Origin of the sequence: Kribbella sp. NBC_00889 (genome assembly GCF_045207705.1) — a bacterium.
Lineage (GTDB): Bacteria > Actinomycetota > Actinomycetes > Propionibacteriales > Kribbellaceae > Kribbella.
Genome location: NZ_CP108783.1, coordinates 7317992 through 7429823, shown reverse-complemented (window position 1 = coordinate 7429823; position 111832 = coordinate 7317992). Strand labels below are relative to the sequence as shown.

The following is a 111832-nucleotide window of genomic DNA, read 5'->3' as shown; positions in this document are numbered from 1 at the left end:
CCGGTCAGACACAGCAGCGCCAGCGCGAGCCAGCGCTTCGTCTCGGTCACCATGTGAACATCTCCAGTACGGCGGGACGCTCCCGCTGAGCGTCACTCGGTGGAGACGTCGGGTCTGGCCGGGCCACTTCGACATCCCGAATCTGTCGAAGTGGGTACAGCTGTTCCGACGTACCGGGTAACAGGGGGTCACAGCGGCCTCCGCGAGCGACAGGATGGTGCCCGTGAAGTACATGCTGCTGATCTACAGCAACCCGGAGAGCTGGGCGAGCCTGTCCGCCGAGCAGCGCGAAGGCCTGGGCCGCGCGCACGAGTCCCTGGCCCGTGAGCTGAGCGAGCAGGGTCTGCTGGTCAGCGCTGCCGGCCTGGCCGACCCCATCACGAGCCGGACCGTGTCGGTGCGTGACGACACCACGACGACCACCGACGGACCGTACGCTGAGGCCAAGGAGCACCTGGCCGGGTTCTACCTGGTCGAGTGCGACAACATCGACCAGGCGATCGGCTACGCGGCCCGGATGCCGGACGCGAAGTACGTCGCGGTGGAGGTACGGCCGGTGATGGACGCGTCCGGGCTGGAGATGTGAGCGGCGTCGAGCTGCTGCTGCGCGAGCAGGCGCCGCAGGTGCTGAGCGCGCTGGTCCGGCACTACGGCCACTTCGATCTGGCCGAAGAGGCTGTGCAGGAGGCGCTGCTCGCGGCCACCCAGCAGTGGCCGGACGACGGTGTGCCTGACAACCCGCGTGGCTGGCTGATCCGGGTCGGCTCGCGACGGCTGACCGATCTGCTGCGCAGTGAGTCGGCGAGGCGGCGCCGCGAGGAGAACGCGGCCCAGATGGCTGCGCCCGAGGAGTTCGTTGCCGCAGGCCCTGAGATCGACGATCCGGGTGGCCGGGACGACACGCTGACTCTGCTGTTCCTGTGCTGCCATCCTGCGCTGTCTCCGGCGTCGCAGATCGCGCTGACACTGCGGGCGGTCGGTGGTCTCACCACCGCGCAGATCGCGGCCGCGTTCCTGGTGCCGGAGCCGACGATGGCGCAGCGGATCAGCCGGGCGAAGCGCAGTATCAAGCAGGCGGGCAGCACGTTCGAGATGCCGCCGGAGGCCGAGCGGGACGAGCGCATGGGCGCCGTACTGCATGTGCTCTACCTGATCTTCAACGAGGGCTACACCGCATCCTCGGGTACGGCGTTGCACAGTGCCGAGCTGACCACAGAGGCGATCCGGCTGGTGCGCGGCGTACGCAAGCTGCTGCCCGACGACGGCGAGGTGGCGGGGCTGCTGGCGCTCATGCTGCTCACGGACGCGCGCCGGCCCGCTCGGACGGGTGCGGACGGCGCACTGGTCCCGCTGGCCGAGCAGGACCGGTCGCTGTGGAACAGGGACACCATCGTCGAGGGTGAGTCGCTGGTGACCGATGCGCTGTCGCGGACGCAGCTGGGGCCGTACCAGGTGCAGGCCGCGATCGCAGCGGTGCACGACACGGCCGAGCAGGCCGAAGACACGGACTGGCGGCAGATCGTTGCGCTGTACGACGTACTGGAGCAGATGTCGGACAACCCGATGGTCAAGCTCAACCACGCCGTCGCGGTCGCCATGGCGGTCGGTCCGAAGGAGGGCCTCGCCGTACTCGAGCCACTGGAGTCCGACGACCGCCTGACCGACAACCACCGGCTGGAGGCGGTCCGTGCCCACCTGCAGGAGATGTCAGGTGACCTGGCGGGCGCCCGCGAGAGCTATCTGCACGCAGCCCGCCGTACGACGAGTGTCCCGGAACGCAACTACCTCCAGTCCAAGGCGGACCGCCTGATCTGACTCGCGGTGGCCCCGGACATGTGTCAGGTTTGGAGCTGTGGATCTCACCAGGGCCTCCCTCCTCCGGGAGATGCTGACCGGCACCGAGCTCGGCACCCGGACGACGGAGTTCGCGCACTCGCTGCGCAGGTTCACCACCCGGAACGGCGGTCTGATGCTGTTCGGGCCGGCCGACGACGAGCCGTGGCACCTGACGGCGCACCTGGACGACGAACTGCACCGGGCCGGCGTCGAGGACATCCGCCCGGCCCTGGTCCGCTGGGCGCCACCGCCGGACGCACCGCCACACCTGGCGATCGGACTGGACCGTCTGCGTGACACCGGGCGGGGCGAGTCCCTGCTGGTGGTGGCGGAGGAGGACCCCGCTGACACGTTGCTGGAACGCATCAGCGACGTACGGCGGCGAGGTACGACGATCTTCAGCATCGGCAACGGTGACAAGGAGCTGACGTCACTCAGCCACGAGACGCTCGTACCGGAGCTGCTGGTGCCGGACGGGTTCGGCTGGACGAGCCGTCCGATCGAGCTGGACCATGACGAACCGCAGAGCGGCGTACCGCTCACCGACACCGAACCGCAGACGACGGAAGGGTTCGAGATGGCGCAGCACCTGGTCAGTCTGGCCGCGGCCGACCAGGACGCCGGCCAGCCAGGCTGGCGCCGCCGTCTCCGCGCCGCCATAGAACGCCTCGGCGGCGAACCGGCCTAGGCCTCCCCGTAGAGCACGGCCAGTCGGGGGAGGTGGGTCTCCAGGTCGTCCTCGTCATCGAAGTCGATCTCCTTACCGGCGGGCAGGTCCGGCGTATCCGGTGCCTCCGCCTCGACAGCCTTCCAGTACGCCGCCTCGTCGCCGGTCACGTTCTTGTAGGAGTGACTGCCGACGTACAGCATCGCCTCGCCGTCGAACCCCTCGAAGCCCTCCGGCCGATCCTCGTCGACCACGTCCGCGAGCGAGTCCGGCTCTGCCAGCGCGCCCTCCCACACCTCCCGTCCCTGCGCGATCAGCCAGCCCCGGAACGAGTCGAACCCGTCCTCGGAGGCCCCCGAGTTGATCAGGTACGCCGCTGCCCACAGGTCCCACCGGTACGACTCGACCTGCAACCGCGCGAGTTCGACCCCGAACCCCGCGATCGCCTCGGCCTCGAGTCCACCGAGCACCTTGACCAGCGCGTCCGCAACCCCGTCCGGATCCGCGACGGTGTCATCCACCGCACCACGCGCACCCTCGACCAGTCCCCAGAAACCATCCCTGTCCACCCCCACAGCCTCTCACCGCCCCCACCCCCAACGGGAGCGTTGATCCGGTGTGATTTACCAAACGTCGTCCAGGGCGGTGTGGTGGGTGGGGGTGAGGTTGAGGGTGGTGCTGTGGAGGGTGGTGGTCAGGTAGGTGGGGGTGGAGATGCCGATGATGGGGGTGATGGCGGGGGTGCTGGTGGTGAGATAGGCGAGGACTACCTGGCTGCGCGTGGCGTTGAGTTCGGTGGCTATGTCGGTGAGGACCTGGAGGCGGCGGGTGGTGCCGGGGTGGTCGAAGGCTTCGGGGATGGGGCGGTCGGGGCGGTTCTCGTAGGCGCCGGACATGAGCGGGCTGTAGGCGAAGAGTTGCTGCTCGGGGTTCTGTACGGCGTAGTCGAGGACCTCGTCGGTGATCCAGCCGAACCGGTGGTCGTGGGTGTGGTCGCGGACGAACGGGCGCGGCTGCAGGTACGAGTACCGCAGTTGCAGAGCGGTCGGGCCCATCACGCCCAGTTGCAGCGCGAGGTCACGCGTCCGCTCGACCCGCCACAGTGCGTAGTTCGACAGACCCAATCGGCCGATCGTGCCGGCCGCGGCGTGCTTGCCGAACGCTGCGACCGTTTCCTCGAGCGGAGTGTCCCGGTCGTCGCGGTGTGCCCAGTAGAGGTCGATGTGGTCGACCCCGAGTCGACGCAGTGAGGCCTCGAGCCCCGCGTCGATCGCCTTGGCACCGAGCCCCTCCGCATGCTCCGGGTAGCTGCCGGGCCAGAGCGGCTCGCAGCCGACCTTCGTCGCCAGCTTCACCCGGTCCCGCACACCCGGCCGGCTCGCGAACCACCGGCCGAGCAGCTCCTCACTCTGCCCGCCATGGCCGCTCGGGTCCTGCCAGAACGCGTAGCAGTTCGCCGTGTCGATCCACTCTCCGCCACCATCGACGTACGCGTCCAGCAGCGCGAACGACTCCTTCTCCCCGATCCGCGTCCCGTACTCCATGGCGCCCAGCGCGATGTTCATCATGCCGTCGATGCTTCATCCTGGCGCGCACTCCAGGTCAAGCAAACCGGTGGAGGCACACGAGTCCGAACAGGTCTACGCCGGTGTGAGGCTGACCAGGAGACCGTCACCGTCGGGGAGCGTCAATCCCTTGTCGTTGATGGTGACCGGACGCGTCTCGCCGGTCCACTCGTCGCACAGGACGTAGTCCCCCTCGAACCCATCGAGCGCGACCCGCACCTCGCCCAGAGCGGCGGGCAGGCTGATCGCGAGCAGTACCCGTCCGTCCTCGGTTGTGGCCTGGACGGCGTCGTACCCATCGACGTCGACCTTGGGCCGGCGGACGGTCGCCGTACGCAACGGACCGCGCCACCGCTTGAACGCCGCGGCCGCCTGAGCCATCGTCTCGCGGGTCTCGTCGCTCCAGGTCTCGGGATCGTCCATCAGCACCCATGGCCCACCGATCACGTACGGCGCGATCCGCGCCCGCGGGGAGAGCTTGTCGGCACCCATGTACGCGCTCTGCCAGTCCAGCGGCAGGTATCGACCGAGACCGACCTTGGCCAGGCTGTTCCAGTGCGTACGGCAGTGGTCCTCGGTGATCGTGGTGTGATGGCTGCGCACCATCGCGAGGTCCAGCGGACGTACGCCGTTCCAGCAGTTCTCCAGCACCAGTTGGGGAAACTCGGTCTGCAAGGTGCGCAGGACGTGGTGCCACGCACGCTCGGCGGCATGTTCGCCGGCGCCCGGATCGTGGGTGTGGTCGTCGCGGTCGCAGCGGGCGATGGACTCGAAGTCGTGCAGGAACCAGGTCAGCCCGAACTCGCCGACCATCCGCCGGAGTTCATCGAGAATCCAGTCCCGGGCCGGATCATGCCCCAGGCAGAGCGCATGGTTGCCGAAGCTCAGCTTCGGCGTCATACCTCGCCAGCTGGCCAGCCACTCCGGATGCTCTTGGGCGACCGGTGACGCCGGATCGGCGTTCCCGAAGCCACACCAGACACCGAAGCCCATACCGCGCGAGCGAGCCTCGTCCGACAGCCACCGCATGCCGGAGGAGAACCGGTCGTTGGCGTGCCAGTCGCCGACCGAGCGTTCCCAACCTTTGTCCACCACGAAGACCTCGGCACCGATCGCCGCGGTCGCGTCCATCATCGCGATGATCCGCTCGGTGGAGGTGTTCTCCTGCACACCCCACGAATTCGCCACCACACAAGGGAACGCCGGGTCACCAGGCATCCCGCTCAGGTCGGGTGTTGTCACGACTTCGTCGATCACCAGCGACCGCAGCGCCGCCGCCCCCGCATCCAGACCGCCCGGCACCACAGCAACCCATCCGACTGGGCCCTCCAAGTCCTCCGAGCCGGCCGGATGGAAAGTGTCCGATGGCAGCCTGCTGGTGATCCGCGTCCGGCCGTCCCGAACCGTCACCTCAATGGTCAGCGAACCGCTGTACTCCCACGCCAGTACGGCGCACTGCCCGGCGAGCTCCACCAGCGTCCACGCAGCCGCATCCTGGTGATCGTCGTCCGGCCCCGGCGCGGCACCCTCCAGATAGCGATGCCCGTCCTTGATGTCAGGAAAGCGCATCGGCTCACCGTTGCGATGGGCAACGGCATCGGCCGTGCCGTACGGTCCGGCGTGCAGGCAGATGAGATCACCCTCGACCAGCCTCCTCGTCGGCGTGACCACACCTCGATCGGCGGCGTCCCAGCTGAAGGGATGCAACCACTCCACGACCGCCTCGTCCGCCTCGAGCTCGATCTCGGCCAGGGGTGCGGACCGGGTCAGCGTCGTCGCGAGTCGAAGGAACGGACCGACGTGGTCCTCCACAGTGGCATGCGCAATTCCGAAGTCAGTCATCGTGGCCATCTCTCGTAGGGTTGGGGCCGTGGACAACGCGGTGGTGGTGACCGGAGCGGCCAACGGCATCGGTGCGGCGATCGCCCGCCTGCTGGTCGAACGCCGGTGGACAGTGATCGGGCTGGATCGTGACGAACCGCGGCTGCAGAGCCTGCGCGACGAGCTGGGCGACAAGTTCGTCAGCGTCACCGGCGACGTCACCCGCCGCGCGGACCACGAGCGAGCCTGGCAGGTCGCCACCCAGAACTCCCGGCTGACCGGATGGGTCAACAACGCCGGGATCGAGCGACCGACGACGGCCCGGGCACTGGACGAGGACGACCTGCAGGCGATCGTCCAGGTCAACCTGATCGGCACCATGCTGGGCTGCGCCGTCGCCACCGAAGCCCTGCGCGGCGCCGGCGGCGCGATCGTCAACATGTCGAGCATCCACTCGCTGGCCGGATTCCCCGAGTCGTTCGTGTACGCCGCGACGAAGGGCGGCATCGACGCGATGACGCGCCAACTCGCGGTGGAGGAGGCGGCCCAGGGCATCCGGTGCAACGCGGTCCGTCCGGGCGCGGTGATGACACCGCTGACCCAGTCGTTCCTCGATGCGTCCGACGATCCCGATGCTCTGCTCGCGGAGTACGCCGACCTGCACCCGATCCGCCGCCTGATCGAACCAGTGGAGATCGCCCGCGTGGTTGCGTTCCTGCTGTCGGACGAGGCGTCGTTCGTCAACGGCGAGTCGATCACCGTCGACGGCGGCGCGACCGCGCGCTGCTATCCCTACCCGACCTGACGACCTCATTCGGCACGGCTCAGCAGCCACAGGATCGAGGTTCCGGCAGTCGCCGTCAACCCGGCCTCGGCAACGTCCTTTCCGGTACGCCGCTCCGCCCGCCGCAGCTCCCCGTCGTCGAGCACGTCAACGGCGTACGTCGCCATCGGGTCGAGTCCAACCGGCCGGACTGGCTCCCAGCCCCCGGTCGGGTGCAACCGGAAGCCGGCAACGAGATGACGGTCGTCCGCGGTCAGTTGGTAGGCGGGCTGACGCCAGCCCTTCTCCTCGCGCAACGGCTGCTCAGTCAGCGGAATCAGCACGCCAGTCTCGACCAACGGCCTGATCACCGACCGATAGCTGTCCACGTGATCCCGAAGCCGCCGCAACAGCTCCGGCCGCATCTCGGTGAGTCGCACCGACACACCGAACCGATGCAGCAACGCCGCCCGCATCTTCGTGTCGAACTGGTCCGACGTGATCAACGTGCCGGAGTAGTCGACCTTCTGGAACCGATGCTCGCCGCGCCACTCACTCTGCGGCCAGTGCAGCAGTTGACGAGGCGGCAGCAGCTGAGCCGCACCCCACAGACACGTGAGGTGGTGTTCGGTCCAGTCCGGGTCGGAGAGGAACAACGCGTCGACATGCGCGGCCAGCCCGGCGTCGATCCGCAGTCCGCCCGACGAACACGCTTCCAGCACAGTCTCCGGATAGGCCGCACGCAACCGATCCAGTACGTCGTACAGGCCGAGGTAATGGCGCAGCAGTCCATCCTCCGAGCCGTGGCCGTGGTCGTCGCGGGTGCAACCGGCTCCCGGATCGAGGTTGAAGTCCCACTTGATCCAGCGGGCGCGGGTGGTCTCGACCAGCCCGGACACGCTGGCGAAGACGTGCTCCTGCCCGGCCGGGGAGCCGAGGCAGACGTAGCCGAGGCTGGAACCTGCGTCGCCCGTGGCGACCACCTCGGGCCGCTCGCCGGCGATGGACGCGCGGGCGCCGATCGCCTCGGCCTCGATCCAGATGCCGAACTCGATGCCCAGGGCGCGGGTCTGATCGGCGAGCCAGGCCAGTCCGTGCGGGAAGCGTGCGGAGTTGACCCGGTGCCAGTCGCCGCGCTCGGCGAACCACTGGCTGTCCGCCTCCGGGCGACCGAACCAGCCTGCGTCCAGCAGTGCGACCTCGAGTCCCAGATCCGCGGCGACGGCGGCGTTCGCGAGGAAGACGTCCTCGGAGATCTCGGCGTCCTCGTACGGCCACCAGTGGTTCCACTCGGTCAGCAGTGGCGGACCGGCCGGGACCTGCTCGGACAGATGCCGCGCCAGGGCTGCGGCAGCGGAGGCACGCGTCTCGCCCCACGCGATGCTGACCTCCGGCAGCGTGAACGTCTCACCGTCGCCGAGGATGATCCGCTGCCCGTCAGGGTGCAGCGCGACATCGATCCGCACGCCGTCGTCGGTCGGTCTGCTGGCGATTCGCCAGTTCCCGCTCCAATGCAGCGTCACGACGTACGCACCGGCTTCGGTCTCGATCGCCAGCCACGGTACGGCGCCCTGCGTGGAACGACCCGTGGTCACTTCGAGTTCGGCCGACTCGTCCACCGGCAGGGCCACCGGCTGGTACTCGAGTCCCCAGCCGCTGGTGAAGCCGTCGATCGACGTTGCCCGGGGCAACACAATGGAGCCGACCTGTGGATCCCACTCACCAGCCTGGGTGACGGTCACTGCGTAGGTCGCCGCCTCGGCGGAGTGCCGGATCAGTCCGGCCTCGGCGCCGGGCAGTGCGGGGATGAGTTCCGGCGTCTCGATCACGATCACGTCCCTGGGTTGCTGGGTTGGAGTACGACCTTGCCGGCCGGATGGCCCTTGATCAGTTGCTCGTACCAGTGCTGTCCGTCGGCCAGAGCCGCGTGCACCACCTCGCCGCGGAACACCAACTCGCCGCGTCCGAGTAACTCGACCGCCTGGCCGAACTCGTCCGGCCGGTACGCGAAGCTGGTGGTGCAGGCGACCTCGCGACGGATCAGGTCCCGCAGCGGCAGCACGCCGTCGGCGGCATGCAGCCCGACGAAGCAGACGTCTCCACCCGGCCGTGCGGCGAGCGTCGCCGAGGTTCGGGTGTCGGCGCTGCCGACCGCGTCGAACACCGCGTCCGCGCCCAGTCCGCGGGTGAGCTCCTTGAGCTGCCGGACGAGAGCGTCCGGGTCGTCGCTGAGTCGTTTCGCTCCACTGGCTTCGGCCGCGGCGACCCGTCCTTCGACCCGCTCGGTGAAGAACAGGTGCTCGACGCCCCGAAACCGCAGTACCTCCAGCAGGAGCAGGCCGATCGGACCGGCACCGATGACCAGGGCGGACCCGCCGGCCGAGATCCGGGTGCGTCCGACCGCCCGTAGCGCACATGCCGTCGGCTCGGCGAACACGCTGGAGCTCGGGTCGGACAGATGATCGACGCGGTGCACCGCAGTCGCCGATACGACGATCAGCCCCGCGTTGCTGCCGTGGACGTGGCCGCCGAGCAGCCTGCGTTGCGGGCAGACGTTCTCGTGCCCGGCCACGCAGATCGGGCAGATCCCGCACGACCGCAGCGGGTTTGCGGTGACTGACGCACCCGGTGGCAGCTGTTGCTCCACCGGGACGTCAGGCCCGTACGCGTCGACCACTCCGACGAACTCGTGCCCGAAGACCAGCCCGGGCTTGCGCAGGCCGTCAGTGCCGAGGAACCCACCGAGCTCCGATCCGCAGATCCCCGACTCCGTGACGGCGATGCGGACCTCGCCCGGCCCGGGGATCGGGTCGTCGAGAGTGACCAGGTCGAAGTGTCCGACGTCGCTGAGAACCAGCGCCTCCATAACGCTCCTCAGCCGAGCAACTTGGTGGCGGCGTCCTGCATCTTCTGTGCGGCGTCCTCCGGGGTGAGCTTGTTGTTGAGCAACTGCTCGAAGTTCTTGCCGTAGACCTCGTTGAAGATCTGCTGCATGTTGGCGGTGTAGATGTCGCCGATGCGTGCGTTCGACAGGTCCTTCATCGCCGCCTCGAAGCCTTCCGGCATCCCCTTCAGCATGTCCTGGGACTCCCGGGCCGCGTTCTGCAACGGGATCCAGTCGTGGTCCTTGGCCATCTGGGGCTGGAACTTGGTCGCGCTCCAGGTCGCGAAGGCCTGCGCCGCCGACAGCGCGGCCGACTGCCGGGGGATCACCCAGCCGCCGAGCCAGTACGGCGCGATGCTGTTGCCCTGGTACTTCGGCAACGGGGCCATCGCCCACTTGTCCTTCATCTGCTGGAACGACGAGATGTTCCAGGTGCCGTCGGCAATCATCGAGTACGCGCCGGAGGCGAAACCCCCGTTGTTCTGCGCGACCCCGGCCCGCTCGTCCGGCCGGGGTGCGATGTGCTTGGACCACATCATGTCCTGGACGAAACGCATCGACTCGACCACCTTCGGGTCGGTCATCTGGAACTTTGTCGGCTCCAGCGCCTTGTCGACGAACGACGAGCCGGCTGCCCAGGACAGCGACTGGATCCCCCACCAGATGCCGAGCGAACCGATGTCGAGGCCCCACCGGGTGACCTTGCTGCCGGTCGACTTCTGCAGCTTGGGTGCGGTCTCGACCACCTTGTCCCAGGTCCAGGTCGCATCCGGGTAGTCGAGCCCGGCGGCGTCGAAGTGGGACTTGTTGTAGAACATCGCCATCGACTGGATGTTCTCCGGCACGCAGAACAGGTGCTGGCCGTCGAACTTCCACGGGTCGTACAGCTTGGTCGGGTAGGCCTTCGCGTCCATCATCGGGGTGGTGTCGATCACGGGCTGCTCGTTGAAGACCAGGTTCTTCTTGTAGTGGGCGTACGCCTGGACATCCCAGTAGTAGATGTCGAACGGCTTCTTCGCGGCGTACTGCAACTGCACCTTCTGCCAGTACTGGTCGTACGGCAGGAAGTTGATCTTCGCGGTGTACTTGCCGGCGAACTCCTTGTTGAACAGCGCGACCCGCTTGCGGAAGTTCGCGTCGATGGTCGGGCCGTTCGTCCAGGCGTAGATCTCCAGGTCGGTCTTTCCGACCAAGGCGGTTCCGGTAGGCGCCGGCGCGGCGGCCGACCCGCCACTGCTGTTCCCGGAGCAACCGACCAGGCCTGCTGCTCCGGCGGCGGTCAGGCCCCCGAGCAGGATCCGGCGGCTGACGGTGTTTTTCGACATGGATCGTCTCCTTCGACGTGACGGTCGGGCTACTTGTTCACGCCGCTGACGGCGATGCCCCGGATGAAGTAGCGCTGGGCCAGTAGGAAGACCAGGATCGACGGGAGCGCGGCGATGGTGGTCGCGGCCATGGTGAGGTGCATCTGCGGCCCGATCCGGGGCGAACCGCTGAAGTAGGACAGGGCGACGGCGATCGTGTACTTCGACTCGTCCGACAGGTAGATCACCGGGCCGAAGAAGTCGTTGTACGAGGCAATGAAGGTGAAGACGGTGACGGTGGCGATCACCGGCCAGCTCAGCGGCAGGAAGATCGTCCACCAGATCCGCAGGTAGCCGGCGCCGTCGATGCGGGCCGCCTCCTCCAGTTCGCGGGGGATGCCCATGAAGAACTGCCGGAACAGGAAGATGAAGAACGCCGAGCCGAAGAAGGCGGGCAGGATCAGCGGCTTGAAGGTGTTCAGCCAGCCGAGGTGGTTGAACACGATGTACGTCGGCACCAGCGTGACCGTGGTCGGCAGCATCAGCGTCGCCATCAGCGCCAGGAAGATCGCGTTCCGGCCGGGGGCCTGGAGCCGGGCGAACCCGTACGCGCTGAACGAGCAGCTGAGCAGCGTACCCAGTACCACCAGGCCGACGATCGTCGCGGTGTTCAGGATGTAGCGCTGGAACGGCACCAGCTGGAACACCTCGGCGTAGTTGTGCCACTGCGGAGTGAACTTCCAGATCGGCGGCGTCACGAACACCTGGGTCGGCGCCTTGAGCGAGGTGAGCACCATCCAGACCACCGGCATCAGCACCGCGAAACAGCCGACGGACAAGACGATCAGCCGGATCCAGGTCCCGAGCGGCAGGACCTTGCGAGGCGTCATCGGTCGTCCTCCGTCTCGGTGTGGACCCACATCGGCATCGAGCGGAAGACCAGCAGGGTGAGCACCATGATGATCGCGAACGCGACCCAGGCGATCGCGGAGGCGTAGCCCATCTTCAGGTACTGGAAGGCGTTCTGGTACAGGTACACCGACAGCAGCAGGGTCGAGTTGTTCGGCCCTCCCTTGGTCAGCACGAACGGCTCGGCGAACACCTGCAGGCTGTTGATGATGCCCATGATCAGGTTGAACAACGTCACCGACGACAGCATCGGCACGGTCACGTGCAGGTGCTGGCGGAACGTCGAGGCACCGTCGACCTTCGCCGCCTCGTAGAGCTCCTTCGGCACGCCCTGGAGGCCGGCCAGGTAGATCAGCATGGTGCCGCCGAATCCCCACAGGCTCATGAAGATCAGCGCGCGCAACGCCCACTGCTCGTCGGTCAGCCAGGACGGACCGTCGATGCCGACCTTGGCCAGTGCGGCGTTGATCAGGCCGTACTCGCCGTTGAACATCCACTGCCACACCATGGCGACGGCGACGCCGCTGATCACGCTTGGTAGGTAGTAGGCCGAGCGGAAGAACTTCAGCGCCGGCAGCTTGGTGTTGAGCAGGATCGCCAGCACGAGCGCGAGGATCATCGTGGCCGGAACACTCACCAGGCCGTAGATCAGCGTCACGCTCAGGGACTTGCGGAAGATCGGATCAGCGAAGAGCGCGCTGTAGTTGTCCACGCCCGTCCACACCGGGTTGGTCAGCATGTCGTACGACGTGAAGCTCAATCCCAGCGAGGCGAGCATCGGCCCGATCGAGAACAGCAGTAGGCCGAGGACGGCGGGCGCGATGAAGACGTAGCACCACAACGCCTGGCGCCGGGTCATGGTCAGGCCGCGGCGGGGCGGAGTACTCGCCACCGGTTCGTCGGCCGCCGGGCGGACTGCAAGACGTTGAGCCATAACTCCCTCGTTCCAATTATCGGAACGCTGTTCCTATCAGCGGGACCTGTTGGCATAGTAGGAGCAAAGATGAGGGTGGAGTCAACCGTTTGGACGAAAGCAGGGGGCTGATGGAAACAGAGGGGAACCGTGCCGTAGAGGCGAGCGCCCTGACCGGTTCGGCGCGCGTACTGGCGGTGCTGCGCCACCTGGCGGAGAACCCTGCCGGGACACGACTGGGCGAGGTGGCAGCGGCCCTCGACGCGCCGAAATCCAGCGCTCATCGTGCCCTCGGCGCCTTGGTCCAGGCGGGATTCGCCCGGCAGGACGCCCAGGGCGTCTACCATCTCGGTTTCGATCTGCTCCGGCTCGTCTTCGGGTACCACGAGGCGCGGGCGCCGAGTCTCACGGTGGGCCCGCTGCTGCGCCGGCTCGCGGACGAGACCGGAGAGACGACCCACTACGGAGTCCTTGTCGACGGCAACATCGTCTACCAGGCGAAGGTTTCGCCCAGCCGGCAGACGTTCCAGATGAGCTCGGTGATCGGCGGCTCGAATCCGGCGTACCGCACAGGTCTCGGCAAGGCGCTGCTGATGCACGAGCTCACCGACCGCACGGAGGTCGATCAGTACGTCGCCGAGTACGGACCGCTCGAGGCCCGGACACCGCACACGCTGCGTACGCCGGAGGCGTTGCACGACTCCCTCGCGGAGGGCCGCAGCAACGGCTACATGCTCGACATGCAGGAGAACGACCTCGGCATCGTCTGCGTCGCGCTGCCACTGTTCCTGGATTCGCCGACCCGACCGACCGGCGCGATCAGCATCAGCGCGGTGGTCAGTCGGACGACACCGCAAGACCTCGTCAGCTGGCTGCCCCGGATCCGCGAGATCGTCACCGAGGAGCTCGGCGGCGCGGTCCTGCACGCTCCCGAGCCCTTCACCGGAGGCTGAATGTCCACCACAGCAACGAATCTGACCATCACCGACGTCGAGGCCGTCCATCTTAGGTTGTCCGCGGTGGATGCGGACCGCTGCGACGGGACGCAGGACACCCTGCTGATCTTCGTCACGGCCAGCGACGGCTCTGTGGGGGTGGGCGAGGTCGACTCGGCACCACTGGTCGCGAAGGCGGTCGTCGAGGCCGAACCGTCGCACCTGATCGCCCGAGGTTTGCGCTCGATCCTGCTCGGTCGCAACCCGCTCGACATCGAGGTTTGCTGGCACGCGATGGTGGAGGGCAGTCGCTACTTCTCCGGTGGCGCGACGATGCATGCGATCAGCGGAGTCGACATCGCGCTGTGGGACTTGGCCGGCAAGATTCTCGGGGTGCCGGTGGCGCGGTTGCTCGGTGGAGCGCGCAGCGACCGGCTCACGGCGTACGCGAGTCTGGTCATGCCGGACACGCCTCTGCTGGCGGCGAAGGCCGCGGCGGACCATGCCAAGCAGGGATACCGGGCGATGAAGTTCGGTTGGGGACCGATCGGGCCGGACCGGGACTTCAATGAAGAACTGGTCAAGGAGATCCGGCGAGCCGTGGGCGACGACATCGACGTGATGATCGATGCGGGCCAGGTCTGGGACACCAAGACCGCCCTGCGGATGGCCGCGATGTACGAGGATTACGGCATCGCCTGGCTCGAGGAACCCGTTGCCCCCGACAACATCACGGGCTACCGCGAGCTCTCCCGCCGTACGTCGCTCACGATCGCGGGAGGTGAGCAGGAGAGCAGTTATGCCGCCTTCGAGACCTTGATCGACGAGGGTGAGCTCGATCTGATCCAGCCGGACCTGGCCCGCTGCGGCGGCCTGACTGCCGGGCGCCGGCTGGCCTGGCTGGCGCACGCGCGGCACCGGCGGTTGGTGCCGCACGCCTTCAAGAGCGGCGTGCTGGTGGCGGCCTCGACCCACTTCGCGGCCTCGATCCCGAACGGCGGACTGATCGAGCACACCGTGTCGACCTCGCCGATCGCACGCGACCTGGTCCGGCGCGAGATCGCGTTCGCCGATGGCACGGTCAAGGTTCCCCTCGACCAACCAGGGCTGGGGGTTGAGGTGGATGCCGACGTGATGGAGCAGCTTCGTGTCGACTAGCCCACGTCTGTCGACCGAGTGGTCGCTGGCCGGTCAGCAAGCGGTCATCCTGGAGAACGCGGAGACCCGGATCGTCGTCCTCCCCGGACTCGGCGGCAAGGTCATGAGCATCGTCGACAAGCGGGTCGACGCCGAACTGCTCTGGCGCAACGACCGCGTCCCGATCCGGCCCGCCGCCTTCGGGTCGGGGTACGACGACCAGTTTCTCGGCGGCTGGGACGAGTTGTACCCGAACGACGAGCCGGAGGTGCTGGCGAGCGAACCGGTCCCGGATCACGGCGAGTTGTGGGCCGTGCCGTGGCACTGGAGCACTGGTTCGGACCCCGGTCAGGTGTGGCTCGAGCTGACGGTCCGCGGTGCCGTGACGGGGACCGAGGTGACGAAGCGGCTCACGGTCGGTGCCGGTCCGGACCTGATTGTCGACTATCGGATCGCGAACAAGGGCCGGATCGATCAGCCGTTCCTGTGGAAGTCCCATGTGGCCGTGGAGCTGCGTCCGGACACGGTGATCGACGTCGCGGCCGGCGACGTGCTGATGCACGAGTTCGGTGATCCGCGGGTCCGGCCGGACGGTGGCAGCTTCACCTGGCCGTGGGCTTCGGGCCACGACCTCCGCACTCTTCCCGACACCACGAGCCGCGGCGTCTCGGAGTTCCTCATCGCCAGCACGCTCGAACGCGGCGAGTGCGGAGTGCGGCATCCCTCCGTCGGCACTGGCCTCCGGCTGTCCTGGGACCGCACCGACCTACCGTCGTGCTGGCTCTTCGCCTCGTACGGCGGAGGCTGGCGCGGCCTCGACGTCCTCGTCCTGGAGCCTTGCACCGGCTACCCCCTCTCCGTCAACGACGGCGTCGCGGCCGGCACCCATCAGATCCTCCCCGCAGGCGCCACCAAGTCCTGGCAACTGACGGCTCACCTGATCCGCTGACTCAGAGGTCGTGCGCGAATTGGCGCAGGACCGGGGCGAGGACAGGCGGCTCGGCATTGTGGTTCTCGCCGGTGACCGGGAGCAGGCGCGCGGTCGGCAGGCGCGTGGCGATGGCCTCGGCGCCGGTGATCAGCCAGGGCGCGGTGGCGTCGCCGTGCATGACCAGGACCGGGACGTCGACCGCCGCCCAGCGCTCGGCAGGGAGCGGGTTGCCGGACATGGTCGTGCCCATGATGCGTCCGTCGTACGAGATGGTGTGCGCGATCTCCTCGACCGGGGTCCAGTACGGGCTCTGCCGGATGCCGGCGACGAACTCGGGCGGCATGTTGGCCGCGGCCGTCATGAACAGCTCCGCCGCGGCGCCGCGGTCCCCGGCCGCGACGTACGCGTCGAGCTGCTCGACGTAGTCGGACGGCAGCGGCGGACGGCCGTCATCGACCACCACGGGCGGTTCGAACAGGGCCAGCGCCGTGATCGGCAGCCCGGCGGCAGCGGCGTCCAGCGCCAGCAGTGAGCCGGACGACCAGCCGAACACGATCGCCGGCTGCCCGGCGTCCTCGATCAGCGCGGCGAGATCCTCGATCTCGCGCTGGATCGCGTACGGCTTGGTGTCGGTGCTCTCGCCGCGCCCGCGACGGTCGTAGGCGTAGACCCGGAACTCGTCGCTCAGCAGCTTCGCGACCTCGGCGTTCGACGGGTTGACCGCGCGGTGCGCGGTGGCGCCGTCGATCATGATCAGCGGCTGCCCGGATCCCCAGGCCTCGAAGGCGATCGTCGTACCGTCGGCGGACCTCACTGTGCTCATCGTCGTACTCCTTCTGATCGTTGGGAACTAGACCGTACAGTACTCAGAGAGGAACTGGACTGTCTAGTATGATTTTGGGACGACTCGAGGAGGACCGCGTGGAGTACCGACAACGCGCTGCCGTCTGGCAGCCCGGACAGGCCGTCGAGATCGAAGGCGAGGGCCGTACGCCGCGGAAACGCCGGGCGATCCTGGCCGCGGCGACCGAGGTCTTCCTGCAGCACGGCTACCTCGGCGCGAGCATGGACGAGGTCGCCGCGAAGGCGGGTGTGTCCAAACAGACCGTCTACAAGCAGTTCGAGAACAAGGAGCGTCTGTTCGCCGAGATCGTCCTCGGCACCAGCGATCAGCTGATGGACGGCCTGGCCCAGGCGTACGCCGACACGCTCGAGGGAGCCACCGACCCGCGCGAAGCCCTTCGGGCGTTGGCTCGCCGGCTCCTGGACAGCCTTACCGCCGGGAGCGTGCTCCAGTTGCGCCGGCTCGTCATCGCCGAGGCGGATCGGTTCCCGGAGGTCTGCGGGGCCTGGTTCAACACCGGTTTCGAGAGATCGCTGGAGGCGTTGGGCGAAGCTCTCACCCGGTTGACCGAGCGCGGTCTGTTGCGTGAGCTCGACGACCCGACGCTGGCGGCGTACCAATTCGCCGGACTGGTGATGTACAAGCCGATGAACCGGGCGATGTTCGCCGGCACCCAGGCGGGGCCGGTCGCCGGTGAGCTCGACCAGCTCGCCGATCAGGCGGTCGACGTCTTCCTCGCCGCGTACGGCGCGTAGCCGCTACTCGTCGTCCCCGGCGGCAGGGGGCTCGGGCGCCTTTGTCCTCGACGGACGGGTGACATGCAGGTGGATCCGCCAGCCCGTCCAGGCCAGGAGGCCCACCGGGATCGGCAGCCAGAACGAGATGAGCCGATACAGCAGCGTCCCGATGAGTGCGGTGTCGGCACTGAGTCCGATGACAACAAGCAGCGCGGTGAGACCGGCGTCGACGAAGCCGAGACCACCCGGCGTTATCGGGATCAGTGTGAGGGCCTGAGCAACGACATAGGCCATGAGGACCTCGGACGGGCGGGCATGTGCGTTGAGCGCGGCCAGCGCGACCACGAGTGCGGCGTAGTCGAACATGCGGTTCGCCGCCGCCGCGAGGACCGCTTTCCACCAGTGACCTTCGAAGGCAGCGGCAACCCGGTCGCGCTGCGCTATCAGCGTCGCGGAGCAGGTGTCCGCAGTCACGCTGCGCTTGACGATGTGGATGACGCGACCGGCTACGCGACCGACCACCACCACGAACCGGCTCCAGGTGAGCGCGGTGAACCCGAGACCGACGATGATGATGGCCAGGATCAGCGAGACCAGGAGACCGAGCTCCAGTTGCCGCGCCGGCGGTGGGCCGATCAGCAGGGCGGGCACCGTGAGGATGGGCAACAACAACAGCACGCCGGTGGTGATCAGGCCGATCGCGGTCAGAGCGGAGGCGACGACCGCCGCGGGCTGCCCGGCCTGGATCAAGAGCCTGGCTTGGAGGACTCCGCCGGCTGCTGGGCCGCCGGGGACGACCTTGCTGGCAGCGTTCCCGGCCAGTTGCGCCGTCGCGAGCGTGCCCCAGCCCGAATGGACGGGTGGTGGCTCCCCGTCCCCTGCGCGCTCGGCCAGGGCCAGTCTGGCGAGCCACCACAGTGCGGCGAAGCTGAGGGCCTCCAGTACGACGAGGACCGGGAACCACCAGGGTTCCACGTCCGCGAGGCGTGGCCAGGCTCCGAAGAGGGACAAGATGCTCGGCGCCACGATGTAGAGGCCGACACCGGTGATGGCCAAGCCGACAGCGCGGCCGCCCCAACGCCGCACCAAAGCCCCGCCAGCGACGCGCATGTCTCACCCCGCTCAGTGGACGAGTCGCCTCGCCACGATAGCGCGACCTGCCGGGTCGATCGGTGGATCGAGGCTCAGAGGGTGCCGCGGGTCGAGGTCCGGACGACGAGCTCCGGGGTGAACGTGACCCGCTGGTGTTCGTGGTCCGGGTTCGACGACTCGTCGAGGAGGAGCTCGGCGGCGGTCCGGCCGAGGAGTTGCCGCGGCTGGCGCACCGACGTCAGCGGTACGGCGGCCGCCTCGGCGAACTCGATGTCGTCGTACCCGACGATGGCGAGGTCCTCGGGAACACGCAGGCCGAGACTGACGCACTGTTGCAGCAAGCCCAGGGCCAGCAGGTCGTTCGCGCAGAACGCGGCGGTCGGCCGCCGGGCTGCCGGGAGACCGGCAAGTCGTTGCCCTGCGCCCCTTCCCTCGGCGACGGTGAGCGCACCGGTGGTGAGCTCGATCAGGTTCTCCGGGGGTTTCCCGGCCTTGCGCAGGGCGCGCCGGGCGCCGTCGCGCCGGTCGACGACCTGGCCGATCGTGTTCGGGCCGCCGACGTACGCGATCCGTTCGTGGCCGAGTTCGAGCAGGTGGGCGATGGCGAGTTCGCCGCCGAGGATGTCATTGACCGCGACCGAGCAGTGTTCGCCGTCGTCGATGTTGCGGTCCACCACGACGACCGGCGTACCGCGGGAGGGGAGCTTGCGCAGGCGGGAGGAGTTCTGGTCGATCGGGGTGATCAGGACGCCCTGGACGCGTTGCTGCTCGAGCAGGTCGAGATAGTCGGCCTCGCGGTCGGCGTCCTCGTTGCTGTTGCACAGGAAGACCGAGAGTCCGGCCGCCTGGGCCGCCTCCTCGACACCCTTGGCCACGTCGGTGAAGAACGGGTTGCCGGCGTCGAGCATCAGATACGCGAGGATCCGGCTGCTGCCCGCGCGCAGTTGCCGGGCCGACTCGTTCCGGACGAACCCCAGCGAGGCCATCGCCGCCTCGACCTTGGCCCGGGTCAGCGGGCTGACCACCTCCGGCCGGTTCAGCACATTCGACACGGTCCCCAGCGACACCCCGGCCGCCGCGGCAACTGCCTTCACGCCGGCGGTATGGCGCTTGGCGGCCTTCCGCCGCTTTCCGCCTCCTGAAGGCAAGGTTTCGGGCGCGCTGTCCGGCATGCGCGACCTCCCTGCGTTGTGATCCTGGGATGGACCGGTTTGAAACGTCTTAGCGGGTGGAGCGTACCTGTTCGGACCGGGAGATCCGCAGTATTCGTCCGAGTCCGGCCGCCGGAGGGCGGCCGAAAGGCGGGCGAGGTCTTGACGCCTCCAGTCGTGCACGCTTAGCTTCATGCCATCGTCTTGAAACCTTTCAGCAACTCACCGCGCCGAGTTGGAGGTGACCATGCCCGACGGCCGCCCGCTGCTCAGCGTGCGCGAGGTGTCGAAGTCGTTCGGCGCGGTCGCCGCCGTCCGGGACGTCTCCTTCGACCTGTACGGCGGTGAGGCGCACGCCCTGGTCGGCGAGAACGGCGCGGGGAAGTCCACGATCGTAAAGATGCTGGCCGGGGTGCATCGCCCGGACAGCGGCACGATCGAACTCGACGGCATCCCGATCGATCTCGGCGGCCCGGCGGATGCGAAGGCGGCCGGGATCGCGGTCATCTACCAGGAGCCGACGCTGTTCCCGGCCCTGTCCGTGGCCGAGAACATTGCGATGGGCCGCCAGCCTCTGGGTCGTTTCAAAACTATCGACCGGGCGGCGATGGTCCAGCAGGCGGCCCAGCTGTTCGTCCGGCTCGGCGTGTCGATCGATCCGAACCGGCCGGCGCGCGGGCTGTCGATCGCGGACCAGCAGCTGGTCGAGATCGCCAAGGCGCTGTCCGCGGATGCTCGCGTGGTGGTGATGGACGAGCCGACCGCGGCGCTCACCGGCGTGGAGGTCGAGCGGCTGTTCGCCGTGGCCCGGTCGCTGCGGGACGACGGTGCCGCGCTGATGTTCATCTCGCACCGGTTCGAGGAGGTCACCGCGCTCTGCGAGCGGGTGACGATCATGCGTGACGGCCGGCACGTCTCCACCGACCTGCTCACCGACATCACGGTCGACGAGATGGTCCGCAAGATGGTCGGCCGCGACCTCGGTGCGCTGTTCCCCAAGCAGGACGTGACACTCGGCGCGGTCGCCCTGAGCGTCCGCGGTCTGAGCCGCGATCCCGTGTTCCTCGACGTCTCGTTCGACGTACACGCCGGGGAGATCGTCGCGTTGGCCGGTCTGGTCGGATCCGGCCGGTCCGAGGTGGCCGACATCGGCTACCTGGCCGCGTACGCCGGTGCCGCGCTGAGCTCGGGCCAGATCACCGGCGCCCAGGGCGAGAAGTTCAAGGCCGGGCAGCTCGGCGAGTACACCATCGGCGCCGACGGCGAGATCGTGCTCGGCCCGCCGACCGAGTTCACCGCCGCCAACATCGACCAGTTCAACTTCTGAGAGCCACTTCATGAATCGCTACTGTTTCTGCCTCCAGGTCCGGCCCGACCGTCTGGACGAGTACGTCGACCGCCACCGCAACGTCTGGCCGGACATGCAGGCCGCGCTGCGGGACTCCGGCTGGCACAACTACTCGCTCTTCCTCCGCGACGACGGCCTGCTGATCGGGTACGTCGAGTCCGAGGACCTGGAGGCGGCGCAGAAGGCGATGGCGGCGACCGAGGTGAACACCCGCTGGCAGGCCCAGATGACCGAGTTCTTCACTAGCCAAGGAGACGGTACAGATGACGGCCGGCCGCCGGACGAGTCGTTCCTGCTGCTCCCCGAGATCTTCCACCTGAAAGAGGACTGAGAACCATGACGACCGACGCTGTGAAGAACGCACTCAGCCGCCAGGAGATCGAACTGCCCTCGTGGGCGTTCGGCAACTCCGGGACCAGGTTCAAGGTGTTCAGCCAGCCCGGTGTGCCCCGCTCCCCGGAGGAGAAGATCGCCGACGCCGCTGTGGTGCACAAGTACACCGGCGTCGCGCCGAGCGTCGCGCTGCACATCCCGTGGGACAAGGTCGACGACTACGCCCGGCTGTCGGCGTACGCGAAGGAGCAGGGCGTACGGCTGGGGGCGATCAACAGCAACGTGTTCCAGGACGACGACTACAAGCTCGGTAGCGTCACGAACCCGGACCCGCGGGTACGGCGGAAGGCGACCGACCATCTGCTCGAGTGCGTCGACATCATGGACGCGACCGGGTCCCAGGACCTGAAGTTGTGGTTCTCCGACGGCACGAACTACCCGGGCCAGGACGACATCCAGGACCGGCAGGACCGGCTCGCGGCCGCGCTGAAGGAGGTGTACGACCGGCTCGGTGACGACCAGCGGATGCTGCTGGAGTACAAGCTGTTCGAGCCGGCCTTCTACACCACCGACGTGCCGGACTGGGGTACGTCGTACGCGCACTGCCTGGAACTGGGGCCGAAGGCAACGGTTTGCATCGACACCGGGCACCACGCGCCGGGGACGAACATCGAGTTCATCGTCGCGTTCCTGCTCCGGGCCAAGAAGCTCGGCGCGTTCGACTTCAACAGCCGGTTCTACGCCGACGACGACCTGATGGTCGGTGCGGCCGACCCGTTCCAGCTGTTCCGGATCATGAATGAGATCGTCCGCGGCGGCGCGCTCGACCCGGACCGCGGGATCGCCTTCATGCTCGACCAGTGCCACAACATCGAGGTGAAGATCCCGGCCATCATCCGGTCGGTGATGAACGTCCAGGAGGCGACCGCGAAGGCGCTCCTGGTCGACCGGGACGCACTCCGCGCGGCCCAGGCCTCGGGTGACGTGCTGGAGGCGAACGCCGCGCTGATGGATGCCTACAACACCGACGTCCGGCCGCTGCTCGCCGAACTGCGCGAGTCGCAGGGCCTGGACCTGAACCCGGTCGCCGCGTACCAGCGCAGCGGCTACTTCGAGCAGATCGTGAAAGACCGAGCCGACGGCCAGCAAGCCGGATGGGGAGCCTGAATCAATGACCGACACTGCAGCCGAGCTCGTTGCGCGTAGCAACCGACTGGGTGCCGATCCACGCAACACCAACTACGCCGGCGGGAACACGTCGGCGAAGGGTACGGCGACCGACCCGGTCACGCAGCAGCCCGTCGACCTGGTCTGGGTGAAGGGATCCGGTGGCGACCTCGGCACGTTGACGCTGGCCGGCCTCGCCGTACTGCGGCTCGACCGGTTGAACTCGCTGGTCGACGTGTACCCGGGCGTCGACCGCGAGGACGAGATGGTTTCCGCGTTCGACTACTGCCTGCACGGCAAGGGCGGCGCGGCGCCGTCGATCGACACCGCGATGCACGGTCTGGTGGACTCGCCGCACGTCGACCATCTGCACCCGGACTCCGGGATCGCGCTGGCGACCGCGGCCGACGGGGAGAAGCTGACCGCGGAGTGCTTCGGCGACCGGGTGGTCTGGGTGCCGTGGCGGCGGCCCGGGTTCCAGCTCGGTCTCGACATCGCGGCGGTCAAGCGGGAGAACCCGGAGGCGATCGGCTGCATCCTCGGCGGGCATGGCATCACCGCGTGGGGCAACACCTCGGCCGAGTGCGAGGCGAACTCCCTGGAGATCATTCGTACGGCGGAACGCTTCCTCGCGGAGCGTGGTGTGGACGAACCCTTGGGCGCTGTGGTCGCCGGCTTCGAGGCACTGCCGGTCGAGGAGCGCCGCGTGCGGGCCGCCGCGCTGGCGCCGGTGATCCGTGGTCTCGCGTCGACCGACAAGCCGCAGGTCGGGCATTTCACCGACTCCGAGGGGGTGCTCGAGTTCCTGTCCCGGGACAAGCTGGCTGAGCTGGCAGCGCTCGGCACCTCGTGTCCCGACCACTTCCTGCGGACCAAGGTGCGCCCGTTGGTGCTGGACCTGCCCGCCTCCGCCTCGGTGGAAGAGGCAGTGGCCCGGCTGAAGGAGTTGCACGAGGAATACCGGTCCGAGTATGCCGCCTACTACAACCGGCATGCCGAGCCGGACAGCCCGGCGATGCGGGGTGCGGATCCGGCGATCGTGCTCGTGCCCGGGGTCGGCATGTTCAGCTTCGGCAAGGACAAGCAGACCGCACGGGTCGCCGGCGAGTTCTACGTGAACGCGATCAACGTCATGCGTGGCGCCGAGGCCGTGTCGACGTACGCGCCGATCGACGAGCGGGAGAAGTTCCGGATCGAGTACTGGGCGCTGGAGGAGGCCAAGCTGCAGCGGATGCCTCGACCGAAGCCGCTGGCGACGCGAGTCGCCTTCGTCACCGGCGGTGGCTCCGGGATCGGCAAGGCGATCGCGCAGCGGCTGGCCGCGGAAGGCGCGTGTGTGGTGGTGGCCGACCTGGATCTGGCCGCGGCCGAAGCCGTGGCCAAGGAGATCGGGTCGTCCGACGCCGCGGTTGCCGTCGGCGCGGACGTGTCGTCGGCGGAGGCCGTCGAGGAGGCGCTGCGTGCGGCCGTTCTGGCCTTCGGCGGCGTCGATCTGATTGTCAACAATGCCGGACTGTCCATCTCCAAGTCGTTGCTGGAGACAACGGAGAAGGACTGGGACCTGCAGCACGACGTGATGGCGAAGGGATCGTTCCTGGTCTCGCGGGCGGCCGCAAAGGTCCTCATCGACCAGGGACTCGGTGGCGACATCGTCTACATCTCCAGCAAGAACTCGGTCTTCGCCGGGCCGAACAACGTCGCGTACGGCGCGGCCAAGGCCGACCAGGCCCACCAGGTCCGGCTGCTCGCCGCGGAGCTCGGTGAGTACGGCATCCGTGTCAACGGGGTGAACCCGGACGGCGTCGTCCGCGGATCCGGCATCTTCGCCAAGGGCTGGGGTGCACAGCGGGCCGCGGTGTACGGCGTACCCGAGTCGGAGCTGGGCGCGTACTACGCGCAGCGGACGCTGCTGAAGCGCGAGGTGCTGCCGGAGAACGTGGCCGCGGCCGTCTTTGCACTGACCGGCGGCGACCTCACCCACACGACCGGCCTGCATGTTCCTGTCGATGCCGGCGTCGCCGCCGCGTTCCTACGCTAGTTCGGGGAGATTGCTATGTGGACCACTGACCCGAGCCGGTCTGTCGACGGCAGCGGAGTACTGCCGTGGGTCGAGCCGCGCAAGACCCGAATCGGACTGGTGGCCGGTGGGCTTGGTGCCTACTGGCCGCAGTTCCCCGACCTGCTGCCGCAGTTGCAGGCGTCCGCGCGGCGAGTGTCCGAGCGCTTCTCGGAGCTGGACTGCGAGGTGATCGACGTCGGGTTCATCTCGGACGCGCAGGAAGGGGCCGCGGCGGCTGAGAAGCTGCGGCTGGCGGACTGCGATCTGATCGTCGGCTTCCTGACGACGTACATGACCGCGTCGATGCTGGTCCCGGTCGCGCAGCGGAGCGGGGCACCGGTGCTGCTGCTGAACCTGCAGCCGACCGAGGCGATGGACCACGCGACGTTCGACACCGGTGCCTGGCTCGCGTACTGCGGTGCGTGTCCGCTACCGGAGATGGCGAACGCGTTCGAGCGGTGTGGGGTCGACTTCCGGTCGGTGTCCGGGTACCTGGAGGACGAGCGTGCATGGGCGCGGATCAACCGGTGGATCCTGGCGGCCGGCGTACGCGCAGCCTTTCGGCACGGACGGCACGGCCTGCTCGGGCACCTGTACCCGGGGATGATGGACGTGATCACCGACCCGACGCTGGTGTCCGCACAGCTCGGCGGGCACGTGGAGATCCTCGAGATCGACGATCTGCGCGTCCGGGCCGAGAAGGTCAGTGCCGCGGAGACCGAGGAGCGGATGAAGGTCGCCCGGGAGATCTTCACGCTCGACGACTCGGTGGACGAGGACGACTTCCGGTGGGGTGCGACCGTCTCGGTCGCGCTCGATCGGCTGGTCGAGGACTTCTCTCTGACCTCGCTGGCCTACTACCACCGCGGGCTCGACGGCGAGATGCACGAGCGCGTGGCGGCCGGCATGATCCTGGGTGCTTCGTTGCTGACGGCAAGAGGTGTGCCGGCGGCCGGTGAGTACGAGCTCCGTACGTCGCTGGCGATGCTGATGATGGACAAGCTAGGTGCCGGCGGGTCGTTCACCGAGCTACAGGCGCTGAACTTCAATGACAACGTGGTCGAGATGGGCCACGACGGGCCGGCGCATCTCGCGATCTCTGCCCGGAAGCCGTTGTTGCGAGGGCTCGGGGTCTATCACGGTAAGCGGGGCTGGGGCGTGTCGGTCGAGTTCGACGTGAAGCACGGGCCCGTGACTGCTTGCGGACTCGGGCAGCGGCGGGACGGGACGTTCAATCTGATCGCGTCCGAGGGGACCGTCGTACCCGGGCCGTTGCTCCAGATCGGGAACACGACGTCGCGGGTCGACTTCGGATGCGACCCAGGTGAGTGGACCGACGCATGGTCCGCGTCCGGGATCGCGCACCACTGGGCGCTCGGGACCGGTCACAAGGCGAAGGACCTGGCCGCGGTCGCCGACCTCCTCCACCTCGACCTGACCGTCGTTTCCCCATGAAGCGAGTCGCGGCGGTGGATCTGGGCGCGTCCAGTGGACGCGTCATGCTCGGCATGGTCGGGGACGGCCGACTCGAGCTCACCGAGATCAACCGCTTCTTGAACGGCCCGGTCAGCGTCGGCGGCACCCTCCACTGGGACATCCTCCACCTCTACCGGTCCATGCTCGACGGCCTCCGCGCGGCCGGTCTCGTCGACGGCATCGGCATCGACTCCTGGGCCGTCGATTACGGCCTCCTCGACGCCTCGGGCCGCCTCCTCAGCAACCCCGTCCACTACCGAGACTCCCGCACCGACGGCGTCATGGAACCCGTCCTGACCCGCGTCTCCGCCGCCGAGCTGTACTCCATTACGGGCCTCCAGCAACTACCCTTCAACACCATCTACCAACTGGCCGCCGAGGAGTTGCTCGGGCAGGCGGCGAAGTTGCTGATGATTCCTGACCTGTTGGGCTACTGGCTCACCGGTGAGGCCGGGGCTGAGCGGACGAACGCTTCCACCACGCAGCTGTACGACGTACGTGCGCGCGAATGGAGCGAGACATTGGCCGCGCGAGTTGGCGTGCCGTTGGGCATATTGCCGGAGTTGCGCGAACCCGGTGACGTCGTCGGGACGGTGTTACCCGCGACCGAACTGGCGGCGCGTACGCCGGTTATTGCGGTGGGGTCGCATGACACTGCTTCTTCGGTGGTGGCTGTGCCGGCGGGGGATGAGCGGTTCGCGTACATCTCGTCGGGGACGTGGTCGTTGGTGGGGCTCGAGTTGGAGGAGCCGGTGCTGACGGACGAGGCTCGCGAGGCGAACTTCACCAACGAAGGTGGGGTCGACGGGCGGATCCGGTTCCTGCGCAACGTGATGGGGCTGTGGATCCTGCAGGAGTGCCAGCGCGTCTGGGAAGACGACGATCTCGAGGGGCTGCTGCGGGATGCGGCCGGCGCACCGGCGTTCGCCGTACTGATCGACCCGGACGCTCCGGAGTTCCTTGCTCCAGGCAACATGCCGGCACGGATCGACGAGCACTGCCGGGCGACCGGGCAGGAGCCGCCGCGTTCGCGGGCGGCCGCGGTCCGGTGTGTGCTGGAGAGTCTCGCGCTCGCGTACCGCCGGACGTTGCGGGAAGCGCAAACGATCGCGGACCGGCCGGTCGACGTACTGCACGTCATCGGGGGCGGTTCGCAGAACGAGTTGCTCTGTCAGCTGACCGCTGACGCTTGTGGGTTGCCTGTGCTCGCCGGGCCGGTCGAGGCGTCGGCGCTGGGCAACGTTCTGGTTCAGGCTCGCGCATTGGGCGAGCCGTTGCCGGACCTGGGAGCGATGCGCGCCCTGGTCCGTTCCACCCATCGTCTGCGGTGCTACGAGCCGCAGGGAAAACCGGCCGACTGGGACGCCGCCGAGTCCCGGCTATACGGAGCTAGTTGATCCGATGACCGTCCTCCCCCAGGAACTTCGCCCTCTTACCCGCCGCGTGCCACCGCGCGAGATCAGTCATGACGACCTGCAACTCCTTCGCCTGCTTGCCACCGGCCTTCCGGTCGATTCCGTGGCGCGTCGGCTCGATCTGTCCGAACGAACGGTCCGCCGCCGTACTCGAACCGTCTGCGACCGGCTCGGCTTCGGCACCGCGATCGAGGCGATCGTCTGGGCCGCTCGCCGCGGTCTTGTCTGAGCTCGACCGGACGTGCGCCACTCACCAAGCGAGCGTTCTCACGCTCGGCGGCCCCCACGGTTGAGCGTTTGGGGGGCTTGGTGAGTGGCGCAGGTCCGCACGTCAGGCGGGCGAGGGGTTCTGCCCGCCTCGCGGGCCAGAGTGGGGAGTTCTGCCTGCCGAATCCGGTGCACTACGCTCCCCCGGACCCGATCCAGCTCGCCGAACCACCCACACAAGCGAGACAAGCGCCGTAAATGGTTCGCCTGGCGGGCCGCCGGGGCCGAGGATGGCTGCGATGACTACTACTTTCCCCCGAGCGGTTCGCTTCGTCGAGATGACCGGTACCGCGCTGAGCGCGTTGCTGGCCGACGACCGTCCCGCGGCACAGACCGAGCTCGGCCTCCCACTCGGCGACGAGTTCCTCACGGACAGGGCCAAGTGGCTCTGGCAGTACCGCCTCGATCAGCTGACCCGGGATCCCACCACCTTCGGGTGGCTCGTCAAGCTCGTCGTGGCCGACGGGATCGTGGTCGGCTACGCCGGTTTCCACGGTCCACCGGACGAGGCCGGCATGGTGGAGATCGGCTACACAGTAGACCCGCTGCACCGGCGACAGGGTTTCGCCAAGGCGATCGTGACCGCGCTCCTGGAGCGTGCGGCGGCCGAACCCGCAGTACGGACAGTGCGGGCCACGATCAGCCCCACCAATCAAGCGTCCCTGGCCACCATTGCCGGCTTCGGCTTCGTCGAGAACGGCGAACAGTGGGATGACGAGGACGGCCTGGAGCTCATCTTCGAACGCCCCAGCCCGCTGACCCGAACCTGACTCGCTGCACCAGCCACCCCACGGCCCGGCCTCTCGCGCGTGGGGCCTTCAGATCAGGTATCTGAATTCCGGGGAGTTCGGGTGGACGCGCTCGATCTCCAACGGTGCGGCATCCATACGCGCCAGCAACCCGTCGAGGTCCGTCGGCCGGCTGATCTCTATGCCGACCAACGCCACACCAGTCTCCCGGTTGTTGCGCTTCACGTACTCGAACAGCGTGATGTCGTCATCCGTCCCCAACGCCTCATCCAGGAACTGACGCAGCGCCCCCGGCTCCTGGGGGAACGTCACCAGGAAGTAGTGCTTCAACCCCTCATGCACCAACGACCGCTCGAGAATCTCCCCGTACCGGCTGACGTCGTTGTTCCCACCCGACAGCAGGCACACAACGGTCTCACCGGGCCGCACCTCGAGACCGTTGCCCAAGGCACCCGTAGACAACGCCCCGGCAGGCTCCGCGATCAACCCGTCCGTCTGGTACAGCTCGAGCATCTCCGAGCACACCAGCCCCTCGGGGACCGACATCATCTCGACCCCGGCAGCCGCCACCAACGGCAGCGTCACGTCTCCCACACGCCGTACGGCGGCCCCGTCCACAAAGCTGTCCAGATGCGGCAACGTCACCGGCTCACCAGCCGAAAGCGCCGCCGCCATACTCGCCGCACCGGCAGGCTCCACACCAACGATCCGTACGCCGGGATGCCGCTCCATCAGCCAGGTCGCAACGCCCGCAACCAACCCACCACCACCGACCGGAACCACCAACACGTCCGGCGCCTGACCGAGCTGCTCGATCAGCTCAACAGCCACAGTCCCCTGCCCCGCAACGGTTCTCGGGTCATCGAACGCCGGGACCATCGTCGCGCCAGTGGCCTCGCCCTCGGCAAGCGCCGCAGCGGCAGCATCGTCGTATGTGTCACCGGTGATGATCACCTGGATCTGCTTGCCGCCGAGCGCCGCGATCCGGTCCCGTTTCTGGCGCGGCGTCGTACGCGGAACATAGACCTTGCCCTGCACACCGAGGGTGTGGCACGTGTACGCCAACCCCTGACCGTGGTTGCCCGCACTGGCACACACCACGCCCGCCGACTTCGCCTCGTCGTCGAGCTGGGCGACCAGGTTGTACGCGCCGCGGAGCTTGTACGACCGGCCGATCTGCAAGTCTTCCCGCTTCAGCCAGACCTGCGCGCCGGTGCGTTCCGACAACCGAAGATTGCGCTGCAACGGTGTACGCACCGCGACACCGTCGATTCGCCGTACCGCCGCCTCGATCGCTGCCGCGTCAACGGCCGGACCGGCGTTCGATCGAGCGACTGAACTACTGCCCTGCATGACGTTCCTTCCCGTGCATTTGCACGATCTTCGCCGATTCGCTCGCTGCACAAGACAATCCGCGTCCACAGTACGGACGACTGGGACACCATTGGAGAACAGACCCTTGCCCCAGGCGTGAAACGGCTCTTCACTGGGCAGTCTAGTTTTCATACGCTCACTCGGTGTAACGGCCAGGGTGCTGGACGGGATGAGCCGAGTAAAGCCGGTCAAGTGGACTGGAGGGCACGGATGGAACTGATTCCGTTCAGTCTGTGGGGAGACGCCCTGTGGTGTGGTCAGGAGGTCGTGCGGGAGGCTCCGCACGAGCAGGCGATCCGAAGCCTGTTTCCCGACCCCATCCCAGCGCGTGGCGCAGACTTGGACACCGACGCGGACCTGGTCCCGGAACCGCACAACCGTTTCGACCCCCGATCGATCGCCGTACGGGTGCAGGGGAAGGTTGTCGGCTACCTGCCGAGGGACGATGCGCACCGGTACCACGCGGTGTTGTCAGAACTGGTGGCGCAAGGCCTGCAACCGCAGGTGCCGTGCCACCTGTGGGTCAGTGAGTGGGAGCCGGCGGACTGGGACGGCAAGGGCGACCAGGACACCGAGTTCCATGCCAGTGTGGCGGTGGCCCTCGGCCAGCCGCACATGCTGGTCCCGGTGAATCTGCCTCCGCCGGGCAGCTTTCACCTGTTGCCGCCCGGCAGCGGCATCGTCGTACCGGGCAGTGAGGTGCATCCCGACGTACTGGCGCCGTTCTTCCGTGCGGAAGGCGAGTGCTGGGCGTACGGCACCATGCACGCGATCGAGGAGGAGGACAGCTTCAACGACCGGCACCGGATCGTGGTCGAGGTCCGGCTGGACGACGAACCGGTCGGGCGGCTGAGTCCACGGCTGAGCGCGGAGTTCCTGCCGGCCATCCACTACCTCACCGACATGCGTGCCGAGACAGCTGCCCGTGTCGCCGTCCGCGGCGACCGCATCGCATCGGAGGTGATCCTGTACGCGGCGCGGAGTCACGACCTCCCGGCCACCTGGCCGGACGGCCTGACCCGCTCCCCAGCCGCGTCCCCACAGTGGCACTACTGGGCTACGAAGGAAGCCAACTAGGCGGCTGCGCAGCACTCACCACGCTCCTGGGTGGGTACTGCGGAGCTACTTGACCGCTCAGCGGTTCAAGGTGGTTTCTTCCTCGAGGTGGGAGAGCTTCTCGGGGTTGCGGACGACGTAGAGGCCGGTGATCAGGCCGTCATCGAGGCGTACGGCGACGATTTGTTCGATCTCGCCGTCCTGGCGGAGGAGTAGCGCGGGGGAGCCGTTGACCTGGATCGGTTCGACGGTGAACTCGCCGACGACGTTGGGCAGGCCGGCCGCCAGCAGCCGCGCCACGCGATCGGCTCCGACGATCGGACGCAGTAGGGCCTGCTTGACGCCGCCACCGTCACCGACGAGTACGACGTCCGGCGCCAGCATGTCGAGCAGTCGTTGCAGATCGCCCGTTTCGACCGCCCAACGGAAGGCCTCCAGCGCGCCGCGGGATTCGGCCGGGGAAACGGACCCGCGCGGCCGGCGCTCCGCGACGTGAGCCCGGGCCCGATGCGCTATCTGGCGGACTGCGGCCGGGGTCTTGTCGACGGCTTCCGCGATCTCGTCGTACTCGAGGGCGAAGACCTCACGCAGTACGAACACCGCCCGCTCGGTCGGCTTGAGCGTTTCCAGCACGAGCAGCATCGCCATCGAGACGTTGTCGGCGAGTTCGACGTCCTCGGCCACGTCCGGTGCGGTCAGCAGCGGTTCGGGCAGCCACGGGCCGACGTACGACTCCTTGCGCCGGCCGAGCGTCCGCAGGCGGCCCAGCGCCTGCCGGCTGGCGATCCGGACCAGGTAGGCCCGCTGGTCCCGCACCGTGTCGAGGTCGACGCCCACCCAGCGCAACCAGGTCTCCTGCAGTACGTCCTCCGCGTCCGCGGCCGAGCCGAGCAGTTCGTAGGCGACGGTGAACAGCAGGTTGCGGTGGGCAACGAACGCCTCGGTGGCTGGATCCGGGCCGGCCATGGGTGGCTCCTCTGCGCAGGCGAAGGTGTTTTCCATCAGACACCGGAACCCGCCGTTCTGTGACAGATCGGGCGGGGTGGCGTGCGTCACTTCACCGCGCTGTCACGCGGATCGGTCCGTCGGCATCTTGTTTTCGTCACGACCACAACATCACACCCGAAGGACGACGCTATGAACGCCCGATTCAACATGATGGAGAACGAGTGGGCCGCCAAGCTCGGCAAGCGCTTCGCCGGCCTGGCGCTGATGCTCGAGCAGTCGACGCTGCCGAAGACCGTTCAGTTCCTGGTCCAGATCCGGGCCAGCCAGATCAACGGCTGCGGCTTCTGCATCGACATGCACACCAAGGACGCCGCCGCGGCCGGCGAGACCGCCACGCGGCTCAACCTGATCGCCGCGTGGCGCGAGTCCACGGTCTTCTCCGAGGAAGAGCGCGCCGCGCTCGCGTTCACCGAAGAGGGCACCCGGATGGCCGACACCCACCAGGGCGTCTCCGACGAGACCTGGGCGCACGCCCGCAAGCACTACGACGACGACCAGCTCGCCGCGCTGATCTCCCTGGTCGCCATCATCAACGCGGCCAACCGGATGAACGTCATCCCGCGCACTCCGGGCGGCTCGTACGAACCCGGCATGTTCGCCGACTTCGTCAAGAACTGAGCCCAAGAACTGAGCCCGAAGCACTGACTGAGTCGTGTTGCAGCCCGGCTCCGGACCACCTGATCCGGAGCCGGGCCTGTGCAGTCGGCGACTACCCCTGTCGCCGATCCGAACCCGCCGAGGGCGGGATGTTCTGGTTGAGCCGGAACAGGTTGGTCGGGTCGTAGGTGTCCTTCACCGCGACGAGCCGCTCGTAGGTCGCCGGCGGGTACGACGCACGGACGATGTCCTGGTTCGTCTCGCCGGTGAAGTTCACGTACGACGCCGCGTCCGAACCGAGCGCGGCGCCCGCGGCGCGAGCCCACTGAACCGCGGTGTCGAAGCCATCGGCGTCCGGGGTCCGCGCGACCACGTTGAGGATGTACTCGTGGTCCCGCGTACCGAACGCGGTGGCGTCGGCCGGAACCCGGCCCATCGCCCCACCGAGATGGTGAATGTGGAGCTCGGACACGCCGTTCGGCACCTGGGCGTGCGACGAGACGATCGCGTCGACCGTCGCCGGCCCGAGGTCACTGAAGAACGCCGACCGGAAGTAGTTCCGCATGCCCCGCGGGAACAGTGGATCGAGCAGCGTCTGCATCGCGTTGTACGGCATCGGACCGAACAGGTCCGCGACCACAGGCGCGAGCTCACGGAACGGCCGGGTCGCTGCGTCACCATCCTCGGCCTGCCCGGACCACATGCCGAGTACGGCGACGATCGGCTTCCCGTGCACTTCCTCGGGCAGGAACGGCAACGGCGGTGCCGTGGTGAGGTTTATTGCCAGCGACAAGTCGTCAGGTGCCGAGGCCGCTGCCGCACCGAATCCCCGCAGTACGTCGGCCGCCTTGTCGCCGGGGTAGAAGACGATACCGGCGAAGACCGTCGGACCGACCTCGTACGCCTTGAACTCGAACGACGTGACGACGCCGAAGTTGCCGCCACCGCCACGCAACGCCCAGAGGAGCTCCGGGTTCTCGTCCTCGCTCGTGTGCAGGTACCGGCCGTCCGCAGTGACGACGTCGGCCCCGACCAGGTTGTCGCAGGCCAGGCCGGCCCGGCGGACGAGCCAGCCGATCCCGCCGCCGAGCGTGAAGCCGGCGACACCGGTCGTGGACACCAAGCCCCCTGTTACAGCCAGGCCGAACGCCTGTGCCTCGGCGTCCACATCGCCCCAGGTACATCCGCCCTGCGCCACGATCCGGCGCCGGTCGGGGTCGATCCGTACCGCGTTCATCGGGGACAGGTCGATCACCAGTCCACCGTCCGTGGTCGAGAAGCCCGGGATGCTGTGGCCGCCGCCCCGGACGGCCAGTGTGAGCCCCTCGCTCCGGGCGAACTCGACTGCCCGGATGACGTCGGCCACCCCGCGGCACCGCACGATGAGTGCGGGTCTCTTGTCGTGCGCGGCGTTCCAGATCGACCGCGCCTCGTCGTACGAAGGATCGGTCGGGCGGACCAGCTCGCCACGAAGTCCCTCGGCGAGCTCACCGAGCGTGGCCTCCCCGAGCGTGTCCTGTCGCGCTTGCGTCGTTGTCATCGCTACTCCTGATTCGTCCCCTCCAGGAGGTTTTCCTGGACGACACGACGCTAGGAGGACGGCCTTCGCAGTGGCTTAGCGTGACTTAGCGGGCCGTGAGCGGACGCTGTGGGAGGGCGGCGGCCCGCGCCGTACCGATGTGGCAGCCCAGCCGGGCGAAGAGTTCGGACGCTGCCCGGCCGTGTCTGGCCAGTGTCTCGGTGTCACCGTCGTCCTGGGCGAGTTCGGCGGCGAGGAGCCGTATCCACGCCTCGAGGCGCAGGTACCCCTGCGGATGGAAGGCCTCGATCACCTGTTCGGCGAGCATCCGGGCGGCGTGCCGTTCGCCGGCGAAGAGTTCGACGATGACGAGGTTCAGCAGAGCGCCTGCCGCGCCGGGTACGTCGTCGACGGCCTCGCCGCGATCGACGGCGATGCGGGTGAGGCGTCGTCCGGCTCCGGCGTCACCGGCGGCTGCGGACAGCAACCCCAGGTTCGCCAGGCTGAGGTTCTCACCGCGGCGATCTCCCAGCTGCTCGCGGATCCGCAGCGCTTCGCGGAGATGCTCCTCGGCCGGTTCGAACAGGCCCTGGTCGCGCTCGATGCACCCCAGATGGTTGAGAGCGTGGCCGAGCCCGGCCGCGTCGTCGATGCCGGCGAACGTGTCGACGGACCGCCGTACGGCGTCCAGCGCGGCGTCCAGGTCGCCCGCAAGCCGATGGGCGTCGGCGAAGGCGGACAGAGCGTAGCCGCGGCCCGGTACCGCGCCGACCCGCCGCCCGAGCAGGAAGGTCTCCTCGAACACCGGAACCAGCGATCCGTCGACGGGCGCGAGCGGCATACACATCGTGACGGCGGGGAAGAACGGGACAGCGGTCGGGTCGATGAGACTCAGCCGCCGCAGGCATTCGGCGAACCGTTCCTGAGCGGGTACGACGTCCTCGCGGAAGAGTGCAGCCATCGCGGCCAGCCCGCGGGCGGCGGCGGCCACTGGTGCCGCTGCCAGGGAGTCGGCCCGGACGAGCGCGTTCGCGGCGATCTCCTCGATCTCATTGAGGTCTCCGTTCCCCAGCAGCAGAGTGCCGCGCAGTACCCGGGCGGACACCACGGCCGCAGGGTCGTCGGACTGCGCGGCAACAGCGACGGCTTCGTCCCCGAGGCCTGGGAGCCGGTCGCTCAGACCCCTCCGAGCGTCGAGGGTCGCCAGCGCGAAGAACGCTCGCTCTCGTTCCGGGGACGGTGGGGCGGTCGCCTCGAGAATGCGCTCGAGCCAGCCGGCCCCTTCGGCGAAATGACCGCGTGCCAGCCAGTACTGCGACAGGGTCACTCCGAGCAGCAGGGCCCGTTGGTGATCGTGGTGGAGCGCCCAGGCGAGTGCGGCGCGAAGGTTGTCGTGGTCGGCGTCCAGCAACTGCGGACGTTCGACGACAACGCTGGCTCGCTCCGGGTCCTGGCCGGACGCCAGTTCCAGGAAGTGCCGGCAGTGCGCGGCTTCGAGCGGTCCGATCTCCCGCGCGGCGACGAGCCGCTCGCGTGCGAACTGCCGGATGGTGTCCAGGAGGCGGTAGCGGGAGCGAGGGCCGTCGTGGTCAACCACCAACAGGGACTTGTCGACCAGGCGGCCGAGGTAGTCGAGCACGGTCGGACCGGGAATCCGCTCGTCGGCGCACACCTGCTCGGCCGATGGAAGCGAGAAGCTTCCGGCGAACACGGCGAGCCGGCGGAGCAGCACCTGCTCGTCGTCCGACAGCAAGGCGTGGCTCCACTCGAGCGCTGCCCGCAGCGTCGCGTGCCGGGTGATCTCGCCGTGCCGGCTCAGCAGCGGAAGTGCTTCGCCGAGGCGCTCGGCGATCTCTGCCGGCTCGAGGTGCGAGGCGCGTGCGGCGGCGAGCTCGAGTGCGAGCGGGATGCCGTCGAGACAGCGGCAGATCTCGACGACGGCGCCGGCGTTGTCCGCATCGAGGACGAAGCCGGGGCGGACGTCCTGGGCGCGCTCGACGAAGAGGCGTACTGACGCCAGAGTCCCGAGTCGGTCGAGATCACCCGCGTCCGCAGGCTCCGGGAGCTCGAGGGAGGGCACCCGGAAGGTCACTTCGCCCGGAGCATGCAGCGGTTCGCGGCTGGTCGCGAGCACGGTGACGCCGGGGCAACCTCGCAGTACTGCGCTGACGAGTCCAGCACAGGCGGGGAGCAGGTGCTCGCAGTTGTCGAGCACGAGGAGGAGGTTTCGGGGAGCCAGGCGGGTGATCAGGGTGCGCAACGAGTCCGAGCCTGCCGCGGGATCCAGCCCGAGTGCGGCCGCGACGGTATCGGCAACGAGGTGCGGATCCGCGACCGGCACGAGGTCCGCGATCCAGACGCCGTCGGCGTACTCGTGCAGCCGGCGGGCCGCCTCCTCCGCCAGCCGGGTCTTGCCGGCACCGCCGACGCCGGTGAGCGTGACCAGGCGGCCTCGCGCCAGCAGACGATGGACATCGGCGATCTCCCGCTCGCGCCCGACGAAGCTCGTCAACGCCGGTGCGAGATTGTGCCGGACCGTCGTCGGCGGGTCGTCGACTGTGACGCTGCCGGTCAGCAGGTCGCGGTACACCCGTTGCGTCTCCGGGTCCGGATCGGTGCCGTACGTCGTACGCAGCTCGCCGCGCAACCGTTCGTACTGCGCCAGCGCCTCCGACAGCCGGCCCATCGTCGTATGGCGTCGCATCAGGCTGCGGACGGCGCGTTCGTGCAGCGGGTCGATCGCGAGTGCGCGCTGCAGGGCATCGAGCGCCTCCACGTCCTCCCCGGCCTCGGCAGCCGCGTCCGCGAGGTCGACGAGGAGGTCGCAGTAGGCCTCCCGGAGTTCCTCGCGCGGCCGGACGGCCCAGTCCTCGAACCGGTCCTCGGGGAGCAGATCGCCCGCGTACGCCGCGACCGCGGCGCGCAGGTCCGCGAGATCACCGCTCGCGCGGGACAGCGCTGCCAACCGCTCGAACGTCCGGACGTCGACCTCGACGCTGTGATTGGCCCGCAGCACCACGAAGTCGTCGCGCAGTTCGAGCAGGCCATCGCTCGACTCGTCGCCGGCGAGCACCCGGCGGGCGACGTACAGCGCCTGATGGAGATTGTTGACCGCGGACGTCGGCGCCCGGTCCGGCCACAACGCCTCGAGCAGTACGTCGCGGTGCAGCCGCTGATCCCGCGTCAGCGCCAGCATCTTGACCAGCGTCCGCGCCTTCCGCAGACGCCAAGCCCGGCCATCGACAGGCAACTGCCCGCGATCGACCCCAAATCCCCCAAGCAGCCGGATCCGCACCTCACCCTCCCCGAAGAGCGTAAACACGAAACTGCCCCCGAGCACCTGTGGTTTTCTGGGCGACGTGACTGACGAGGTTCATTTCACCGCGAGGTTCCCGACCAAACGGATGGCCGCCGACTGCTTGTTCACCGACCAGGCGGGGCGGTTGCTGGTGCTCGATCCGCCGTACAAGCCGACCTGGGACCTGCCGGGTGGCGCGGTCGAACGTGACGAGTCGCCACGCCGCGCCGCCCAGCGCGAGGTCCAGGAGGAGTTGGGGCTCGTGGTGGAGCCTGGCGCGTTGCTCACCGTGGATTGGGTGCCGCGACAGGGTGACTTCACCGAGGTGGTCGCGTTCATTTTCGATGGCGGCGTACTCACACCGTCCGACATCGACCGCATCGCCCTCGACCCAACCGAAGCGAGCACCTTTCGCTTCGTGCTGTTGACCGAGGCCGAGCACCTCCTCGACTCCAACCAGTACGCCCGAGTCACAGCCGCCCTGAACGCCCGGACGTCCACGACCGCCTACTTGGAGAACGGCTCCCCACGTCTGTGAATCCGGCAGAATGGTCGCGTGTCGGCGGCGTGGTGGTCTGTGGGGGCGGGCGTTGTTGGTGGCGTGCTGCTCCTCTGGCTGGCGCTGATCGTCGCGCTGTGGATCGGCCGGCCGGACGAACTACGTGTCCGTGATGCGCTGCGACTGCTGCCCGATCTGGTCCGGCTCCTGCGTCGTCTCGCCGCCGACCCGACGCTGCCGCGTGGGGTGCGGGTCCGGCTCTGGCTCTTGCTCGCGTACCTTGCGCTGCCGTTCGACCTGGTGCCCGACTTCATCCCGGTGATCGGATACGCCGATGACGCTGTGATCGTGGCGTTCGCGCTGCGCTCAGTCACGCGTCGGGCAGGCAGCGAAGCTCTCGACCGTCACTGGCCCGGATCCCCCGAGGGCCTGGCCGCCGTCCGCCGCCTCGCTCGGATCCCGCCTGTCGGTGGTGCCGTCTAGTGTCCCGAGTCGTGACGGATACTGCGTTTGTTGCCGCCCTGCGGGACTCGTACGACGCCCTGGCCGCGGAGCATGCCGACATCGTGGCCTCGAGTCTGGATGACCGACCGCTCGATCGTGCGCTGTTCGCCGCCTTCGCGGAACTGGTACGGGCCGGAGGCAACGATCTCGTCGCCGATGTCGGCTGTGGACCGGGCCGGGTGACGATCCTGCTGTCCGACTTGGGACTGGACGCGTTCGGTATCGACTTGTCGCCTGGGATGCTGGCGTTGGCCCGGCGTACCCATCCGCACCTCCGCTTCGAGGAGGGCTCGATGCTCGCGTTGGATCTGCCGGACGCAGCCCTCGGCGGACTGCTCGCCTACTACTCGATCATCCACGTCCCCTGGGATCAGCGGCCACAACTCTTCGCCGAGTTCCACCGGGTCCTCGCGCCAGGCGGCGTACTCATGCTCGCCTTCCAGATCGGCACCGAACACAACCACCGCACCGAACTCTTCGGCACCCCCATCTCCATCACCTGGTACCGCCAACAGCCAACCGAGGTAGCCGCCCTCCTACGAGACGCCGGCTTCAACCCCTGGACCACCACAGTCCAAGAACCCGACACCCCCGACACCCCAGCCCGCGGCTACCTCCTAGCCCACAAACCCACCTGATGGGCCGTCGCATGCACAAAACGGTGCCTGTCGGGATGGGGCTTGGGCGATGATGCTGTCGTGAGCGGCTCCGGAGTGGACGCGATCCGGTTCGAGGTCGCCGACCGCAGCCGGCCGCAGCAGCTGGCGGCAGGCCGAGCTCTGAAACTGTTGAGCATGCGGTCGGTTCAGGTCTTCCCGAAACCGGTGACGACGTACTGGTGACCTTGTCATCGGCAACAGTCTGGCAGCGGTTGTACACAGGCCTGTGGACAACGCCGTTCACTGCGTGGCCAATCGTTACCGAACGGCCTTGACTCCTGTGACGAGACCGAAATACTTCTCGTGGACCAATCCCCAGCACCGTTCGAGGACAGACATGACCCCCGTGGGTACCCGTTCCCGTGCCGCGAGCATCGTCGCTGCGGCTGGAGCATTGTCACTGCTGCTCGGCGCGACAGCTCTCCTGGTGGCGCCTTCGGCCAACGCCGACCAGTCGGTCGCCGCCAACGGCCACAAAGGCAACCCGCCAGGCAACAACGGCACGGTCAAGATCGAGGACGACGACATCCAGAGCGGACCACCGGACAACAACCCGCACCAGGGCTGCACGTTCGTGGTCGAGTTCTACAACTACGACAAGGACCCGTCGTTCAACGCGACGGTGACCTTCAAGGACCAGGCACCGACTGCGGATGCCGGCCTCCAGGTGGTGTCCGGCAATCTGAACCCGTTCATCGGTGAGGATGCGGCCGGTGGTGGTACAGACCTCGACGCCAGGGAGACGTACACGCTGATGTTCACCGGTCAGCCGCATCCACAGCAGGGCTACCACGTGAAGCTCACCGTCAACGCCCCCGGCTCGATCGGCAAGGACATCAAGCACAAGGTCTTCTGGGTCGAGGGCTGCAACACCACCACTCCGCCCACCACCCCGCCGACGACGCCTCCGACCACGCCTCCGACGACGCCGGAGACGACCCCGCCGACCACGCCTCCGACCACACCGGAGACGACCCCGTCGAAGTCTCCGTCAACATCGCCGTCGGAGTCCCTGTCGACCTCGCCCACCGCGACCTCTTCGACTCCGGCCTCCGACGTATCGGGGGACTCGGAGTCGCCCACTCCCGGTGTGCCGACCGAGGTCGACGCCGGTCTCGGTGGCGGTTCGGCCAGTTCGGTTGCCGGGATCAACAGCCCGTTCAGCCTGACGGGTGGTCTTCTGCTCGCGGCCGGCGGCCTGATGCTCGCCGGTGGAGTGGTCGTCGGTCTCCGGCGACGCGGAAGGCACAGCGCCTGACATGAGTTCTGCCCGCCGTCGCGGCCGTCGCGCCCCACTCCGGTGGAGCGGGGCGGTCGCGATTGTCGGCGCGGGCGTGCTCGTTGCCGGCGCGTACCTGCAGTTCAATGACGACGCTGGTACTTCGCCGTCGCCGACGGGCTCCCCTTCGCCGGCAGCAGCGGTTGCGGGACGCTCGAACGGGGCGGTCGCCGAACCACCTCGGGCAGCTTCGTCCTCTGCTGCCACGACCTCGTCGACCGGCCGTGTCCCGGCGGCTCGCGCTGGACGGCCGACCAGCCTCACCATTGCGCAACTCGACGTCAAAGCTCCAGTCATCGCCATCAAGGCCGCACACGGTGCGCTGACGCCGCCATCAGATCCGTCGACGGTCGGTTGGTGGTCAGGAGGCGCACAGCCCGGCGGCGCGCGTGGTTCCGCGGTCATCACCGGGCACACGGTTCACAACGGTGGTGGGGCCTTCGACAAGCTCGACCAGCTGGTCCCCGGGTCGGTCGTCGTCGCGTCGACGGTACGTGGTCAGCTGCGTTACCGAGTCGCGTCGGTGACGACGTACCGGAAAGCCGCGCTCGCGAAGAGGGCGACGCAACTGTTCGACCAGAGGGTTCGTGCTCGGCTGGTCCTCGTGACCTGTGAGGACTGGAACGGCAAGGTCTACCTCAGCAACGTCGTCGTGATCGCCCTTCCGATCACGTAGCTCCTCGGTTCGTCAGGGCTGGAACAGTTTCCACTGGCCCTCGGAGATGATGTCGACGGTGCCGTCGACCACCTTGATCGCGGTGTCGTCGTCGATTGCGTACGTCGGCGCAGGGATCCGCGCCGCCCACTTCTGGGCGTTGGCCACGGATGCGTCGAGGTGCCACGGGTGCTCGAAGTGGGGGATCACCCCGAAGTCCACGAGTCCCGCTCCCTGTCCCGTGACCAGGATTCTGTCGAGGTCACCCTCGGGCGTGGCGAACACGACGTTCTCCGTCTTCAGCGGGCCGTCGCTCGGGCGGGGCGGATCGACGAACGTCTCGACGAACGTGGAGGTAGCTGCGATGCTCCCGGCGCTCACACCCACATAGACCGCCTCGGAGCGCAGCGTCGGCAGGAGATCGGTCAGTCCGGAGCGCCGCATCCAGTTGGCGAGAAACAGCGGGTCGCCGCCCCCGAACAGCAGTGCGTCGGCGTCCCGGACCGTCGGCATCCAGGTGTCCTCCTCGATGCTCGGCACGACCGACAGCTCCAGGATCCCCAGCGATTTCCAGCCCAGACCACACAACAACGACGACCGCTTGCCGCAGATCGCCTCCCACGCCATACCGGGCCCGCCCGGGAACGGGTACAGGGCGGTGGGGATGAACAGAGCGTTGGACTCGGCGATCGGCTTGCCCAGCAGGTCAATCAGCGCGTCGCGGATGCTGCCGTTCTTGACCCCGCTCGACGTGAGGAGAGCTCTCATGTCCCACCTTCCTGAGTTGCCATCGCGTGATGCTCAACCGCCTAGGGCAACAGTCAACGACATCCACGACGCCACCGCCAGCAGAGCTGCAGCGAGCACCTCACGAGGTCGATGAAGCGGCCGCGTCATCAGTGCCACGCACTGTGCGGCGGCTAGTTGTTGCGGTGGGCTATGACTCGGGTGAGGCCGAGGGTGCGGCCGGCGTCGGTGTGAAGCATCTGCGCTTCTTCCTGTCCCGGCGTACCGCTGTCGTGGTCGCAGGCTTCGTTCCACTGCAACCAGTCTCGCCACCCGTCGGGCAATCGATCAGCGAACTCGACGGTGACCAGGCCGGTCTTCTCCCAGTGCCGGCGCCATCAGGCGGGGCTGTGCCATGCGCAGAAGTCCCATTTCCAGTAGGGCTCGAGGTGTGGTGGGGGAAGCGTCTCGTACTCCTCGGCGAGCCCGGGCTGAACGATGCCGATCTGACCGCCGCGTTTGACGAAGCGTGAGTAGTAGCCGAGATAGAGGTCGTCGGTGCCGAAGTAGTGGTAGGCGCCGATGCTGATGATCGCGTCGAAGAAGTCCTCGGCGAAGGGCAGGGCGTGGGCTTCGGCGTAGATCGGGTGAACCTGGTCTTCTGCGTGTGCCTCGGCCGCGCGGCGCAGGTTCTCGTCGGGCCTGACCCACAGGTCAGTCGCCCACACCTCAACACCGAACTCCTTGGCCAGGAAGATCGAGCTCAAAGCGGTGCCACATCCCATGTCGAGTACCCGCATACCGGGCTCAAGCGACATGAGATCAGTCAAGGCCTCCGCCTGCCACACAGCGTTCGGCCCCATCCCCCCGTCAACCATCCACCGAGCCGAATACCCAGCAGACCGCGGATACCGCTCGTTCCTCAACAGCACCTCAAGCTCCCCATCATCCACGCGACCGGAGTCTGGGCGAGTATTCACAACCAGGCAACCGGAATATTGGCTGATTGGGGCGTTACCGTTCGGTGGCTACGGCGAGGGCGGTCTCGTATTCGTTGGCCGTGATCGGAACGACGCCCGTTTGGAAGTCGGCCCTTGCCTTCTCGGACGGGGCCATTCGCGACAGCACTGTTCCCATTGACACGGGCGGGTCCCATTCCTCGACCTGAGCCAGCAACTCTCCGCGAGTGGAATCGCCCGGACACGCCTGCGGCTCGGACGGTGTCCAATCATGGACAGCCGAGGCAAGCTCGGCGCGGCCGACGAACACGCGCTCGGGTGCGCCTAGATAGAGGAGAATCTGGTCGCCGGACGCAAGCGCGTGGGCGTGCGGCTCGTCGGCGCCGATGCCCCACATGCTGACTCGCAGGAACCCAGCGGCGAGCGCGCGTACGGCGTGGCCGTCCGCCTTCACGAGGTTGAACAGGTACTGCGCCACCTTCGGGATCGTACCTCCGCGGGCGGTACCAGAACCCCAATGATCCAACGCCCGTAAAGTCTTTTGGTGTCGGTTGTCGGATCGACCGGGGGCCGTTCGTAGCGTAGGTGGAGGCGGACAGCGGGTCCGCTGGAGCCGGAGGAGCAAACATGCCCGAGTACCTCATCTACTTCAACCAGCAGTGGGTGGGCGACCACACCGAGGAGTGGTTCCGTGGGCGCGGGCCGCTCGCCATGGCGGTCACGGAGGAGATGAAGGCCGCCGGCGTATACGTCTTTGCCGGGGGTCTGGAGGAGGAGGACGGCCCGATCTACAGCGCCGACCCCACCAGTGGCGAGGTGTTGATCACCGACGGGCCCTACGTGGAGACCAAGGAGTTTCTGGGCGGGTTCGCTCTGGTGAACGTGCCCGATGACGAGACCGCCAAGATGTGGGCCGGCAAGGTCGCGGAGGCCTGCGGTTGGCCCCATGAGGTCCGCCGCTTCAAGCCGCAGCCTCGAGCCAAATAAGTCCACCGCCATGTTCCTCACCACCTGGTGAGGAACATGGCGCGTCTCTCGAAGGCGCGGAACGCGGTGTGTGCGGTCGGTTCGATGGCAGGATGCGGTCGTGTTCGAGTGGCATGGCTGCGCGGTCGTCGTACCTTCTCCCGGGGCAGAGGACGACGAGGCTGCAGACAACCGATCGGTGGGGATCCTGTCGGCGGTTGAGAAGTACCTCGACGAACAGACGCGCCAGTCGAGCACCTCGTTGAGTGGATTTCCCAAGCACCCTTGAGGGAAGCGGACGCCTCCTCAACGGGCGGCGGCAGGTCTACAGTCACGAGAGTGACTGCGACATCGACCCCGCTGCCGATCCTGCCAACCTCGCTGGTGGGCAGTTACGCGCAGCCGGACTGGCTGATCGACCGAGCCAAGCTCGCTGGCCGCTTCCCCCCGCGGGTGCGGGCGAAGGAGCTGTGGCGGGTCAAGGCGGAGTACCTCGAGCAGGCGCAGGACGACGCCACGTTGCTGGCCATCCGCGCCCAGGAGAGGGCGGGACTCGACATCCTCACCGACGGTGAGATGCGGCGCGAGTCGTACAGCAACCACTTCGCCACCGCCCTCGAGGGCGTCGACATCGACAACCCCGGGTCGGCCCTCGATCGCAGTGGGCATCCCAACCCGGTGCCGCGGATCGCCGGCCCGATCGCGCGGCCGCGCCCCATCGGCGTCCGCGACGTGGAGTTCCTGAAGGCGAACACCGACCACAGGGTCAAGATGACCGTGCCCGGTCCGTTCACGATGTCGCAGCAGGCACAGAACGACCACTACCCCGACCTCGCGTCGGCGGCTCTGGCGTACGCTGCCGCAGTCAACGCCGAGATCAAGGACCTGCACGCCGCCGGCGCCGACCTGGTCCAGATCGACGAGCCGTACATGCAGGCACGGCCCGAGGCGGCCCGCGAGTACGGCCTCGTCGCGCTCAACGCCGCGCTCGACGGTGTCACTGGCACCACCGCCGTCCACATCTGCTTCGGGTACGCCGCGATCATCCACGAACGGCCCGAGGGGTACTCGTTCCTCCCCGAGCTGGCCGGATGCTCAGCCGACCAGATCTCGATCGAGACCGCACAGTCGGGTCTCGATCTCGGCGTCCTGAGGGACCTCAGCGAGAAGACCGTCATCCTCGGTGTCATCGACCTGTCCGACCCCGAGGTCGAGTCCGCCGAGCTGGTCGCCGATCGCGTACGGCGAGCCTTCTCCTACACCTCCCCGGACCGGATCACCATCGCCACCGACTGCGGGATGAAGTACCTCCCTCGCGCAAGTGCTGAGGGAAAGATGCGTGCCATGGCCGGCGCGGCGTCGATCCTCCGCGCCGAGCTCTGACGGAAGCCGTACAGCCGGGCTCAGCAGCCAGCGAGAACGTATCGGACATCTACGTGGCCGGCGGGATAGGGGAAGCGATGAGCTCGGGCGTTGCGGCTGAATCAGAGCTAGGGTCCCCGGGTATGGACATGCTGAGGGGCGACCAGATCGCCGCGGCCAACCTGACCGACTGGCGCAAGCTCGCCCAGGGACTGCACGCCCGGTACGTGGTCGACGACTTCGGCGCCGGCGCACGGTTCGTCGCCGCGGTGGGCGAGGCGGACGACGCTCTCGGCCACCACCCGCGCGTGTCGATCGGCAATGGGTACGTCGACCTCAAGCTGGTCACTGACGACGCCATCTACCGCGACGATGAGGGCACCGAGCATGTCGTCGAATGGGTGACCCAGCAGGACGTCGACCTCGCGCGACGGATCACCGAGATCGCCGCCAACCACCAGTTCGACGCCGACCCGGCCTCGGTCAGCGACATCGAGCTCGGCCTCGACACGGCGCACTCTGCGACCATCGCCCCGATGTGGTCCGTCCTGCTGACCGGGAGCGCTGAGGCCCAGGGCCGCGGAACCCCCAGCGACGAAATCCGAGACGCCACGGGACGGGTACCGAATCTGTGGTTCGGGGACGCCGACGAGCACGAGACCCCGCGTCAGCGGTTCCACGTCGAGGTCTATGTGGCGCCCGAAGTGGCCGATCAACGGATCGCCGCCGCCGTCGCCGCGGGTGGGACCGTCGTCGATGAGAGCAACGCGCCCTCGCTCACCGTGATCGCCGACCAGGACGGCAACCAGGGAATCGTCTGCGTGGACGTGTCCGCTGCGAAGAAAGAATGAAGCGCCGACTCGGTTGACCCGCGGCCGCGATTCCGCCCCACCCGCACAGCGGCCATGAGAGTAGGTGACGCATCGGGCTGGTTGTGCTGGCGTCCGCCGATCCACGATGCTTCCGACATGAGCGACGGACTGCCGCAGTTCCCGTACTACCCCGACCCCGTCGCGACGGGATCTGTCGTTGCATCTGCGGAGGTATGCGAGCGATGCGGCAAGGCTCGCGGTTTCATGTACGTCGGCCCGGTGTACGCCGTCGAGGAGGTCGAGTTCCTCTGTCCGTGGTGCATTGCGGATGGAAGCGCGGCCGACCACTTCGATGCTGACTTCACGACAGCGGATGGCGCGCCAAGCGACGTACCGGCAGCGGTACTGGACGAGATCGTGCGTCGGACTCCAGGCTTCGCGGGGTGGCAGCAGGAACGTTGGATGTTCCACTGCGCCGACGGCGCGGAGTTCCTCGGTCGAGCCGGCTGGGAAGACGTGGCAGCACTGCCCGGCGCGATGGAGTCGCTCCGCTTGGACGGAGGCTTGGACGACGCGGCGATGCGGAACCTCAGTGCTGACGGAGACCTGACAGGTTATCTCTTCCGCTGTCGCCTCTGCGGGCTTGGACTCGCGTACTGGGACTGCACGTAACGCAGCCTGCTCCCCGATCTGACTTGGCTTCAGCTCGGCAGACTACTTGACCACCTTGAGGGCGCGAGAGCCGAGCAACGGAGGCCATCACCACGGCGCATCGGTAGGGTACACAGGTGGCCGACCGTGTGATCGTTGACGAGGACGGAGTCTGGCTGACCGAATCCGGTAGGACGTTTGGCTACCCCTGGTCGGAGCTGACGGGGGCGGGCATCTCCGTGTTGCTGCTGCCGCCGGACGACAGGCGCCTCATCACGGTGGAGGTTGACCATGTCAGTGGCGATTTCCTGTCGATCACCGATGGGGTCGAGGGATTCGAGGAAGCGGTTGAGGCCCTCGTGGCGCGGAGCGGAGGCGAGCCGCCAAACCTGGCGACACTCTCCTCGGAGGACACTGTAAGCATCGCGTTAGCTGGCGAATCTCCCTCGGCGTAGCACGCTCGCGCTGGTGCGCTGCGCCCGCTGTCACGATAGGTCCGTGACTCCCGTACCGATTCGTATCGGCGTTGTCGATCCTCGCCTCACACGCTTACACCAACGGCTGACGTACGACGGCCTCCTGGAGGGCCTGCCGAACCGGCGCATGAACGAGGCGCAACTCAGCCACGACCGGAACCTCGGATACCTGGTACCGGTCGATCAGGAGCCGATTGAGGGCTTCGAGAACTATCCATTCGGGGGTGCGGCGAGACTGCCGGCCATCCGCGTCGAGGCCGCGTTCTCCTCGAACGCCCTGTCGGGCGATCCACTCCAGCGCAGCGCTGCCCTCGTGATCTGGTATCAGCATGGGTGGGCACTACCCATCGAGACACCCGTACTTTCACACCTGGCTTCCGTTGAGTGGGCATCAATCGCACTCGACGAAGACCTCTGAGCGTTGCCCATCGCTTGAGTGGCCAACAATCGCTCACCGGCATGAGCGCGGAATGCGGCAGATCCGGTTGCCGCAGCGCACGCCATCTGCGGCACGTCCGAGCGACATGGTCCCTTCGTCGGGCCGGTCTGGCGACGGTCATGAATGGTTGCCTAGTCGTCGCCGCACCACACGCCGTCGCAGGGTGGGCGAAGCCACCACCTCGTAACCAGCCTCGAGGAAGACCTGCACCAGCCCGACCGACGCCTCGTCCCAGATCACGGTCTTGCCCGGCGGCGGCTCGATCGGGTACCCCTCCAGGACGCGGGCGCCGACCTGCTCGCCGTACTCAACGGTGGCGGCGGCGAGCTCGTAGGTCAGCCCCGACTGACGCCGGCCCTTGCGCACGACGAAGCACGTGACTGACCAGACGCCCTCAAGCTCGGGGTCCATCCGCATCCACGCCTGCTTCCGGCTCCACAGCCTCGGGTAGTTCTCCCGCGGCTCGACCGCGACCCAGCCGGCCGCCTCGCCGTCGACGTACCCGATCAGCCCCGACGTCGGTCCGGTGGTGGTGCCGCAGGCGGTCTGCTCCAGCAGCGCGGCATCCCTCTGCTCCTGGGTCGTGTCCCGCCAGATCCAGCCGGGCACCTTCAGCGCTTGGCAACGGCACTTGTGGGCTCCGCCCGTGGCGAAGACCGCCTCGACGTCCTCTGTCGATGCTTGATTGGCCGGGAGCCACATGAAGTCGGGCATGCAGCAATCATGCTCTTCGCTGGGCATGCCATCGTCGAAGACCGCGGTCCACCACCGGCACGCGAACGAACGGGCGGAGGGTCTGGGAGAGACGGTCGTCGTACCAGCAGGTCCACGCCTTCACTATCTGCGGCAGAAGAGGACGTTGGCGTTACTGTCGGCGTAGCGGGCCGTCCGCCGGTTACGTCGCGACGAAGATCTTGCCGATGTCGGGCTCATATCCGAAGTCGACGTTCTAGGTTGTTAATCAAGCGCGCCGGTGGCAGTGGGTTTCGAGCAATGCCCGCAGCGGCGCGGGATCGCCCGTAACCAGCCCGCTCTTGGGCAGCACGAGTACCGCCGCACCAAGCCGCTCAGACGCGCGCAGAACGAACGACCGGTCCGTCTCGACATACCGCAGGTATTGAGACCACGCGGCTGCTTCGCTCCGGCTTGCGCTGGTGAGACGTAACCCCGTGTCATCCACAGTGGCCCGGATGGGCTCGGACAGCCAGGGATTCCCGCGCATGAGCAGGCGTACCTGCCAGCGATACATCCAGCGGGCGGCGACGAGGATCGGGAACAGCAGCACGCCGAGCCCGATGGCGACGAGCGCCACCGTGGCGAGGACTACGACGTCACCCGCCGACATGGCCCCGGAGCCGTCAGAAAAGACGAGCCCGAGGAGAATCCCGACGAGCGCGGCGACGATCAGTAGCGGGACCAGCCAGGGACGCCGGACGCGGCGCCGGTGGGCGACGAAGCCGTCGAGCCAGTCGTCCTCGGTGAGGGTGTAGCTGAGTTCGACCGGGCCGACGGTGATCTGCTCAGATGACATGAGAGGGCAGTGTATTCCCGGCGTCCCGTCCGTCTGGTGGGTGGGCAAGTGGCATCTCAAACGGCGGCTGCCGTACTGGCTCGATCTTCGACATGACCAACGACGTTTCAGCACCACGGCCCGTCCCGGCGGTGCGACCTAATGGCCACCTGGCCCGAAGGTGACGGCTGCGATGTTGGGGGCCGAGCACAGGACCGAAGGTGTTCAACGCACTCTTCTCGGCATGTTAGTTCGCGCTGCCAGCGGCAGATCCGGGCGTATGCAGTGGGCGGGTGCCGATCGACGCCTGTCGCGGCGGTTTTACCCGCACTGCCAGGTGAACAGAGCGTCTTGTGGCTGTTGGGCGTTCTGGACGAGGTAGTACAGCTGACCCACATCGCCCCACATCATGTCGGCGTCGTCATCCGAGGCCACCTGCAGCAACAGCTGCCAGTCGGACGCGGCCGACTGGGCGCTGAGGTCGTTCCAGTCGAACGGTTCGCCGCCGAGCCCGCACCGCAATTGTTCGACTTCCATCTCGACTGGACCTTGCTGGGGGCAGGGATGACCTCCGATCTGGTGGGTGTCGTAACCGCCGCCCGGCAGTTTCCACAGACGTTCGTACAGAGCGCCCACGGATGGCGCCGGAACGCCTGGCCTTGGACCAGTCAGCCCATGCCTGTTCCAGACCGCCTGTGCCATCGGCGTCTCATGCGACGGCCAGGTCACCGTTCGCACCGCCGCGAGAGCGACGACCGGAAACGGGGCAAGACCGGGTGGCACCGGAGTCGCGGTGTCGGTGATGTTGGCTCGGGTGCTCAGTTCCGGGTGGAGATGAAGCACCCGAAACCCGGGGTGGCTCGCGGGGTCCCAGGATCCGACCGTGCTCTCGCCGACGTCGTACCTGTCATCGAAGTAGAAGAAGGCCAACCGGCCGTCGGTTGGCAGCCCCAGCTCGGGCAACATCGCCGCGACCGGTGCGCAGTCGAAACTCAGCACGTGGCCGAGCGGGCCATGTCCTTCCCACACCGGCCAGGAATTGACAGGCAGCGTGGGCAGTCCGCCAAGCTGCGCCACAGCCAGCTCGTTCTCGCCCGCATGAACCAGCCGAAGGGCCGGGCGCAGCATGGCAAGGAAATCCTCCGCGGCACCGGCCGGCAAGTGTTCTCGCGCGAGCGCGGTCACGGTGCTGAGGCGCTCGTCGAACTCGTCGCGCGTTCGGATCGGCGCCACGACCTCTGACTCATGCTTTTCTGCGGTGTACTCCTCGATCTGTCCGCCCGGATCGGCACGAAGGGTCACGGTCGACGTCACGCCGTGGACGTCCCGCAACGTCAACGTCGCGTGCAACGAGCCATTCGCACTCAGGCGAATGCCGTCCGTGCCGCCACCCACGGCGTGCGTCGACCCGCTCGCAAGCGGCAACTGCTTCAGCGCCTCCTCGCTGTGGCGTGTGAGCCGCCCGCGCACCTCCTGCTCCACCGCCGCACGCCGCGCCATCAACTCGTCGTACCTGTCGGCCGGACTATTCGGGTCCACACGGTTCACCATGACCGCAACCTAACCTCCTCGGCGAATGCGCACACATCGGCAGATCTGTCGGTGCAGGGCGTTAGCGTGCCGGGGGTGCCGCACTACCCGCCGCCGGCTCGACCGCTCGGCCCAGACGCTGAGGGCCAATGGGTCCGTCGTTGGACATCACCGGAATGGACGCAGACCGCGGATGCTTGGGTTGGTCGTCGCCTCGCCGAGCGGGGTCGCCGGATCAGTGGTGAGCCGGTGACCTATCGGGCCCGGTTCTGGTCCGTGGTGCGCTGCTATCCGTCTGTCGAGGGACTGGTGTGGTTCAAGGAGAACAATCCTGGCCATCGATTCGAGGCTGGTCTGGTCGCCGCGTTGGCCCGGCTCGCGCCAGAGGATGTGATCGTGCCGATCGCAGTCGATCGTGAATGCAGTTGGCTGCTCACGGATGATCAGGGAACGACGCTCACGCATCCCGACGTCCGTCACCAGCCGACGCGCCGCATCGTCGTCCGCGCGCTCGCCCGCCTTCAGTGCGCCCTCCTCGGCCGTCTCAACGTGGCCGAACACGCCGGGATCATCGAGCTTGCACCGAGCGCGGCCGGTGATCGAGTGCGCGCCGTGGCCGAGGAGTGGGCGTCACTGCAGCCTGGTCATCCGCTGCGGCCCGAGCCAGACATGCTGAAACGAGCTGAGGTCGCCGCTGAGGTATTGGATCGACGTACCGCGTCCCTCAGCGACATCGTTCCGCTCGACCTGGATCTCAACGATGTGTACCCCGCGAACATCTTTGCCGACCGCTCGACTGGCGCACTCAGGCCACGGTTCTTCGACTTCGGTAATGCGATCTGGGGCCATCCGTTCGTCTCTCTGCACGGTTTCCTCGACTCCGTGGAGGAATGGACCGGTGCGCCCTTGTCTCACGCAGACCGCGACGAGCTACTCGACGTCTACCTGACGGTCTGGCGTGATCACCTCGACGCCGACCCGCGGTTGCTGCGTGACGACCTCGCCGCCACTGAGGCGCTGGTCTGTGTGCACCGGCTCGTGTCGTGGTTGCGCCTGGTTCCGTACGCCGATCCGATCGAGATCCGAACCCGGGCGGAGATCCCACGGCAGTATCTGGTCAGCGTCGCCGAGTTGGCCAGTTCGGCCTAGTTGGCTCGTCGGGGGAGAATCACCGTGTGAAGAAGCCAGAGGCCGAACCGGTGGTCGCGCGCAACCGCAAGGCTGCCCACGAGTACCAGCTGGGCGAGTCCTGGGAGGCGGGGATTGTGCTGCAGGGCCCGGAGGTGAAGGCGCTTCGAGCCGGGCGGGCGTCCCTGGTCGGTGGCTTCGCTCAGGTCGAGGACCGGGAGATCTGGTTGCATGGTGTGCACATCCCGCAGTACTCGCAGGCCCGCTGGTTCAACGGCGGCTCTCGTCGCAAGCGGAAGCTGCTGCTGCATCGCGCCCAGATCGACAAGATCGAGCGCAAGGTCAACGAGAGCGGTCTGACGATTGTCCCGGTGACCCTCTACTTCAAGGACGGTCGGGCGAAGGTGGAGATCGCCCTTGCCCGCGGCAAGAAGACGTGGGACAAGCGGCAGGCGCTCGCCGAGCGCGAGGCGAGCCGGGAGGTCGAGCGTGCGGTCAGCCGCCGACTGAAGGGCCGCCCGGACTGATCAGCCGCGCGTACGACGACGCCCAGTCAGCTGACGTGACCAGGTGGGCGGCAGCCGCCGTTGGGGTACGACCGGGTCGGGTGCGGGGCACGGTCAGGTGCGGGCGGTGTCGCTGAGGCGCTGGATCGGGATGGCCTCTCGGCGAAGCGTGGTGGCGAGGGCGATGCCGGCGAAGATGCAGGCTGCGGCTGCGGTGAGGATGAGCGGGGTGTAGCCGAGCGCGGTTGCCAGGGCTGCGGCTGCGAGTGGGGCGGTCGCGGCGGCGACGGTGGTGGGTGTGCCGAGGATGCCGGCGATGGTGGCGTAGCCGTGGTCGCCGTACCGGTCGAGCAGGATCGCGGGCTTGGCGATCGAGGCGACTCCGAAGCCGAGGCCGAAGGCGATCAGGCAGGCTGCGGCGCCGGGCACGCTTCGTCCGGCGGTGGGGAGAAGTCCGAGCGCGATGCCTTGCAGAGTGATGATCGCGGCTGTGATCGCTGTGATCGGGAGCCATCGCCGGAGGATCGTGACGGTGACGCGGCCGGTGACGGACAGCAGTCCGAGGAGGCCGGTCAAGGTAGCGGCGGTGGTGGGCGAGTGGCCGAGGCGGGTCAGGTAGGTGACCAGGTGTACGCCGATGACCGCGAGCGCTGAGCTGTGGAGGACGAAAGCGACTGCGAGCAGCCAGAAGCCGCGGTCGCGCAGTACTCGTCCGGGTGGTTCGCGATGCTCGTGGTGGATCGGTTCGGGCGGCTGAGTGCGGCGGAGCGCGACGGCGTGCAGGGGAACCGTGATCACCGCGATCACGACTCCGAGGATCACCAGGGCGTGCCGCCATCCGTAGGCCTGGATGAGTTGGCCGGCGAGCGGGATGAAGATCGAGCTTGCGAACCCTGCGACGAGGGTGATTCCGAGCAGTGCCGACGTACGGCGTTCTGGCGCGGTGACGGCGACGATGACGGCGAACGCTGGTGGGTAGAGAACCATTGCCGATGCGACGCCGATTGCGACGAAGACGCCGTACAGCTCGACGGGGGAATGGACCTGTGACCACGCCAGCACGGCTACCGCAGCGAGGATCGAACCGGTGGTCATCAGTCTGTGCCCACCGCGACGATCCAGTCGGCGACCGATGGGGATGGACAGCAACGCGCTGACCAGCGAGGCAGTGGTGAGTGCTCCGGTGGCTGCGGTGGTGGAGATGTGCAGGTCGGTTCGCATCGGTTCGAGCAGGGCGCTGAAGGCGTAGTACAGCACGCCGTAGCTGACGGTCGTGGTAATTGCCAGCGCAGCGACGACCTCGCGCCGGATGCCTCCGCGGCCGGTCAGCTGTGCACCGGTCGCGGAGGTTGTGGTGGGCATCAGCCGCAGCAGCCCGACTGCTTGGTCGTGGTGTCCTCGATGACGGTCAGCAGGCCGCCGCTGATCCCGGTGGCCAGGCCGCGACCCGCCGGCGCTGAGATCTCTACGGATTGAGGTGCCGGGCCGCAGCAACCGCCGGCCTCGTCGTCACTGCCGCCGTAGGCCAGGTTGGACGAGCAGACACCGGTCTCGGGCAGGTCCAACTGAACATCGCGTGCGGCCTCCCAGTCCCCGGCAAGTGCCGCGACGACCGAGCGGGCTTGTTCGTAGCCGGTGGCGAGGAGGAACGTCGGTGCCCGGCCGTAGGACTTCGCGCCGATCGCGTAGTACCCGGGTTCGGGATGCGCGAGCTCGTCCACACCGTGGGGCGGGACGGTGCCGCAGGAGTGCTGGTTCGGGTCGATCAGCGGTGCGAGGGCGCGAGTCGATCCCATGATCGGGTCGAGGTCGAGGCGTAGCTCGGAGACGAAGTCGTGGTCGGGCCGGAAGCCGGTCGAGTTCACCACGGTGTCGGCCAGGACTCGCCGGTCACCCGAGGCCAGCTCGACGCGGCCGTTGTCGACGCGGGTGATCGCTTCGACCCGGAACGAGCTGACGAGCTCGACGTGTCCGGACTGAACCAGCTTCTTGAGACGGCTGCCGAGCGCACCGCGGGCGGGGAGTTCGTCGGCGTCGCCGCCGCCGTAGGTGCGGGCCTGGTCGGTGCCGCGTACGACCCAGACGATCTCGGTCCCCGGGACCTGCTCAGCCAGCTCGCCCAGGTCGAGCAGCGTGGTAGCTGCGGAGTGACCGGCGCCGACGACGGCGGTACGGCGCCCTGCGTAGCGGTCACGGTCAGCGCCAAGGACGTCGGGCAAGGCGCGGGCGATGCCGTCCGCTGAGGTGGCTTCACCTTGGGCGGGGATGCCGGAGCCGCCGAGGACGTTCGGCTTGCGCCAGGTGCCGGCGGCGTCGATCACCGCGGAGGCGAGTAGTTCGGTGCCGTCGGCAAGGCGGATCAGGAATGGCGCGGCCTCACGGCCGGCGGTGCGGATGCGGTCGAACCCGACCCGGGTGACGGCGGCAACAGCCGCGTTGTACCGGATGCGGTCGTTGAGCTGTTGCGTCTTGGTCAGCGGTGCGAGGTAGGAGTCGATCAAGTCGCCACCGGTAGGGAGCGTGCCCAGGTCCGGCTCGGTCCATCCACTCGCCTCGAGTAGCCGCCGGGCGGCGGAGTCGATGTCGTAGCGCCACGGGCTGAACAGCTTCACGTGCCGCCACTCGTCGATCGCCGCCGCGACACTCGGCCCGGACTCCAGTACGACGAAGTCCAGTCCGCGTTCCGCGAGGTGTGCCGCCGCCGCCAGACCGACCGGACCCGCACCGATGACGACCACCGGCGCCGCTGTCTGCTCGCTCACGATTCCAACTCCCTGTCTAGAAGATCATCGAAACAACCATCAGCTTGCCTCGTGATTAGACAAGAGTCAAGATAGACCCATGTCGAAACAGGAGCTCACGTTGACGCCCGTCGGAACCGGCGGCTGTTGCGCGCCGATCTCCGATGCTGCACTCGATGCGGCCGGGGCTGCCGAGGGGGCGTCGGTGTTCAAGGCGCTCGCCGACCCGATCCGGCTCCGCCTCCTGTCGATGATCACGTCAGCGGGCGATGAGATTTGCGTCTGTGACCTCACGCCGCAGTTCGAGGTGAGCGGTCCGACGATCTCCCACCATCTGAAGGTTCTGCGCGAGGCCGGCCTGGTCGACTGCGAGCGCCGCGGGACCTGGGTCTACTACTGGCCCATGCCTGAACGCCTGGAATGGATCTCGACTCTTCTCGCCGTCCCGCAGCCCCTGCTGCCTCGCTGATCCAACCGGACCAGAAGTAAGCGCCGGCCGCTGGCTTGACTCGGCGAACTACCTCAGTGATCATTGAGTCAATGAACACTGAGCAATTGACCCTGGCTGAACGCGCCCGCATCCATGCGGCACTCGGCGACCCGGCGCGGCTCGCGATCGTGGACACGCTGGTCGCTGGTGACGTCGCGCCGGGTGAGCTGGGCGCCGCGCTGGACCTGCCGACGAACCTGGTCGCCCATCATCTGAAGGTGCTGGAGGACGCCGGCCTGGTCGCTCGAACCCGCTCCGAGGGCGACCGTCGACGTACCTATGTGCGACTCCAACCGGACGCGCTGGCCGCGATCGTCACTCCGGCGCTGCTCGCGGCGAAGCGGGTGGTGTTCGTCTGCACCCAGAACTCGGCCCGCTCACAACTCGCCGCGGCGATCTGGTCCCGGCGCAGCCATGTGCCGGCTGTCTCCGCAGGCACCCAACCGGCCGAACGGATCCACCCCCGCGCGCTGAAGGTGGCGCGCCGGCACGGCCTGGATCCCGTTGACTGGCGCACCGCCAACGTGAGCGATGTCGTACGACGCGACGATCTGCTGATCGCGGTCTGCGACAACGCCTACGAGCACCTGCCGACCCAGCAGCGACCCCGGCTCCACTGGTCGATCCCTGACCCGGCGCCGGCCGATACCGACGCGGCCTTCGAAGCCGCCTACACCGAGATCGCCGACCGGATCGAACGGCTGGCTCCCGCACTGTCGCCCGAGGCGACCGACTCCACCCGGAGCACCCCATGACCGAACTCACCTGGCACCGCCACGCCGACCTCTCCGTCGACCAGCACCTCGCCCTGCGCACCGCTGCCGCACGACTGACCGAAGAGTTCTCCGACATCTACGGCCCGGAGACCATCGAACGGTTCCTTTACTCCAGCTACGACCAGTTCGCCACCGGCAGCACCATCCCGAACTTCCTTCCCCTGCTGGCCGAACGGTTCGCACGGCAACGCCTCACCGCACTCGCTCGGGTCGAAGGCCACCACGACGACGGCAAACCTGTCGTGCTGTTTCTCTGCGTCCACAACGCCGGCCGATCCCAGATCGCGCTCGGCTTCTTCCAGCACCTGGCCGGCGATGCCGCGGTCGCGTGGTCGGGCGGTTCCGAACCCGGCATCGACATCAACCCGGCTGCTGTCGGCGCGATGGCTGAACGTGGCATCGACATCGCAGGCGAGTACCCGAAGCCGTGGACTGACGAAGTGGTCCGCGCTGCCGATGTCGTGGTCACGATGGGCTGCGGCGACGCTTGCCCGATCTTCCCCGGCACCCGCTACGAGAACTGGGAGCTGGACGACCCCAATGGACTCGACGTCGCCGACGTACGCCCGATCCGCGACGAGATCGAACGCCGCGTCCGCGTCCTGCTCGACGAACTCGCCGTTCCGGTGAGCCGCGGATGAGCCACGCGCAACCCTTGTGGCGTCGCGCGGTCGCCGAGTCTTTGGGGACCGGTTTGCTCGTCACCGTCGTTGTCGGCTCCGGCATCGCCGCGGCCAACCTGTCACCCAGCGACACCGGCCTACAGCTCCTGGAGAACTCCTTTGCCACCGCGCTAGGGCTCGCGGTCCTGATCCTCATGCTCGGTCCCGTGTCCGGCGCCCACTTCAACCCGGCCGTGTCCGTGATCGACTGGTGGCTCGGCCAGCGCTCAGGCAACGGACTGAAGGGCCGCGACCTCGCCGCCTACATCCCCGCCCAAATCGGCGGCGGCATCGCCGGGGCGATTCTCGCCAACCTCATGTACGGCCAAACCGTGGTGTCCTGGTCGACCACGCACCGGTCTGCCGGCCACCTTTACCTGGGCGAGACCGTCGCCACCGCCGGTCTGATCCTGCTGATCTTCGCGCTCGCCTGGTCCGGCCGAGCCCAGCTCGCCCCTCTTGCCGTCGGCGCCTATATCGGGGCGGCGTACTGGTTCACCTCGTCCACCTCGTTCGCCAACCCGGCCGTCACGATCGGGCGGGCGTTCAGCGACACCTTCGCCGGCATCTCGCCCAGCTCGGTGCCCGGCTTCATCTTCTTCCAAGCCGTCGGTGCCATCGTCGGTGCTGCCCTCGTCCTGGTCCTCTACCCCCACGCGGGCCAGGCCGCCGACGATGTCGTCACACCTCATTCAGACACCACCCACACTGGAGCATCCGCGTGAGCAAGCCCGCTGTACTCTTCGTCTGCATCCACAATGCCGGCCGCTCACAGATGGCTGCCGGATGGCTGCGCCACCTGGCCGGCGACACCATCGAAGTCCGGTCCGCCGGGTCCGAACCCGCCAACCAGATCAACCCCGTCGCCATCGAAGCGATGCGCGAGGTCGGCATCGACATCACCGGCGCCGTGCCGCACATCCTTGCCACCGAAGACGTCCGGCACAGCGACGTCGTCATCACCATGGGCTGCGGCGACGCCTGCCCCATCTTCCCCGGCAAACGCTACGAGGACTGGGAACTCACCGACCCCGCCGGCCAACCCATCGAGGTCGTTCGCGAAGTCCGCGACGACATCCACGGCCGGGTCGAAAAGCTCGTAGCCGAACTGCAGACCGCCTGACAGCCGCGAAACCGACTAGCTGTCCCCTATCGCCAGTTCGTGGACGTACGTGACGGGCTTGCCCAATGCGGCGGCGTACGCGATCTCGCGGCGCGTGGCCTCCCCGATGTAGCCACCGGGGTTCACGATTCGTACCTCATCTGCGAGGTCGATCCTGCGGAGGTGCAGCTCGCCCAGGGCCCGCACGAGCAAAGGGTCCAGCACAGGCGCCTCGGTGGCCTCCGGAGCCAGGACGATCGCCAGATCGAGCGTCAAGCGCGTGCGCTCGGTCGCAAACTCCCTGCTGAAGCGCAGGGAACCGCACAGACACACGATCTTCGGGCGAGCAACCGGCACGTTGGACATGGACACCCTTCAAGAGCCAAAGATCTCTCCAGGATTCCACGCTGCCGTTGATGCCCAGCCAGTCGTGTTAGCAGAAGTGTTGGCAAGAACAGCCCCGGACAAGGAGAAACCCCAGGTCACCCACCTCGTGACCTGGGGTTTTGTTTGCGCGCTCGGAGGGATTCGAACCCCCAACCTTCTGATCCGTAGGAGCCTGCACATGGCCTTCGGGAGCTTTGTCGAGAGTCGGTGGCGGATACACCAGTTGCCTAGTACTCCAGCCGTAGTTCGTGATCTGGCGGTGTGGCGGTCCCGGACGTAGGGCAGCCACCGGTTGATGATCTCGGGTTGTGTGGACTCAAGACGGTCGCGCGGTGGCTGCGTGCCATAGCGTAGACGCTGATCGGTGGCGGCGTGGTTTCGACGAGTTGGTGGGGCGGATCGCGTTGCGGTTCGTGCGGGTCGAGCCGCGGCGGCGGGTGGGGTTGTTCTTGGTGGGGTTGCTGGCCGGGTTGCCGCGGGTGAATTGCTGGACGATCGCCGAGCATGCCGGTGAGGCGTCTCCGGACGGCATGCAGCATCTGCTGGCTCGGGCGGTGTGGGACGCCGACGCGGTGCGTGACGACCTACGGACTTACGTGCTGGATCATCTCGGTGACCCGGGCGCGGTGCTGGTGGTGGATGAGACCGGCGATCTGAAGAAGGGCGTCCACACGGTCGGGGTGCAGCGCCAGTACACCGGGACCGCGGGCCGGATCGAGAACGCGCAGGTCGGGGTCTACCTGGTGTATGCCGCCACGGGTGGGCATGCGTTCATCGACCGGGCCCTATCTCTGCCGAAGTCCTGGACCATGGACCCCGAGAGGTGTCGTGCCGCCGGCGAACCTGGTGACACCAGGTTCGCCACCAAGCCCGCGCTCGCACGGGAGATGATCACCCGCGCGCTGGATGCCGCTGTCCCGGCGTCGTGGGTGGCTGGCGACGAGGTGCACGGCGGCGACTCCAAGCTGCGGATCGCTTTGCAGGAACGAGCGATTGGCTACGTGCTCGCGGTGGCCTGCGACCATCAGATCACCACGCCGGCCGGCAAACACCCGGCCAAGACCCTGGCCCGCCGGCGGCCGTCGCGGACCTGGAACCGACTCAGCGCCGGCGTCGGCGCGAAAGGGCACCGCTGGTACGACTGGGCCCTGATCGACATCGCGGTCGCCGACGCCGAAGGAGGTGGCACTGTCGGCGGTCAGGCGCTGCTGGTCCGCCGCTCGATCAGCACCGGTGAACTCGCGTTCTACCGCTGCTACACACCTACCCCGGTCCCGCTGGCCACCCTCGTCGCGGTGGCCGGGCGCCGGTGGACGATCGAGGAGTCCTTCCAAGCAGGTAAGGGATTGACCGGGCTGGACGAGCACCAGATCCGTCGCTGGACCTCCTGGCACCGCTGGACAATCCTCGCCATGCTCGCCCACGCCTTCCTCGCCGTGATGACTGCCACCGCACGAGCCGAAACCCCTTCACCACAAGGGCTCATCGCGCTCACCGCCAACGAGATCCGGCACCTGTTCACCCGACTCCTCAACCACACCCAACACGGCATCCGACACCTGAAGGCCGCAAGTGGTGTGCCGACGGCGCTGCTGCACTGGTCACGATGGCGACGCCGCCACCAAGACCGCGCACGCGACAGCCACCACCGCCGTCAGACGGTCCAGCTCGCCTGATCACGAACTACGGCTGGAGTACTAGGCCGATGGTGGGGTTGTCGAAGAGCAGCCCCCACCAACTTCCACTCGGTGCAGGGATGAGCTCGTCGAGCCCGCAGATCGTCATCGTCGTCGGTCACGAAGGAAGTCTGGCAGCACCTTCGGCCGGTTCACCGGACGGCCGAGTCGAACCTCAGCCTGACAAGCCACCATCGGCTCCCGCATCGAGCGGCCAGGCCAACGCCGCGCCGTCAACCCGACACGACTACGACGTCAACGTTCGTTGGAGAACCCCACCGCAAGTACGGTGAGTCAGTTATCGAATAGCACTATCAATCGGCACGTAATCCCAGCTCGCACCGTCGTCGACACTGCGGTAAAGGTGACCGCCGGGAGCAGCACCTGGAATCTTGAACGCGTTGTTCGTGGTCAACCAGACCGTCCCGCCCGCGACCGGGTCGATCCGAGTGATGAGCTGCTTGGCCGGCAGCCGAAGGTGGCGGCGCTGCCATGGGCCTGCGGGGTCATCGGCGACGAAGAGGTCGTGGCCCGCCGCCGTCCAGATCCGCCCGTCCGCCCCCCACGCCGCCGGGTGCGGTCGGCGCGAGCGCACTGGCACCATCGGCAGCCGGTACGGACCAGCCCAGTCCCGCGACCCGACACGCCGGTAGACGTAGCGGCCCTCCCACTTCGGCCGCCGAGGCGAGTCCCTGTCAGAGAGGGCCGACAACACCAGCAGGACAGTTCCATCCCGGCCCATCACCGGTTCAATCCGGCGTTCCGCGTTGACGGGCAGCCTCGGCGGCGGCTCCAACGCCTCCGGCTCCCAACTGACGCCCGCATCCACGGTCCGATACAGGACGTTCGCCCCGTTTCCTTCGGCTGCCACCAGCAGCCCGTCGGTCGCCGACTGAAAGGTCACGTCAACCACGCCAGAACCTTTCACGCCCGCAAGGCTGTGCCAAGTCGCGCCACCGTCCCAGGTGCGTACGAGATCGGTCCGCGCCATCCCGGGCATCCCGCTCTGCTGGTGAACATATGCCCTCAGCCACATCTGCCCAGGTGTCAGGAACCCTGCCCCCAACCCATTAACCGGAGCCTGTGCCAACGTCCAGCTGACACCGGCATCCTCGGTGCCGGCCAGGAAGGCGTCCGGCCCTACAAAGGGATCATCGGCGGCGTGGGCTTCCGGCCGGTAGCCATTGATGTCGTCGCCCTGCGACACTGCCAGCGCAAATGCGGCCCGACGCTCGTCGAACGCGGTCAACCTGCCGTAGAACAGACCCCGCCACGCCAACTGCGGACGCCAGGTCGCGCCGGCGTCCTGAGTAAACAGCACCCGGCACTGTGCCGCTTGCAGGTCCACGACATAGGCCCACCCGGCCGTCGGTGAGGCGAATGCCGTGTCGCCGACCACGAATCCGGCCTCGGGAGGCCGTGACTTCGCAGCGGCCACCTCCACCGGCGCAGGCGCGCCCGGCATCGGTTGCCAACCCGGCTCCACCATCGGCCCGCCTCCCTGAGGACATTGGTCCTGCCTCTGCCTTCCGACCGCCAACGTCGTGAGCCCGGACATGCTAACCCGGCCCTTCTGGTCCGCCGCCCAGCGGCGCTGCTGAGGTCACGCCGACTGCACCGCGGCGATATACAGCTCACGCGTGAAGTGGCGTGAGCCGCAGGCGAATTGCGACTACCCAGGGAAGTCCCGATGTCCGTTGACACCCAGTTCAACTGAGGTCAGGTTCGAGTTGCGCCAGGAGCTCAGGATCGATAGAGGATCAACCGCGGTGATGCTGGCCGCCGCGCGTCGCCTCGCCCAACATCACGAAGTCCGGCTGTCGTACTAGAGATGCCGCTCGTTAGGAACCGTTGGGGTCAGACTGGGGTCACGGCCGAGCGTGTCAGTTGCGCCGCCCGGCGCCCAATTCGCTGTGGTAATCTCAACGTCGCAGGCGCGGGTTCAAACCCGGTCGTAGGGCGCAGCGGCACAGCAGCCGAAAGGGCAAGGCCCACCTACTTCAAGACCGAAGAGGGAGCGCCATGCCCAAGCTCGAAACCTACAAGAAGCAGGCGAAACTGCTCGTTCGCTGGCACCGCGAAGGAAACTTCTCGATTGGCGGTCGCATCCGACAGCTCGCGCGCTATCGCACGTTGTCCGACCGCGAAGCACTCGCGCTGAAGTTTCCCCTCACCGAAGCCCAAGAGATCATCGCTCTCGAAGCGGGCTGCGCCAGCTGGGCCGAACTCAAGGCGAGCACGGAAGCGGCTCCGCCCACCAGTGAGCAGCCGGAGACTCAGGACACGGCAGCCGCGAGCGCCAAGCCGGTGCTGTACGTCGCAGACGTCGATGCCTCGGCCACGTTCTATCGGGACCAGCTCGGCTTCCGGATCGACTTCGTGCACGGCAACCCGCCGTTCTACGGATCGGTGGCGCGCGAGGGCGCGAGCTTGCACCTGAAGCTCGTAGACGAGCCGGTGTTCGCGGCCGGTGCCGCGGAACGAGAAGGGCTCATCATGGCGTTCATCGATACGCCGAACGTACGCGAACTTTACGCGGAATATCGGGCCGCTGACGCCGAGATCGTGCAGAAGCTGACCAAACAAGCGTGGGGCGGCACCGACTTCATCGTGCGTGACCCGGACGGCAACGCGATCGCGTTCGTCGGCTGAGGCCCGACGCGGCCGAGGCATGACCGGTTGCGGTCAACCATGACCTCAAGAACCCAACCGTTCAGGAACTAACGACACGCCTGACAGTTCGGGGTGCTGTGGACAAGCTCGGGTTCCTGTTCGAGCAGGACGACGAGTGATGTTGGGGTCAGCCGTGGGGTCAACCACCCTCAGAAACGCCAAAACCCCGGGTCATCCACCTCGTGACCTGGGGTTTTGTTTGCGCGCTCGGAGGGATTCGAACCCCCAACCTTCTGATCCGTAGTCAGATGCTCTATCCGTTGAGCTACGAGCGCTGGACAACGTCGAGTAACGATACATTGGACAGGTGGGTGGAGGCCAATCGGCCTCAGGGAAGCCGTACGGCGGGTCGCGGCGAAGCACTCTGCTCGGCTGAGGCTGGCGGGTTGTGTGAGCGCTGGCGGGATATAAGGCGTCAGCGATCGAACAAGCCGCCAGGCAGCATGACCAGAAGCGGGCCGGCCCGCGGGACGTTGATCGGTCTTGGAGGACCGGTGCGTGGCTAAGGTCGCGGGTATGGCGAGTCGACTGGTGCGGGGTACGGCGATCGCGTGCGGTGTGGCTGCCTTCGCGGGTGCGGGGTTCGGGTACGCGGTCGGGGAACCGGTGGAACCCGAGGACATCCTCCCGGCCAGGACGTTGCCGGCCGACGTGTGTGCCCGGATCGGCGACGTGTCCGTGATGTTGCCCAAGGCATCTAGCGGTACGGCGCCCATCACCATGAACCAGGGTGGGACCGCCACGGTGACCTGTGAGGCGGCGGTCAGCCGGCAGAAGTCGAGCAGCTTCACCTCGGCGTCGGTGAAGGTGACGATCACGCCGTACGCCGGTGCTGACGCGGGGGCCGGGCAGCCGCCGTTCAGGCCGGAGCAGACCGCGAAGCGGGCCTTCGACCGGTCGCCGATGGACAAGGTGCCGGACCGGCAGTACCCGACCAAGTCGGCGCGGACCGTTCGGGGTGTGGCCGGTGAGTCGTTCACGGTCAAGACGCTGGTGCAGCGCGCGGACATCGTCGTTCAGGTCGAGTACACGGCGAGCCCGATCCAGGCGGACGTCGCGGAGCAGGCGGTGCTGGTGCTGGCGGACCGGGCCATCTGGGAGAGCAAATGAACAGCACGCCGGAGATCTCCGGGTACGAGTTCGACCAGCGGCTGTTGCGGCACCCGCTCGCGGAGCTGTGGCGCGGCCGCAGCTTCACCGGAATGGAGGTCGTCGCGCTCGTGCTGAGCGACGCGGGCGCGAAGGACGCGGTTGTGCGCGACCGGCTGATCCGCGCCGGCCGGGACGCCGCACTCGACCCCGAGCAGCAGGAGACCTCGCTGTGGGCGGCGAACTTCAACGCCACGCGCCCGTACGCGATCACCCAACTCATCCCCGGCCAGTCCGGCGCCGAGCGCCTGATCGACCCGCTCGACGGCATCCTCGGCAACGACGAGGAGTCGGTGCAGGCGGTCCGCACCCAGCTCAGCCAGTACGGCGCTCAGCCGCCGACCCAGCCGCCATCCGGCAACGGCTCCGTCCCGTCCTACGCACCCGCACCAGAAACGGGACCCGCACCACAAGCGGGACCCGCCCGACAAGCGGGACCCGCACCACAAGCGGGACCCGCCCGACAAGCGGGACCCGCACGACAAGCGGTGGCACCACAGACCAAGCCCTCGAAGATCGACATCGCCCGGCAGTACCGCCGCAAGATCGGCGGCTGGATCTACCTCGTGGTCGCGGTCATCGTGCTGATCGTCTTCACGGTCACGTACTCCGTCGGCGCCGCGATCGGCAGTTCGGTCAAGGACGAGAAGCCCGACGCCGCGCCGCAGGCCGCGGTCAGCCCGTCCGCGTTCCCGTCGACCGTGCTGCTCCCGGCGTTCCGCAAGGTCACGACGGCGCCGTACCTCCGGCCCGACGGCGGCCCAGGGCTGTTCGGCGCGACCTACCCGGCCGGGACCGACGTGCAGGTGATCACCACGGCCGAGGTCCCGTTCGCGATCGGCTGGCCGCGGCCGCCGGCGGTGTCGTACCTCGGCGAGTCGTCGACGATCGTCTACCGCCAGGTGCAGACCGATGACGGCGTGGGCAATCCGAGGCTCACGCCGGACCTGCGGATCGCGCTGCGTCCGTGCAAGGACCTGGCCGGCTGCCTGGCTGACCGGTCGTCGTTCGACCAGCAGTGGACCAAGGTCTTCAAGGCGCCGGTCCCGGCGACGGCGAAGGACAACCGGACCTGGCTCACGGTGAAGCAGACGAAGCCGTTCGCGCTGATGATGACGCGCGCGTTCAGCAGCGGTGGCCAGTGGTGGCTGGTCGGCGTCGCGGTCACCGGCGCACCCGGTGAGGAGCAGACCGTGCAGCAGGTGCTGAACGACATCTGGCGGCAGACCAGCTGATCCGCCGCAAGATCTCCGCAACGGCCCGCGCGACCAGCGCGGGCCGTTCTCATTTTCACAAGGTTCACCGGAAAGCGATTGTCGCGAAAACTTTGTGACCGGGTTCACTTTCTGGTGGTTCACAGCCCTTGTGTCTGTCGCGTACCGTAGTACCACTTGCACACTGGTATACGTCCACTGGACACACTGGTATGCGAGAGAGCACACCGCCAGCCAGCTGAATCGAACCGCCGGAGACCCCGGCGGCCGACGCCGTACCCCCCTCAGCGTCGAGGGGCCGGGCGGCCGCCGGGCCCGACAGCCGAGAGGGAATGAGCCGCCGATGACGACAACCGCCAGCCCGACCCATACCGAGACCACCGCCCCCGCAGCAGCCACGGACCCCCTCCCAGCCGTCGCCACGCAGTACGACCTGACCGATGCACCGACCCGCCACGCCGGCCTGCTGGCCTGGGTCGCCGAGGTCGCCGCATTGACCCAGCCCGACCGGATCCACTGGGTGGACGGCTCGGACGCGGAGTACGGCAAGCTCACCGGCGAGCTGATCGAGGCCGGGACCATGGTCCGGCTGAACGAGGAGAAGAAGCCGAACTCGTTCTGGGTTCGCACCGACCCCTCGGACGTGGCCCGGGTCGAGCAGCGGACGTTCATCTGCTCAGTCGACGAAGAAGACGCCGGTCCGACCAACAACTGGATGGACCCGGCCGAGATGAAGGCCCTGATGACGGGGCTGTACCGCGGCTCGATGCGCGGCCGGACGATGTATGTCGTCCCGTTCTGCATGGGCCCGTTGACCGCGGACACGCCGATGTTCGGGGTCGAGATCACCGACTCGGCGTACGTGGTCGCGTCGATGCGGATCATGGCCCGCACCGGTGCCGACGTACTGGCCAAGCTCGGCGAGGACGCGTTCTTCGTGCCGTGCCTGCACTCGGTCGGTGCGCCGCTGGAGGCCGGGCAGAAGGACGTGCCGTGGCCGTGCAACGACGAGAAGTACATCGTCCAGTTCCCCGAGGAGCGGGCGATCTGGTCGTACGGGTCCGGGTACGGCGGCAACTCGCTGCTGGGGAAGAAGTGCTACTCGCTCCGGATCGCCTCGGCGATCGCGCGGGACGAGGGCTGGCTGGCCGAGCACATGCTGATCCTGAAGTTGATCTCGCCGGAGAAGAAGGTCCACTACGTCGCGGCCGCGTTCCCGAGCGCGTGCGGCAAGACCAACCTGGCGATGCTCGACCCGACCCTGGAGGGCTGGAAGGTCGAGACGCTCGGCGACGACATCGCCTGGATGCGGTTCGGCGCGGACGGCCGCCTGTACGCCGTGAACCCGGAGTTCGGGCTGTTCGGCGTTGCCCCGGGGACCGGCTGGAAGACCAACCCGAACGCGATGCGCACGATCGAGAAGGGCAACTCGGTCTTCACCAACGTCGCGCTCACCGATGACGGCGACGTCTGGTGGGAGGGCTACTCACCCACGCCGCCGAACCACCTGACCGACTGGAAGGGCCGGGAGTGGACGCCGGACTCGGGTGAGCTGTCCAGCCACCCGAACAGCCGGTTCTGCACTCCGATCAAGCAGTGCCCGATCATCGCCGACGAGTACGACGACCCGAACGGCGTACCGATCTCCGCGATCATCTTCGGCGGCCGCCGCGCCACCACGGTGCCGCTGGTGACCGAGTCTCGGGACTGGGCGCACGGCGTCTTCATGGGGGCGACGCTGTCGTCGGAGACCACCGCGGCCGCGGTCGGTCAGGTGGGCGTCGTCCGGCGTGACCCGATGGCGATGCTGCCGTTCCTCGGGTACGACGCCGGCGAGTACTTCGACCACTGGCTGACGGTCGGCAAGCAGCACGACGCGGCGCGGTTGCCGAAGATCTTCTACGTGAACTGGTTCCGCAAGGACGACGCGGGCAAGTTCGTGTGGCCGGGCTTCGGCGAGAACAGCCGGGTGCTGAAGTGGGTCATCGACCGGATCGAGGGCCAGGCCGACGCGGTCGAGACCCCGATCGGCCGGGTGCCCACCGCGGACGGCCTGGACGTCAGCGGTCTCGAGCTCACCGAGGACGAGCTGGCCATCGCGCTCAAGGTCGACGCGGAGGAGTGGAAGGCCGAGATCCCGCTGATCGAGGAGTGGTTCGCCAAGCTCGGCGACACGGTCCCGACCACGCTGAAGGTCGAGCTCGACCACCTGAAGGCACGTCTCGGCTGACCGGACGCCGGCTGCCGAGTCGGAAGCCGGCGGCCGGCAGCACCGCGGCGCCCTGGGCCACCTCCCAGGGCGCCGCGCTGTGTCGTCAGGTCCGTTCGGCGAGCACCCGGCGTACTTCGTCGTCCGCGACCGGTGCGAAGTCGCGGTATGCCTGCCCGACGGCGGCGTAGTGCCGCGGGATCCACACGCACACGACCTCGTCGGCGATTGCCGACAATCGGTGACAGCTGTCCGGACCACCCACCGGTACGGCGACGATCACCTTGGCCGGACCTTGTCGTCGTACCGCCTCGACCGCGGCTCGCATCGTCGAGCCGGTGGCGAGGCCGTCGTCGACCAGGATCACGACCCGGTCGCGTACGTCGACCGGCGGCCGGTCGCCGCGGTAGGCCTGCTCGCGCCGGCGCAGCTCGCGGATCTCGCGTTCGCGGACCGCCTCCAGAGTCCTCTCGTTGACACCCCGGAGTACTTGCTCGTTCCGCACGGTGTGGGTCTCGTCGCCGACGCCCGCGACCGCACCCATCGCGAGCTCAGGCTGCCCCGGCAACCCGAGCTTCCGGACGATCAGTACGTCGAGCTCCGCGCCCAGCGACTCGGCGACCGGCGCGGCGACGGGCACACCGCCGCGCGCCAGGCCCAGCACCAGCACGGACCCGGCCACCTCGCCGAGCTCAGCTGCCAGCGCCCGCCCGGCGGCCGCCCGATCGGCGTACGGCCTCGTCATATCGCCATGATCTCGCGATATGCGTACGTTGGCCGCATGCAGATCCCGGACAGTGCACGGACCGTGCTGGAGTCCAACGCCCTCGGGCACCTGGTCACGATCAACCCCGACGGCAGCCCTCAGGTCTCGGTGATCTGGGTCGGGCTGGACGGTGACGAGATCATCGCCGCGCATGTGCCGAACAACCAGAAGGTGAAGAACATCCGGCGCGACGGCCGGGTGGTGCTGTCGGTCGAGACCAGCCGGATGAACGAGATGGGCCTGACCGAGTACCTGGTGATCAAGGGGACCGCCCGGATCACCGAGGGCGGTGCGGTCGACGTACTGCGCCGGCTCGCGAAGACGTACATCGGGCCGGACGCGGAGTTCCGGCCCGGAGACGACGTGCCGCCGGGGTACGTCACCCACATCACTGTCGACCGCATCAGCGGCGTCGGACCTTGGAGTTGAGTGCATGAAGATCGGTGTGATGCTTCCGTTGGGTGGCGAGGACGGGCCCGACGGGGGGATGCCGGGGTGGCGGGATGTGCGGGCGGTTGCCGAGGCGGCCGATCAGAACGGGCTGGATTCGGTGTGGCTGGCGGATCACTTCTTGTACCGCGACCCGGACGGCCGGATCTACGGGATGCACGAGGCCTGGACACTGCTGAGTGCGGTCGCGGCGAGCACTACCCGGGTCGAGCTCGGGACCATGGTGCTGTGTGCGTCGTTCCGCGACCCCGGGCTGACCGCGAAGATGGCCGCGACGTTGGACGAGGTGTCCGGTGGGCGGCTGATCCTCGGCGTCGGGGCCGGCTGGCACGACCCGGAGTACGAGGCGTTCGGGCTGCCGACCGATCACCGGGTCGGCCGGTTCGAGGAGTGGCTCGAGATCGTGGCCCGGATGATCCGCGGCGAGACGGTCACCTTCGACGGGACCTACCACCATGTCAAGGAGGCTGTGCTCGACCCGGCACCCGCGCGGCGGATCCCGATCCTGGTCGCCGGGCACCGGCCGCGGATGATGCGGCTCACCGCCGAGTGGGCCGACGCCTGGAACACCGCCTGGTACGGCGCCCCCGGTGAGAAGGTCGCGGAGCGACTCGGCACGCTCGAGGACGCGGTCCGGGCCGCAGGCAAGCAGGCGGGCTCCGTCGCACCGACCGTCGGCTTCATAGTCCGCGACCCCGACCAGCCGAGCGTCCCGGACCCGGATCAGAACGCGTTCAGCGGCTCGATCCCCGAGCTCGCCGAGGCCCTCGCGGCGTACCAGAAGCTCGGCGTCGACCACCTGATCGTCTCCCCCGAACCGATGACCCCGAAGACAGTCCAACGCATAGCCGAAGCCCGCCGGCTGATGAACAGCTGAGGCCGCTTTGCCGCCGGGAGGGTCCACCGGATAGTCTTGGCCGTCGTCGAGTCCCCCTGCGGGACCGTCGGAGGAGGCGTCGCCTAGTCCGGTCGATGGCGCCCGCCTGCTAAGCGGGTTGAGGGTAATCCCCTCTCGCGGGTTCAAATCCCGCCGCCTCCGCAGTACCCCCGAAGGCCGCCAGGACTCCTGGCGGCCTTCGTCGTTCCGGCGAACACTGCCCGTGTCGGGGGCGCCACCTTGGGAGAGTCGGCCGGGGTCTGTGTAATCTGGCGTGCGTCGACGGGGGTCGCCAGCATCACGTCAACCGAATTGCTGACCTGAGCGTCTGAAGTACCGTGGGCCGCTGCACACGCGGCCTGTGGACAGTCGCCACGTCGTCGATCAGGGAACGGAGCCATGTCGCGGAGCACTCGCGCAGCCGGACGGAGGTCCGCGCCCAGAGCCAACCGGTCCCGGCAGCGTTCGCATCGTGCCCGCACGGCGTCGAAGGCGATCGGTCTCACCCTCGTCAGCGCGCTGATCCCCGGCTCGGGGCTGGTGATGGGCGGCCGGAAGAAGGTCGGCGCGTTCGTGCTGACGATCAGCATCGGCCTGCTCGTGATCGCCGCGTACGTCGGCCTGACCCGGCGTGACTCGATCCTCGCGTTCGCGGTGTCGCCCCGCCAGTTGCTGATCGCTACGGCCGCGGTCGTCGTCCTCGGCATCGGCTGGATCTGGGTCGTGGTCGCCTCGCACAAACTGATCCGCCCGGTCAGCATGACCTACACCGGACGGCTGGCCGGCTCCCTGTTCGTCGGGTTGCTCTGCTTCGCGATCGCCGTACCGACGACCGTCGCGGCGCAGACCGTGATGGCGCAGCGCGACCTGGTCGGCAGCGTGTTCCAGTCCGAGGGCAACTCCAAGAGCGCGACCCGGCCGAAGGTGGACAAGAAGGACCCGTGGGCGAAGACCCCGCGGCTGAATCTGCTGCTGCTCGGTGCCGACGACGGCGTCGGCCGGACCGGGGTCCGGACCGACACGGTGATGGTGGCGAGCATCGACACCAAGACCGGTGACACCGCGCTGATCTCGCTCAGCCGGAACTGGATGCGGATGCCGTTCCCGGAGGATTCGCCGCTGCACAAGTTCTACCCGAACGGCTACTACGACCCGGACGGCCCGGCCGAGCAGCCGGAGTACTACCTGGACTCGATGTACGAGAACGTCCCGAAGCAGCACCCGGGGGTCCTCGGCCAGACCGACAACGAGGGCGCGGACGTGGTCAAGCTCGCGGCCGGCGCGGCGCTCGGGCTGGACATCGACTACTACATGCAGGTCAACCTGGCCGGCTTCCGGCAGATCATCGACGCGGTCGGCGGCATCACCGTCAACGTCAACTACCGGGTCCCGATCGGCGGCGACTACGGCGACGGACCGGGGGCGAACAACGCGAAGAAGCCGTCCGGCTACATTGAGCCGGGCGCGAACCAGAAGCTCGACGGGTACCACGCGCTGTGGTTCGCCCGCGGCCGCTACGGCCTGAGCGACCCGTCCCGGCAGGAGCGGCAGCGCTGCACGATCCACGCGCTGGTGAACAGCGTGAACCCGGCCACCCTGGTGACGAAGTACCAGCAGATCGCCCAGGCCGGCAAGGAACTGCTGCGCACCGACATCCCGCAGGAGATCCTGCCGGCCTTCATCGAGCTCGGGCTCAAGGTGAAGAACGCGAACGTCTCCAACGTCGACCTGGACAAGAGCAAGAACTTCCCGTCCGGCCAGAACCCGAAGTACGAGGCGATGCAGGAGATCGTCGCGAAGGCGATCGAGCCGAAGACCAAGCCGGTCGCGTCCACCCCGTCGAACAAGCCGACGAAGAAGCCGACCAGCGGATCGACCAAGAAGACCCCGAACCCCGCCGTGACGCCGGGCGCGACCGAGAACCTGAACGACGCCTGCGCCTACAACCCCTCCCAGTCGGGGAACTGACGGCAGCATCCGGCCACCACGTCGGAGACCGAAGCCTTCTGACCAGGCGTTCGGTCCCGGATGAGATCCTGGTGCGATGCGTACGACGTACCGGATGCGGGCGGGACGGTTCCTCGGGATCCTGGCCGCCGGGCTGATCATTCTCGGTGTTGCCGCGATCGTGTGGGCCTTCGGCCTGCCGGACGTGGTGGTGTCGGTGTTCCTGACCCTGGGCGGACTGGTGGTGCTCGGTGGTCTGTGGATCCTGGTCTGGCCGCCGGTGGTCGCGAAGGTGCGCGACCGCGACATCGAGGTACGCGGCGTCCGGACGACGTGGACCGACATCACCCAGGTCGGCCGGGTCGAGACCACCCACGGCGAGGCGATCGTCCTGCGCACCAAGCAGCCGGACCACACCGTCCTGCTGCCGGTCGGCTGGCTGCGTCCCGGTCGGGCCGCGCAGCTGGAGACCACGCTGCGGGACCGGCTGAACGCCGCGCACGGTTACACGATCTGGGACGGGACTGCCCCGGACGACGACGATCGCGCAGAATAAAGCGACCCTGACCCTGAGGAGTGCCTGTGCTGTCCTTCGAGCTGTCGTACGACGAACTGATCGCCTACCAGGGCACGAATCCCCGGCCGGAGGACTTCGACCAGTTCTGGGACAAGGCGTTGCTCGAGCTGGGCGCGGTCGACCCCGACACCGAGTTCGCCGACGCGACCGACTTCCCGCTGACCACGGCGACCGCGCAGCACCTGTACTTCACCGGCACCGGCGGCTACCGGGTTCACGCGAAGGTGGTTCGCCCGGCCGAACCCACCGGCCCGGCCGTGTTGATCTTCCACGGGTACGGCGGTGAGCAGCCGAGCTGGGTCGACCTGCTGCCGTACGCCGCGCGCGGGTTCACTGTGGCCGCGCTGGATGTGCGTGAGCAGGTGGGTTACCGGACCGAGTCGCAGGCGGCGAACAGCTTCTCGCTGCACAACCACCTGGTGCACGGTCTCGACGACGGGCCGGACGGGCTGCTGTACAAGCACGTGTTCCTGGACGCCCGGCGGCTCGCGGACATCATCGCCGGTCTGCCCGAGGTGGACGAGACGCGGATGGCGACGACCGGATGGAGCCAGGGTGGCGGACTCAGTCTCGTCGCCGCCGCACTGACGCCGGGGATCAAGTACGTCGCGAGCGTGTTCCCGTTCCTGTGCGACTACCAGCGGGCCTGGGATCTCAACCTGGAGACGAACCCGTACGACGAGATCACCACCTGGTTCCGGAAGCGGGATCCGCGGCATCTGCGCCAGGACGAGGTGTTCACGACTCTCGGCTACATCGACGTACAGAATCTGGCGCCGCGGATCCGGGCCGAGGTGACGTTGTTCGTCGGACTCGAGGATCAGGTGTGTCCGCCGTCGACGCAGTTCGCGGCGTACAACAAGATCACGTCGTCCAAGGACATCCGGGTGTACCCGGACTTCGGGCACGACGACCTGCCGGGGGCGCTCGACGACATCTTCCAACTGATCGGCGCGAAGCTCTGACCACGCTCACAATCCTCGGCACCGCCGCGCCGTATCCGCAGCCGGACCGCCCGTGTTCCGGCTACCTCCTCAGGGCCGGCGGCGCTCAGGTCTGGGTGGACGCGGGTCCTGGCTCACTCGCCGAGCTGCTGCGCCACACCACCCTGGCCGAATTGGACGCCGTCTGGCTGTCGCACTTGCACCTCGACCACATCGGCGACGTGCTCAACGCGTACTACGCCTTGGCGTACGGCGAACTCCCCGCGCGGCCGCCGTTGCCCGTGTATGCGCCGGCGGAGTTGGGTGCTCGGCTGGCCGGGTTCTTCGGATTGCCTGGGTTTGCGAACGACGTACTGGACCTCCGCCCGCTGTCGGACGGTCATTCGATGCGGCTCCATGATCTGGAGCTGACCAGCCGTGCAGTGGAGCACGGAGGTGAGGCGTATGCGCTCCGCGCCTCAGCGGACGGCCACACCTTCGCGTACTCCGGCGACTGCGCGCCGTGCGCCGGCCTCGACGTCGTAGCCGCTGATGCGGACCTGTTGTTGTGCGAGGCCAACGATCCAGTGCCGACGCCGGTTCACCACACCCCAGCCCAAACCGGCGACCTCGCCCACCGCGCCAACACCAAACACCTGGTCGTCACCCACGTCGGCCCCCTCCTCGACCCGGTCGCGGCAACCTCCCACGCCGCCGAAGCCTTCGGCGGCCCCACCACCCAGGCAGTGGTCGGAGCGACGATCCCCTTCTGACCTGATGACCTCAGGAGGGGATCCAGGTGGGCCACCATGGGGGGACGTTGCCGGGGCAGGTGCCGGGGGCGGTGGCGGGGGTGCCTTGCCAGGAGAAGAGGGCCAGGTCGGCGATGGTGATGGCGATGGCGGCGGCGATCAGGGAGAAGAGAAACGCCTTGCCGGCGTAGCGGAAGACGATGGTGAACAGGACGAGGTTCACGATCAGGGCGAGCGGGAGGCCGAGGAACAGCAGGGTGAGGCCGTTGGGGACGCTGCCGGCGACGTCGACGTTGCACGCCTTCCACGCGCGCGACGTGATCACGACCAGCCCGAACGCCGCTCCGCCACCCACGACCACCGCAAGGAACGACTCGCCCTTGCTCCCCTTCACAGCCAACGCCATGAGGATCACCGTATGTGATCCAGGCGTCAGTAGCGCCACCGCAGCGCGCGGACCCGAGCCTCCAGTGACAGCTCACCCAGCGACTTCGCGTCATGACGCCGTACGGCGAGGAACGGCTCGACAATCGCATCCCCCAGAGCAGCGCGAATGACCTCCGACCGCTCGAGCGCCGTCAGCGCGTCCTCCAACGTCAGCGGCAACCGAGGCGGCCGCTCCGCCTCCGGGTACGTCACCGGGTCGCGGTCCAAGCCGTCCGGCAGCACCGCCTTCTGCTCGAGCCCATGCAAGGCGGCAGCCAGCACGGACGCTGCCGACAGGTAGGCGTTGCCCGACGGGTCGCCGATCTTGATCTCGAAGTTCGCGGACCCCGGCCGACTGGTCACGCTGCCCGGCACGTACCGCAGCGCCGCCTCCCGATTCTCGGGCCCCCAGCAAGCAAATGCACCCGCCCAGTTCCCCGGCACCCGCCGATCCGCGCTCACCACGCTCGGCGCGAGTACGCCGGTCAACCCGTCGAGCTCACCCAGTACGCCGGCCATCAACTGCCGCCCATGCTCAGACGGACCGCCCTCATCCCCGAACGGCCGGCCACCCAGCGAAGCCGAGAAGTGGATGTGCGCCCCGTTCCCCACGAACCCGGCCACCGTGATCGGCGCGAACGACACCAGCAACCCATGCGCCCTCGCCACCCGATGGACAACGAGCCGGGCGAGCTGCGACTGGTCGGCCGCAGCCAACGGCGACGCCGGCGGAAGCGCCACCTCGACCTGACCTTGCGCGTACTCCGGATGCAGCTGCTCAGCCGGCACCCCGGCCGCATCGAGCGCCTCGAGCAACTCGACCGCGAAGTCCTCGATCGTCAACGCGGCGAGTACGCCGTACGCCGGCCCGATCGTCGCGACGTGCGGATCATCGGCGTCACCGCTGAACACGGTGAACTCCAGCTCGAACCCGAGCTTCACCTCGAGCCCGGCTGCGACCGCCCGCTCCTCCTGCCGCCGCAGGGCAGAGCGCTGGCAGATGTCCACCGGCTCATGGTCCTGGGACAACTGATCGGCCGGAGCCCAGTAGACACGACGGTCCGGGCCGAGCGGCGCGACCGAACGGAGGTCCGGCATCAGCCGGTTGTCGCCGACCGGTCCGTTGACCAGCGGCGACGTGGTGATCGCGTCGTCGGTGCACATCAGCGCGAACACCGGCGACAGCCCGATCCCGTCGCGCACCGCGGCCCGCACCCGAGCGGCCGGCACCGTCTTGGCCCGGGTGATCCCGGCGTTGTCGACCATGGACGTGATCAGCATCCGCAGGCCACCGTCAAGCAGGGCGTTGACCGGATCCGCAGGCGTCAAGCTGTCGGTGACAGACATGCAGCCTTTCGTACCACAGGACCTAGAACGGCGGCTGGTCCGTCAGCTTCAGCAGCCACTCGGCCTGGTCGCCGTCGAGCAAGGGCCCGTCGAATGCGTCGGGGAAGAGACGTCCCCACGACACGGCCCGGCCGATGGATCCGAGACGCCAGGCCAGGCTGGCGGCACGACGGAGTTCGGGCAGGGTATGGCCGTCGGCGGTCCAGGGCTCGAGGTAGGCGTCCCGCAGCCGGGGGATGATGTCGTCGCCGTAGCTGCCGGCGGCGTGCCGTGCCGTGACGAGCAGGCTGCAGAACGGATGCGAGACGGCAGCGTCACCCCAGTCGAAGAAGGTGAAGCGTCCGTCGACCGGCGCGAAGATCTGCCCGTCGTGCAGGTCGGCGTGGTCGAGCGAGTCGGTGATACCGATCGCGGCGAGCTCGTCGCACCAGTCGAGCAGCCGGGGCCGCAGCTCGTCCAGGACCTTGCGGTCGGCGGGCTGCAGTGACTGGTTCGCGGTCACGGTCTTGTCGAAGATCGTCGGCAGGATGGCGAGCCGTGCATCGGGCACCCCGAGGGCCACGAGCTCGTCGGCCTGCGGGACCAGGGTCCGCTGGAACTCGGCGTACTGACCGACGACCTGCTCCCACGTTCGTTCGTCGCCTGGGTACTGGCGGAGGATGGAACCGCCATCGGGAAGCAGTGACCAGCCCCGCGTCGAATCCACCGCGTACGGCGTGAGCACGTGCCCGGGCGCCCACAGGGCCAGCGCCTCGGTCAGGCCGGCCTCGAACCGGCTCGCGGGCGGATTCGCCTTGAACCACAGTCGCCGCCCCACCTCGAACCGCACGATCACAGACCACGGCCGCACCCGCACCCACCGAGGCCCGCGCTCCTGCCACCCCAAGGCTGCAATGTGCGCTTCCACCCACGCGAACGCCGAGGCACGCCACTCCCTGTCGTCCCATGGCGTCCGTGCGTCGGCGTACTTGCCCCGATCAACCTGCATCCGCACACCTCATCACACCGACCACTGGTCGCGGCACTGGATAATCGGCGCATGAGTGCGTATCGGGTCGGCATCTCCGGCTGGCGGTATCCGCCGTGGCGGAAGGTGTACTACCCGGAGGGACTGCCGCAGCGGGCCGAGTTGGAGTACGTCTCGCGGCGGCTGAACTCGATCGAGCTGAACGGTTCGTTCTACTCGCTGCAGCGGCCGTCGTCGTACCAGAAGTGGTACGACGAGACGCCCGACGATTTCGTGTTCACCCTGAAGGGGCCGCGGTTCGTCACGCATATGAAGAAGCTGGCCGACGTGGACGCGCCGCTGGCCAACTTCTTCGCCTCCGGAGTCCTTGCGCTCGGCAACAAACTCGGTCCGGTGCTGTGGCAACTCCCGCCGACTCTCGGGTACGACGAGGAGCGGTGCGCGAAGTTCTTCGCGTCGCTGCCGCGGACCACGGCGGAGGCGGCCGAAGTTGCCAAGGGCCACGACGAGCGGATGGAGGGCCGGGCGCTGCTGGAGAGTGCCGTCGACCTCCCGCTCCGGCACGCGATCGAAGTCCGGCACGCAAGCTTCGAGACCCCCGGCTTCATCGACCTGCTGCGCGAGCACGGCGTCGCGCTGGTCTGCGCGGACACGGCCGGCAAGTGGCCGATGCTCGACGACGTGACGGCGGATTTCGTGTACGTCCGGCTGCACGGCGCCGACGAGCTCTACACCAGCGGGTACGACGACGAGTCGCTCGACCGCTGGGCCGGGAAGATCCGCATCTGGCACCAGGGCGGTACGCCGGCCGACGGCAGGACGATCGGGAAATCCACAGCGAAGCGCCGCCGCCGGGATGTGTACACCTACTTCGACAACGACGCCAAGGTTCGCGCGCCGTTCGACGCGGAGGGGCTGTCCCGCCGGCTCGGGATCACTTCGGCCGGGACCGAAGGATCACAGCCTTAGCGTGATCGCATGACTGAGAACCCCGGAGTACTGGTGGAGCAGGCGGTCGAACGCTCGCTCCGGTTGGTCCCCACCTGGCCGGCGTGGGACGGGCAACCGCTCACCTCCGACGACGGCCGCACGTTCACACCGCACAAGGCCGTCCGCCGGATCGCCGATCACCTGGTCGACCACCTGGCCGAGGTCGAGGCGCTCCTCGCCGGCGTACCGACGCAGCCGGACGAATGGCATGCGAGCGCGCTCACCTCCGCGGCCGACCTGGCGCCGTTCACCGCCGAGGACGTGCAGGAGGCCGAGCAGCGCCTGCGTCGGCTCGGGCGGACGTTCACCCTGCGGTACGCCGCGGTCGACCCGGCCGAGTGGGACAAGGACCGCGGCCCCAACTGGACCCTCCGCCAGATCGCCGAGCACCTGGTCGAACTCGACTGGTACGCCGAGCAGGTCGGCGACCTGTCCTAGAGGGTCGAGCCCGTGCAGCTCGACAGGAGGTGTCCGCTCAATGCGTCGACCGAGATGGCCTGACGAGCGTGGCGGATGCCTGCCGCCGGTGACACCTCCTGTCGAGCTGCACGGACCCAATCAGAAGAGCCGGACGCCGACCGGCTCTTCCAGGTCGAGGAGGAACTGCTTGCGCTTGAGGCCGCCGGCGTACCCGGTCAGTGAGCCGTTCTTCCCGACCACCCGGTGGCACGGGACGACGATCGACAGTGGGTTCTGCCCGACCGCCTTCCCGACCTGCCGGGCCAGTGTGCGATCCCCGAGCCGTTCCGCGATCTCGCCGTACGACGAGGTCGCGCCGTACGGGATCTCCTCGAGGATCGACCAGACGCGGCGCTGGAACTCGTCGCCGCGCAGGACGGTCGGGACCTCGAAGCTGGTCCGCTCGCCGGCGAGGAACTCGTCGAGTTGGCGGGCCGCCTCGGACAGCAGCGGGTCGGTGGCTTCGACCTGCTCGCCGAGGGTCTCCGGCGTCGGCTTCACCCAGTGGTGCGGGAAGTAGACGCCGGCCAGGGCGTTGTCCGAGGCGACCAGGGTGAGGTCCCCGATCCGGGTGCTGACGATCGCGTGCCTGTTCATGCATATGGAACGGATCCGCACCCGGACGTGTGAGGCCTCAGGAGCCGACGCGCTCCCGGGTCCGGCGCCGGAACTCCCGGCCGACCTGCACCGCGTCGTGGCGGTGCAGCTCAGTGACCGCGATGCCTGCGGCACCGTCCGCCTCGGCAACCAGCTCACCCTGCGGGTCGATCACGCCCGACATCACCCCTGCCGCCGGATTGGCCGGCACGGCCAGGCTCATCCAGCAGGTGTTCATCACGGCGTACCCGCGGGCGTGGGTCGGCACGACCTCGTTCCCCGAGGAGCCAGTGGTCGAATACGACACCAGTACGGCGTCGACGCCGAGCCGGTCGTACTCCGTGAACACCTCCGGGAAGAGGACGTCGAGCCCGAGCGAGAGGCCGAACCGGTAGCCGTCGATCTCGAAGGTCACCGGCTCGGTGCCCGGGGTGTACATCCAGGTGAGCTTGGTGGCCGACAACATGCGTTCGTCGTACCGAGCGACCACTGTGGCCTGGTCGGAGACGACGTACATGCTGTTGTGCGGTCGGGTCGGAGCGGGCAGTCGGTGCACCGAGGGGATCACGGTCCAGATTCCCAGCTCACCCGAGAGCGCGGTGATGCGGTCCAGCTCCTCCTGCAGCACGGTCCACTCGGCCTTGCTCCAGTCGCTCGGCCCGATCTCGTCCGGGCCGAGCTCGGACATCACGCGCTTGCTCGGGAAGCACAGCGCGCCTTCGGTGAGGTGCACCAGGCGGGCACCGGCCTCGGCTGCCTGCTTCATCAGGCCGCGGATCTCCGCCCCGCTTTCGCGGAGCACGGCGGCGTTCGTCGGGTCTTCGTGCACCGTCGACTGGGCGACGGCAATTCGTAGGGTGTTGTCCGGCATCTCGTCTCCTGACGGAGTAGGACGGAAGTGCCGGAGGGCAGCCGTGTAGGACTCGCCCGTTTTGGCGGCGCGGGCTCGGACCCGCAGCTTGAAGTTCCTGTGCGCTGTCATCTGGCCTTCCACGCACTCGCACGCGATCCCCCAGCGATCCCGTCCGAGGCGGCTGACCAGGACGAGCGGCCCGAGACAGGAAGTCCCTTTGCCTTCTCGCTGTGACCAGGCTGGGGCCGGTCGACGAAGGTGAGGCGCGGGCCGCGCCGGGACCACATCCTTGCTGACCGACTGCCGGTGGTCAAACACCACCGGCATAAAGTCGGACTCGCACGCGGTTGTCATCGGAGTACGACGTAGGCGACGTTTGGGAGCTAAGGGTGAGCATTCGAGTCGGGTACAAGGCGTCGGCGGAACAGTTCGGGCCGCGGGAGCTGGTGGAGTACTCGGTCCGGGCGGAGGAGCTCGGGCTCGACAGCGTGACGGTGTCGGACCACTTCCTGCCGTGGCGGCACGAGGGTGGTCACGCTCCCTTCGCGCTGGCCTGGCTGGCGGCGGTCGGCGAGCGGACGAACCGGGTGCTGCTCGGTACGTCGGTGCTGACGCCGACCTTCCGGTACAACCCGGCGGTGATCGCGCAGGCGTTCGCCACGCTGGGCGAGCTGTACCCCGGCCGCGTGATGCTCGGCGTCGGCACCGGCGAGGCGCTGAACGAGATCGCCGTGTCGGGCATGGAGTGGCCCGAGTTCAAGGAGCGGTTCGCCCGGCTGCGGGAGTCGGTGCAGCTGATCCGCGACCTGTGGACGAAGGACGGCGTCAGCTCCGAGGGCCCGTACTACAAGACCGTCGACGCGTTCATCTACGACCGGCCCGAGACGCCGCTCAAGGTGTACGTCGCCGCCGGTGGACCGCTGGTCGCCAGGTACGCCGGTCGCGCGGGCGACGGGTTCATCGCGACCTCCGGCAAGGGCATGGACCTCTACACCGAGAAGCTGATCCCGGCGGTGAAGGAAGGCGCGGAGAAGGCCGGCAAGACGTTCGAGGACATCGACCGGATGCTCGAGGTCAAGGTGTCCTACGACCGCGACCCGGCGCAGGCGCTGGAGAACACGCGGTTCTGGGCCCCGCTGTCGCTGACGCCGGAGCAGAAGCACAGCGTCACGAGCGCGACCGAGATGGAGCGGCTCGCCGACGAGTTGCCGATCGAGCAGGTCGCGCAGCGCTGGATCGTCGCGTCCGACCCCGACGAGGTCGTGAAGCAGCTCCAGCCGTACCTCGAAGCCGGCTTCAACCACTTCGTCGTACACGGCCCGGGGCAGGACCAGGAGCGATTCCTGACCCAGTTCACCACCGACGTCCTTCCGTTGCTGCGCAAGCTGGGCTGACAATCGCAGAATGGGCGATCCCGAGATTGTGCAGGAAGGTGACCCGCGGTGTGCCGAGCTGGAGGCAGCCGGCTACCGCGTGGTCGCCGAGTCCTGGGCAGTCCGCCTGCACGACCCGGACCGTGAGCTGCTCGAATCAGCAGTACGACGAGCTACCGCCGGCGGCCTGAGCATTCGGGAGCTGGGTCCGGAGTCGGCGGAGTTGCTGCACGCCTTGGAGAAGTCCAACGAGTCCGACTACCCGTACACGCCGGCGACGCATCGCGTGGTCGGAGACCTGGCCACGGTCCGCGCGCTCTGGCCGGAGCACCGGGTGTTCGGGGCCTTCGACGGCTCCCGCTTGGTCGGTGCGACGGCCATTCGATCACACGAGGGCTTCGGCGATACCAGGTTCACCTCGGTGCTGTCGACGCACCGCCGTCGCGGTGTCGCCCAGGCCGTGAAGGCTGCCTCGATCCTCGCCTTCCTCGACGTCGGCATCACGCGGTTCAGCACCGGCGGCGCTGCTGCGAACGTCGGCAGCCTGCGCGCGAACGAGTCCCTCGGGTACACGGTGACGGAGCGCTGGCGCACGTACCAGCTCTGATAACTCGCATGCGGGTGACCGGCGCCTCGGCTTAGGGTGCGGCGGTGACTTTTCGGCTGGCGGCGTACGCCGTGTGCATCGAGGACGGGCGCGTGCTGGTCTCGCGGTACGTGTCGCCGTTGACCGGCGCGAGCAACTGGACGTTTCCCGGCGGTCGGGTCGAGCAATCGGAAGATCCGTTCGATGCGGTGATCCGGGAGGTCGCGGAGGAGACCGGCTGCGATGCCGTGGTCGAGCGCCTGCTGGGCGTGGACTCCCGGGTGATTCCCGCGAGCGAGGCGAACGCGGGTGTCGAGCACCAGAACGTCGGCATCTTCTACCAGGTCCGGATCACCGGCGGCGAGTTGCGGCCGGAGCCGGACGGCGACATCGCGGAGTCGGTGTGGACGCCGATCCCGGACGTGGCTGGTCTGCAGCGGTCATCGTTGGTCGATGTCGGCCTGGCCCTTGCCCAGACCCGGCCGCCCACCGGGAACGTTCCGCCCGTCCCGACCGGCGGCCTCATCCAGCATTAGCGGAGGTCGTCAGAGAGGGCCTTGGCGGCTTGGGTGAGGAGGGGCACTGCCCGGTCGACCAGTGCTTCGGTCATGCGGCCGGCGGGGCCTGAGATCGACATGGCGAGGCGGGACGGGGCCTCGGGGACGGCGACCGCGACGCAGCGAACGCCGAGTTCTTGCTCGCCCTCGTCGGTGGCGTAGCCGTGCTCCTCGGCCTTGCGCAGTTGGGCTGTGAACGAGTCCGGATCGGTGATGGTGTTGTCGGTGTGCCTGGGCATGCCGGTGCGGTGCAGCAGTTCGCGGACCTCGGCCTCGGGGAGCTGGGCGAGGATCGCCTTGCCGACCGCCGTGCAGTGCGGCAGGACGCGGCGACCGACCTCGGTGAACATCCGCATCGAGTGCCGGGACGGGACCTGCGCGAGGTACACGATCTGGTCGCCGTCGAGCATCGCCATGTTCGCCGACTCGCCGAGGTCGTCGACCAGCCGGGCCAGATGCGGCCGGGCCCAGACACTCAGCATGTGGGACGAACTCTCGCCGAGCCGGATCAGCTTCGGGCCGAGCACGTACTGCCGGGACGGCTCCTGGCGCAGGTAGCCGAGGTCGACCAGAGTACGAACCAGCCGGTGGATCGTCGGCAGCGGCAGACCGGAGGCGTTGGCCAGTTGGGACAGACCCATCATCCCGCCCGCGTCGGCCATGGTTTCGAGCAGGCCGAAGGCGCGCTCGATCGACTGCACACTGCCGGTGCGCGCCCTGCCGCCGTTCGCTTCCGCCACGGGTCCCCCCTCTCTTTCCGGATCACGGAAGTTTAGCCCCAGATCTCGGAAGGCCGGTGCCATTGCGTCTTCCGCACAGTAGATATTAGTCTCCGCAATACGGAAAAGATAGTCTTGGAGGCGGAGATGGGCCTGGATGACCTGGTCGGCGAGCTGGATCGGCGCCTGGCGGAGGCCGACGCGGCGCTCGCCGCGGAGTACCCGGGCGACCGCGGTATCCGCCAGCCCGTGCACACCGTCTACGTCCCGGCCGATCGGTACGACGCCCGCACGGTGGCCGACTGGGGAGCCGAAGCCCGCGCCGCGCTCGGTGAGTACGGCGCCTCCGCCACGCAACTGGCCGAGGCGCTCGGCCTGCTGCCGGTCCCGACAGGCGACCCTGGGCCGGCGCTCACGGAGGAGCTGTACGAACTGGTTCGGGCCAAGCTCGAGCGGGAGCCGATCGAGGATCTTCGGATCGACTTCGAGGACGGCTACGGGACCAGGCCGGACGATCAGGAGGACGCGGCCGCCGTGGCCGCGGCCCGATCCCTCGCGGAGACCGTGACCGCCGGCGTCGCCCCGCCGTACCACGGGCTGCGGATCAAATCGCTGGAGGCGCCGAGCCGGCGCCGTGGTGTACGGACGCTGGACCTGTTCGTCCGTGAACTGGGCGGCGCGCTGACCGAGGGCTTCGTGATCACGCTACCGAAGGTGACCTCGGTCGAGCAGGTCGAGGCGATGATGCTCGTGCTCGACGCGGTCGAAGCCGAGCGCGGAGTACCGGCTGGATCACTGAAGTTCGAGATCCAGGTCGAGACGCCGCAGTCGATCCTCGGTTCCGACGGGACTGCGCTGGTGGCCCGGATGATCAAGGCGGGTGCGGGCCGCGTGACCGGCCTTCACTACGGCACGTACGACTACTCGGCCTCCTTGGGGGTTGCCGCGGCGTACCAGAGCATGGAGCATCCGGTCGCCGACCACGCCAAAGACGTCATGCAACTGGCCGCGGCCGGGACGGGTGTCTTCGTGTCAGACGGTTCGACAAATGTGCTCCCGGTCGGCTCGGCTGACGCCGTCCACGCGGCCTGGCGACTCCACCTGCGGCTGGTACGGCGTTCGCTCGGTCGCGGGATCTACCAGGGCTGGGACATGCATCCCGCCCAGCTGCCGACGCGATTCGTTGCGAACTATCTCTTCTACCGCGAGGGTCTGGAGACGGCGGCGGCTCGCCTGCACGCGTACCTGGGTCAAGGCGCCTCGGGCTACCTGGACGAGCCGGCGACGGCCGCGGCTCTCGCGGGCTTCGTCCTGCGCGGGATGGAGTGTGGTGCTGTCGATCAGGCGGAAGTCGACAAACTGATCGGCGTCGACACCGCCGGCCTCGCCAAGTTGGCGCGTCGACCCCTGCGGTCCTGACCCACCGCGCTGACGGGACGCTAGCCTCGCGGCATGCGACTGGTTGCGGAGTTCACCACGGAACCCTTCGATGTCGAAGGGCAGCCGCCCGCGCACGCCACCGAGGCGCTGCGCGTCGCGGAGCAGGCCGGCCTGGAGTGCGACTTCGGGCCGTTGGGCACGCTCGTGCGCGGCGAACAGGAACTCCTGCTGCCGACGCTGACCGGCGTACTGGAGGCCGCCTTCGCCAGCGGCGCCAGCCAGGTGACGCTCCAGGTACGGCGCGATGGCTGACAGGGAACCGCATCCGCTCGTCGTCGCGATCACGCCGTTGGTCGAGCGACTGAACGCCGAGCTGGTGTCACCGGGAGACGCTCAGCCGGACGACGTGCCGTTGCTGTGGGACGGCGAGCCGGTGGTCGCCGTACGGCTGTCTCGTAAACCCGAGGGGGGCGTGAACACGCTGCTCGCGGAGGTTGCCGAGGAATTCGGCCGGCCGTTGCGCGAGTTGTCGCGGACCGACAAGCAGCAGGCGGTACTGCGGCTGGAGGAGCGGGGGGCGTTCGAGTTCCGGAAGTCGGCCGAGATCGTGGCCGAGGCGCTCGGCGTCACCCGGTTCACCGTCTACAACTACCTGAACCGGGCCCGCGATCAGGCCTGACCTCTTGCCCGCCCAGCCAAACTTCAACAAACTGTTGACGACAGGCGAGGTGCATGTCAGGCTTTCGTCATACGGAAAGTAAGTTTCGGGATTCGAGAAGGTGTGATCCGTGGACCTGCAGGAGTTCAACTCCGCGCCCGCCGGCCGGCTGCGCCCCACGCTGTCGGCCTGCTGCGACGTACCGCGCTGGGTCGACGGCATCGTCGCCAAACGCCCGTACGGCGAGGTCACGGCGCTGACCGCGGTCGCGGACCAGTTGCTCCGGGAGCTCGACGACGCCGAGGTCGACCGGGCGCTGGCCGCCCATCCGCGGATCGGCGACCGGCCGTCCGGGGCAGGCACAGAGGCGGCGTGGTCGCGCAAGGAGCAGTCCGGTGTTGGCGAGGATCCTGACCTGCGCTCGGCGCTCGCCGACGGGAATCGCGAGTACGAGCAGCGGTTCGGCCGGGTCTTCCTGATCTGCGCGACCGGTCTGTCGGCAGAGCAGATGCTCAGCAGCCTGCGCCGGCGCCTCGACCACGACGACGTCACCGAAGCCACCGTCGTACGCGACGAACTGCACAAGATCGCTCTGCTCCGGCTGAGCAAGGTGCTGGAGGTCCAGGCATGAGCAGCGTCAGTACGCACGTCCTCGACACCGGGCTCGGGCTTCCCGCGCGCGGGGTGCCGGTCCAGCTGTCCCAGGTCAAGGCCGAAGAGACCGTCGTCCTCGAGTCGGCCACGACCGACGACGACGGGCGCGTCGACCAACTGGGGACGGGGCTCGAGCCCGGGACGTACCGGCTCTGGTTCGATGTGGCCGCGTATGCGGACGCGTCCGGCCAGGACATCTTCTTTCCCGAGGTCACCGTGACGTTCACGATCACCGACGAGCGGCACCACCACGTTCCGCTGCTGCTCAGTCCGTTCGCCTTTTCCACCTACCGAGGGAGTTGATCCCGATGGCCATCCACCTGGGTGCGAACCAGTACGGCAAGGCCGAGAGCCGCGTGGTCCGGATCTACCGCGACACGCCCCGCCACCAGATCCGCGACCTGAACGTGTCGTCCGCGCTGCGCGGCCGGTTCGAGGACGCGCACACCAGCGGCGACCAGCGTGACGTGCTGCCGACCGACACGCAGAAGAACACCGCGTTCGCGTTCGCCAAGGAGAAGGGCATCGGCGCGATCGAGGACTTCGCCCGCACGCTCGGCGCGCACTTCCTCGAGGCCGCCCCGGCCGCCGACGGCGCCCGGATCGCGATCGAGGAGTACCCGTGGGAGCGGATCAGCGTCGACGGCGAGCCCCACGACCACTCCTTCGTCCGCGCCGGCAGCGGCGTACGGACGACGATCGTGAACGTCGAGGGCCGCGGTGACGAGCGGAAGACGTACGTCGTCTCCGGCGTGCAGGACCTGACCTTGCTGAAGTCCACCGGCTCGGAGTTCCACGGCTTCCTCAAGGACAAGTACACGACGCTGCCCGAGACCGACGACCGGATCCTCGCCACGTCGCTGGTGGCGCGGTGGCGGTACGACCACACCGACGTCGACTGGGACAAGTCGTACGACCAGATCAAGGCGCTGCTGCTGGAGCAGTTCGCGCGGATCCACAGTCTCGCGCTGCAGCAGACGCTGTACGGGATGGGTGAAGCGGTTCTGCAGCAGCACCCGGAGGTGGCCGAGATCAAGTTCTCGGCGCCCAACAAGCACCACTTCCTGGTGGATCTGAGCCCGTTCGGGGTGGAGAACCCCAACGAGGTGTTCATCGCCGCCGACCGGCCGTACGGGCTGATCGAGGCGACCGTCGTCCGCGACGATGCGTCCGAGGCCGGCTCCGCCTGGCACGCCGTACCCGGCTTCTGCTGACGACTGCCCCTGCAGGTTGGAGAAAGCTCCAATCTGCGGGGGTCTCGCCTGCTCCGGTTCGTGCTCGCTGTGGGTTACCCGACTCCGGGTGGCGGGGTTGACTGAGGTCAATCTTGGTGAGGAGCGGGTTGATGAGCGCAGCGACGATCGTGGTGGACGGGGCCGCCGTGGTGACGGTGGACCGGGAGCGGCGGGAGTTCGGCATCGGACATGTTGTTGTCCAGGGCAACAAGTTGGTGGCGGTCGGGGCGGGACCGGCGCCGGCGTACGACGGGGCGCGGGTGATCGACGGACGGGGGTGTCTCGTCACGCCGGGGTTCGTGAACACGCACCAGCACTTGTATCAGTGGGTCACTCGCGGACTGGCGGCCGATGCGACGTTGTTCGGCTGGCTGACGACGCTGTACCCGGTGTGGGCGGGGATCGACGAGGACGCCGTCCATGTGGGTGCGCAGGCTGCACTGGCGCGACTGGCGCGGACGGGGTGCTCGACGGCGGCGGATCACCACTACGTGTTCCCGCGGGAGGGTGGGGATCTGCTCGGGGCGGAAATCCTTGCTGCGCAGGAGATCGGGCTGCGGTTCCATCCCTCGCGGGGGTCGATGGACCTTGGCCAGAAGGACGGTGGGTTGCCGCCGGACTCCGTGGTCGAGGATCGGGAGGAGATCCTGATCGCTACCGAGGCCGCGATCGATCGGTGGCATGATCCGGCGCCGGATTCGATGCTGCGGATGGTGGTTGCGCCGTGTTCGCCGTTCAGCGTGACCGGCGAGCTCATGCGCGAGGCGGCTGAGTTGGCGCGGCGGAAGGGTGTCCGGCTGCACACGCATCTGGCCGAGACCCTCGACGAGGGTGAGTGGTGTCAGCAGAAGTTCGGATGGACGCCGCTGGAGTACGCCGCCGACCTCGGGTGGACCGGCTCGGATGTGTGGTTCGCGCACGGGATTCATTTCGACGACGCAGAAATCAAGCAGCTGGGTCAGATGGCGACGGGCGTCGCGCACTGTCCGAGCTCCAATGCGCGGCTGGGGGCCGGGATCGCGCGGGTTGCCGATCTGCGGGCGGCTGGTGTGCCGGTTGGCCTTGGGGTGGATGGTGCCGCGAGCAACGAAGCCGGCAGCCTGGTGGAGGAGCTGCGGCACGCGTTGCTCTTCGCGCGTGCTCGCGGTGGTCCGCAGGCGCTCGGCGTACGCGCCGCGCTGGAGTTGGCGACGGTCGGTGGTGCCCGCGTGCTGGGGCGCGAGAACGAGATCGGGTCGCTGGAGACCGGCAAGCTGGCCGACTTGGCCATGTGGCGCCTCGACACGCTCGCCCACGCCGGCATCGCCGACCCTGTGGCTGCGCTGGTCCTAGGCACCCCACCCCCGCTGGAACTCCTGCTCGTCAACGGCACCCCCGTCGTAGAACACGACACCGTGGTCACCGTAGATGAAGAGTCCCTCGCAACCCGGGTCACAGCAGTCCAACAGGCCCTCGTCGCCCAAGCGGGCTGAGAAACACCGCGGCCCCAACCACCTGGTGAGTGGTTGGGGCCGCGGTGTTCGGGCGGTCAGGTGTGGAGGAGGTCGCCGTTGATCCAGACGGCTCGGATGTCGGCGGGGGTGCCAAGGGTGAAGGTCCGGGCCAAGGCTTCCTCGGGGTCGTCGGCGTGGGCGATGCTGACCGCCAACGGTGAACCTTCGGCCGGCCGTAGCAGCTGCGCGTCGAAGCGCTTGCCGACGGACAGATCGCCGATTTCGGAGCTGAGCCCGAGGGCATCCGCGCCGGCCGTGGTGACCAGGTGCAGAAGGTGCGCCGCCGACAGCGGATGACCGTCCTCGGCCTGGAGCTGCTGAGCGAAGTACGCCTGCAACCCCTCCTTCAGCAGCGAGAAGCCGGTACCAGCGCCGACATCCGACCCCAGCGCAACCCGGACCCCGTACTGGAGATGCCGAGTCAGCGGGAACAATCCACTCCCCAGCGCAGCATTGCTGGTCGGACAATGCGCCACCGAAGCACCAGCGTTGGCGAGCAGCTTGAGCTCCACGTCCGTCGGATGCACGTTGTGAGCAAGCACACTGCGCCGATCGACCAACCCGTGCCGGTCGTACGTCGTCACGTAGTCGCACCCACCGAACAGCTCGGACACTGCCGCGATCTCGGCCTCGTTCTCGTTCAGGTGCGACGTGAACAGCGCGCCCGGCACCTCTTCGAGTACGTCGTGACACACCGCAAGCAGCTCGTCCGTGCACGACAACGAGAACCGCGGCGTCACGGCGTACCGATTCCGCCCGACTCCATGCCACCGCTCGGCCAGAGCCAGCGACTCGCGGTACGCCCGATCAGGTGTCGTATGCAGCTCCGGCCGCAGCAGCCGATCGCTCACCACCAACCCACTCGTCACCCGCAACCCCACCTCGGACGCCGCGCTGAACAACACGTCCACGGCATCGGCGTAATGCGCCCCGAACACCAGCGCACTCGTCGTTCCCGCCGCAGCCAGACCGCGGACGAACTCGGACGCAACCCCGGCCGCGTAGGACGCGTCAGCCATCCGCGCCTCCTCCGGCAACGCGTACTTGTCCAGCCATTCGAGCAACGGCAACCCCAGCCCGCCGACCGCACGAATCTGCGGGAAGTGCACATGCGTGTCCACGAACCCCGGCAGCACCAGGCCGCCGGTCAGGTCGACGACCGGCTCGGCCGGGTGCGCCCGGCGTACGTCCGCGAAGGTGCCGCGGGCAACGATCGTTCCGTCCGTGACCAGGACGCCGGCGTCGGTGTCGACCCGCAGGTCGCCACCGGTGAACGGGTTGTCCGGGGTGTCGAGGAACGTGCCTCGGAAGATGGTCATGCCTTCGCCTCACGGTGAACCGGCGCCGGGTTGCGCTCGGCAACGAACAGTTGGAGCAGCCAGGCCGCCACGCTGACCGCAATGGTGGCCGGTTCCTTGCCTGGGAGGTCCGGCAGACCGATCGGGGTGACGATCCGGTCGATCGCTTCGGCCGGGTTGCCGTCCTCGGCGAGCTTGCGGCGGAAGCGGGCCCATTTCGCCGTCGATCCGATCAGCCCGATCGTCGCAAGGTGCTCGTTCCGCAGCGCGGCGTCACACAACGCTGCGTCCTCCGCGTGGTCGTGCGTCATCACCAGCGCATGTGTCCCCGGCGGCAGCTCAGCCACCACGAGCTCCGGCAACACCGGCACCTGATGCACGTGGACGTTGGCTACCGCATCGTCGAGCACCTGCAGCCGTTCGGCCTCAAGCTGATCCGGCCTCGAGTCGATGAGATGCAGTTCGATGTCGTGCCGGGCGAGGATCCGCGCGAGTTCGAGCCCCACGTGCCCCACTCCGAAGATCGCCACGGACGGAACCACCGGCAACGGTTCGAGCAACAACTTCACCTCACCCCCACAGCACTGCACCCCATGCTGGTACGGCGCTTTGTCCGACAAGGCCACGTCGAGCACCTCCGGCGCAGTCGTGCCTTCGGCGAGCAAGGCCCGCGACCGCTCGATCGCGACCGCCTCCAGGTTGCCGCCGCCAACAGTCGCCCAGACGTTGTCCGAGGCAACCACCATCTTGGCGCCGGCCTCTCGCGGCGCGTGCCCGCGCACCGACATCACAGTCACCAGGACGCCCGCACGACGCTGCGAGCGCAGGTGCTGAACCGCCTTCACCCACTCCATCTCGCTCACACCCCACTCGCCGTGAGCACGCTCGACCGAGCCCGGTCGAGCGCCCAGTACACCGCCTCTGGCGTCGCCGGCGACGCCAGATCCACGCTTGTCCCGGCCGGGCCGAACGCCGCCGCGGCCTGCCGCAGCGCCTCCCGGACCGAGAAAGCGAGCATCAGCGGCGGCTCACCGACCGCCTTCGCGCCGTACACCGCGCCGTCCTCATGTGCCTTCTCGAGCAGCCGGACGTTGAACACCTCAGGCATCTCCGAGAAGCTCGGCAGCTTGTACGTGCTGGCCGCCTGCGTGGCGAGCCGGCCACGGTTCGGGCCGTTGCTCTCGTCCCAGCGCAGGTCCTCGAGCGTGAGCCAGCCGGCGCCCTGCACGAACCCGCCCTCGATCTGACCCAGGTCGATCAGTGGGCTGAGGCTGTCGCCGACGTCGTGCACGATGTCGACCCGGCGGAGCGTGTACGCACCGCTGAACCCGTCCACCTCGACTTCCGCGGCGGCGACGCCGTACGCGAAGTACTTGAACGGCTCGCCGCGCATGGCGTTGGCGTCCCAGTGCAGGCCCTCGGTCCGGTAGAAGCCGGCCGCCCACAACTGGACCCGCTGGTGGTACGCCGCTTTGACGACGTCCTCCCAGCGCAGATCCTCGCCCTCGGACAGCCCGCGGACGACGCCGTCGCTGATCCGCACGTCGTGCGGGCTGATGCCGAGCCGACCGCCCGCGACCTGCTCGAGGCGCTCGCGGATCTGCTCGCACGCGTTCTTGATCGCGGCGCCGTTCAGGTCGGCGCCAGAGCTGGCCGCGGTGGCGGAGGTGTTGGGCACCTTGTCCGTGCGGGTCGGCGCCAGCCGGACGCGCGCGAGCGGTACGCCGAGCGTCGTCGCGGCGACCTGCAGCATCTTGGTGTGCAGGCCCTGGCCCATCTCGGTGCCGCCGTGGTTGATCAGCACCGAGCCGTCCTTGTAGACGTGTACCAACGCGCCGGCCTGGTTGAACGCGGTGAGGTTGAAGGAGATCCCGAACTTCACCGGAGTCATCGCCAGCGCCCGCTTCTTGTGCGGATGCGTCGCGTTGAACTGCTCGATCTCCGCCTTCCGGCCGACCACGTCACCGCCCGCGGACACCCGGCTCCAGCAAGCCTCCAGGCGATCCGCGTGCCGGACCGGCTGACCGTACGGCGTACTGTCGCCCAGCTTGTAGAGATTGCGGTGCCGCAACTCCATCGCGTCGTACCCGAGAAGTGGTGCGCACCGGCCGAGGATGTCCTCGACAACCAGCATTCCCTGCGGTCCACCGAAGCCCCGGAACGCCGTCTGCGATGTCTTGTTCGTCTTGGCGATCTGACCGTCGACCCGCACGTTGGGGATCCAGTAGGCGTTGTCGATGTGGCACATCGCCCGCGCGAGCACCGGCTCGGAGAGGTCGAGGCTCCAGCCACCGTCAGAGGTGAGAGTCGCGTCCAGCGCGACCAGGTGCCCGTCGTCGTCGAAGCCGGCCTTCCACCTGCTGTGGAAGCCGTGGCGCTTACCCGACATCGTCACGTCCTGCGTCCGGTTGAGCCGCAGCCGCACCGGCCGCCCGGTCAGCGTCGAGCCGAGTGCCGCGATCGCGGCGAACCCGTGCGGCTGCATCTCCTTGCCGCCGAAGCCTCCGCCCATCCGCAGGCACTGCACAGTCACCGCGTGGCTGGCCAGGCCGAGTACGTGGGCCACGATCTCCTGGGTCTCCGACGGGTGCTGCGTACTGCTCTGGACGAAGATCTGCCCGCCTTCGTCGACGTGGGCCAGCGCCGCGTGGGTCTCCAGGTAGAAGTGCTCCTGCCCGGCGAACTCGAACTCACCCTCGAACACATGCGCCGCGTCGGCCAGTGCACCTTCGGCGTCACCACGCTCCAGATGACGCCCGGTGCCCTGGAAGCTCCCGGCCGCGATCGCTTCTCGAACCGTCACCAGCGATTCGAGTGGCTCGTACTCGACCTCCACCGCGGCAGCCCCCAGCCGCGCCGCCTCCAGCGTCTCCGCGAGCACCCAGCAGATCGCGTGCCCTTGGAACATCACCTCGGACGGGAACAACGGCTCGTCATGCTTCACGCCGGCGTCGTTCACCCCCGGTACGTCCTCCGCTGTCAGCACCCGCACCACGCCAGGTACGTCGTACGCCGGCTTCACGCGGAGCGTCGTGACGCGAGCGTGGGTGTGTGGCGACTGCACCGGATACGCATGCAGTACGTCGCGCGTCCGTTGGACCAGGTCGTCCGTGTAGAGGGCGTGGCCGGTGACGTGCAACGCGGCACTCTCGTGCGGCATCGGTACGCCGACGACTGCCACCGGCGGCCGCTCGGACAGCGAACTCATGCGAGCACCTCCTCGGCGTGGAAGCGAAGCAACGACTGGCCGAGCATCGCCGAGCGGTACGACGAGCTCGCGCGGTGATCGTCCATCGGAGTACCTTCGGCGGCCATGACCGTGGCGGCCTCGCGCACGGTGTGCTCGGTCCACGGCTTGCCGATCAGCGCCGCCTCGGTCGCCCGGGCGCGCAGTGGCGTGGCGGCGACCCCGCCCAGCCCGATCCGGGCCTCGCGGACGACACCGTCCGCCACGTCGACGGCGTACCCGACGGCAACGCTCGAGATGTCGTCGAAGCGTCGCTTGGCGATCTTGTGGAAGGCAGTCAGCGGTGCGAGCGGCAGCGGAACGACCACGGTCTTGATCAGCTCGTCCGGCGCCTTCAGCGTCTGCCGGTAGCCGGTGAAGTAGTCCGCCAACGGGACGACGCGCTCACCGCGGTGAGACGCCAGCACGAGCGACGCGTCGAGCGCGAGCAAGGCCGGCGGGGTGTCACCGATCGGCGAGCCGGTCCCCAGGTTGCCTCCGATCGTCGCGCCGTTCCGAATCAGCCGCGACGCGAACTGCGGGAACATCTCGGCCAGCAAGGGCACCCGGCCGGCCAGCATCCGCTCGATCTCGCTCAACGTCAGCGCCGCCCCGATCCGGATCTCGTCGCGCCCGAACTCGAACTCCCGCAACTCCGCCAGCCGGTCGATCGCGACGACGAGCGGGTCGCGTAGCCCGCGCAGGTTCACCTCGACCCCGAGATCGGTCGATCCGGCAACGATCCGCGCATCGGGCCGTTCGGCCAGTAGTCGGAGTACGTCGTCCAGCCCGGCCGGACGGACGAACTCCGCATCGCCCTGTTCCATCCGGGTCGTCGCCGGCGCGGGCGGTGGAGCGTACCGCCGGGCGGCGAGCGCGTCGTCCGCCGACGGATCACCCAGCGCGTACGCCGCGTCCCGGATCGGGCGGTAACCGGTGCACCGGCACAGGTTCCCGCTCAGCGAGTGCAGATCGAACCCGTTCGGACCGTGCTCGTGATCGCAGTGCCCGTTGGACGTCGTACGGGTGGAACGGTAGAACTCGGCGGCCATGCTGCAGACGAAACCCGGAGTGCAGTAGCCGCACTGTGACCCACCGCGTACGGCGAGTTCGCGCTGTACCGGGTGCAGGGTCTCGGGCGATCCCAGACCCTCGGAGGTGATGACCTCCTGGCCGTCCAGGGACGCGATCGGCAGCAGGCACGCGTTCACCGCGGTCCAATCGGTCGGCGCATCCGTCCCGGGCCGGGCGACGAGCACGGAGCACGCCCCGCACTCGCCTTCCGCACAGCCTTCCTTGGCGCCGGTGAGGCCACGGTCGCGCAGCCAGTCCAGTGCAGTGGTGTGGACCGGGACGTCGCCGATCGCGGTGTCCGCCCCGTTGACCTTGATCGAAGGCGCGCGCAGCGCCTGCGTTGTCGTCGTCATCTGTTGCTGCTCCAGCGTGTCCTTGCACTATGGATCGGATTGGCGTCGGAGAGGAAGTCGTCGAACCGGTACCCGGCGATCTTCGCGATCTCGAGCAGCGCGGCGGCGTGCTCCTGGTTCTCGCAGTTGTCCAGCCGGTCCCGGCCCTGCTCGATGATCCGGTGGAAGGAGTCCGCGTCCCGGACCGAGATGACCAGCGGGAAGCCGAACCGCTCGCGGTATGCCTCGGTGATCGTGGCCAGTTCGTCACGCTCCGGATCGGCCAGGAAGGTCAGGCCCTTGTCCGACTGGTCCCGCAGCGACGCCTCGCCGCTGAGACCGTCCGCGACGAACTGCGAGCCGAGCTGCGGGTAGGCCTCGATCAGTTGCCGCTGCTCCTCGTGCGATCCGGAGAACAGGGCCTCCTGGAAGGAACGGCGCAGTGCGTGGGTGTCGGCGAAGGGGCGCATGTCCCAGGCCCGCTCGACCGCCCAGCGCGGGCCCTGGAACAGACCGGCGAAGGTCTCCACGAACTCGTCGCGGCGCATCCTGTTGACCTGGTCCAGCCGGATCGTGTCACCCGGCTGTCCGGCGACCGCGGGACCGTAGTCCTTGCCGACGTGGTGGAAGAGGATGTTCAGGCCGATCGCGGTCAGGCTGCCGAGGGTGATGCCGCTGCCGAAGATGATCTCGGCCCAGCCCGGCACCGCCTGGGCGACCTGGGGCTGCGCGGTGACGTACATGGCCAGGCCGACGCTGGTCGCCACGATGACCACGTTGCGGTGGTCGTGGAAGTCGACCTTGGCCAGGGTCTGGAAGCCGACCACGGCCACGGTGGCGAACATCGCCAGCGCCGCGCCACCCAGCACAGGATGCGGGATGCCGGCCACGATCGCACCGGCCTTCGGCAGCAGCCCGAGCAGAATCATGATCCCACCGGCCGCCGCGACCACCCAGCGGCTGCGGATCCGGGTCAGCCGGACCAGGCCGACGTTCTCGGCGAAGCAGGTGTAGGGGAAGGAGTTGAAGACGCCGCCGATCGTGGTGGCCAGGCCGTCGGCCCGCAGCGCGCGGGCGATGTCGTCCTTGCCGATCCGCTTCTCGACGATCTCACCGGTCGCGAAGACATCACCAGTCGTCTCCACCGCGGTGATCAGCATGACCACGACCATCGAGATGATCGCCGCGATCGAGAACTTCGGCCAGCCGAAGTAGAACGGCTGGGTGACCCCGACCCAGGCCGCGTCGCTGACCGCGCTGAAGTGTGCGTCGCCGAAGGCCCACGCGACCAGAGTCCCGACCACGAGGCCGGCCAGGACGGCGACCGTGGCCATGAACCCCTTGAAGACCCGCTGGATCAGCACGATCAGTCCGAGTGTCCCGAGTGCGTAGGCCAGGTTCTTGCCGCTGGTCGGATCGGCCGTCGGCCCCGCGCCGCCGACCGCGTCCCCGGCCGCCACCGGCAGCAGCGCCAGGCCGATGATCGTGATCACCGAACCCGTCACGACCGGTGGGAAGAACCGGATCAGGCGGCTGAAGAAGGGCGCGATGAAGAAGGTCGCGAGACCGGCGACGAGCACCGCGCCGTAGATGACCAGCAGGCCGTCGGTCCCGCCGCCGGCGGCCAGGCCGATCGCGATCATCGGCGACACCGCCGTGAACGTCACGCCCTGCAGCAGCGGCAGCCGGACTCCGACCTTCCAGAATCCGACCGACTGGATGATCGAGGCGATGCCGCAGGTGAACAGGTCGGCGTTGATCAGGTGGATCAGCTGCTGGGTGCTGAGGCCGATCGAGTTGGCCAGGAGGATGGGTACGATCACTGCGCCGGCGTAGAAGGCGAGCACGTGCTGAGCGCCGTACACGGCGAGCTTGCCGGCAGGCAGCACCTCGTCAACGGGATGGCGGCTCGGTCGCGGGACTGTCTTCATCGGGACACGCTCCTCGGCTACGGCGGTTCTGGCCTGCTCGAAAGCCTGAGCGCATGCCGCGTCCGATTGCACCCGGTGAACCTCCGAAGATGCGGGGTTCAGACCACGTGAATCTGTGTGATCACCCAAACCGCCGCGTTCACAGCGATTTCAGCGCGAGGAACACGTCGACACGGTCCTCCAACTGGGACAGATCGCGTCCGGTCAGTTGCTCTACGCGTTCGATCCGGTAGCGAACCGTGTTGACGTGCAGGTGCATCGACTCCGCCGTACGCGCCCAGGAACACGAACAGGCGAGGAATTCCCGCAGCGTGGCAAGCAGTTCGGCGTTCGTACGACGGTCGTGCTCGAGCACCGGCCCGAGAACCCGGTGGGTGTAAGTACGGCGTACGTCGTCGGGCAATGTTGCGAGCAGCAACACATGCGACGCGACCTCGTCCGACGTCACCACCGACACCGGAGTCCTGCCCGCCTGCGCTGCACGTTGGGCGAATCGTGCTTCCTCCAGGGCACCGGCCAAGGCGTCGACACCCGTCTCACCGCTGACCCCGACGGACAGTCTCCCGCGCCCGAGCCCAGGTGAGAGCCGGGCGAAGGATCGGCGCAGCTGCTCGGGCAGCCCGGGCGACGACGGCAGGAAGCCGACCAGCAGATCGTCCCGGCCGGCTGCGACCACGGCCGGACCGACGGTCAACGCCACGTCTTCGAAAACACTGAACGCGATGTCGTTGCGCGGTTCGTCGCGGAGTTCGGCGACCGCAACCACCATCGGCCGATCCGACTGCGCACCGGCCTGCCGCAGGCGAATCGCGACCTCGGCGAGCGGACCGCCGGACTCGACCAGCGCCAAGGCGTCCGACACCAGCGGCCGAAGGGCAAGCCGGCCCTCGTCCCGCCGGGCGCGGTCAAGCGCGGCGACAGCACACAACTCCTGCACGGCTTCGACGTGATCGCGCGGCCACTCCTGATGGTCGCCTTCGATCAGCAGCACCCAGGCCGTCAGCCGGTTGTCGAGCCCCGACCCGATCGGGAACAGGCTGTACGACGCGTTGCCGACGGCCGCGACTGCCGGCATCCGATCCGCGATCAGAAACTGCCGGGTCACCGCGTCCAGCGTCGCGTCGTCCAGTTCACCAGGACCAGGCACGACCTGCCGCCCGGTTGACGTGATGACTCTGCAGGCATGCCCGATCTCCGCAGAGATACGGGCAGCCAGTTCGTCGAGACTCCGGCCGGCGGCGATCGAGGACAGCAACTGTCGCTGCCGGACCAGGCTGGCGGACAGCCGCGCTCCGGTCTCGGCTGCACCCGCGGCCGCGACGTACTCCGTCACGTCCGCGAACGCGACCTCGACCGGTACTTCGACGAGCGCAATCTGATGCCGACGGCAAGCATCGAGCAGGTCGTCGGGAACGCGGTCGAGCAGCGCGCGGCCGGCCAGGATCGTGGCCGCGCCGCGACCGGCCGCCGACGCCACGAAGGTCTCGCTGTCGGCCTCGGTACGGCGCCAGACCAGCCCGGTCAGCACCAGTTCGCCGCCGTTGAGGTACCGGCCGGGCTCCAGCAGGTCGGTCGTGACGAGCCGCCCGATCGGGCGATCGAGCGTGCCGTCGGGCGCGTGCAGCAGGCGCAGGCCCAGCTCCGGCGCGTCGAGCAGTTCGGACACCAGCACGGCGCACCTCCTCTGGCCCGATCGCCCGGTCCTGACAGGAACGTACAACGGCGGACCGGCCACTCAAACCTTGACGCGTCCTTTCCCGGCATCCTATGGTCATTTCGCAGAACAGAAACAAACTTCCACGATACGGAAGTCAAGAGGAAGGGACGCCATGAGTCACGCACTGCGCTACGCGGTGAACTGCTCGATCCTGTTCACCGAACTGCCGTTGCTGGAGCGACCGGCGGCCGCCCGGCGGGCGGGCTTCGGCGCGGTCGAGTTCTGGTGGCCGTTCGCCGAGGCGGTGCCGTCGGACACCGACGCGGACGCCTTCGTCGCCGCGATCGAGGACGCCGGCGTCCAGCTGGCCGGCCTCAACTTCTTCGCCGGCGACATGCCCGGCGGCGATCGCGGCCTGGTCTCCTGGCCGAAGCGGTCGGGCGAGTTCCGCGACAACATCGACGCCACCATCGGCATCGGTGAGCGGCTCGGCTGCCCGGCTTTCAACGCCCTGTACGGCAACCGCGTCGACGACCAGACCGCTGCCGAGCAGGACGAGCTCGCCGTCGAGAACCTCGGTCTGGCCGCCCGCGCGGCCGCCCGGATCGGTGGCACCGTACTGATCGAGCCGGTCAGTGGCGCCGACCGGTACCCGCTGCGCACCGCGGCCGACGCGTTGGCCGTGATCGATCGCGTCCAGGCGGCGTACGACGTACCGAACGTCGGACTGCTCGCGGATCTCTACCACCTCGCGGTCAACGGCGACGACGTCGATCGCGTGATCGCCGGCCACGCGGACCGGATCGCGCACGTCCAGATCGCCGACGCGCCCGGCCGCAACGAACCCGGCACCGGATCGCTGCCGCTCGACCGGCAGCTCGCCGACCTCGAGAACCAGGGGTACGCCGGGTGGGTCGGCCTCGAGTACAAGCCGTCCACCACCACCGACGAGAGCTTCGGCTGGCTGCCGCGCGAGCGCCGGCCGGCCACTGCATAGGAGAAGACAGACATGACGAACATCGCCTTCATCGGCCTAGGCATCATGGGCAACCCGATGGCCGTGCACCTGGCCAACGCCGGCCACACGGTCGCCGGTTTCGACCGCAGCCCGGAGCGCGCCAAGGAACTCGTCGCGGCCGGTGGTCGTGCCGCGACCTCGCTGACCGACGCGGTCAAGAACGCTGACGTGGTCGCGGTGATGGTCCCGGACTCGCCCGACGTGCAGCAGGTGCTCGAGGGGGAGGACGGCGTCTTCCAGCTGGCCGAGACCGGCACGCTGATCATCGACTTCTCCAGCATCCGGCCGGACGTCACGCAGCAGCTCGCCGAGCAGGCGCGGGCGCTGGGCTTCCGGATGCTCGACGCCCCGGTCTCCGGTGGCGAGGCCGGCGCGAAGAACGCCGCGCTGTCGATCATGGTCGGCGGCGAGGCCGACGACTTCGCGATCGCCAAGCCGCTGTTCGACGTCGTCGGCAAGACGGTCGTCCACGTCGGGCCGAGCGGCTCGGGCCAGACGGTCAAGGCCGCGAACCAGCTGATCGTCGCCGCCAACATCCAAGCGGTGTCCGAGGCCGTGATCTTCCTGGAGGCGTACGGCGTCGACACCAAGGCAGCTCTCGAAGTCCTCGGCGGCGGCCTGGCCGGATCCGCGGTACTGAACCAGAAGAAGGAGAACATGCTGTCCCGCTCCTTCCAGCCCGGCTTCCGGATCGACCTGCACCACAAGGACATGGGCATCGTCACCGCCGCCGCTCGCGAGGCGGGAGTCGTCGTACCGCTGGGTGCGCTCGTCGCCCAGCTGGTCGCGTCCGCCAAGGCGAACGGCGACGGCGGTCTCGACCACTCCGCTCTGCTCCGTGGAGTCGAGCGCCTGTCCGGGAAGGCGACGGACTGATGGCCCGCATGCGCTCGGTCGACGCCGCGGTCCTGATCCTGGAGAAGGAGGGCTCGACGCAGGCGTTCGGTCTGCCCGGGGCCGCGATCAACCCCTTCTACAGCGCGATGAAGAAGCACGGCGGCATCAAGCACGTGCTGGCCCGCCATGTCGAGGCTGCCTCGCACATGGCCGAGGGCTACACCCGGGCTCGCGCAGGCAACATCGGAGTCTGCATCGGTACGTCGGGTCCCGCCGGCACCGACATGATCACCGGCCTGTACTCCGCCTCGGCCGACTCGATCCCGATCCTGTGCATCACCGGCCAGGCGCCGGTCGCGAAACTGCACAAGGAGGACTTCCAGGCGGTCGACATCGCCTCGATCGCCAAGCCGGTCGCCAAATGGGCCGTCACGGTGATGGAGGCCGCGCAGGTGCCGGGGACGTTCCAGAAGGCGTTCCAGCTGATGCGCGAGGGCCGTCCCGGACCGGTGCTGATCGATCTGCCGATCGACGTCCAGCTGACCGAGATCGACTTCGACATCGACACCTACGAGCCACTGCCGGTGCCGCGCCCGGCCGCGACCCGGGCGCAGGCAGAGAAGGTGCTGGAGATGCTGGCCACCTCTGAGCACCCGCTGATCGTCGCCGGCGGCGGGATCATCAACGCGGGCGGCGAGGACCTGCTGATCGAGTTCGCCGAGCGGACCGGGATTCCCGTCGTACCCACGTTGATGGGTTGGGGTGTGCTGCCGGACGACCACCCGCTGATGGCGGGGATGGTGGGGCTGCAGACGTCGCATCGGTACGGCAACGCGACCTTCCTGACCTCGGATCTGGTGCTCGGCATCGGCAACCGGTGGGCGAACCGGCACACCGGCGGCCTCGATGTGTACAAGGGCCGGCGGAAGTTCATTCATGTCGACATCGAGCCGACCCAGATCGGACGGGTGTTCGCACCGGACTACGGCGTCGTGTCCGACGCTCGCGCCGCGCTGGAGGTGTTCGTTGAGGTGGCGCGCGAGTGGGCCGCCGAGGGCAAGCTGGCGGACCGGTCCGCGTGGGCCGACGAGTGCTCTGCCCGGAAGACGGCGTTGGAGCGCAAGACGCATTTCGACAACGTGCCGGTCAAGCCGCAGCGGGTGTACGAGGAGATGAACCGCGCGTTCGGTCCCGACACTCGCTACGTGTCGACCATCGGATTATCGCAGATCCAGGCTGCTCAGATGCTGCATGTGTATCGGCCGCGGCACTGGATCAACGCCGGTCAGGCCGGACCGCTCGGATGGACTGTGCCGGCGACGCTGGGGGTTGCGGTCGCGGATCCGGACAGCACGGTCGTGGCACTGTCGGGCGACTACGACTTCCAGTTCCTGATCGAGGAGCTGGCGGTCGGGGCGCAGTTCAACATCCCCTACATCCACGTGGTCGTGAACAACTCCTACCTGGGGCTGATCCGGCAGGCGCAGCGTGGGTTCGACATGGACTTCTGCGTGCAACTGTCGTTCGAGAACATCAACAGCCCTGAGCTCAACGGGTACGGCGTCGACCACGTGAAGGTCGCCGAAGGACTCGGCTGCAAGGCGCTGCGGGTGTTCGAGCCGGACGGGATCCTGCCGGCGCTGGAACAGGCCAAGAAGCTGATGGTCGAGCACCAGGTTCCGATCGTGGTCGAGGTCATCCTCGAGCGCGTGACGAACGTGTCCATGGGTCTGGAGATCGACAACATCGTCGAGTTCGAAGACCTGGCCGAGAGCCCCGACGACGCGCCGACTGCCCTCGCCCTACTCGACTGATGCCTCGGGCAATAGTTGCTTCGGACAAATTCAAGGGGAGTCTTACCAGTGCGGAGGTCGCCGCCGCAGTCGGCACCGGCCTCCGCCGGCTTCACCCGGACCTGACTGTGGTCTCCGTTCCAGTGGCTGACGGCGGCGACGGCACCTTGGCCGCCGCCGTCGCGGCTGGCTTCCACCTGGTCCCGGTCACCGCCTCCGGCCCCACCGGCGAACCGGTCGAAACCGGCTTCGCCCGCCGCGGCGACGTGGCCGTCGTCGAGCTGGCCGACGTCTCGGGCCTGGTCCGGTTGCCAGGTGGCGTGCCCGCCCCGATGACCGCAACCTCACGCGGAACCGGCGAGCTGATGGCCGCCGCCATCGACGACGGCTGCACCCGCGTGATCCTGGGCATCGGCGGTAGCGCATCAACCGATGGTGGAGCCGGGATCGTCACTGCATTGGGTGGCACAGCTGCGCTCGACCTGCGTGCCCTTCGGGAGCGTATGGATGGCATCGAGGTCGTGGTGGCGTGCGACGTGGACAACCCGTTGACCGGGGCAACTGGTGCTGCCGCCGTCTACGGCCCGCAGAAAGGCGCCAACCCCGAGCAGGTGAAGGAGCTTGACGCCGCCCTGGCGCGCTGGGCCGATCTGGTGGCTCGGGAGACCGGGCAGGACCTCCGTGATGCCCCGGGAGCCGGCGCGGCCGGCGGACTGGGTTTCGCAGCTCTGGCCCTCCTCGGGGCGGAGTTGCGACCAGGGATCGAGCTGGTACTCGAGCTCGTCGGCTTCCACGAGCAGCTCCAGGATGCCGACCTCGTGATCACCGGAGAAGGTGCGCTCGACGAGCAGACCTTGCACGGCAAGGCAGTCGCCGGAGTCGCGGCGGCCGCCGCGGGCATCCCGGTGGTGGCGGTCTGTGGCAGCAACAAGCTGGACCCTGAGCGACTGCGATCAGCCGGCGTAGTCGCGGCGTACGCCCTGACAGACCTGCAGCCCGACGTACGGCGGTGTATCGCGGAACCGGTTCCGTTGCTGCAGCGACTCGGGGAGCGGATCGCGGCGGACCACCTACGATGACAGCAAGTGAGAGGGGCGATGCATGACAGCGTTGGACCTCGTGATCAGGGCTCGCCGGGTCGTGGGTGCCGCGGGCGAGCGGGCGTGTGCCGTCGGCGTCCGGGACGGGCGGATCACCGCCGTCGCGCCGTACGACGCCGACCTCGCGGCCACCGAGCAGGTGCACCTGGCCGACGACGAGGTGCTGCTGTCTGGCCTGGTCGACGCCCACGTCCACGTCAATGATCCGGGTCGCACCGACTGGGAGGGCTTCACCTCCGCGACCCGGGCCGCCGCGGCCGGCGGCGTCACCACGATCATCGACATGCCGCTGAACAGCATCCCGCCGACGTGCGACGTACCGGCGCTCGAGGTGAAGCGGAAGACCGCCCAGAACCAGGCGTACGTCGATGTCGGCTTCTGGGGCGGCGCGATCCCGGGCAACGTCCCCGACCTGCGTCCGCTGCACGACGCCGGAGTCTTCGGGTTCAAGTGCTTCCTGCTGCACTCGGGCGTCGACGAGTTCCCGCCGCTGGATCACGCGCAACTCCAGGCGGCGATGCGAGAGATCAGCGCCTTCGACGGCCTGCTGATCGTCCACGCCGAGGACGCCCACCGGATCGACGATGCCCCACCGCCGCACGGCGCGACCTACCTCGACTTCCTGCACTCACGCCCCCGCGTGGCAGAAACCGAAGCCGTCGCCAACGTCATCGAACTCGCCCGCGCCACAGATTGCCGGGTGCACATCCTGCACGTTTCCTCGTCCGACGTCCTCCCGCTACTCGCTGCGGCTCGCAGTGACGGCGTACGGATCACGGCCGAGACCTGTCCGCACTATCTGACCTTCACCGCCGAGGAGATCCCCGACGGCGCGACGCAGTACAAATGCTGCCCGCCGATCCGCGAGGCCGAGAACCGTGAACGCCTCTGGGACGGCCTGCGCGACGGCGTGATCGACCTGGTCGTGTCCGACCACTCGCCCTCGACGATCGAGCTCAAGCACCTCGACACCGGCGACTTCGGCACCGCCTGGGGTGGCATCGCCTCGCTCCAGCTCGGGCTGCCGGCGGTGTGGACCGAGGCGCGCAAGCGCGGCTTCACCCTGGCCGACGTCACCCGCTGGATGAGCCAGGCGCCGGCCGCGCAGGTCGGGCTGAGGACCAAGGGCCGGATCGAGGTCGGGTACGACGCCGACCTCTGCGTCCTCACGCCCGACGAGACCTTCGTCGTCGACCCGAACGCCTTGCAGCACAAGAACGCCATCACGCCGTACGCCGATCGCCCGCTCACCGGCGTGGTCCGCCGTACCTGGCTCCGCGGCGTTCCCGTCGACATCGAGGCCGGCCCCCGCGGGCGGCTGCTGAACCGAGGAGAACGAGGATGAGCTACTACTCCCCGACGGGCGGTCTGCCTGCGCAGAGCGACCTCACCACCGACCGCGCCGTCTTCACCGAGGCGTACGCCGTACTCCCGCGCGGCACGATGCGGGACATCGTCACCAGTCGGCTGCCGTTCTGGGAGGACACCCGGTTGTGGGTGCTCGCGCGGCCGTTGTCCGGGTTCGCGGAGACGTTCTCGCAGTACATCGTCGAGGTCGCTCCCGGTGGCGGGAGCGACCGGCCGGAGACGGATCCGGCCGCCGAGGCGGTGCTGTTCGTGGTCGAGGGCAGCGTGACGGTGACCCTGGACGGCGAGAAGCACGAGCTCGGGCCGGGTGGGTATGCGTTCGTGCCGCCGGGCGTCGACTGGACCGTGCGGAACGTGAGCGATCGGGTCACGCGGTTCCACCTGGTGCGGAAGGCGTACGAGCGGATCGAGGGGATCGACGTACCGCCGGCGTTCGTGACGAACGAGGTGGACGTCGAGGGTGTGGCGATGCCGGACACCGAGGGGCGGTGGAAGACGCAGCGGTTCGTGGATCCGGACGATGTGCGGCACGACATGCACGTCAACATCGTCAGCTTCGAGCCCGGCGGCGTGATCCCGTTCCCGGAGACCCACGTCATGGAGCACGGCCTCTATGTGCTGGAGGGCAAGGCCGTCTACCTCCTCAACAAGGACTGGGTCGAGGTGCAGGCGGGCGACTTCATGTGGCTCCGAGCCTTCTGCCCGCAAGCCTGCTACGCCGGCGGCCCTGGCCGCTTCCGCTACCTCCTCTACAAAGACGTCAACCGCCACCCGAAGCTCACGCTCTGATCAGTAGGGTCGCTGCATGGTTGATCGCGAGGTGCAGCGGTACTCCCACGGCGAGCTGGCGATCGTGGTCGACGTGTCCGACCTGGATCGTTCCGCCGAGTTCTGGAGTCAGGTCCTGGGCTACGACCGCGCGGGCGGCTCGTCGGCGACGTACCTGAGTCTGATTCCTGGCGACGGACGTGGCTGTGAAGTTCTGCTGCAGCGTACGGACGATCGGAAGGTTGGCAAGAACCGTCTGCACCTGGACCTGCGGACGCCGGACCTGGCCGCCGAGGTGAATCGCGTGCGTGAGCTGGGGGCGACGCAGGTGACCGAGGAGCCCATCGTCGAGTACGGCTGGACCTGGCACCTTCTCGCCGATCCGGACGGGAACGAGTTCTGCGTTCTGCAGCCGCCGGCGGGCTGACGGCTCACACGTGACGGCTCAGATGGTGACGGTGACTGGGCGTTGGGGTGGGTTGAGCGGGTCGGTGGCGAGGCGGGCGTGGCGTTCGACGTCGTACCGGGTGCCGTCGTACGCGTGGCGCTGGCGTTCGAGGCCTTCGTAGAGGAAACCGGCGCCGGCGGCGACCGCGCACGAGGCCGCGTTGTTGGTGCGGTGACCGAGCTCCAGTCGGTAGAGACCGGCCTCCCGGTGGGCCCAGTTGGCGAGGGCGCGGAGCGAGTCCCGCGCGACGCCCTGGCCACGGACTTCGGCGAGGGTCCAGTACCACGTCCAGCCGACCTGATGCCGGTCGATGTTCGTCACCGCCACACACCCGATCGGGTGGTCGTCCGCGTCGGCGACGGCGTACACATGCCCGTTGTCGAGGTCTGCCACGCGCCCGATCCAGTCCACAGCGGACGCCCGGTCCACGATCCCGTTCTGGTTCGCCATCTCGGGATCGCGATGCGCCGCTGTCAGCCGCAGCGCATCCCCCGTCCGCCACCGCCGAAGATCCAACCGCCCCAGCGCATATCCCATCCAAAAAATCTACCCTCGGCCGCGCCGCTTGGAACCGGCCCACGGCGCGTTCCCCGGCGCGATCGGGGGAGGATGGGCGCATGGGATATCTGGATTTCAGGGATCAGGTTGTGGTGGTGACCGGGGCCAGCAGCGGGATCGGGGCCGCGGCGGCGGTGGGGTTCGCGGAGACCGGGGCCGCGGTCGCGTTGCACTACCACCAGAACGAGGAGGGAGCCAGGCACACGCTCGGCGCGGTGCAGACGGCCGGCGGTACGGCGTCCTTGCACCAGGCGGACCTCGCGGATCCGGCGTCGGCCGGGAGGCTGATCGACGACGTGCTGGCGAAGCACGGGCGGATCGACGTACTCGTGAACAACGCCGGCGACCTGGTCAAGCGGACCCCGGTGACCGACGTACCGGACGAGGAGTTCCACCGGATCCTGGACGTGAACCTGACGTCGGTGTTCTCCGTCAGCCGCAAGATCGTGCCGGTGTTCCGCGCGCAGGGCGGCGGGTCGATCATCAACGTCACCTCGATCGCCGGCCGGAACGGCGGTGGCGGCGGGTCGGTCGTCTACGCGACCAGCAAGGGCGCGGTCAGCACCTTCACCCGCGGCCTGGCCAAGGAGGTCGCACCGGACGGCATCCGCGTCAACGCGATCTCGCCCGGCGTGATCAAGACCCCGTTCCACGACCGCCACACCGGCGACGAGCAGATGAACGCGATGATCGGCACCATCCCGATGGGCCGCAGCGGTACCCCGCACGAGTGCGTCGGCACCATCCTGTTCCTCGCCTCCGAGCGGATGGCGTCGTACGTCACCGGCCAGATCATCGAGGTCAACGGCGGCCAGTTGATGCCATAGGCAAGCTCTAGAGTGGGGCTCCAGCGGTATGCCGCCGGAGCCCCACAGGCATCTCTACCGGGAGAGCGTGCGGTAGCGGTGGGCCGACAGGGGCAGGAACACCGCGGTCAGGACCAGCGGCCCGATGATCGCCGCGATCTCGGCATGGGTGCCGATCCAGGTGGCGGTCGCCGACGGATCGGGATTGCCGAACAGGGCACGCGACGCGGTGGCCGTGGCCGACAACGGATTCCACTGCGCGATCGTGCCGAGCCAGGCCGGCATCGTGGACGTGGCGACGAACGCACTGGACAGGAAGCCGATCGGCCAGACCAGGACCTGCACCATCGTGACGCTCTGAGCGTTCTTCACCGTCAGCCCGATGAAGATCCCGATCCACAGCAACGCGAACCGCAGCAGCAACAGCAACCCGAACGCGGCCACCGCAGCCGGCAGTCCTTCATGCCACCGCCAGCCGAGCGCGAGCCCGGCCGCGGCAAGCACGATCAGCGTCACCACCGAGTCCAGCATGTCCGCGATGCACCGCCCGAGGACGACCGCCGCCGAGCTCATCGGCAGCGAGCGGAACCGGTCGGTCACCCCCTTGTCCCGGTCCTGGGTGACCGCGGTCATCGTGCCTTCCAGCCCGAACAGCATCGACAGCGCGAAGATCCCCGGCACGAGCAGTTCGTAGTACGACTCGCCGTCGGGGAAGTCCATCGCCCCGCCGAGCAGCCCGCCGAACATCAGCAGCATCAGCACCGGGAAGAACCAGGAGAACAGCACCAGCCCCGGCTGCATCCGCCAGTGCGTCAAGGTCCGCCGCGCGATCGTCCACCCATCCGCGAGCGCCCAGCCGAACGCCGTCACGCTGCCACCTCCGGTCCCGTCAGGTGCAGGAACACCTCGTCCAGCGTGGGTCTGCGCAAGGTGATGTCCTCCGGCTCGATCTTTGCCTCATGCAACGAGTTGGCCATCACCACGAGGGCCTTGGTGCGGTCCTTCACCGGCACGCTGATCCGATTGCCGGCAATCCGAATGTCTCCGTCCGCCAGTGGTCCGGCCAATCCGACCACCCGCTGCACGTCGGCTGGATCGACCAGCACCAAGTCCAGCCAGTCCGAGCCGAGCTGCGTCTTCAGTTCGTCCGGGGTGCCCTCGGCCACGACAACCCCGGCCTTGAGCATCGAGATCCGGTTCGCCAGCTGATCGGCCTCCTCCAGGTACTGCGTTGTCAGCAACACCGTCGTCCCGCCGTCCACCAACTGCCGTACGGCGGACCACACCTCGAGCCGCCCGGCCGGATCCAACCCGGTCGTCGGCTCGTCCACGAACAGGACCGCCGGCGCCACGATCAGGCTGGCCGCCAGGTCGAGCCGTCTCCGCATCCCACCGGAGTACTTGCTGACCGCCTGACCGGCCGCCTCTGTCAGGCTGAACCGCTCGAGCAGCTCGTCGGCCCGGCGTCCCGAGGCCGTGTGGCCCAGGTGGTTCAGCCGGCCGAACATGACCAGGTTCTGCCGCCCGGTCAGTACTTCGTCGATCGCGGCGTACTGCCCGACCAGCCCGATCCGGCGCCGTACCTCCGCTCCTTGCCGACGGACGTCGTACCCCGCGATCGTCGCCGTACCGGAATCCAGCTCGAGCAGTGTGGACAGGATCCGCACCGCCGTCGTCTTGCCGGCGCCGTTGGGGCCGAGCAGCCCCGTCACCGTGCCGGCGGTGACCTCCAGGTCGAAACCGTTCAGCCCCGCCCCCTCGGTGCCGCCGCGGTAGTTCTTCCGTACGCCGACGGCCTCGATCACACGTTCCGTAGTCACTTCCCACCTCTCGCCCAGGTTGAGTCGTAGAGTGTACCGTACACTGTACGACTCAGGTACGATCGGGACAACGACGAGCGGCTGGAGTTAGTTCCGTTGGCAGGAAAGAAGGTGTCCGCGCCCGATCCGGCGCGCAGTCTGGCGCTGCTGTGGGGCAGCCACACCAAGCCCGGCCGGTCCGGCCTGACCGTGCGGTCGATCGTCGACACGGCGATCGACCTGGCCGACGCTCAAGGGCTCGACGCGGTCTCGATGCGGATGGTCGCCGAGCAGTTGAAGGCCGGGACGATGTCGCTGTACACGCACGTCCCGGGCAAGGGCGAGCTGACCGACCTGATGTTCGACAGCGTGTACGGCGACCTGTACGCCGACGCCGACGAACCGTCGCGGCAGCCCGGCGGCTGGCGTGGAGCGCTGGAGTTCATTGCCCGTCGCAACTGGGACGTGCTCACCAAGCACCCCTGGATCCACGACGTCCCGACCATGCGCAACGCGCTCGGCCCCAACATCACCGTCAAGTACGAGGCCGAGCTACGGCCCCTCGACGGCCTCGGGCTGACCGACGTCGAGATGGACTCGGCCCTGACCTTGGTGCTCACGCACGTTCACGGGACCGCCCGTGCCGGAGCCGAACAGCTCCGCACCCAGCGCGAGTCCGGGCTGTCCGACGAGGAGTGGTGGCGGCAGATCTCGCCGACCCTGACCCGCGTCATGTCCGGCGCGGCTCAGCACTTCCCGGTGGCGGGACGGGTCGGCACCTCGGTCGGCGAACAGTTCCAGTCGGTCATCGACCCCGCGCACGCCTTGTCCTTCGGCCTCACCCGGATCCTCGACGGCATCTCACTGCTCATCGACGAGCGGTCCTAGCTGTTGAGGAGGTCCTCGAACGGCGTCGGGTTGTCGTACGGATCCGCGTGTGTCGGCGTCTCGTGCTGCAGGGCCGCGACCAGCTCGCTCGCGGCCTGAGTGATGCGGGGCCGCAGCGTCTGCGCGTTCGGACCCCAGTCCGTGGACGCGGCGTACACGGCGGTCGGGACCGGGATCGCCTTCAGATAGGCGAACAGCGGCCGCAGCGCGAACTCGAGCACCAGCGAGTGGCGCTCGGTCCCGCCGGTCGCCGCGAGCAGGACCGGCTTGCCGGCCAATGCCTGGTCGTCGAGCACGTCGAAGAACATCTTGAACAGCCCGGAGTACGACGCACTGAAGGTCGGCGAGACCACGATCAGAGCGTCCGCCCCGGCGACCGTGGCGAGCACCTTCTCCAGCTCGGCCGAGGGGAAGCCGGTGAGGAGGTTGTTCGTCAGCTCATGCGCGTGGTCGCGGGCCTCGATCAGCTCGATCCGCGACTCGATCCCACGCCCGGACAACTCGTCCCGGACGGCGGCCGCCAGCTGGTCGGCGAGCAGCCGGGACGACGACGGCGTCGTCAGCCCGGCCGTCACCACGGCGATCACCCGTTCCTTCATCGGCTCGTCTCCTCGACCGATCCGGCCGGCTCCGCGATCGTCTCCAGGTCGCGTGCCCGCTCGGCGGCGGCCTTCAGCGAAGCGTGCGTCGGCGCGTCCGGGACCTGCGCCGGCCGCTTGGCGGCGAACTCCTTGCGCAGTACCGGAACCACCTCTTCGCCGAGGATGTCCAGCTGCTCCAGCACGGTCTTCAACGGCAGTCCGGCGTGGTCCATCAGGAACAGCTGGCGCTGGTAGTCACCGAAGTGCTCCCGGAACGTCAGCGTCCGCTCGATCACCTGCTGCGGGCTGCCGACCGTCAACGGCGTCTCCCGGCTGAAGTCCTCCAGGGTGGGCCCGTGTCCGTACACCGGCGCGTTGTCGAAGTACGGCCGGAACTCGTTGACGGCGTCCTGCGAGTTCTTCCGCATGAACACCTGACCGCCGAGACCGACGATCGCCTGGTCCGCGGCACCGTGGCCGTAGTGCTCGAAGCGCTTGCGGTACAGCTCGATCATCCGCTGGGTGTGCGAGACCGGCCAGAAGATGTTGTTGTGGAAGAAGCCGTCGCCGTAGTACGCGGCCTGCTCGGCGATCTCCGGCGAGCGGATCGACCCGTGCCACACGAACGGCGGTACGCCGTCCAGCGGCCGCGGTGTCGCGGTGAAGCCTTGCAGCGGCGTACGGAACTTGCCTTCCCAGTCGACCACCTCCTCGCGCCAGAGCCGGCGCAGCAGGGCGTAGTTCTCGATCGCGAGCCCGATGCCATTGCGGATGTCCTGACCGAACCACGGGTACACCGGGCCGGTGTTGCCGCGACCCATCATCAGGTCGACCCGGCCGTCGGCCAGGTGCTGCAGCATCGCGTAGTCCTCGGCGATCTTCACCGGGTCGTTGGTGGTGATCAGGGTCGTCGCGGTGGACAGGATGATCTTCGAGGTCTTCGCGGCGATGAAGCCGAGCTGGGTGGTCGGCGACGACGGTACGAACGGCGGGTTGTGGTGCTCACCCTGGGCGAACACGTCCAGGCCGACCTCTTCGGCCTTCAGTGCGATGGCCACCATCGCCTTGATCCGCTCGGCCTCGCTCACGGTCGTACCGGTGGTCGGATCCTCGGTCACGTCACCGACGGTGAACACACCGAACTGCATCTGTCCTCCTCGACTGGGGTAGATAGTTCATTATTAAACTACCGCTGCCCAGCTCAACGCCAATCCCCTGTCCGTCATTCCATCACGCCCTTGTCAGTCCCGGTCCATGTGGTGAAACTAGGTCCCGTCATGCGAAACCTCACCGCCCTGAGGAGAGTTCTCCATGCAGAACCCCAACACCTCGCCCCGCCTGACCCGGCGTCTCCTGCTCGGCAGCGCCGCCGCCGTTCCCGCGACCACCTTGCTGACCTCACCTGCCACCGCCGCCACTCCGCCCGCTTCTGGTGGTGACCTCTCCACCCAACTCCTGGCCGAATGGGCCGAGGCGCCCGGCGCCCATCCGCTCATCCCCGACATCTCCCACGCCGGCTTCCGCGGCGGCGAGCACCCGCTCCGCCCGCGGGTGGTCGCGAACGTCACCGACTTCGGCGCTCGCCCCGGCAGCACCGCCGACGCGTCCGTCCCCTTCACCCAGGCCCTCCAGTACGCCGGCAGTCGCGGTGGCGGGACGGTCGTCGTACCTCCCGGTGTGTACCGCTTCGACTTGCCGGTCTGGATCCACTGGTCGAACGTCGTTCTGAAGGGCGCGGGCCGGGAGCGCACGATCCTGCACTTCAACCGCCCGCTCGAGGAGGGCTACCGGCCGAACCTGCAGTCGACCGGCAACAGCCGCTGGTCGTGGACCGGTGGCCAGATCTGGGTGATGGCGCCGGAGCGGAAGGCACTGTCGGAGGCCGAGGAGTACGCCGGCTCCGAAGGTTGGATGCTCGGCGACACGTTGACCGAGGTCGGTGCGGCGTCCCGTGGTCAACGGACGCTGCTCGTGTCTTCGACCGAACACCTCGCCGCCGGGGATCTCGTCGTACTCGAGACCGACAATCCGGCCGATGCCGGCGTACTGCGGCATCTGGCCGGGGACGTGGCCGGGGCGCGGGAGTACGACTGGCCGGTGAAGGCGCCGCAGCTGACGACCGGGTCCGGTGGGCAGTACGTGCAGTACGCGAGCCTGCAGTGGCCGGTGCGGATCGAGGCGGTGCTGGGTGAACGGTTGGTGCGGCTGGCTCAGCCGCTCAGGTACGACCTCCGGCCGAGCTGGCCGTCCCGCTTGCGGGAGGTCGGGCCGACGGTGCACGACGTCGGTGTCGAGTCGCTGACGATTCGGAACGAGCTGCGGCCGATGACCGCGCACAACAGGCATCCAGGGTCGAACGGCCTGTGTTTCCAGGCGGTTCACGACTGCTGGGCGGACGACGTACAGGTGGAGAACTGCGATCTCGGGTTCGGGTTCACCACGACGAAGGCGGTGACGCTGACGAACGTGGTGGTCGGCGGCCGGTCCGCGCATCACAGCTTCGCCTGCCGGATGCAGTCGCACGACAACCAGGTGGACGGGTTCGAGATCGAGCAGTTCACGGTGCCGCTGCCGTCCGGGTCGACGCATCACGGCCTCAACCTGGAAGGGCTGTCGGCGGGCAACGTCTGGCGGCGCGGGCGGATGGCCGAGGGAACGTTCGACACGCATCGCGCGATGCCGTTCGAGAACGCCCGTACCGACATCACGCTGGTGAACAACGGCCGGGTCGGTGGGTCTGCCGCGTCCGGGCCGCTGTTCGGCGCGCGGATCGCGCACTGGAACGTCCGGATCACCTCCGGCAGTCCCTACGCGATCCAGCTCGCCGACGTCGCACCCCGCAGCATCACCGTCGGCCTCCAAGGTCTCA

The 111832-nt window shown here is 68.2% G+C and carries 114 protein-coding genes and 2 tRNA genes (2 of these 116 cut by a window edge); 71 read left to right on the top strand and 45 right to left on the bottom strand.

Going from position 1 to position 111832, the window contains the following annotated elements; all coding sequences use genetic code 11:
- Positions 1–53 carry the start of an MFS transporter gene (locus OG817_RS36405; RefSeq protein ID WP_396394224.1) on the bottom strand. 1348 nt of this gene lie to the left of the window's left edge, so the window shows 53 of its 1401 coding nt (coding positions 1–53); it begins with the start codon at positions 51–53; the stop codon falls past the left edge of the window.
- A 179-nt stretch (positions 54–232) separates the two neighbouring features.
- Here OG817_RS36405 and OG817_RS36400 point away from each other — a divergent pair, with 179 nt between their 5' ends.
- The 3 genes from OG817_RS36400 to OG817_RS36390 are packed head-to-tail and all read left to right on the top strand — an operon-like array spanning position 233 to position 2524.
- The gene (locus OG817_RS36400) at positions 233–586 is read left to right on the top strand and encodes a YciI family protein (protein WP_396394618.1); all 354 of its coding nucleotides are present in this window, start codon (positions 233–235) and stop codon (positions 584–586) included.
- Positions 583–1815: an RNA polymerase sigma factor gene (locus tag OG817_RS36395; RefSeq protein ID WP_406049435.1), complete on the top strand. Its 1233-nt coding sequence runs from the start codon at positions 583–585 to the stop codon at positions 1813–1815. Before OG817_RS36400 ends, OG817_RS36395 begins: the two co-directional genes overlap by 4 nt.
- 37 nt (positions 1816–1852) lie before the next feature.
- Positions 1853–2524, top strand: a complete 672-nt coding sequence (locus OG817_RS36390; protein ID WP_360437339.1) for a hypothetical protein — start codon at positions 1853–1855, stop codon at positions 2522–2524.
- On the opposite strand, the gene OG817_RS36385 is transcribed toward OG817_RS36390, so the two are convergent.
- From OG817_RS36385 to OG817_RS36375, 3 genes are all read right to left on the bottom strand, one after another.
- Positions 2521–3072 carry a DUF4240 domain-containing protein gene (locus OG817_RS36385; protein WP_396394221.1) on the bottom strand — a complete coding sequence of 184 codons (552 nt, stop codon included), beginning with the start codon at positions 3070–3072 and terminating at the stop codon, positions 2521–2523. The two genes, OG817_RS36390 and OG817_RS36385, sit on opposite strands and share 4 nt — an antisense overlap.
- 54 nt (positions 3073–3126) lie before the next feature.
- Positions 3127–4071 (bottom strand): aldo/keto reductase, encoded by a 945-nt coding sequence (locus tag OG817_RS36380; protein WP_406049432.1) that lies wholly within the window; start codon positions 4069–4071, stop codon positions 3127–3129.
- Positions 4072–4143: 72 nt separating this feature from the next.
- Complete coding sequence (locus OG817_RS36375) at positions 4144–5910, bottom strand: glycoside hydrolase family 36 protein (protein ID WP_406049431.1); 1767 nt, start codon at positions 5908–5910, stop codon at positions 4144–4146.
- Between the two features lie 28 nt (positions 5911–5938).
- On the opposite strand from OG817_RS36375, the gene OG817_RS36370 reads away from it, so the two are divergent.
- A complete protein-coding gene (locus tag OG817_RS36370; protein WP_406049430.1) occupies positions 5939–6694 on the top strand; it encodes an SDR family NAD(P)-dependent oxidoreductase in 756 nt (251 codons plus the stop codon).
- Between the two features lie 5 nt (positions 6695–6699).
- On the opposite strand, the gene OG817_RS36365 is transcribed toward OG817_RS36370, so the two are convergent.
- Genes OG817_RS36365 through OG817_RS36345 form a run of 5 tightly spaced genes read right to left on the bottom strand, consistent with a single transcriptional unit; the run spans position 6700 to position 12683 of the window.
- Positions 6700–8481, bottom strand: a complete 1782-nt coding sequence (locus tag OG817_RS36365) for a glycoside hydrolase family 36 protein (RefSeq protein ID WP_406049429.1) — start codon at positions 8479–8481, stop codon at positions 6700–6702.
- A gap of 2 nt (positions 8482–8483) precedes the next feature.
- Positions 8484–9518 carry a zinc-binding dehydrogenase gene (locus tag OG817_RS36360; protein WP_406049428.1) on the bottom strand — a complete coding sequence of 345 codons (1035 nt, stop codon included), beginning with the start codon at positions 9516–9518 and terminating at the stop codon, positions 8484–8486.
- An 8-nt stretch (positions 9519–9526) separates the two neighbouring features.
- Positions 9527–10861, bottom strand: coding sequence for an ABC transporter substrate-binding protein (locus tag OG817_RS36355; protein ID WP_406049427.1), 1335 nt, complete (start codon positions 10859–10861; stop codon positions 9527–9529).
- 29 nt (positions 10862–10890) lie between these two features.
- Entirely contained in the window at positions 10891–11730 is an 840-nt protein-coding gene (locus OG817_RS36350; RefSeq protein WP_406049426.1) for a carbohydrate ABC transporter permease, read from the bottom strand.
- Positions 11727–12683 carry a carbohydrate ABC transporter permease gene (locus OG817_RS36345; RefSeq protein WP_406049425.1) on the bottom strand — a complete coding sequence of 319 codons (957 nt, stop codon included), beginning with the start codon at positions 12681–12683 and terminating at the stop codon, positions 11727–11729. Before OG817_RS36345 ends, OG817_RS36350 begins: the two co-directional genes overlap by 4 nt.
- A 110-nt stretch (positions 12684–12793) precedes the next feature.
- On the opposite strand from OG817_RS36345, the gene OG817_RS36340 reads away from it, so the two are divergent.
- From OG817_RS36340 to OG817_RS36330, 3 genes are read left to right on the top strand one after another with little or no spacing between them, the layout of a single operon-like run.
- Positions 12794–13615 carry an IclR family transcriptional regulator gene (locus OG817_RS36340; protein WP_406049423.1) on the top strand — a complete coding sequence of 274 codons (822 nt, stop codon included), beginning with the start codon at positions 12794–12796 and terminating at the stop codon, positions 13613–13615.
- A complete protein-coding gene (locus tag OG817_RS36335; protein ID WP_406049422.1) occupies positions 13616–14755 on the top strand; it encodes a mandelate racemase/muconate lactonizing enzyme family protein in 1140 nt (379 codons plus the stop codon).
- Positions 14745–15683: a hypothetical protein gene (locus OG817_RS36330; RefSeq protein ID WP_406049420.1), complete on the top strand. Its 939-nt coding sequence runs from the start codon at positions 14745–14747 to the stop codon at positions 15681–15683. Before OG817_RS36335 ends, OG817_RS36330 begins: the two co-directional genes overlap by 11 nt.
- Before the next feature lies 1 nt (position 15684).
- Here the strand turns inward: OG817_RS36330 and OG817_RS36325 are convergent, their stop codons facing one another.
- Positions 15685–16488, bottom strand: a complete 804-nt coding sequence (locus tag OG817_RS36325; RefSeq protein ID WP_406049418.1) for an alpha/beta fold hydrolase — start codon at positions 16486–16488, stop codon at positions 15685–15687.
- Positions 16489–16586: 98 nt separating this feature from the next.
- Between OG817_RS36325 and OG817_RS36320 the strand changes: the two genes are divergently transcribed.
- Positions 16587–17264, top strand: a complete 678-nt coding sequence (locus OG817_RS36320; protein ID WP_396394207.1) for a TetR/AcrR family transcriptional regulator — start codon at positions 16587–16589, stop codon at positions 17262–17264.
- Between the two features lie 3 nt (positions 17265–17267).
- Here OG817_RS36320 and OG817_RS36315 read toward each other — a convergent pair whose 3' ends face one another.
- Both OG817_RS36315 and OG817_RS36310 read right to left on the bottom strand, forming a co-directional pair.
- Positions 17268–18356, bottom strand: coding sequence for a YbhN family protein (locus OG817_RS36315; RefSeq protein WP_406049417.1), 1089 nt, complete (start codon positions 18354–18356; stop codon positions 17268–17270).
- 74 nt (positions 18357–18430) lie between these two features.
- Positions 18431–19510, bottom strand: a complete 1080-nt coding sequence (locus OG817_RS36310; protein WP_406049416.1) for a LacI family DNA-binding transcriptional regulator — start codon at positions 19508–19510, stop codon at positions 18431–18433.
- A gap of 226 nt (positions 19511–19736) precedes the next feature.
- Between OG817_RS36310 and OG817_RS36305 the strand changes: the two genes are divergently transcribed.
- The 8 genes from OG817_RS36305 to OG817_RS36270 all read left to right on the top strand — a co-directional run bounded on the left by OG817_RS36305 (position 19737) and on the right by OG817_RS36270 (position 28324).
- Positions 19737–20816 carry an ATP-binding cassette domain-containing protein gene (locus OG817_RS36305; protein ID WP_406049415.1) on the top strand — a complete coding sequence of 360 codons (1080 nt, stop codon included), beginning with the start codon at positions 19737–19739 and terminating at the stop codon, positions 20814–20816.
- 10 nt (positions 20817–20826) lie between these two features.
- Complete coding sequence (locus tag OG817_RS36300; protein WP_406049413.1) at positions 20827–21168, top strand: L-rhamnose mutarotase; 342 nt, start codon at positions 20827–20829, stop codon at positions 21166–21168.
- A 5-nt stretch (positions 21169–21173) separates the two neighbouring features.
- Positions 21174–22337: an L-rhamnose isomerase gene (gene rhaI / locus OG817_RS36295; RefSeq protein ID WP_406049412.1), complete on the top strand. Its 1164-nt coding sequence runs from the start codon at positions 21174–21176 to the stop codon at positions 22335–22337.
- A 4-nt stretch (positions 22338–22341) separates the two neighbouring features.
- Positions 22342–24375, top strand: a complete 2034-nt coding sequence (locus tag OG817_RS36290) for a bifunctional aldolase/short-chain dehydrogenase (protein ID WP_406049410.1) — start codon at positions 22342–22344, stop codon at positions 24373–24375.
- Between the two features lie 15 nt (positions 24376–24390).
- Entirely contained in the window at positions 24391–25851 is a 1461-nt protein-coding gene (locus OG817_RS36285) for an arabinose isomerase (protein WP_406049408.1), read from the top strand.
- Positions 25848–27269, top strand: coding sequence for a rhamnulokinase family protein (locus OG817_RS36280; RefSeq protein ID WP_406049407.1), 1422 nt, complete (start codon positions 25848–25850; stop codon positions 27267–27269). The genes OG817_RS36285 and OG817_RS36280 overlap by 4 nt, the downstream gene beginning before the upstream one ends.
- A 4-nt stretch (positions 27270–27273) precedes the next feature.
- Positions 27274–27516 carry a LuxR C-terminal-related transcriptional regulator gene (locus OG817_RS36275; RefSeq protein ID WP_131362600.1) on the top strand — a complete coding sequence of 81 codons (243 nt, stop codon included), beginning with the start codon at positions 27274–27276 and terminating at the stop codon, positions 27514–27516.
- A 277-nt stretch (positions 27517–27793) separates the two neighbouring features.
- Positions 27794–28324: a GNAT family N-acetyltransferase gene (locus OG817_RS36270; RefSeq protein WP_406049406.1), complete on the top strand. Its 531-nt coding sequence runs from the start codon at positions 27794–27796 to the stop codon at positions 28322–28324.
- Positions 28325–28372: 48 nt separating this feature from the next.
- Here OG817_RS36270 and ilvA read toward each other — a convergent pair whose 3' ends face one another.
- Positions 28373–29656, bottom strand: coding sequence for a threonine ammonia-lyase IlvA (gene ilvA / locus OG817_RS36265; RefSeq protein ID WP_396394195.1), 1284 nt, complete (start codon positions 29654–29656; stop codon positions 28373–28375).
- 231 nt (positions 29657–29887) lie between these two features.
- On the opposite strand from ilvA, the gene OG817_RS36260 reads away from it, so the two are divergent.
- Entirely contained in the window at positions 29888–30754 is an 867-nt protein-coding gene (locus OG817_RS36260; RefSeq protein ID WP_396394194.1) for a hypothetical protein, read from the top strand.
- Between the two features lie 57 nt (positions 30755–30811).
- Here the strand turns inward: OG817_RS36260 and OG817_RS36255 are convergent, their stop codons facing one another.
- Positions 30812–31699, bottom strand: coding sequence for an RNA polymerase sigma-70 factor (locus OG817_RS36255; protein WP_406049405.1), 888 nt, complete (start codon positions 31697–31699; stop codon positions 30812–30814).
- A 171-nt stretch (positions 31700–31870) separates the two neighbouring features.
- Between OG817_RS36255 and OG817_RS36250 the strand changes: the two genes are divergently transcribed.
- The gene (locus tag OG817_RS36250) at positions 31871–32359 is read left to right on the top strand and encodes a carboxymuconolactone decarboxylase family protein (protein WP_406049404.1); all 489 of its coding nucleotides are present in this window, start codon (positions 31871–31873) and stop codon (positions 32357–32359) included.
- 91 nt (positions 32360–32450) lie between these two features.
- Here the strand turns inward: OG817_RS36250 and OG817_RS36245 are convergent, their stop codons facing one another.
- A complete protein-coding gene (locus tag OG817_RS36245) occupies positions 32451–33878 on the bottom strand; it encodes an FAD-binding oxidoreductase (RefSeq protein ID WP_406049402.1) in 1428 nt (475 codons plus the stop codon).
- Positions 33879–33963: 85 nt separating this feature from the next.
- On the bottom strand, positions 33964–37152 hold the full coding sequence (locus tag OG817_RS36240; RefSeq protein WP_406049400.1) for a BTAD domain-containing putative transcriptional regulator: 3189 nt from the start codon (positions 37150–37152) through the stop codon (positions 33964–33966).
- Positions 37153–37216: 64 nt separating this feature from the next.
- On the opposite strand from OG817_RS36240, the gene OG817_RS36235 reads away from it, so the two are divergent.
- The 6 genes from OG817_RS36235 (at position 37217) to OG817_RS36210 (ending at position 40772) form a co-directional block, all read left to right on the top strand.
- Positions 37217–37693: an NUDIX domain-containing protein gene (locus OG817_RS36235; protein ID WP_406049399.1), complete on the top strand. Its 477-nt coding sequence runs from the start codon at positions 37217–37219 to the stop codon at positions 37691–37693.
- A gap of 18 nt (positions 37694–37711) precedes the next feature.
- Entirely contained in the window at positions 37712–38137 is a 426-nt protein-coding gene (locus OG817_RS36230; RefSeq protein ID WP_406049398.1) for a YkvA family protein, read from the top strand.
- An 11-nt stretch (positions 38138–38148) separates the two neighbouring features.
- On the top strand, positions 38149–38796 hold the full coding sequence (locus OG817_RS36225) for a class I SAM-dependent methyltransferase (protein WP_406049397.1): 648 nt from the start codon (positions 38149–38151) through the stop codon (positions 38794–38796).
- Between the two features lie 60 nt (positions 38797–38856).
- Entirely contained in the window at positions 38857–39000 is a 144-nt protein-coding gene (locus OG817_RS36220) for a hypothetical protein (RefSeq protein WP_406049396.1), read from the top strand.
- 154 nt (positions 39001–39154) lie between these two features.
- Positions 39155–40075: a hypothetical protein gene (locus OG817_RS36215; protein WP_406049395.1), complete on the top strand. Its 921-nt coding sequence runs from the start codon at positions 39155–39157 to the stop codon at positions 40073–40075.
- 1 nt (position 40076) lies between these two features.
- On the top strand, positions 40077–40772 hold the full coding sequence (locus tag OG817_RS36210) for a class F sortase (RefSeq protein ID WP_406049394.1): 696 nt from the start codon (positions 40077–40079) through the stop codon (positions 40770–40772).
- Positions 40773–40784: 12 nt separating this feature from the next.
- Here OG817_RS36210 and OG817_RS36205 read toward each other — a convergent pair whose 3' ends face one another.
- From OG817_RS36205 to OG817_RS36195, 3 genes are all read right to left on the bottom strand, one after another.
- On the bottom strand, positions 40785–41519 hold the full coding sequence (locus OG817_RS36205; protein WP_406049393.1) for a Type 1 glutamine amidotransferase-like domain-containing protein: 735 nt from the start codon (positions 41517–41519) through the stop codon (positions 40785–40787).
- Positions 41520–41875: 356 nt separating this feature from the next.
- Positions 41876–42340: an SAM-dependent methyltransferase gene (locus OG817_RS36200; protein ID WP_406057590.1), complete on the bottom strand. Its 465-nt coding sequence runs from the start codon at positions 42338–42340 to the stop codon at positions 41876–41878.
- A 151-nt stretch (positions 42341–42491) separates the two neighbouring features.
- Entirely contained in the window at positions 42492–42914 is a 423-nt protein-coding gene (locus OG817_RS36195) for a hypothetical protein (RefSeq protein WP_406049392.1), read from the bottom strand.
- A 149-nt stretch (positions 42915–43063) separates the two neighbouring features.
- On the opposite strand from OG817_RS36195, the gene OG817_RS36190 reads away from it, so the two are divergent.
- The 6 genes from OG817_RS36190 (at position 43064) to OG817_RS36165 (ending at position 47121) form a co-directional block, all read left to right on the top strand.
- Entirely contained in the window at positions 43064–43423 is a 360-nt protein-coding gene (locus OG817_RS36190) for a YciI family protein (RefSeq protein ID WP_396394180.1), read from the top strand.
- A gap of 318 nt (positions 43424–43741) precedes the next feature.
- Entirely contained in the window at positions 43742–44785 is a 1044-nt protein-coding gene (locus OG817_RS36185; RefSeq protein ID WP_406049391.1) for a hypothetical protein, read from the top strand.
- Positions 44786–44907: 122 nt separating this feature from the next.
- Complete coding sequence (locus tag OG817_RS36180) at positions 44908–45615, top strand: 4a-hydroxytetrahydrobiopterin dehydratase (protein ID WP_406049389.1); 708 nt, start codon at positions 44908–44910, stop codon at positions 45613–45615.
- A gap of 117 nt (positions 45616–45732) precedes the next feature.
- On the top strand, positions 45733–46248 hold the full coding sequence (locus OG817_RS36175) for a CbrC family protein (protein WP_406049388.1): 516 nt from the start codon (positions 45733–45735) through the stop codon (positions 46246–46248).
- Between the two features lie 116 nt (positions 46249–46364).
- Positions 46365–46682 carry a hypothetical protein gene (locus OG817_RS36170; protein ID WP_406049386.1) on the top strand — a complete coding sequence of 106 codons (318 nt, stop codon included), beginning with the start codon at positions 46365–46367 and terminating at the stop codon, positions 46680–46682.
- Between the two features lie 43 nt (positions 46683–46725).
- Entirely contained in the window at positions 46726–47121 is a 396-nt protein-coding gene (locus OG817_RS36165; protein ID WP_406049385.1) for a hypothetical protein, read from the top strand.
- A 138-nt stretch (positions 47122–47259) separates the two neighbouring features.
- On the opposite strand, the gene OG817_RS36160 is transcribed toward OG817_RS36165, so the two are convergent.
- From OG817_RS36160 to OG817_RS36150, 3 genes are all read right to left on the bottom strand, one after another.
- Positions 47260–47856: a hypothetical protein gene (locus tag OG817_RS36160; protein WP_360364286.1), complete on the bottom strand. Its 597-nt coding sequence runs from the start codon at positions 47854–47856 to the stop codon at positions 47260–47262.
- Between the two features lie 247 nt (positions 47857–48103).
- A complete protein-coding gene (locus OG817_RS36155) occupies positions 48104–48673 on the bottom strand; it encodes a YcxB family protein (RefSeq protein WP_406049383.1) in 570 nt (189 codons plus the stop codon).
- 300 nt (positions 48674–48973) lie between these two features.
- Positions 48974–50203: a YwqG family protein gene (locus tag OG817_RS36150; protein ID WP_406049382.1), complete on the bottom strand. Its 1230-nt coding sequence runs from the start codon at positions 50201–50203 to the stop codon at positions 48974–48976.
- A gap of 228 nt (positions 50204–50431) precedes the next feature.
- Here OG817_RS36150 and OG817_RS36145 point away from each other — a divergent pair, with 228 nt between their 5' ends.
- Positions 50432–51331 carry a hypothetical protein gene (locus tag OG817_RS36145; RefSeq protein ID WP_406049381.1) on the top strand — a complete coding sequence of 300 codons (900 nt, stop codon included), beginning with the start codon at positions 50432–50434 and terminating at the stop codon, positions 51329–51331.
- A 26-nt stretch (positions 51332–51357) separates the two neighbouring features.
- Positions 51358–51837 carry an SsrA-binding protein SmpB gene (gene smpB, locus OG817_RS36140; protein ID WP_406049380.1) on the top strand — a complete coding sequence of 160 codons (480 nt, stop codon included), beginning with the start codon at positions 51358–51360 and terminating at the stop codon, positions 51835–51837.
- A gap of 93 nt (positions 51838–51930) precedes the next feature.
- On the opposite strand, the gene OG817_RS36135 is transcribed toward smpB, so the two are convergent.
- Together OG817_RS36135 and OG817_RS36130 are read right to left on the bottom strand one after the other, a co-directional pair.
- The gene (locus OG817_RS36135; protein WP_406049379.1) at positions 51931–53178 is read right to left on the bottom strand and encodes an MFS transporter; all 1248 of its coding nucleotides are present in this window, start codon (positions 53176–53178) and stop codon (positions 51931–51933) included.
- Positions 53178–54578 (bottom strand): FAD-dependent oxidoreductase, encoded by a 1401-nt coding sequence (locus OG817_RS36130; protein WP_406049377.1) that lies wholly within the window; start codon positions 54576–54578, stop codon positions 53178–53180. Before OG817_RS36130 ends, OG817_RS36135 begins: the two co-directional genes overlap by 1 nt.
- A 79-nt stretch (positions 54579–54657) precedes the next feature.
- Between OG817_RS36130 and OG817_RS36125 the strand changes: the two genes are divergently transcribed.
- The 5 genes from OG817_RS36125 to OG817_RS36105 all read left to right on the top strand — a co-directional run bounded on the left by OG817_RS36125 (position 54658) and on the right by OG817_RS36105 (position 57608).
- Complete coding sequence (locus tag OG817_RS36125) at positions 54658–55026, top strand: ArsR/SmtB family transcription factor (protein ID WP_406049375.1); 369 nt, start codon at positions 54658–54660, stop codon at positions 55024–55026.
- Between the two features lie 71 nt (positions 55027–55097).
- Positions 55098–55802 carry a helix-turn-helix domain-containing protein gene (locus OG817_RS36120; protein ID WP_396397954.1) on the top strand — a complete coding sequence of 235 codons (705 nt, stop codon included), beginning with the start codon at positions 55098–55100 and terminating at the stop codon, positions 55800–55802.
- Positions 55799–56464: an arsenate reductase ArsC gene (locus tag OG817_RS36115; RefSeq protein ID WP_406049373.1), complete on the top strand. Its 666-nt coding sequence runs from the start codon at positions 55799–55801 to the stop codon at positions 56462–56464. The genes OG817_RS36120 and OG817_RS36115 overlap by 4 nt, the downstream gene beginning before the upstream one ends.
- A complete protein-coding gene (locus OG817_RS36110) occupies positions 56461–57210 on the top strand; it encodes an MIP/aquaporin family protein (protein ID WP_406049371.1) in 750 nt (249 codons plus the stop codon). The genes OG817_RS36115 and OG817_RS36110 overlap by 4 nt, the downstream gene beginning before the upstream one ends.
- Entirely contained in the window at positions 57207–57608 is a 402-nt protein-coding gene (locus OG817_RS36105) for an arsenate reductase ArsC (protein WP_406049370.1), read from the top strand. The genes OG817_RS36110 and OG817_RS36105 overlap by 4 nt, the downstream gene beginning before the upstream one ends.
- Before the next feature lie 15 nt (positions 57609–57623).
- Here the strand turns inward: OG817_RS36105 and OG817_RS36100 are convergent, their stop codons facing one another.
- Positions 57624–57863, bottom strand: coding sequence for a hypothetical protein (locus tag OG817_RS36100; RefSeq protein WP_406049369.1), 240 nt, complete (start codon positions 57861–57863; stop codon positions 57624–57626).
- A 500-nt stretch (positions 57864–58363) separates the two neighbouring features.
- Here OG817_RS36100 and OG817_RS36095 point away from each other — a divergent pair, with 500 nt between their 5' ends.
- Positions 58364–59650 carry an IS701 family transposase gene (locus OG817_RS36095; protein ID WP_406049368.1) on the top strand — a complete coding sequence of 429 codons (1287 nt, stop codon included), beginning with the start codon at positions 58364–58366 and terminating at the stop codon, positions 59648–59650.
- 298 nt (positions 59651–59948) lie between these two features.
- On the opposite strand, the gene OG817_RS36090 is transcribed toward OG817_RS36095, so the two are convergent.
- Positions 59949–61139 (bottom strand): WD40/YVTN/BNR-like repeat-containing protein, encoded by a 1191-nt coding sequence (locus OG817_RS36090; RefSeq protein WP_406049367.1) that lies wholly within the window; start codon positions 61137–61139, stop codon positions 59949–59951.
- A gap of 533 nt (positions 61140–61672) precedes the next feature.
- On the opposite strand from OG817_RS36090, the gene OG817_RS36085 reads away from it, so the two are divergent.
- A complete protein-coding gene (locus OG817_RS36085; RefSeq protein ID WP_406049366.1) occupies positions 61673–62302 on the top strand; it encodes a VOC family protein in 630 nt (209 codons plus the stop codon).
- 223 nt (positions 62303–62525) lie between these two features.
- On the opposite strand, the gene OG817_RS36080 is transcribed toward OG817_RS36085, so the two are convergent.
- Positions 62526–62598: transfer RNA gene (locus OG817_RS36080), tRNA-Arg, on the bottom strand.
- Positions 62599–62839: 241 nt separating this feature from the next.
- Between OG817_RS36080 and OG817_RS36075 the strand changes: the two genes are divergently transcribed.
- The 3 genes from OG817_RS36075 to OG817_RS36065 all read left to right on the top strand — a co-directional run bounded on the left by OG817_RS36075 (position 62840) and on the right by OG817_RS36065 (position 66916).
- Complete coding sequence (locus OG817_RS36075; RefSeq protein ID WP_406049365.1) at positions 62840–63433, top strand: hypothetical protein; 594 nt, start codon at positions 62840–62842, stop codon at positions 63431–63433.
- Complete coding sequence (locus OG817_RS36070) at positions 63430–64707, top strand: hypothetical protein (RefSeq protein WP_406049364.1); 1278 nt, start codon at positions 63430–63432, stop codon at positions 64705–64707. The genes OG817_RS36075 and OG817_RS36070 overlap by 4 nt, the downstream gene beginning before the upstream one ends.
- Before the next feature lie 322 nt (positions 64708–65029).
- On the top strand, positions 65030–66916 hold the full coding sequence (locus OG817_RS36065) for a phosphoenolpyruvate carboxykinase (GTP) (RefSeq protein ID WP_406049362.1): 1887 nt from the start codon (positions 65030–65032) through the stop codon (positions 66914–66916).
- 85 nt (positions 66917–67001) lie between these two features.
- Here the strand turns inward: OG817_RS36065 and OG817_RS36060 are convergent, their stop codons facing one another.
- Positions 67002–67640 (bottom strand): phosphoribosyltransferase, encoded by a 639-nt coding sequence (locus OG817_RS36060; RefSeq protein WP_396390784.1) that lies wholly within the window; start codon positions 67638–67640, stop codon positions 67002–67004.
- A gap of 36 nt (positions 67641–67676) precedes the next feature.
- On the opposite strand from OG817_RS36060, the gene OG817_RS36055 reads away from it, so the two are divergent.
- The 7 genes from OG817_RS36055 (at position 67677) to OG817_RS36025 (ending at position 73208) form a co-directional block, all read left to right on the top strand.
- The gene (locus tag OG817_RS36055; RefSeq protein WP_406049361.1) at positions 67677–68090 is read left to right on the top strand and encodes a PPOX class F420-dependent oxidoreductase; all 414 of its coding nucleotides are present in this window, start codon (positions 67677–67679) and stop codon (positions 68088–68090) included.
- A 4-nt stretch (positions 68091–68094) separates the two neighbouring features.
- A complete protein-coding gene (locus OG817_RS36050) occupies positions 68095–68988 on the top strand; it encodes an LLM class flavin-dependent oxidoreductase (protein WP_406049359.1) in 894 nt (297 codons plus the stop codon).
- A gap of 72 nt (positions 68989–69060) precedes the next feature.
- Positions 69061–69150: transfer RNA gene (locus OG817_RS36045), tRNA-Ser, on the top strand.
- A gap of 237 nt (positions 69151–69387) precedes the next feature.
- Positions 69388–70956, top strand: a complete 1569-nt coding sequence (locus tag OG817_RS36040; protein WP_406049358.1) for an LCP family protein — start codon at positions 69388–69390, stop codon at positions 70954–70956.
- Between the two features lie 76 nt (positions 70957–71032).
- On the top strand, positions 71033–71491 hold the full coding sequence (locus tag OG817_RS36035) for a hypothetical protein (RefSeq protein ID WP_360437102.1): 459 nt from the start codon (positions 71033–71035) through the stop codon (positions 71489–71491).
- 26 nt (positions 71492–71517) lie between these two features.
- Positions 71518–72477 carry an acetylxylan esterase gene (locus OG817_RS36030; RefSeq protein WP_406049356.1) on the top strand — a complete coding sequence of 320 codons (960 nt, stop codon included), beginning with the start codon at positions 71518–71520 and terminating at the stop codon, positions 72475–72477.
- On the top strand, positions 72474–73208 hold the full coding sequence (locus tag OG817_RS36025) for an MBL fold metallo-hydrolase (protein ID WP_406057588.1): 735 nt from the start codon (positions 72474–72476) through the stop codon (positions 73206–73208). Before OG817_RS36030 ends, OG817_RS36025 begins: the two co-directional genes overlap by 4 nt.
- Before the next feature lie 10 nt (positions 73209–73218).
- Here the strand turns inward: OG817_RS36025 and OG817_RS36020 are convergent, their stop codons facing one another.
- From OG817_RS36020 to OG817_RS36010, 3 genes are read right to left on the bottom strand one after another with little or no spacing between them, the layout of a single operon-like run.
- Positions 73219–73593 (bottom strand): hypothetical protein, encoded by a 375-nt coding sequence (locus OG817_RS36020; protein WP_360437094.1) that lies wholly within the window; start codon positions 73591–73593, stop codon positions 73219–73221.
- 26 nt (positions 73594–73619) lie between these two features.
- Entirely contained in the window at positions 73620–74960 is a 1341-nt protein-coding gene (locus tag OG817_RS36015) for a glutamine synthetase (protein ID WP_406049355.1), read from the bottom strand.
- Positions 74961–74982: 22 nt separating this feature from the next.
- Complete coding sequence (locus OG817_RS36010) at positions 74983–75948, bottom strand: phosphotransferase (protein ID WP_406049354.1); 966 nt, start codon at positions 75946–75948, stop codon at positions 74983–74985.
- Positions 75949–75999: 51 nt separating this feature from the next.
- Here OG817_RS36010 and OG817_RS36005 point away from each other — a divergent pair, with 51 nt between their 5' ends.
- Together OG817_RS36005 and OG817_RS36000 are read left to right on the top strand one after the other, a co-directional pair.
- Positions 76000–76896, top strand: coding sequence for a DUF72 domain-containing protein (locus OG817_RS36005; protein WP_406049353.1), 897 nt, complete (start codon positions 76000–76002; stop codon positions 76894–76896).
- Between the two features lie 9 nt (positions 76897–76905).
- Entirely contained in the window at positions 76906–77355 is a 450-nt protein-coding gene (locus OG817_RS36000) for a hypothetical protein (RefSeq protein WP_406049351.1), read from the top strand.
- A 120-nt stretch (positions 77356–77475) separates the two neighbouring features.
- On the opposite strand, the gene OG817_RS35995 is transcribed toward OG817_RS36000, so the two are convergent.
- Positions 77476–77973, bottom strand: coding sequence for a methylated-DNA--[protein]-cysteine S-methyltransferase (locus OG817_RS35995; protein ID WP_406049349.1), 498 nt, complete (start codon positions 77971–77973; stop codon positions 77476–77478).
- A 37-nt stretch (positions 77974–78010) separates the two neighbouring features.
- Positions 78011–78955 carry a carbon-nitrogen hydrolase family protein gene (locus tag OG817_RS35990; RefSeq protein WP_406049347.1) on the bottom strand — a complete coding sequence of 315 codons (945 nt, stop codon included), beginning with the start codon at positions 78953–78955 and terminating at the stop codon, positions 78011–78013.
- A 260-nt stretch (positions 78956–79215) separates the two neighbouring features.
- Here OG817_RS35990 and fgd point away from each other — a divergent pair, with 260 nt between their 5' ends.
- From fgd to OG817_RS35975, 3 genes are read left to right on the top strand one after another with little or no spacing between them, the layout of a single operon-like run.
- Positions 79216–80220 (top strand): glucose-6-phosphate dehydrogenase (coenzyme-F420), encoded by a 1005-nt coding sequence (gene fgd, locus OG817_RS35985; protein ID WP_406049345.1) that lies wholly within the window; start codon positions 79216–79218, stop codon positions 80218–80220.
- Between the two features lie 10 nt (positions 80221–80230).
- Positions 80231–80806 (top strand): hypothetical protein, encoded by a 576-nt coding sequence (locus OG817_RS35980; RefSeq protein WP_406049343.1) that lies wholly within the window; start codon positions 80231–80233, stop codon positions 80804–80806.
- Between the two features lie 44 nt (positions 80807–80850).
- A complete protein-coding gene (locus OG817_RS35975) occupies positions 80851–81321 on the top strand; it encodes an NUDIX hydrolase (protein ID WP_406049342.1) in 471 nt (156 codons plus the stop codon).
- On the opposite strand, the gene OG817_RS35970 is transcribed toward OG817_RS35975, so the two are convergent.
- Positions 81318–82082 carry an IclR family transcriptional regulator gene (locus OG817_RS35970; RefSeq protein ID WP_406049340.1) on the bottom strand — a complete coding sequence of 255 codons (765 nt, stop codon included), beginning with the start codon at positions 82080–82082 and terminating at the stop codon, positions 81318–81320. The genes OG817_RS35975 and OG817_RS35970 overlap by 4 nt on opposite strands.
- A gap of 126 nt (positions 82083–82208) precedes the next feature.
- Here OG817_RS35970 and OG817_RS35965 point away from each other — a divergent pair, with 126 nt between their 5' ends.
- The 7 genes from OG817_RS35965 (at position 82209) to OG817_RS35935 (ending at position 87460) form a co-directional block, all read left to right on the top strand.
- Entirely contained in the window at positions 82209–83480 is a 1272-nt protein-coding gene (locus OG817_RS35965; RefSeq protein WP_406049339.1) for a DUF6986 family protein, read from the top strand.
- Between the two features lie 33 nt (positions 83481–83513).
- The gene (locus tag OG817_RS35960) at positions 83514–83753 is read left to right on the top strand and encodes a thiamine-binding protein (protein ID WP_406049338.1); all 240 of its coding nucleotides are present in this window, start codon (positions 83514–83516) and stop codon (positions 83751–83753) included.
- On the top strand, positions 83746–84120 hold the full coding sequence (locus OG817_RS35955; RefSeq protein WP_406049337.1) for a helix-turn-helix domain-containing protein: 375 nt from the start codon (positions 83746–83748) through the stop codon (positions 84118–84120). Before OG817_RS35960 ends, OG817_RS35955 begins: the two co-directional genes overlap by 8 nt.
- A 109-nt stretch (positions 84121–84229) precedes the next feature.
- Positions 84230–84730 carry a 2-oxo-4-hydroxy-4-carboxy-5-ureidoimidazoline decarboxylase gene (gene uraD / locus OG817_RS35950; protein WP_406049335.1) on the top strand — a complete coding sequence of 167 codons (501 nt, stop codon included), beginning with the start codon at positions 84230–84232 and terminating at the stop codon, positions 84728–84730.
- Positions 84727–85056: a hydroxyisourate hydrolase gene (gene uraH / locus OG817_RS35945; RefSeq protein WP_406049334.1), complete on the top strand. Its 330-nt coding sequence runs from the start codon at positions 84727–84729 to the stop codon at positions 85054–85056. Before uraD (OG817_RS35950) ends, uraH begins: the two co-directional genes overlap by 4 nt.
- A 5-nt stretch (positions 85057–85061) precedes the next feature.
- Positions 85062–85967, top strand: coding sequence for a factor-independent urate hydroxylase (gene pucL / locus OG817_RS35940; protein ID WP_396390805.1), 906 nt, complete (start codon positions 85062–85064; stop codon positions 85965–85967).
- Positions 85968–86098: 131 nt separating this feature from the next.
- The gene (locus tag OG817_RS35935) at positions 86099–87460 is read left to right on the top strand and encodes an 8-oxoguanine deaminase (RefSeq protein WP_406049332.1); all 1362 of its coding nucleotides are present in this window, start codon (positions 86099–86101) and stop codon (positions 87458–87460) included.
- 56 nt (positions 87461–87516) lie between these two features.
- On the opposite strand, the gene guaD is transcribed toward OG817_RS35935, so the two are convergent.
- The 6 genes from guaD to OG817_RS35905 form a co-directional block, all read right to left on the bottom strand.
- The gene (gene guaD, locus OG817_RS35930; protein WP_406049330.1) at positions 87517–88800 is read right to left on the bottom strand and encodes a guanine deaminase; all 1284 of its coding nucleotides are present in this window, start codon (positions 88798–88800) and stop codon (positions 87517–87519) included.
- Positions 88797–89633, bottom strand: a complete 837-nt coding sequence (gene xdhC, locus OG817_RS35925) for a xanthine dehydrogenase accessory protein XdhC (protein WP_406057586.1) — start codon at positions 89631–89633, stop codon at positions 88797–88799. Before xdhC ends, guaD begins: the two co-directional genes overlap by 4 nt.
- Positions 89634–89638: 5 nt before the next feature.
- Entirely contained in the window at positions 89639–91987 is a 2349-nt protein-coding gene (xdhB, locus tag OG817_RS35920; protein ID WP_406049329.1) for a xanthine dehydrogenase molybdopterin binding subunit, read from the bottom strand.
- Positions 91984–93432, bottom strand: coding sequence for a xanthine dehydrogenase small subunit (locus tag OG817_RS35915; RefSeq protein ID WP_406049328.1), 1449 nt, complete (start codon positions 93430–93432; stop codon positions 91984–91986). Before OG817_RS35915 ends, xdhB begins: the two co-directional genes overlap by 4 nt.
- Positions 93429–95342, bottom strand: a complete 1914-nt coding sequence (uraD, locus tag OG817_RS35910) for a 2-oxo-4-hydroxy-4-carboxy-5-ureidoimidazoline decarboxylase (protein ID WP_406049326.1) — start codon at positions 95340–95342, stop codon at positions 93429–93431. Before uraD (OG817_RS35910) ends, OG817_RS35915 begins: the two co-directional genes overlap by 4 nt.
- Positions 95343–95481: 139 nt before the next feature.
- Positions 95482–97014: a PucR family transcriptional regulator gene (locus OG817_RS35905; RefSeq protein ID WP_406049325.1), complete on the bottom strand. Its 1533-nt coding sequence runs from the start codon at positions 97012–97014 to the stop codon at positions 95482–95484.
- A gap of 157 nt (positions 97015–97171) precedes the next feature.
- Here OG817_RS35905 and OG817_RS35900 point away from each other — a divergent pair, with 157 nt between their 5' ends.
- Genes OG817_RS35900 through OG817_RS35870 form a run of 7 tightly spaced genes read left to right on the top strand, consistent with a single transcriptional unit; the run spans position 97172 to position 104310 of the window.
- Positions 97172–97996, top strand: a complete 825-nt coding sequence (locus OG817_RS35900; protein WP_406049323.1) for a hydroxypyruvate isomerase family protein — start codon at positions 97172–97174, stop codon at positions 97994–97996.
- A gap of 12 nt (positions 97997–98008) precedes the next feature.
- On the top strand, positions 98009–98893 hold the full coding sequence (locus OG817_RS35895) for a 2-hydroxy-3-oxopropionate reductase (RefSeq protein ID WP_406049321.1): 885 nt from the start codon (positions 98009–98011) through the stop codon (positions 98891–98893).
- Positions 98894–98901: 8 nt separating this feature from the next.
- A complete protein-coding gene (gene gcl / locus OG817_RS35890; RefSeq protein WP_406057584.1) occupies positions 98902–100668 on the top strand; it encodes a glyoxylate carboligase in 1767 nt (588 codons plus the stop codon).
- Positions 100668–101726 (top strand): glycerate kinase, encoded by a 1059-nt coding sequence (locus OG817_RS35885; RefSeq protein WP_406049320.1) that lies wholly within the window; start codon positions 100668–100670, stop codon positions 101724–101726. The genes gcl and OG817_RS35885 overlap by 1 nt, the downstream gene beginning before the upstream one ends.
- A 22-nt stretch (positions 101727–101748) precedes the next feature.
- The gene (allB, locus tag OG817_RS35880; protein ID WP_406049318.1) at positions 101749–103092 is read left to right on the top strand and encodes an allantoinase AllB; all 1344 of its coding nucleotides are present in this window, start codon (positions 101749–101751) and stop codon (positions 103090–103092) included.
- On the top strand, positions 103089–103904 hold the full coding sequence (locus OG817_RS35875) for a bifunctional allantoicase/(S)-ureidoglycine aminohydrolase (protein WP_396390818.1): 816 nt from the start codon (positions 103089–103091) through the stop codon (positions 103902–103904). Before allB ends, OG817_RS35875 begins: the two co-directional genes overlap by 4 nt.
- 16 nt (positions 103905–103920) lie before the next feature.
- Positions 103921–104310, top strand: coding sequence for a VOC family protein (locus OG817_RS35870; RefSeq protein ID WP_406049317.1), 390 nt, complete (start codon positions 103921–103923; stop codon positions 104308–104310).
- A gap of 18 nt (positions 104311–104328) precedes the next feature.
- Here the strand turns inward: OG817_RS35870 and OG817_RS35865 are convergent, their stop codons facing one another.
- Complete coding sequence (locus OG817_RS35865) at positions 104329–104868, bottom strand: GNAT family N-acetyltransferase (protein WP_360437009.1); 540 nt, start codon at positions 104866–104868, stop codon at positions 104329–104331.
- 80 nt (positions 104869–104948) lie between these two features.
- On the opposite strand from OG817_RS35865, the gene OG817_RS35860 reads away from it, so the two are divergent.
- A complete protein-coding gene (locus tag OG817_RS35860) occupies positions 104949–105716 on the top strand; it encodes an SDR family NAD(P)-dependent oxidoreductase (protein ID WP_406049314.1) in 768 nt (255 codons plus the stop codon).
- Positions 105717–105770: 54 nt separating this feature from the next.
- On the opposite strand, the gene OG817_RS35855 is transcribed toward OG817_RS35860, so the two are convergent.
- Positions 105771–106565: an ABC transporter permease gene (locus OG817_RS35855; RefSeq protein ID WP_396390821.1), complete on the bottom strand. Its 795-nt coding sequence runs from the start codon at positions 106563–106565 to the stop codon at positions 105771–105773.
- Entirely contained in the window at positions 106562–107515 is a 954-nt protein-coding gene (locus OG817_RS35850; RefSeq protein WP_406049313.1) for an ATP-binding cassette domain-containing protein, read from the bottom strand. The genes OG817_RS35855 and OG817_RS35850 overlap by 4 nt, the downstream gene beginning before the upstream one ends.
- A gap of 111 nt (positions 107516–107626) precedes the next feature.
- Between OG817_RS35850 and OG817_RS35845 the strand changes: the two genes are divergently transcribed.
- Positions 107627–108382, top strand: a complete 756-nt coding sequence (locus tag OG817_RS35845; protein WP_396390823.1) for a TetR/AcrR family transcriptional regulator — start codon at positions 107627–107629, stop codon at positions 108380–108382.
- On the opposite strand, the gene OG817_RS35840 is transcribed toward OG817_RS35845, so the two are convergent.
- Both OG817_RS35840 and OG817_RS35835 read right to left on the bottom strand, forming a co-directional pair.
- Complete coding sequence (locus tag OG817_RS35840; protein ID WP_406049311.1) at positions 108379–108981, bottom strand: FMN reductase; 603 nt, start codon at positions 108979–108981, stop codon at positions 108379–108381. The two genes, OG817_RS35845 and OG817_RS35840, sit on opposite strands and share 4 nt — an antisense overlap.
- Positions 108978–110111 carry an LLM class flavin-dependent oxidoreductase gene (locus tag OG817_RS35835; RefSeq protein ID WP_406049308.1) on the bottom strand — a complete coding sequence of 378 codons (1134 nt, stop codon included), beginning with the start codon at positions 110109–110111 and terminating at the stop codon, positions 108978–108980. The genes OG817_RS35840 and OG817_RS35835 overlap by 4 nt, the downstream gene beginning before the upstream one ends.
- A 163-nt stretch (positions 110112–110274) precedes the next feature.
- Between OG817_RS35835 and OG817_RS35830 the strand changes: the two genes are divergently transcribed.
- Positions 110275–111832: the 5' portion of a glycosyl hydrolase family 28-related protein gene (locus OG817_RS35830; RefSeq protein WP_406049306.1), read on the top strand. 119 nt of this gene lie beyond the right edge of the window; 1558 of the gene's 1677 nt are visible here — the first part of the coding sequence; the start codon lies at positions 110275–110277; the stop codon falls past the right edge of the window.

What these genes read in the sequence shown, in the direction of transcription:
- OG817_RS36400 (WP_396394618.1), top strand. Translation starts at nt 233, where the DNA reads ATGCTGCTGATCTACAGCAACCCGGAGAGCTGGGCGAGCCTGTCCGCC.
- OG817_RS36380 (WP_406049432.1), bottom strand. Translation starts at nt 4,071, where the DNA reads ATGATGAACATCGCGCTGGGCGCCATGGAGTACGGGACGCGGATCGGG.
- OG817_RS36375 (WP_406049431.1), bottom strand. Translation starts at nt 5,910, where the DNA reads ATGACTGACTTCGGAATTGCGCATGCCACTGTGGAGGACCACGTCGGT.
- OG817_RS36360 (WP_406049428.1), bottom strand. Translation starts at nt 9,518, where the DNA reads ATGGAGGCGCTGGTTCTCAGCGACGTCGGACACTTCGACCTGGTCACT.
- OG817_RS36355 (WP_406049427.1), bottom strand. Translation starts at nt 10,861, where the DNA reads ATGTCGAAAAACACCGTCAGCCGCCGGATCCTGCTCGGGGGCCTGACC.
- OG817_RS36350 (WP_406049426.1), bottom strand. Translation starts at nt 11,730, where the DNA reads ATGACGCCTCGCAAGGTCCTGCCGCTCGGGACCTGGATCCGGCTGATC.
- OG817_RS36345 (WP_406049425.1), bottom strand. Translation starts at nt 12,683, where the DNA reads ATGGCTCAACGTCTTGCAGTCCGCCCGGCGGCCGACGAACCGGTGGCG.
- OG817_RS36340 (WP_406049423.1), top strand. Translation starts at nt 12,794, where the DNA reads ATGGAAACAGAGGGGAACCGTGCCGTAGAGGCGAGCGCCCTGACCGGT.
- OG817_RS36335 (WP_406049422.1), top strand. Translation starts at nt 13,616, where the DNA reads ATGTCCACCACAGCAACGAATCTGACCATCACCGACGTCGAGGCCGTC.
- OG817_RS36325 (WP_406049418.1), bottom strand. Translation starts at nt 16,488, where the DNA reads ATGAGCACAGTGAGGTCCGCCGACGGTACGACGATCGCCTTCGAGGCC.
- OG817_RS36315 (WP_406049417.1), bottom strand. Translation starts at nt 18,356, where the DNA reads ATGCGCGTCGCTGGCGGGGCTTTGGTGCGGCGTTGGGGCGGCCGCGCT.
- OG817_RS36310 (WP_406049416.1), bottom strand. Translation starts at nt 19,510, where the DNA reads ATGCCGGACAGCGCGCCCGAAACCTTGCCTTCAGGAGGCGGAAAGCGG.
- OG817_RS36305 (WP_406049415.1), top strand. Translation starts at nt 19,737, where the DNA reads ATGCCCGACGGCCGCCCGCTGCTCAGCGTGCGCGAGGTGTCGAAGTCG.
- OG817_RS36300 (WP_406049413.1), top strand. Translation starts at nt 20,827, where the DNA reads ATGAATCGCTACTGTTTCTGCCTCCAGGTCCGGCCCGACCGTCTGGAC.
- rhaI (WP_406049412.1), top strand. Translation starts at nt 21,174, where the DNA reads ATGACGACCGACGCTGTGAAGAACGCACTCAGCCGCCAGGAGATCGAA.
- OG817_RS36290 (WP_406049410.1), top strand. Translation starts at nt 22,342, where the DNA reads ATGACCGACACTGCAGCCGAGCTCGTTGCGCGTAGCAACCGACTGGGT.
- OG817_RS36285 (WP_406049408.1), top strand. Translation starts at nt 24,391, where the DNA reads ATGTGGACCACTGACCCGAGCCGGTCTGTCGACGGCAGCGGAGTACTG.
- OG817_RS36280 (WP_406049407.1), top strand. Translation starts at nt 25,848, where the DNA reads ATGAAGCGAGTCGCGGCGGTGGATCTGGGCGCGTCCAGTGGACGCGTC.
- OG817_RS36275 (WP_131362600.1), top strand. Translation starts at nt 27,274, where the DNA reads ATGACCGTCCTCCCCCAGGAACTTCGCCCTCTTACCCGCCGCGTGCCA.
- OG817_RS36270 (WP_406049406.1), top strand. Translation starts at nt 27,794, where the DNA reads ATGACTACTACTTTCCCCCGAGCGGTTCGCTTCGTCGAGATGACCGGT.
- ilvA (WP_396394195.1), bottom strand. Translation starts at nt 29,656, where the DNA reads ATGCAGGGCAGTAGTTCAGTCGCTCGATCGAACGCCGGTCCGGCCGTT.
- OG817_RS36260 (WP_396394194.1), top strand. Translation starts at nt 29,888, where the DNA reads ATGGAACTGATTCCGTTCAGTCTGTGGGGAGACGCCCTGTGGTGTGGT.
- OG817_RS36255 (WP_406049405.1), bottom strand. Translation starts at nt 31,699, where the DNA reads ATGGCCGGCCCGGATCCAGCCACCGAGGCGTTCGTTGCCCACCGCAAC.
- OG817_RS36250 (WP_406049404.1), top strand. Translation starts at nt 31,871, where the DNA reads ATGAACGCCCGATTCAACATGATGGAGAACGAGTGGGCCGCCAAGCTC.
- OG817_RS36245 (WP_406049402.1), bottom strand. Translation starts at nt 33,878, where the DNA reads ATGACAACGACGCAAGCGCGACAGGACACGCTCGGGGAGGCCACGCTC.
- OG817_RS36215 (WP_406049395.1), top strand. Translation starts at nt 39,155, where the DNA reads ATGACCCCCGTGGGTACCCGTTCCCGTGCCGCGAGCATCGTCGCTGCG.
- OG817_RS36210 (WP_406049394.1), top strand. Translation starts at nt 40,077, where the DNA reads ATGAGTTCTGCCCGCCGTCGCGGCCGTCGCGCCCCACTCCGGTGGAGC.
- OG817_RS36205 (WP_406049393.1), bottom strand. Translation starts at nt 41,519, where the DNA reads ATGAGAGCTCTCCTCACGTCGAGCGGGGTCAAGAACGGCAGCATCCGC.
- OG817_RS36200 (WP_406057590.1), bottom strand. Translation starts at nt 42,340, where the DNA reads ATGGGGCCGAACGCTGTGTGGCAGGCGGAGGCCTTGACTGATCTCATG.
- OG817_RS36190 (WP_396394180.1), top strand. Translation starts at nt 43,064, where the DNA reads ATGCCCGAGTACCTCATCTACTTCAACCAGCAGTGGGTGGGCGACCAC.
- OG817_RS36180 (WP_406049389.1), top strand. Translation starts at nt 44,908, where the DNA reads ATGGACATGCTGAGGGGCGACCAGATCGCCGCGGCCAACCTGACCGAC.
- OG817_RS36175 (WP_406049388.1), top strand. Translation starts at nt 45,733, where the DNA reads ATGAGCGACGGACTGCCGCAGTTCCCGTACTACCCCGACCCCGTCGCG.
- OG817_RS36160 (WP_360364286.1), bottom strand. Translation starts at nt 47,856, where the DNA reads ATGCCCGACTTCATGTGGCTCCCGGCCAATCAAGCATCGACAGAGGAC.
- OG817_RS36155 (WP_406049383.1), bottom strand. Translation starts at nt 48,673, where the DNA reads ATGTCATCTGAGCAGATCACCGTCGGCCCGGTCGAACTCAGCTACACC.
- OG817_RS36150 (WP_406049382.1), bottom strand. Translation starts at nt 50,203, where the DNA reads ATGGTGAACCGTGTGGACCCGAATAGTCCGGCCGACAGGTACGACGAG.
- OG817_RS36135 (WP_406049379.1), bottom strand. Translation starts at nt 53,178, where the DNA reads ATGCCCACCACAACCTCCGCGACCGGTGCACAGCTGACCGGCCGCGGA.
- OG817_RS36125 (WP_406049375.1), top strand. Translation starts at nt 54,658, where the DNA reads ATGTCGAAACAGGAGCTCACGTTGACGCCCGTCGGAACCGGCGGCTGT.
- OG817_RS36120 (WP_396397954.1), top strand. Translation starts at nt 55,098, where the DNA reads ATGAACACTGAGCAATTGACCCTGGCTGAACGCGCCCGCATCCATGCG.
- OG817_RS36115 (WP_406049373.1), top strand. Translation starts at nt 55,799, where the DNA reads ATGACCGAACTCACCTGGCACCGCCACGCCGACCTCTCCGTCGACCAG.
- OG817_RS36110 (WP_406049371.1), top strand. Translation starts at nt 56,461, where the DNA reads ATGAGCCACGCGCAACCCTTGTGGCGTCGCGCGGTCGCCGAGTCTTTG.
- OG817_RS36090 (WP_406049367.1), bottom strand. Translation starts at nt 61,139, where the DNA reads ATGGTGGAGCCGGGTTGGCAACCGATGCCGGGCGCGCCTGCGCCGGTG.
- OG817_RS36085 (WP_406049366.1), top strand. Translation starts at nt 61,673, where the DNA reads ATGCCCAAGCTCGAAACCTACAAGAAGCAGGCGAAACTGCTCGTTCGC.
- OG817_RS36075 (WP_406049365.1), top strand. Translation starts at nt 62,840, where the DNA reads ATGGCGAGTCGACTGGTGCGGGGTACGGCGATCGCGTGCGGTGTGGCT.
- OG817_RS36070 (WP_406049364.1), top strand. Translation starts at nt 63,430, where the DNA reads ATGAACAGCACGCCGGAGATCTCCGGGTACGAGTTCGACCAGCGGCTG.
- OG817_RS36065 (WP_406049362.1), top strand. Translation starts at nt 65,030, where the DNA reads ATGACGACAACCGCCAGCCCGACCCATACCGAGACCACCGCCCCCGCA.
- OG817_RS36060 (WP_396390784.1), bottom strand. Translation starts at nt 67,640, where the DNA reads ATGACGAGGCCGTACGCCGATCGGGCGGCCGCCGGGCGGGCGCTGGCA.
- OG817_RS36055 (WP_406049361.1), top strand. Translation starts at nt 67,677, where the DNA reads ATGCAGATCCCGGACAGTGCACGGACCGTGCTGGAGTCCAACGCCCTC.
- OG817_RS36050 (WP_406049359.1), top strand. Translation starts at nt 68,095, where the DNA reads ATGAAGATCGGTGTGATGCTTCCGTTGGGTGGCGAGGACGGGCCCGAC.
- OG817_RS36040 (WP_406049358.1), top strand. Translation starts at nt 69,388, where the DNA reads ATGTCGCGGAGCACTCGCGCAGCCGGACGGAGGTCCGCGCCCAGAGCC.
- OG817_RS36035 (WP_360437102.1), top strand. Translation starts at nt 71,033, where the DNA reads ATGCGTACGACGTACCGGATGCGGGCGGGACGGTTCCTCGGGATCCTG.
- OG817_RS36020 (WP_360437094.1), bottom strand. Translation starts at nt 73,593, where the DNA reads ATGGCGTTGGCTGTGAAGGGGAGCAAGGGCGAGTCGTTCCTTGCGGTG.
- OG817_RS36015 (WP_406049355.1), bottom strand. Translation starts at nt 74,960, where the DNA reads ATGTCTGTCACCGACAGCTTGACGCCTGCGGATCCGGTCAACGCCCTG.
- OG817_RS36010 (WP_406049354.1), bottom strand. Translation starts at nt 75,948, where the DNA reads ATGCAGGTTGATCGGGGCAAGTACGCCGACGCACGGACGCCATGGGAC.
- OG817_RS36005 (WP_406049353.1), top strand. Translation starts at nt 76,000, where the DNA reads ATGAGTGCGTATCGGGTCGGCATCTCCGGCTGGCGGTATCCGCCGTGG.
- OG817_RS36000 (WP_406049351.1), top strand. Translation starts at nt 76,906, where the DNA reads ATGACTGAGAACCCCGGAGTACTGGTGGAGCAGGCGGTCGAACGCTCG.
- OG817_RS35995 (WP_406049349.1), bottom strand. Translation starts at nt 77,973, where the DNA reads ATGAACAGGCACGCGATCGTCAGCACCCGGATCGGGGACCTCACCCTG.
- OG817_RS35990 (WP_406049347.1), bottom strand. Translation starts at nt 78,955, where the DNA reads ATGACAGCGCACAGGAACTTCAAGCTGCGGGTCCGAGCCCGCGCCGCC.
- OG817_RS35980 (WP_406049343.1), top strand. Translation starts at nt 80,231, where the DNA reads ATGGGCGATCCCGAGATTGTGCAGGAAGGTGACCCGCGGTGTGCCGAG.
- OG817_RS35965 (WP_406049339.1), top strand. Translation starts at nt 82,209, where the DNA reads ATGGGCCTGGATGACCTGGTCGGCGAGCTGGATCGGCGCCTGGCGGAG.
- OG817_RS35960 (WP_406049338.1), top strand. Translation starts at nt 83,514, where the DNA reads ATGCGACTGGTTGCGGAGTTCACCACGGAACCCTTCGATGTCGAAGGG.
- OG817_RS35955 (WP_406049337.1), top strand. Translation starts at nt 83,746, where the DNA reads ATGGCTGACAGGGAACCGCATCCGCTCGTCGTCGCGATCACGCCGTTG.
- uraH (WP_406049334.1), top strand. Translation starts at nt 84,727, where the DNA reads ATGAGCAGCGTCAGTACGCACGTCCTCGACACCGGGCTCGGGCTTCCC.
- pucL (WP_396390805.1), top strand. Translation starts at nt 85,062, where the DNA reads ATGGCCATCCACCTGGGTGCGAACCAGTACGGCAAGGCCGAGAGCCGC.
- OG817_RS35935 (WP_406049332.1), top strand. Translation starts at nt 86,099, where the DNA reads ATGAGCGCAGCGACGATCGTGGTGGACGGGGCCGCCGTGGTGACGGTG.
- guaD (WP_406049330.1), bottom strand. Translation starts at nt 88,800, where the DNA reads ATGACCATCTTCCGAGGCACGTTCCTCGACACCCCGGACAACCCGTTC.
- xdhC (WP_406057586.1), bottom strand. Translation starts at nt 89,633, where the DNA reads ATGGAGTGGGTGAAGGCGGTTCAGCACCTGCGCTCGCAGCGTCGTGCG.
- xdhB (WP_406049329.1), bottom strand. Translation starts at nt 91,987, where the DNA reads ATGAGTTCGCTGTCCGAGCGGCCGCCGGTGGCAGTCGTCGGCGTACCG.
- OG817_RS35915 (WP_406049328.1), bottom strand. Translation starts at nt 93,432, where the DNA reads ATGACGACGACAACGCAGGCGCTGCGCGCGCCTTCGATCAAGGTCAAC.
- uraD (WP_406049326.1), bottom strand. Translation starts at nt 95,342, where the DNA reads ATGAAGACAGTCCCGCGACCGAGCCGCCATCCCGTTGACGAGGTGCTG.
- OG817_RS35900 (WP_406049323.1), top strand. Translation starts at nt 97,172, where the DNA reads ATGAGTCACGCACTGCGCTACGCGGTGAACTGCTCGATCCTGTTCACC.
- OG817_RS35895 (WP_406049321.1), top strand. Translation starts at nt 98,009, where the DNA reads ATGACGAACATCGCCTTCATCGGCCTAGGCATCATGGGCAACCCGATG.
- gcl (WP_406057584.1), top strand. Translation starts at nt 98,902, where the DNA reads ATGCGCTCGGTCGACGCCGCGGTCCTGATCCTGGAGAAGGAGGGCTCG.
- OG817_RS35885 (WP_406049320.1), top strand. Translation starts at nt 100,668, where the DNA reads ATGCCTCGGGCAATAGTTGCTTCGGACAAATTCAAGGGGAGTCTTACC.
- allB (WP_406049318.1), top strand. Translation starts at nt 101,749, where the DNA reads ATGACAGCGTTGGACCTCGTGATCAGGGCTCGCCGGGTCGTGGGTGCC.
- OG817_RS35875 (WP_396390818.1), top strand. Translation starts at nt 103,089, where the DNA reads ATGAGCTACTACTCCCCGACGGGCGGTCTGCCTGCGCAGAGCGACCTC.
- OG817_RS35870 (WP_406049317.1), top strand. Translation starts at nt 103,921, where the DNA reads ATGGTTGATCGCGAGGTGCAGCGGTACTCCCACGGCGAGCTGGCGATC.
- OG817_RS35865 (WP_360437009.1), bottom strand. Translation starts at nt 104,868, where the DNA reads ATGGGATATGCGCTGGGGCGGTTGGATCTTCGGCGGTGGCGGACGGGG.
- OG817_RS35860 (WP_406049314.1), top strand. Translation starts at nt 104,949, where the DNA reads ATGGGATATCTGGATTTCAGGGATCAGGTTGTGGTGGTGACCGGGGCC.
- OG817_RS35840 (WP_406049311.1), bottom strand. Translation starts at nt 108,981, where the DNA reads ATGAAGGAACGGGTGATCGCCGTGGTGACGGCCGGGCTGACGACGCCG.
- OG817_RS35835 (WP_406049308.1), bottom strand. Translation starts at nt 110,111, where the DNA reads ATGCAGTTCGGTGTGTTCACCGTCGGTGACGTGACCGAGGATCCGACC.